The sequence below is a fragment of the Gilliamella sp. wkB112 genome (assembly GCF_001690685.1).
GTDB classification, from domain to species: Bacteria; Pseudomonadota; Gammaproteobacteria; order Enterobacterales; family Orbaceae; genus Gilliamella; species Gilliamella apicola_J.
In genome coordinates this window covers 1-115,343 of the sequence record NZ_LZGL01000017.1, presented here as the reverse complement: position 1 = coordinate 115,343, position 115,343 = coordinate 1, and the positions used below count along the sequence as shown (strand labels likewise).

Genomic DNA, 115,343 nt, shown 5'->3' with positions numbered 1-115,343 from the left:
TAGGATGCTTGAATATGAAAATAGTATATTTTGTTTTTTTTGGATAAAAATGCGAATGAACGACAAAGTGATGGTGTGGAGTTTTGTATTATTCCAGAGTTTCATAATAATAAAATATATTTTTATTGCTCGGAATACGCTCTTTTTTGGAACTCAATTGAGACTGTAGGAGATTTTAATAAAACGCTTGATATTATTTTGAAAGAAAGGATCATTCCCGCGACTCTTGATGAAATAGCAGACAATGATTTAATACATTATATTGATACAGTGAAAGAGTATGATACTGATACAAAAAAATAACTTATGTTCACTTAAGGTAATGATTTACTTTTGAGTATTTTAATAGAGTTAGCTCTTTTGATCATAATAACTCAACTCGACCAGAAACCAGACAGACATATTTTAAGGATTGTTTTAATTCAAAAACTGAAGCATTAAATGATAATAAAAATATGGCAAATAATCGAGGTAGAGGGGGGTTATCCATAGGAGAATGATGTAATGACTATAGAGAATGAGAATGGAAAAATAATTTTTCCAAAAGAATATAATTGGTTAATTAAGAGTAAGTTAGTTGGATTTGATGCTTTTAGTCAGTTACAACCTTGGTATTATTTAAAAATAGATGATTGTTTCTTTACAGAGGAAAAATGGCCTAATGTGTTAGATAAAAATTTGCTTATTTTTGCTAGACGGCAGGATAATGACATACTCGCGGGGTTTAATATAAACAGCTCCAACCAAGTTGAAAATATTTATTTACTTAACGGTTGGACCCCTTCAGGAGTTGATGTATTGCAGGTGTTGCCAGATTTTTGGGCATGGTTGCATTTGGTTATTGATGATATCAAGGAATGGATTGAATTTGAAGAGTAATAATACTTTATTAGAACTAGCTTGGAGTAGTGCAATAACATATTGTATAGTTGAGCAAAAACATTAGCATTTAGACTATTTATCTCCTACTCAATTTGAAAATAAGCAAGATAAATATTTTTAAAAACTATTAATCGAGGTAGAGAGGGATGTCCAAATGTCTAAGACTTGAGTAAAATAGTACTTGTACCAAGACCTTAACAAAGAGCTTTTGAACCTGCTCAGGGGATTTTGTATCCAAATTCGGAAGATAGTTTAAAAAAACTTAGTGGTTATTGTTAATAATGACTTTTAATGGAGAAAATATGAAATTAATATCTATAGGTGAAGTATTATCAAAACCTAATGAAAATCCTCAAACTTGGTTTTATCTTCCACCAGATATAGTTGATTGGAATTTAAATACTCAAGGTATATTTTCATTGGATAGTTCAGATTTTCCTCCAGATTATGATGATTTTCTACCTAAACAAGCCAAGGAAAATGGTTGGATAGAAACTTTGGATTGAGCGGCAATTGAAGATTTAGTTGAAAACGCTAAAGAACAATTAGGAAATACATCATTAAATGATTTGTTTAGAGCTTTTGTTTTTTATTATAAAAATGATGCATTTTTACAGTTTTAATAAAAAGTTATAGTAAAAATAAGCTCGTATAATGTGTTAATTTATTTGTCTTCTTTATTAAGGGTTAATTTACTAATTTTGACCATGATATAGGAAGGTTTACTCAGCCCGTCCCAATTAGGTTATTAGGTGGTTACAATCTATATTAGTATGCACCTAATCCCATAAGCTGAATTGACCCTTGGGGATTTAGTTAATTTGATCCTTTTTCAAATGGAGAAATAACACCATTTTCTAAAGATTTACATTTTGGACAAGATAGAATTGCACCAAATTTTAGTACTTTGATATCAATAACACAGAATAAAGATGGGACAGGTTTTATTCAAGGAGTTCATGCTGATAATGGTTGTAAATAGGAGAAAATAATTGCATATTTTGATTCCTGAAGATGTACCTTTTAAAATATCAACAACAGATATAAATGTATTTTATAGTGAAAGAGGGGGAGCAAAAATATTGCTTGATGTCCTCTCTAATGAAAATGGTATCGAAAAAAAATATTATCCAATACAGATTTTTTTCGAAGTTGTGGCAGAGCTCAAATGTATTACATTAAATTATTATGAGTTAAATTATGAAAACTATAAAATAGAATCAAATAGTTCCAGATCTTCTAATTACTCTGAGATCATCGGATTTTATCAGGTAAAAAACTCTACTTTACTACAGCAGTCACTTGAAAAATATGATCCTAAACATAGACTAAATCTATCTCATTATTTAATTATAGGAAATGATAGCTATATTGAGTTATTAGCATCAAGATATTCAATAAGTTATACTAACCAACCTTAGTTTTGTTTAAGGGAATAAGAAAAAATAAGCCATCTTAGTTATGTTTAGAAAGCGATAAACCTAACTAAGTTTAAAGCTATATCCTTAATATAAATTATGTTCGAAATAAGCTAGCAGTTATTCCTCAATTTAAACCAGAAATATCTTATGTACAGCAGTTTCATATTCCAAAAAGAGCACAAGTACAGATTGGACCAGTAGGGCCACAAATATACGATGGAGGAGTATATTCTGGCGGGAGATCTCAAGTGCAAATATTGAATTACTCAGACAGAGCAAGGCTTGAGCCAGTGGGTGAGCCAAGGCCAATATCAGAAGTAGATGGTTGTCCATGATAAATGATTTTAAGCTAATCTATAATGAAATGCAGACAAAAATAGTTTTAGATAGATACCCTTTAGCTGTTTCTTGGACATTTGAAAATTAGCAATATATTTTAGAGAGTAAAGACAAAATAATAGCTACTTGTTTGAAAAATAGAAAAGAAATTGCTATTGTTATAATCCTATTTAATATACAGAAAAATAAAGCAATTATCATTAATGGAGATAAAACTATAAAGTAGGATGTATCTAATGATAGAAACTTTGGATTGAGCGGCAATTGAAGATTTAGTTAAAAACGCTAAAGAACAATTAGGAAATGCATCATTAAATGATTTGTTTAGAGCTTTTGTTTTTTATTATAAAAAATGATGCATTTTTACAGTTTTAATAAAAAATTATAGTAAAAATAAGCTTGTATAATGTGTTAATTTATTTGCCTTCTTCATTAAGGGGTAATTTACTAATTTTGACCAAAACTTAAGATACCAAGGACAATACCTAGATCATGAAACAGGCTTGCATTACAATACAAGCTATGCGTAGGTCAGGTATTCCGGAAGGAAAAATAGCAACTCTTAAGCAGCAAGCCAGAAACTTCTACGATAAAATAACTTCAAAGAAACCTAACACAACAGAAATGCGGGGCTAAATAAATTGACTAAGCAAGAATTATATAGACTGACTCACAAACAGAATAATGATATACAAAATAGTGGTATCAAATTTGGAGGAGGAGCATTTTGGCAAAATAATTGGCCTAAAAATCCATTAGGAGAAGACTTAGCCCTTTTATTAACAATTGATACTAATAAATTAAATAATCTGATCGATTATATTAATTTGCCAAAAGATAAATTTCTATCAATATTTTCGACATATAATCCCCAAAGATATTTTTTAGATGATATTGTTTTTTTTGGTGATGAAAAAGAGTTGAATTATATAAAGTCAGGTTTTACTAGAGTGACTATTAGTAATCAAGATATATTAAAAAAACATAATAACATATTTGAAAGTAAAGATATGAAAATAGAAAAAACAGAAATTGAAGAGTCTAGCTTTCCTTCATTTTCACTAGTTTCAAAAAAATACCCTAAAGGACTTTCGGGCTGTAAGGCCTTAGAAGATGAATATAGATTTATATGTCAAGTATATTCTCGTGACCTCCCTCCTTATGATGGAAGTGCCTTATATCTTTCTGATGCTATTGGATATTTGTTTTTAAGAAAAAATATTATTGATGAAAATGATGCAGGTATATTTTTTGTTCAAACGGCCTGATATATAAATTAAGATATATCGCCGATATAAGGGTAAACTATTTTGTTTTATTCATAGTTTACAGGAGGCGTTTCAATTTTGAAAAATATTCTCTAATAAATAGTAAACACAATAGAAATTTTAAGCCAGCTATCAATGATAAAAGATTTTAAACTAATCTATAATAAAATGCAGACAAAAACAGTTTTAGATAGACTGCCTTTAGCTGTTTCTTGGACATTTGAAAATAAGCAATATATTTTAGAGAGTGAAGATAAAATAATAGCTACTTGTTTAAAAAATAGAAAAGAAATTGCTATTGTTATAGCCCCATTTAATATACAGAAAAATAAAGCAATCATTATTAATGAAGATAAAACTATAAAATGGGACGTGTCTAATCTACTTAAGGAAAATAAGCGAACAAGTTGTAGTATATTTAGTGATGTTTATTATGTTTTAGATGAGTTAAATTTTTTTATTAATGAAGACAATAGTTATGATTTTAAATTTTCATTTGATTCAAGTACTGGAAAGCTAGGTGATTTAATTCAATGTAAATAACTTATTGAATAATAAAGGTTGACAAATATTGTTGAAAAGTGCAGCAATTAAGCAAAATGTTTAAACCGGTAAGAATCATTACCGTTTCGTAAGCTCTCGGTTATCCGAAAACTGCTATTGATGGTGCGAATGTCGACATTATCATACACTCCAATGTTTGCATTCCTAGTGCATATTAGGTTAGATCCATGGAACAGCTGAAGCTGTTCTAATTTCTATGCCTGTACTAGTTGGCGAAATGAATGATTCTATGGCAATATCTTCTGAACAAGTGAGGTCTGTCGATTGGGCTGTAACAGACTATATTGGCAATAAAATTTTGCTTGATTTAAAGTAAGGTTTTGTATTGGATTTGCTGGCTCCTTATTTTTTTATGTAATATTGTTTGGTTCTAAGTCACTGTAACTGTTTATTAGTAATAATTTTTAGGGTAATGACTTATCCTAAAGAAAGGTGCAGTACCGTATACAAATTATGATTGGTAGTAATTGGCCTTTGTTTAAAGAAAGTAAAAGTAACATATTGCCATTTGTCTGGATTATAGATAACGACTTTTGCTAGCTCATCTGGATATTGCATATTTTTGAAACGAAAATCTTTTAATTGTGCTTGTTTAGGAATATTTGCTACCTGCTCTAAAACATATCGGCATTGCGAAAATGACTGACTGAGTTCAATTGTAGCTGCCAGTCCAATATTAATATTTTGCCAGCCAAACGAATCAATAATATTGTCAAAATAACCATCAAAGATAAATTTAGTCATTCCAGTAGTTTGTTGCCAAACATAAAGTGGGCAATAACTATTAGTTAAATTATCGTTACCTTTTTCTGAGATTAGATAGGCTTTAAATAATAAATCTGCAAAACCATCCATTTGGTAACCATGTTGTTTAACCCGATTTTTTATGATCTGCATATCATAATCGGCAGGTAAGTTAATTTTATATTGCATTGCTTGCATAGGGTGTTCCTCATTGATTAAGTTGATTTATTTTAGGCAGTTAATTGAGGTTTGAATAATTCTAATTTATGATTGGGTTATCAAAAATAATGATAAGGAGCAATTGAAAATGGATTTTAAAGGATTAAAAATTTTTAAAACGATTTATGAAGTTAAAAGTTTGAATAAAGCCGCCAACATTTTAGGGTATACGCAATCTAATGTGACGGCGCACTTAAAAAAAATGGAACAGGAATTGAAAACTACGCTGGTTATTCGTAGCTTTATTGGAATTAAACCAACAGAAGCAGGTGAGCAATTTTACATTTTTGCCAGTCAAACTTTAAATAAATTGGCTAAACTACAACAGTCATTTAAATCTATGCGTCCAACTTTACTAATTTCTGAACTACTATTCCAATTTATTGTTATTGAGAGTGCAAGATATACAATTGAAACTACGGATATTACTATCAAAAAAACCTGTGAAATGAATAATATTATTAATCAACAAAGTTATGATGAAGTGATTTGTTTTAAGCAACTTAATCATCCTGATTATTATTTGATGCAAACGCCAGCGTTAGCTGTCTCATTGTTACAAAGTCAATCAGTAACAACGCCGAAGCAATTGCCAATATTGATTAATCATGATGAAGATTGCCCTTTAAGAGCTTTAACTTTAAGATTATATGGCGATTTTGCTAACCTCATTACGGTTGATTCGCTAAGTATGTTATTAAATTTAGTAGAACAAAGTCAGGGCATTGCTTTATTACCGTTGTTTTTGGTGGGTAATAATTATAAAACGGTCGATGATAATCGTTATAACCTTGATTATTATCATTATCGACATAAAATCAGTTAGCCGCTTAAAACAGTTTTAAAGTGACTTATTACTAGATTAGGACAATTTACTGTGATATTGTCGGCGATATTCGGTTGGCGTGCGTTCGGTTTGTTTGCGAAAAACGCGACAAAAGTAATTGCTGTCTTTAAAACCGGAGGCAAGGGCGATCTCTTTCACATTTAAATCATAATTTTTTAGTAATGATTTAGCATATTCTAAGCGAATTTGATTTAAATATTCATTCAAACCTATATTACCTTCACGTTGGAATAGGTGCGATAAATAGTTAGGTGAAATGTAGAACATATTGGCCAAAAAATCGCGAGTCACATCTTCCCGAAAATGGGTATCAATATACTGGCGAATGGCCTCAAATAGGCTGGTTGTTTTTGATGCGGTTTCAACTTTAACATTAAGTAAATCAAGGGTATTACTTAGTAAGCCTTGAATGAGGAAGTATGCGGTTTGGCTTTGCTTTACTAGTTGGTTTTGCCAAGTCAGTTCGGATATTGCTTGAATAATAAAAGTACCAATTCTAGGACCACGTCGTGGTGCATTGATTTGCCCATAAGGAATCAATTGCTTGCCATCCCAATGTAATAAACTCAAACCAATTTGCTGCTTACCAAATAAGATACTCAATGTGGTAACCGGCTGTTGCCATATGGGTTTATTCCAACTGTTGGGTGTGATATATAATAAATCGTAAGTTAATAAATTTTGTTGTACTACTTCACCATTATTTTCTGCCCATTGTATTTGTTGTTCTCCTTCTAATATGATTTCTATCCTAGGAAAATCCACTTGGTAAGCATGTAAAGGGACATTAATATTTTGATTGGCAAAATAGATATGATTTATTTTATGAGGATATTTAACCAGTTCAGTTAAAACCTTATTTATTGATATTTTCATTTTATTTTATTGATTATTAATGAAATAATTTAGTGTTAATGGGCATTATATACACAAAATAAGTATTGATGCAAATAACTAATAGCGATTAGTTTAGAAATAAATTATGCCATCAATTTAATAAGTGTGACTTAGATCACATTTTTTTATGTAGCGTACAAAAATCCAGTAAATGGCAAAAATGTCTTCTAGGTTAATCTTACAATTTTTTTTACTATGTAAGTCATAGAATACCCATTTAATAAAATTATTATCAAGTAGGAGTTAATCATGGAATTATATTTAGATACCGCTGATATTGCCGCCATTAAACGTTTAGCCGCTGTATTGCCAATTAGTGGGGTAACCACTAATCCAAGTATTGTGGCTAAATCAGGTAAGGCTATCTTTTCGTTACTCGCTGAGCTACAAGATATTTTAGGTGCTGATAAATTATTATTTGCCCAAGTTCTTTCCAGCGACGCTAAGCAAATGATCAAAGAATCAGAACAATTAAGAAAAGTGGTACCAAATTTAGTGACCAAAATTCCGGTTAATGCTGAAGGATTAATTGCTATTAAAGAATTGACTAAGCAAGGAGTACCAACATTAGGGACAGCTGTTTATGGTGCAGGGCAAGGATTTTTAGGTGCATTAGCTGGTGCTAAATATATTGCTCCTTATGTTAATCGAATTGATGCACAAGGTGGTAATAGTAAAGATACTGTGCAAGAATTACAAAAATTATTGGATTTACATTGCCCGGAATCTATGGTGTTAGCTGCGAGTTTTAGAACCCCAAGACAAGCGTTAGAATGTATGTTAGCAGGGTGTAAAGCCATTACCTTACCGGCTGATGTGGCGGAATTGTTTATTGCCGATCCTGCTGTAGATGCTGCCGTTACTAAATTTGATCAAGATTGGTGTGCAGCATTTGGCTCCTTAAAGTATTAATAAGTTAAATCATCATACGTGAGGTTACTAACCCAATGCTATTAATAGCATTGGGTTAGTTTTTATTTTACAAAAAAGATAGGCTAGTTTTAGTAATTTTAGTGTATGATAATCCGCGTGTTCATCATGAATAATGCGGAGTTACATCATGGCAGAGAAATCATCAAGAGTAATAGTCAATGGGCTATTAACTGTAATTAAGGTTGAGCACTTATCAAGCAATTTTATTCGCATCTATTTTAGTTGTGATAAATCTCTACAAATAAATCCATTATGGGTAGGCCCTCATTTAAAACTAATTTTCGCTGATCCTATTACTAAAGCAATTACTTTTCCAGGGTTTGATGAAAAAGGTAAATTACTGTTAACTGAAAATGTGCGTAAACTTGCTCGCACTTATAGTATTCGCAAATATGATGAAGTCACCAATCAATTAGTTATAGACTTTGCTATTCATGCGAAAGGTATTGCTATTCTTTGGGCTCAGTCAGCTAAAGAGAGTGATCAAATTGGTTTGTTTGGTATGGGTTCGAAAACAGTATTTGAAAATAGTTATTTGGTTTTAATCGGTGATATTGCAGCAGTACCTGCTATTTGTTATAGCTTAGAAAATTTACCTGATAATCAAAAAGCGAGTGCTTTTATTGAAGTTAAACATCAATCTGATGTAATGCCGTTACCAAATAATGATAACGTCGAAATTAATTGGTTAATTGCGAATAGTCTACAACCAAATCAATTAATTGATTCGGTTATTGCTGCTAATTTACCAACACATGATGACTTATTATTTTGGGGCGGTATGGAAAGTTCATTAGCTCAGCAACTACGCCATGCAATAAAAGATAAATATTCCGATCTTAATGCTGATGCCGTGCAAATTATCAGTTATTGGCGTGAAGGATTTGCTGAAGGCGAGTTCCGTCATCGCGAATAATCTAACTAATTTATGAATATTCTTGCTCATTTGCACTTGGCAACTTTAGCCAATAGTTCCTTAATTGGTAATACGGTCGCTGACTTTGTTAAAGGTGATCCATATGCAATTTATCCACAAGCGATAGCCGATGGTATTATATTGCATCGTAAAATCGATATTATGACCGATAGTTTGCCTGAAGTTAAACAAGCCAAATTATTATTCCGACCAACTCACCGCCGCGTGGCGACCATTGCTTTAGATATTGTATGGGATCACTTTTTGTCTAAATGTTGGCAAGATTATGGTGTAACCAGTAATGTCAGTGAATTTAATCAAGCAACACGACAACAAATCCAGCCGTATATTGATGTTTATCCGCGAGATTACCAGAATTTCATGCAGGCTATGTGGCAGGGTAAATGGTTAGAAAATTATGCGTCAATTGACTTTGTTGGCAAGGTATTGAATGGTATGGCTTCAAGGCGACCTAAACTGTATTTGTTGAAACAGACCATTGAGGATATTAAACAAAATTATACTGAATTAGCCACGCTATTTTTTAGATTATATCCTCAAATGTGTGTAAACATTCAGTCTGCTAAAAGCAATAATTTATAAGTTGACATTATTGGGCAAATTATAAAAATTGCCCAATAATAATTGCTATATTATTAATATTATTTAGGTAGAGTAATTTTACCATTTTCTTTTTTGATTAGATCATTACGATTTGGTGATTGTGATATAGGGATTAAGTTTTTACTAGTAACGCCAGTAGTATAGCCACTTTTACCACCTTGAGCTTTAGCACGAATCACTTGGCTATCGGGTAATGTTGCTTTAGAAGTTAAGTTAGCCCATAACCATTCTATGGCATCTTCACCATAATAATCAATCGATACTAAGGTGTTGTCGAATGGTACTTCCCCATCAAGATAGCTAGTGTTTTCAACTTCCATATAACGTAATTGTGATGTTTTATTTTCGATTTGACTATTTAAGGCGACATAAGCTCGAGCGGTATCAGGTAATTGTTTGACATTATTACGGGCATGCACAATAAAAGTTTTAATTTTATTTAAATTACCTGACATCGCAACTTGTTTAAGCCCTTGTTGAACACGTGGATCTTTTAATTTTTTGTTCAAGCATATTGCACCTTTAGTATTATAATCAACTTCATCCTTATGTTGTGAACTTGAGTAAAAATCACGTCTTGGCGAGTGAAGATCATCATTGTTGACTAAATCGAGAGCTGTAGCATTAATACCCAGCCATAATGGTAAATTACCGCTAGCCAATCCCCAAAGTTGTTCAAAAGTTACTTCTTTTAACGATTTGACTAATCCCATATAGTAAATTGGATCTTGTTGAGTGCTAGCTACAGAATAATTACACATATTTTGACTTACATCAAAGCGTCCATAAGAACTGATATATTTGTACGGTAAACCAATTGATTCTCGATAGTAAAAATAAGGTAGTTGGATATCCATGTCGGAGGTCCAACCATATTGATGTAATTTATCCAGAGCTTCTTGCGGGCTTGCAGTAGTTAATAGTTTAGCCTTATTTAAAGAGTCACAGCGATTTTGAGAATGCAGATACCTATCGGCTAAAGGTATTATATAATTATCAGAATGATTAGCTATAATTGCTGGCACAGCACATGGTATATACAATGCTGCATATGAACTATAATCAGCAATTGATTTAAAATCTAATGGTTTTGTGGCATTATCACCTAATTTAAGGGTAATCGGTGTTTTAGGTGGCAGAGTGTAAATTTGTGGATTAACAGCAACAATTCCTTTAATAATATTATCTTTATCCAATTCGCCTGCTTTTAGCGCAGCGCCTCCTCCATCAGTGGTTCCATAAACTAGGACTATAGTATTATCTTTATTGAAAGTAACTTTTTGTGTTTCTGAAAATTCTGAATTGAGTTGATAAAACGCAAATTCAATCGATTTTAGAACAAATTCCCCCCAACGTTGTTCGGAATTTTGTTTTGAATGCAACTGTTTAATTGCATAACGGTTAGGGTATTGCTGGCTATATTGAGCTCTATTATTAATTTTAGGGGCAAACATTAAATTATTGGTTTGAGTAATACCATCAATGCTATAACCTCGTTGGTTGGTAATATCGTAAATACCATTACCTAAGGCCTTATCATTATAAACTACGGCACAATTATGTCGTAATCCCCATAACCCCCGTATTTGTATATCTTTGGCGTTAAATAATCCATCTGAATCACTAGCAGGAACTGCAACAATACAAGGTTTATTGGTATCAAAATCAAGTGGAATTTGTAATAATAAGCCTACTTTTTCATTGTCATTATCGATAGTTGCTAATATTTCGGTACCGGCTACTTTACCATCAAATAAAGGGGTTAAATCTTGACGTTTGAAGCCAAATAGCGAACCTTCGCCAGTATTAGGATTGATGAAACGATTTAATTTAGCTTGCCTAAGCTCATGTATGGTTGGTTTAGCCGGATTTGCAAAATTAGTAACACTATTAGTCGTTGATAAGCGAGTAAAACCTAAACCGGCAGTGACTAAATCATCCTTATCACCATCATAATAATTCGAACTTACAATAGTTAACCAATCTGGTTTTTGATTTAATTGAATTTCAGGACGGATGATATTTAAACGCTTTTCTGGTTTAACAGCTGCTTGCAATAAGTGGGGCATTGTAATAATTATTAAAACGAGCCAAGATGCTAAAGTTTTTATTTTTATGTTCATCTTCATTGCAATTATTTCCCTATTTTCCTTTTAATTAAATTATTTAGAAAATTATAAACAACAGACTAGTATGCGTCTATTAATATATATGGTATAGCATAATGGCGTTGAATTTTTGTTATATTTTATTTTTGCAATTATTAACTTGATCTAGATTTGACAAAGTCCAAAATGCTGAAATTATTCTTTCTGACAATCGTCTTTTTTGTACACAAATACCTATATCAAAGGGTTGCATCAAATTGGTTGACCATTCGGTAATGCGTTCCCTAATCCTTTCCGGACTATTTTCCATAACTACTTTTGGTAGTAAGGCTACACCACAACCAAGAGCTACCATAGATACGATTGCTTCATGTCCGGCAACGGTAGCGTAAATTCTTGGGTTAGTAATTTTTTGTTGTTTAAACCATAAATCAATTCGATGTCGGCTTGGACCATGCTCTGGAAGTATAAATGGGATATTATGCCAATCAGGTTGTTTCTGATGTAATTTATCACTAAACGAACTATTTAGTTTGGGGATAAGTAACACCATTTCAATTTCGCCTAACTTCAAAAACTCAATACCTGCTGGTAGTTGTTTTGGTCTTCCGGCAATAGCTAAATCTGCTTCATTAGATTGGATTTTTTCAACTGCATCAGCGGCATCACCAGTTGATAATTTTATTTCAACAAAAGGATAATTAATGCGATATCGATCTAATATATCAGGTAAGTGGCTGTAGGCCGCGGTAACTGAACAAAAAAGTTTAAGTTCTCCAACTAACTGTTGATCTGACTTATCAATATCTTGTTGTAATTGTTGATGTAGGTTAACCACTTGTAATGCAAAACGTTTTACTCGGTCACCAACTTGAGTGATTTGTACTTGGCGATTATCGCGAATAAATAATGGATGGCCAAAATGTTCTTCTAAGCGTTGGATTTGCCGTGACAAAGTTGATGGACTTACATGCATGGCATCTGCCGTCATACCAAAATGGCAAGTTTCACATAAATGTAAAAATAATTTTAAGTCACGAATATTCATTGTTGATATCTGTTTATACTAAAACGTTATGCTTACCTGAAACTTTTTGTCAGGATATAACCATCATTGTTCAATGTTATACAAGTATTATGCATAGATAATTAAATAAGGTAAATAGCCTGTGTCACAACATTCATGGCAATATAATATGATACCTGTTAGAATACGCGATTATTTTTGTTTGATAAATATAGTTATCTTTATGACAGAACAAGCTTATTTAGATGAAGTTAACGCTCGCCGTACGTTTGCGATAATTTCTCACCCAGATGCCGGTAAAACCACTATCACTGAAAAGGTATTACTATTTGGACAAGCCATTCAAACCGCTGGTACAGTAAAAGGGCGTGGTGCTAATGCGCAGCATGCTAAGTCAGATTGGATGGAGATGGAAAAACAACGTGGGATCTCAATTACGACCTCGGTGATGCAATTTCCATATAATAACTGTTTAGTTAATTTATTAGATACTCCAGGGCATGAGGATTTTTCTGAAGATACTTATCGCACGCTTACGGCCGTTGATAGTTGCTTGATGGTGATTGATGCTGCTAAAGGGGTTGAGGATCGCACTCGCAAATTAATGGAAGTTACGCGTCTACGTAATACGCCAATTTTAACCTTTATGAATAAGTTAGATCGGGATATCCGTGATCCGATGGAACTATTGGATGAGGTTGAAAACGAACTTAATATTATGTGTGCTCCTATTACTTGGCCAATCGGCTGTGGTAAGTTATTTAAAGGTGTTTACCATTTAGCTAAAGATGAGACTTATTTGTACCAGTCAGGTCAAGGGCATACCATTCAAGAAGTACGCATTGTTAAAGGTTTAACTAATCCTGAATTAGATGCCGCAGTAGGTGAGGATTTAGCTCAGCAATTACGGGATGAACTTGAATTGGTACAAGGTGCTTCCAATGAATTTGATTTAGAAGCGTTTTTATCTGGTGATTTAACACCAGTATTTTTTGGTACTGCGTTAGGTAATTTTGGTGTTGATCATATGCTAGACGGATTAACCGCTTGGGCACCAACCCCACAATCTAGGCAGACTGATAAACGTGAAGTGGCGGCAACTGAAGATAAATTTACTGGTTTTGTGTTTAAAATTCAAGCTAACATGGACCCCAAACACCGTGACCGGGTAGCCTTTTTACGTATTGTTTCTGGTAAATATGAGAAAGGCATGAAATTACGTCATGTAAGAATTGCCAAAGATGTGAACATTTCTGATGCCTTAACCTTTATGGCGGGTGATCGTGAGCAAGTTGAACAGGCTTATGCTGGAGATATCATTGGTTTGCACAATCATGGTACTATTCAAATTGGTGATACTTTTACTCAAGGCGAAGATCTTAAGTTCACAGGTATTCCTAACTTTGCGCCAGAATTGTTCCGCCGTATTCGTTTAAAAGATCCTCTCAAACAGAAGCAATTATTAAAAGGTTTGGTGCAGTTATCCGAAGAAGGTGCAGTGCAGGTATTCCGACCAATAATTAATAATGATTTAATTGTGGGTGCGGTTGGGGTTCTTCAGTTTGATGTTGTAGTAGCACGCTTAAAATCTGAATATAACGTTGAGGCGATTTATGAGCCAGTAAATGTAACTACTGCACGTTGGGTTGAGTGTAGTGATGTGAAAAAATTGGAAGAGTTTAAGCGCAAATGCGAACAGAATTTGGCGTTAGATGGTGGTGATAATCTTACTTACATTGCACCAAGCATGGTTAATCTGAATTTAACACAAGAACGTTACCCTGATGTTGAGTTTAGAAAAACTCGTGAGCATTAATTGAATTATTTTCAATGTATAATAAAAGAATTAAAGAGCTGGTTGGCCAGCTCTTTTGGTATTGGTTAAAAATTTAGTCCATGCAAAGCAATGCCATCAAATGAACTCCATTCAGGAAAAACATCTGCTAATAAATTAACTGTTTTGAACAAGTTATCTTCTTTCCCCATAAAACTGATTATATGGTTTTTGGCATCAGATTTTTCTAATGAACTAGCGGAATAGGTATAAATTGCATTATCGCTGGTAAGTTTTTCTTTATTTAATAAAATAACGTCCTTATCATTAAATGCTACTTTTTCTATTTCCCCATAGGTTTTGCTAGGAACATAAAATTTTTCAAGTTCATCATCAAGTATTCCACTTTCAAGTGCAATCGTAATTTTTTTGCTATTTTTATCACCCCAAGATAACCAATCTGTACTAAGATTGTAAATTAGATCATAATCTGTGCGGTAAACCATAACTATGTATTTTGAAGTATAAGGTGCAATATCTTGTACAATTTGTTCACCATTATCTATATTGCGTAACCAAAAGGGTATAACTACTTCAATTTTGTCACCCCAAGATTGACTCAACATTTTTATTGCATTATTCCATAATTGCCAAGTTGCTTTGGGATCTTGGTTATATTCTTTTAGAATATAGGGTTCAATATCATATTGAATTCCAGCAAGACAAGGTTTGTCTTTACGAGCTTGACAAAATTGTTTAATAACTTGGTTACGCTCAATAGCATATTTTAAACCAGATTCAATCACCATGTCTGGCGAACCTTCAACAGCAATAATTTTTATCTGATTATTAGCGGCAATATCTAATAGTTCAATTAATTGTTCTTCGTCGGCAATTTTGTCATTATCGATTGATAATTTAAGATAAATTTGGTCAATACCTTTAGATTTTACGGTTTTTATGAATTTTTCTGGATAGTTAAGCCAAGTACTTGCTTCCCAGTTCCACATCGCTAAATTAACTAATGATTTTGACGAAGTTTGTTGGCTTTTTGATTGGATACGATGGATACTAACCAATTGTTTATCAATGTTCTTATTTTGATTTAACATGGTTTCTTGGGTTTCAATTGCAGTAGTTGGTTTAAAAACATTGTTTTTATCTGAACCAGATAAAATAATGTTGTAATTTTTATCTTGTTTGGGTGAAATTGATGTGAAAATGACATTTTCAGTTTCGCTTGAAACTATTTTTTTTTCACATTCTGGTGAATTGTCGTTAGGTAATGCCCATAGTATTTTATAGGTGCCATCAATTGCTTTACATAAGAAAAGGTCAGTAGCAAAAGTAGAACTAACGTAAAAACTGATTATAAATAAAAAAATACTTCGAATTATACTCATACTATTTATCAAACTTGACCCTCTCCATTTTCCCCCAAGATATTTTACCTTTTCTTAATCGAAGAAACCCTTTAAGTTTCCAATATAAACAAATTTGTCGATAACCAAAATTTTCTAACAAAGATATATAAAACAGCGATATTAAATATCTTGTTTTATTTAATCCCTTTAACAATAATCCATCGATCGCTATAGCAACAGAATTAATTAATATGTTGTAGCAAATGCCAAGTAAAAAATAGGAAGCTATTATATTCCCATTAACTATTTGAAAATACCAGAAGAAAGGTAAGAGTAGGTAACCGAAAAACTCTGTTAGCGGGCCTATAATATCAGTTAGCACCGAATAAGGCAATAAGGCAAAACCTACTCTATGATATTTGGGCCTAAGCATTAAATTTTTGAAATGAAAAAATGTTTGTAATGCACCTATATGCCAACGAATACGTTGGTTTTGTAATATTTTCCATTTTTCTGGGACTTGTGTCCAACAAATTGCTGTGGGCACAAATTTTATTTTATAGTCAACATGGGAATCATAAATATATTTATGCAATTTTACTGTGAAATCAAAATCTTCACCCATAGAACCTACAGAGAATCCTCCCACTCTAATAGCAAAATCACGACGAAATAAACCGAACGCTCCTGATATAACAGGTAGTGTTTTAAAATGATTCCATGCGACTTTTGCCATTAGAAATGAGCGCATATATTCCAGAGCTTGTAGTTGTACAATATACTTTTTAGATAACTTAATTTTGGTTACTAATCCTTTATGGATCAAACAACTATTGGCAACGCGTATTGTGCCTCCTACAGCAATAGTTTTAGGGTCGTCAATAAAAGGAACAATAGCATTAGTTAGTGCATCAGGGGCAAGGATTGAATCAGCATCTAATAGGCAAACAATAGGTGCTCGACTTAAATTGATAGCTGCATTATGTGCATCAGCTTTTCCACCATTCTCTTTGTCTATAACGCGAAGACGACTATCTTTACGTGAAATATAAACACCTTTAATTCTTGCATGTGGCAGTTGTTTTAATTCTGTATTATTTAAATCGTGCTCAATTTCTTCAAGTTCCAAATATTGATTAATTAATTCGAAAGTTCTATCAGTAGAACCGTCATTGACCACGATCATATCTACATTGGGGTAATTTGATGCAAGCATAGACTCAATACTATCGATAATGGTTACGCTTTCGTTATATGCAGGCAAAATAATAGTGATCGGGTGTAAGAAACCATCATTATTATATGTGCTTTGTATTTTACGATCTCTATTAGGGTTATCAACTAAAACGTATAAAGCAACGATAAGTTGTATAAAATAAACTAAAACTTGTAGCAGTCCAATTAATACAATAATGAAAACAATAATATCCATACTTACAATTAATGTGTTGTATACATAGTCATTCATAATATTGTCCAATGGTTTGATTTTTAGAGGTATTTTCATGCTCATCAAGAAAGCAGACAAATAGTTTGCTTTCAAAATTAAAATATTCTGTAATTAACTTTTGTATGCTGCATATTTTTTCTTGGTAACAAAATTCATTGATAAAGTTTAGTATGTAACAACTATGAATAACTCCAGATGCTTTGTATTGCAATCCTAATAATATTTCAAACAGTGATTGCATATAGTCGCGCTGATCTTCTCTAGCAAAAGTTACATATGGAATAATAAAGTTGTTGGAAATTTCTATTAACATTGCAAGTAAAGCATTATCAGGACTTATAGACTCTTCAATAATTAATTGAGACTCAAGATGTAATAGAGTATTAGATGGAACAAGTCTTAGAAAGCAGAATAGTCCTTTTTGTGTCGTAGAATTAAAGAGTTGTATAATTAGTTGTGCAAGTGATACTTCTGGATCGCTATTTAATAAACTTAAAGCAGCAGCAACAGCAACTTCTTGCCTATGATCTGAACAAGCTTTTCTTAAAGCTTTTAATGTTTTTTCGCAAGGATAATATGACAACATATTCGCCGCTTCAATTCGTTGTTGTGCATTCCCTTTTTTTAATAACTGACGTAATTTTTTTTGAAATGTTTCTTTTGCAAATAAAGGGATAAAATTATGTAATTCATGGCATTTTTTTTTGGCAAAAAATGAAGCAATCATCGTCATAGAACCCGACGGTAACGCTTCCGAAACAGTATTTACGAAGATGCTCGAATCATTGAATTTTATGCTTTTGTTATAGGATTCAATTAATTTTAACTTAAGTCGACTATTGTGCCGATGCCGTCTTTTTTGTATTCTATAAATCAAAGCTGTGACAAATAGCACGACAATACTAGTTACCACTAAACTTCCATTATAAATATTGACATACCGTATTAGAATATCCATTTTATGCCACACCCTAAGTTTTTTTTGTTATACAATTTACGGTTATATGTTTTTTGTTTTCTGTCTTCGTCAGAATAGTTTAGCTGTAAGGTAATTAGATTAGATATATCATAAGATAATCCTGCAAATCTGGTCTTTACTTTTATCAGAGATTCATTAAAACCACTAGAACGATCAGATGTTTCTTGCGAATCTGAGTAACCAGCAAATAAATGTAATTTTTCAGTTGGAGAGCTAGTTAGTTTTACTAAAAATCCATTCATATGGTTTTCATTTTGGTCGAAGGTATTAAACCATATTCCTGATATAGATAATCTATCGTCCCAAAAATATTGAATTATGCCAGGGGAGATAGTTTTAATGTTGCCATCATCATAGTGATCAAGTTTCAAATCTAAGGTGATATGAAATGAATTAATGTTATCATTGGTTGAATTGAATAAAGTATAATCCCCCCCACTTGCAAGGGTATACTTTGCAAAAAACTTATTTGACGAAGAGACTAAACCAGTAAAATAACCGTAGGCCCTATCATTAAAAGTATGCCATAGTGTGCTGCCATATTTTTGGTCATCCATATGGAAACGATGAGACTGTACAAAATGCCCTACAATGGTATTTTTCTTTGATAATTTGTAGGCAAGAGAAGTCTCTAATTCATTCCAAGTCGCATAAGAATTTGATAAGCGACTGTGAGTACCAGCCAGATTAAATTCCCAATTATGGATAGAATCTTTGACAGCTTGTATTGCGTTTTTTAATTCTAGTAATTGAGTGTCATTGGGCGATTTTTTTAAATATTGCTCCAATAAAGCCTCGGCTTTATCCGGATGATCGTTATTTTGTGCTAATACAATACTTGTAAGTCCATACTGAGCATCGACATAGTCAGGAGCAATAGATAAAGCTTGTTCAAAAGCTTGTTTTGCCGGTTCTAATTTACCGAGAGCATAATAATTAAAGCCTAGTTGAACAAGAATATCAGAATTAGTCGGCGATAATTGGCGAGCAATTTCTAATTTTGATAGTGAAAGTTCATAATTCTGCGATTTTTTAGCTTCAAGGCTTTCTTTCAATAGTAGATCAGCTTTAACCGCATTATCATTATAATTGATTGTATTAGCTATGGACGAATAGCTATACATTAACATACTAATAATTAAGACTAATTTATGATACATAGAATAACCTTAATACATTATATTTTGTTTGGTATGGTGTGTTTGTACTTAATTACTATTCAACTTTCTATTCTGTCGATTGTGTCGACGAGAACAATATAGGAAATTTAGCAAAGTATTAATTTTGTCCTTTCCTACATACGAATCAATGAATGTTAGCTATATCCTCAAACAACATTGAGTCGATTGGAGCCACTATTTAATGGTGCTAATTTGTACTTATATAGATACGATAGCGAATGCTATTTTTAAGACATAAAAATTGTAAACAATTTATTACTATATTGAACTGAATATAAAATTTATATATATCATTATTTGACGAGTAAATTATAGTATAACTTATCAGCAAAATACATTAATATTATAAAATATTTATTGTTAATTAGATTTAACTAATAGATTATGTTTGTTTCATTGCGCCATCCCTAATATAGTAAATTCAAAATACACTACTTATTCTCTTTTGTGGAAGATTATATGCATAAGATAAAGATTAAACTTGTTGTTTTTATAGTACTAACGTTTATTATTTTTGATTCATCCTTTGCGAGTGAAAATAAGCTCACACATCCCGTTTTATTGGAGAAAGTGCAACAGAGTGATCGCGACAATCGTCAATATGAAGTAATTGAATTGGCAAATAAAATGCGGGTGTTAGTAGTTTCGGACCCAAATGCGGTGCAATCTTTGGGATCATTAGCATTGCCGGTAGGGTCTCTGCAAGATCCTAAAGATCAGCAAGGTCTAGCTCATTATACCGAACATATGGTACTTATGGGATCGACTAAATATCCAGAGCCAGCGAGTTTTTCACAGTTTTTGAACCGTCATTCTGGTAGTTACAATGCTAGTACTGCCCCTCATCGAACTGCTTTTTATTTTGAAGTTGAAAATAGTGCATTAGATACTGCTCTTGATTATTTAGCCGATGCGATTGCCGAGCCTAAGTTAGATCCCAGTTTTGCTGATAAAGAACGTAATGCGGTAAATGCCGAAATGACTATGGCAAGATCGAATGATGGTTTTAGAATTGGTCAAGTTGATTCTGAAACCATAAATCAACAACACCCAGCAGCCCAATTTTCAGGTGGTAATTTACAAACGTTAAGTAACAAACCAAGCAGTAAATTACAAGATGCATTAGTTAATTTTCATAACGACTATTATTCTGCCAATATCATGGTGGGCGTGATTTATAGTAATCAAACCTTGAGTAAATTAACTAAATTAGCAGAAACTACCTTTGGTAAAATTCCGAATAAAAATATCACCGTACCTAAAATTGATCAGCCAGCAATCACGCCAAATGTACTGAGTAAACAAATTGCAATGGTACCAGCTCAACCACAAAAATTGTTATTTTTACAATTTCCAATAGAAAATAATCTAGCTAAATTTGCTGATAAGAGTGATGAATATATTGCTTATTTGCTGAGTAACCGTAGTCAAAATACAGTGTTTGATTTGTTACAAAAACAAGGTTTGATTGAGAGTATTAGTGCAACTAATGATCCAATCCGTTATGGTAACAGTGGTATGTTCAGTATTAATGTGAGTTTAACTGATGACGGACTAGCTCAAAAAGATAAAGTAATTGCTGCTATTTTCAATTATTTACAATTAATTCAAAAACAAGGCATTACTGATGCTTATTATGAGGAGCTAAAGAAAGTTTTAGCATTAGAATTTAAATATGAAGATATTAACCGTGATATGTCGTATGTAGAATGGTTATCAGATCAAATGTTGTTATATCCGGTAAAAAATGTGTTAAATTCTGATTATATTGCTACTAATTTAGATAAAACAGCAATCATTACTCGCCTAAAAAGCTTAACTCCAGATAATGTCAGAATCTGGGTGATTTCGCCAGATCAAACCACTAACAAAATGGCTTATTTTGTCGAAGCTCCTTATAAAGTCGATAATATTACTGCTGAACAAAAAGCGAATTGGCTAAAGTTAGGTAAATCTTATTCATTTTCACTACCTGAGTTAAATCCGTTTATTCCTGATGATTTTTCAATTACTAAGCAAAATAGTAATCAGGCTCAACCGGCTGAATTTAGTAAACGTGGTAATCATATCCATTTTGTTAGCCAGTATTTTAAAAATGAACCTAAAGCCGCTATTGTAGTTTCGTTACGTAATAATCAAGCTTTTGCATCGGCCAAATCAGATGTCGCCTTTAAATTACTTGATTATATTGTTGGCCGAAATTTAGATAATTTACAATTTCAAGCAGGGGTTGCGGGAATTTCATTATCTACTGGCAATGATAGTGGCTTGATGATTTCAGCAAGTGGTTTTAGTCAACATTTACCAAAAATGGTTACCGCAGTACTTGATAGTTATCGTAATGTTACTATTGATGAACAAACTTTAGCTTTGGCTAAATCTTGGTATCTGCAAGAACTTGATAAAGCTGAATATGCTAAAAGTTACTGGCTAGCGGTTCAGCCGGTTAATGCGTTGTCAGTATTACCGCGTTATTATGAACGGGATGAAAAACGCCAAATTACCGCTAATATTAGCATTGAAGATATTGTAGCTTACCGTGATAATTTACTTACTCGTTCAATTCCTTATATGATTAGTTTGGGTAACTTGTCTAATGAAAATTCTTTAGATCTTTATCATTCTATTCAAAAAAACTTAGTGCGAGATGTTGAATTTACACCGATTGATAATGTTAAAATTAAAAATTCGTTAGCTGCTAAAATTACTCAGCAAGCTAAAAGCACGGATCATGCTTTGATGATGAGTTATATTCCTACTGGCTACGATAGAATCAGTAGCGGTATGTTAAGTTATACTTTGTCTAAAATGATATCACCATGGTTTTTTGATCAATTACGTACTAATGAGCAACTAGGCTATGCTGTATTTGCTGGTCCTGTGACTGTAGGTGATTTTGCCGGGATGAGTTTTATTGTGCAAAGTAATCAGTATGATCCAGCATATTTATTTAAACGTTATCAAGAATTTTATCCTGTTATGCTAAGTAAGTTACAAGCATTGTCTAAACAAGATATTGAGCAATACAAAAAAGCCGTACTTGATGAATTAAATATGCCACCGCAAACATTAGACGAAGAGTTTAGTCGTTATATGCCAGACTATCAAAATTCCCGCTTTACTTTTGATTCTCGAAATAAAAAAATAGCTCAACTCAAAAAAATCACTCAGCAAGATTTGATCGATTTTTATAAACATTCAGTAATGGAATCAAAAGGATTAGTGTTGGCTTCACAAGTATTAGGTAAATCTTCAGATGATGCTAAACAGCCACAAGCTATTACAGAGTTTACAGAATTCAAAAATGCATCAGTATTACAGGATGTTTTATTAAAATAATATATGTAAACGTATAGCTAGCCTGAAACATCTTTACAAAAATTGGCATTGTTATCGCCTTATGATACACTGCCAAAAACTCGTATACATTGAGTGGATTATGATTACAGGATCGATTGATTATTGTGCTATTGGGCAGCGATTACGTGCTTATCGTATTGCTGCTTCATTAAAGGCTGAAGATGTGGCAGAAAGTCTTAGAATTTCTCGAGCTGCGGTTTATCGTTTAGAAAAAGGCGAGATTGTTAAAATTGAGACCTTAGAAAGGTTAGCCCTTTTATTAGATACTTCCTTGGCTAGTTTGCTTGGTATTGATACTGAATATTATTCGAGTGGTGAAGGTTTTTTTGAACGCATGCGGCAGTTAGAACAGCAATCAACCCATATCTATTCGCATTTTGATCCTTTTTCTTTTTTATTAACCTCACCCGATTACTTGAATCATTTAGCTTTAATGTTAGATGAATCAAGTGGGTTACAACCTAAACCTGATTATTCTGTTACATTATCAATTTTAAAAGAACGTAAAAAGCAGTTTTATCAGTCAGAGCCAAAAATTATTAATTTGATTAGTTTACGCAATGTAGAACGTTTTTTACATATTGGTTTGGTCGGTAATTTAACTATTTCACCAGGTAAAAAATCTGAACGAATGTTATTAGCACGCAAAGAGGTTTTTCACTTAATTGAATTACTAGAACAACAATCTTTCGCCCCAACTATTGCTATTACTCAAGAAGCTATTCCATCTATCACTTTTCAAATTTTTTATCGTGATGAACAACCAATATCGCTGGCAATGAGTCCTTTCCGATTAGGTGAACTACCTAATGTTACTACTGGTATCGCATCGATTACCTCATCTAATGATGCAATTAAGCGCTATCGACATTTATTTGATAAGTTATGGCAAAATAGTGCTAAAGATCATCAAGCTATTGATTTGTTAAAAGCTACACTAGAAAGATTTTAAAAAAATATTAAAGAGAGTCAGCATGTTATCCTTAACATTACAACCTATAAAAAGATTTAATGGTACCATTAATTTACCCGGTTCTAAGAGCGTATCTAATCGTGCACTATTATTGTCTGCCCTGAGTACAGGGACGACCCGTTTAACTAATTTGCTCAATAGTGATGATGTGCGTTACATGCTTGATGCTTTGGCTGCACTAGGTGTGAATTATCAATTATCTCATGACCGTACCATTTGTGATATTGAAGGTCATGGCGGCATATTGCAAACGCAACATGCGTTAGAGTTGTTTTTAGGTAATGCTGGCACGGCTATGCGCCCACTAACTGCGGCTTTATGTTTAGGGAATAATAATATAATTTTGACCGGTGAACCACGTATGCAAGAACGGCCAATCGGTCATTTGGTCGATGCCCTACGACAAGGTGGCGCCAAGATTGATTATCTTGAAAATGACGGTTACCCACCGTTGCATATTCATGGTGGATTTGTTGGTGGTAAAATTGAAGTTAATGGATCTGTTTCCAGCCAATTTTTAACTGCGCTATTAATGGCAGCGCCATTAGCAACTAATGATACCGAGATTAGCATTATTGGTGATTTAGTGTCGAAGCCTTATATTGATATTACCATTAAAATGATGGCAATTTTTGGGGTGTCCGTAGTTAATAATAATTATCAAAATTTTGTGATTAAAGGTCAACAAAACTATCAATCACCAGGTGATTATTTAGTGGAAGGTGATGCTTCATCAGCTTCTTATTTTTTAGCGGCAGCAGCAATTAAAGGTGGAACAGTTAGAGTTACGGGGATTGGTAAAAAAAGTTTACAAGGTGACACCCAGTTTGCCCATGTATTAGAAAAAATGGGTGCCAAAATTACTTGGGCTGATGATTATATTGAATGTACCAAAGGTGAACTCCATGGTATTGATATGGATATGAATCATATCCCTGATGCGGCGATGACTATCGCGACTACAGCGTTATTTGCTAAAGGGTCAACCTCAATTCGCAATATTTATAATTGGCGAGTTAAAGAGACCGATCGTTTAATCGCGATGGCTACTGAATTACGCAAAGTTGGGGCGACAGTCGATGAAGGGCGGGATTATATTACTATTGTTCCCCCAGCTAAATTAAGGCACGCCGAAATTAAGACTTATAACGATCACCGTATGGCAATGTGTTTTTCATTAGTGGCATTATCGGATACGCCAGTAACGATTTTAGACCCTAAATGTACCATGAAGACTTTTCCTGATTATTTTGAACAATTTAAACGTTTAAGTGAAGAATAAAATGCATAAAACAGTTCCGGTTATTGCCGTTGATGGACCGAGTGGAGTGGGTAAGGGCACATTGTGTCAAGCTTTAGCTAATCATTTTAATTGGCACCTGTTAGATTCTGGTGCTATTTATCGGGTTCTAGCTTTATCCGCTTTACAAAATAATATTGCTCTTGATAATGAAGAACAACTGGCTAGGTTGGCACTTAATTTGCCGTTAATGTTTGATTCAACAACAGCAGAAGTTAAAGTCTTATTAAATGGCATTGATGTATCAAAAGATATTCGTACTGAAGAAACAGGAGGCGCTGCGTCTAAAGTAGCGTCACTCACTCAAGTAAGAACTGCTTTATTACAGCGTCAACGTGATTTTAGGCAAGCTCCAGGGCTAGTAGCAGATGGTCGCGATATGGGTACGGTAGTGTTTACGGATGCGCCGGTAAAAATTTTCTTAGACGCTAGTGCTGAGTCTCGAGCAGAAAGACGCATGAAACAGTTGCAACTGAAGCAAAATCGTGCTAAATTCGCCGAAATTTTGCAAGATATAACTGCGCGTGATGAGCGCGATCGTAATCGCCCCGTAGCGCCGTTAAAACCTGCAATAGATGCACTGGTAATTGATACTACATCACTTTCGATTCAAGATGTTTTTAATCAAGCTATTATGTACACAACTGAAAAACTCGCCAAGTAAGCAATCTTATTTAGCGAACCAAGCTCCATTACAAGGATGAGTGGAGTATCGTAAACAACCCCACAAGACAGGATGTAATGTGGACGTTAATGTAAACTTAAGTAAGTAAATAAATATGACTGAATCTTTTGCTCAACTCTTTGAAGAGTCTTTAAATCAACTAGACACTCGCTCTGGTAATATGATCCGTGGTACTGTCGTTGCAATCGACAAAGATGTAGTGTTAGTTGATGCTGGTTTAAAATCTGAATCAGCAATTCCAGTAGAGCAGTTTAAAAATGCCCAAGGCGAATTAGAAGTACAAGTAGGCGACGAAGTTGATGTCGTGCTTGACTCAATTGAAGATGGCTTTGGCGAAACTATTTTATCTCGTGAAAAAGCTAAACGCCATGAAGCGTGGCTAACATTAGAAAAAGCAGTTGATGATGCTGCAACAGTTTTAGGTGTAATCAATGGTAAAGTTAAAGGTGGCTTTACGGTTGATCTTAATGGTGTACGTGCTTTCCTACCAGGTTCACTTGTAGATGTACGTCCATTACGCGATACTTCTCATATTGAAAACCGAGAAATCGAATTAAAAGTTATTAAATTAGATCAAAAACGTAACAACGTTGTGGTTTCACGTCGTGCAGTTATTGAATCTGAAAATAGCGCAGAAAGAGAACAACTTCTTGAAAATCTACAAGAAGGTTCTGAAGTTAAAGGTATTATCAAAAATCTTACTGATTACGGTGCTTTCGTTGATCTTGGTGGGGTTGATGGTTTACTACATATCACTGATATGGCTTGGAAACGTGTTAAACACCCAAGTGAAGTGGTTGAAGTTGGTCAAGAATTACTAGTTAAAGTACTTAAATTTGACAAAGATCGTTCACGCGTTTCACTTGGCTTGAAACAATTAGGTGAAGATCCTTGGGTTTCAATCGCTAAACGTTACCCTGAAGGTACTAAAGTAACTGGTAAAGTAACTAACTTAACTGATTACGGTTGCTTTGTTGAAATCGAAACAGGCGTTGAAGGTTTAGTTCACGTTTCTGAAATGGATTGGACTAATAAAAATATTCACCCATCTAAAGTGGTTAGCTTAGGTGATGTGGTTGAAGTGATTGTTCTTGAAATTGATGAAGAACGTCGTCGAATTTCTCTAGGTCTTAAACAATGTAAACCAAATCCATGGTTACAATTTGCTGAATCACACAATAAAGGTGATAAAGTTAGTGGTAAGATCAAATCAATTACTGATTTCGGTATCTTTATCGGCTTAGAGGGTGGTATTGATGGTTTAGTTCATCTTTCTGATATTTCTTGGAATTTACCAGGTGAAGAAGCTGTTAAAGCTTATAAGAAAGGTGATGACATTGAAGCCGTTGTGTTACAAGTTGATGCAGAACGTGAACGTATCTCTCTAGGTGTTAAACAATTAGAAGATGATCCATTCAATAACTTTGCAAGTAACTATAAAAAAGGCGCAATTGTTAAAGGTAAAGTCATAGCTGTTGAGGCTAAAGGTGCTACTATCGAAATCACAGATGGTATCGAAGGCTACTTAAAAGCTCAAGATATTGCTCGTGAACGTATTGAAGATGCAACAACCGCGTTGAGCGTTGGTGACGAAGTTGAAGCGAAAATCGTTAATATTGATCGCAAAACACGTGCAATTTCATTATCAATTCGTGCTAAAGATGAAGCTGATGAAAAAGAAGCTCTTGCTGCTGTAAACAATACTGCGACTCAAGAAGACGCGTCATTTACTAATGCAATGGCTGAAGCATTCAAGGCTGCTTCAAAAACTGAATAAAATTATTTATTCTAAAAGAAAAAGAGGGCTTGCCCTCTTTTTCTTTTGTGGTATAAAATAGAAAAAATGTATGCCACATATATAAAAAGGAGTGACCATGAACAGATCGGATTTAGCAGAAAAGATAGTAAGCTGGCGGGCACACCTTCCTGTGCAACTAGTGGATGATACTGTTAGAGATATAATTGAACAGATCATTTTAGCTATGGAAAGTAACGATCGTGTCGAAATACGTGGCTTTGGTAGTTTTAGCTTAAATTACCGAGCTCCACGTAAAGCAAGAAACCCAAGAACAGGTGGTAATGTTGAAGTTAAACATAAATATATACCACACTTTAAACCGGGTAAAGAATTGCGTGAAAGAGTTAACAATGCTGTGAAAGCATAATAGTTATACTTAAGTTTATTAAAAGCCTTTGAGTTGCATCAAAGGCTTTGTTGTTTTCAGATTACTGCCGTGGTTTACTCCAAATCAATATACTCAATTCATATTAATTTAAATCCAAATTCTAACTATTAATTAAATGTTGTTGAAATAAAATAACTAAATAAACTTTCAAAACCGATTAAACTGGAAGTTAGCTCCAAATTATTAGTTTAGATTATTTTTTGTTAATAACTGCATGTTAGGCTTTAGCATTATTTATTTTTAGTTGTTAACGATAATAACAATGCGTCAATTTTATTCCTTTGATTTGCTAGCTCTTGTTTTTTCGTTAGGTTGTTTGCCATTAATGTGGTTAGTGGTATTACCATCTAATAATCAGTGGTATTCACTGGCAGGTATTTTAGTTATTTGGGTATTGATCGTGCCCAATAAATTCTGTCATTATCGGGTAGTGATTGCTGTGTTTGTATTAAGTTTTTTATGGTCAACTGCTTACTCAAAACAATATTTAACTAATACAATTCCTTATATTGATAAAACAGTAATAGTACAAGCTAAAGTTACCAGCCTAAATACCCATGAACAATTTACGCAATCATCCTCCTACTATATAAAATTTGATATTTTTAATATAGATAATTATCCATTAGCTTCTACCATTCCGATTTCAGTTTACTGGGAGCAGCCAGATATGCCGATGGCAGGGCAAGATTGGCAGTTAAAATTAAAAACTAAAGTGGTACCTAGCTATTTGAATCAAGGTGGTTTTGATAGTCAACGTTTTTCCATTACTAATCGGAACTTATTAACAGCCAAGGTAGTGTCAGCTAAGTTGTTAAGTGCCGAATATAATATAAAGCAGAAGGTGGTTAACCAAGCTTTACTCTATATTAATTTATTCTCTTATCGGGACATTTTATTGGCATTAGCTTTTGGAGATCGCTCGCATATAGATAATGATAACCGTCACATTATGTTGCAAACTGGGGTAGCCCATTTAATGGCAATTTCCGGTATGCATATTGTAATGGTGTTTATGTTGTGTTCATTTATTTGCAAGCTAGCTTTATTTTTTGTTTCACAACGTTTTATTTATTATAGTATACCTGTGGTGTTTGGTTGGTTAGGTGCATTTTTTTATGCATGGCTAACTGGACTTAATCCTCCTGCATTGCGAGCTATTGTTGCGTTATCTGTTTGGATTTATTTGCGCTTTCAAAATTATCAAATTAGTTCGTGGCAGAAGATTAATCGTATCATTGCTGCTTTATTGTTATTTGATCCTTTAATGATTTTATCTGACAGTTTTTGGCTTTCATGTTATGCGGTGTTGAGCTTACTTTTTCTCTATGAATGGCTACCATTACCAAAGTTTATGCAACGTCAAAAACGCTGGTATTTAGTCAGACTTTTACATTTACAATTTGGTCTAATAGTGCTTTTGTTACCCATCCAGCTTTGGGTTTTTCATGGTATTAGTCTGGTATCAATATTGACTAATTTAATCGCGATTCCAATTATTTTATTGTTAACTTTCCCAGCCATTTTATTAGCATTGTTGTTTAGTTTAATCGATTGTTTCTATATTGCTTTAGGATGTTGGTTTATTGCTGAACAGTCACTTGAATGGTTATTTTATTGTTTAAATCAGGTTAACTGGGGTTGGTTTAATATCCCAACTAATAGTTTTTTATTAAGCCTGAGTGGTTGGTTAGCAATCATAGTTATACGTACTGAATGTTGGCGTCGTTTTTTTATGACTTTATTAGTGATATTGATAATTTTAGTTACGCCGTTTTTTAAACAACAAGATTTTTTATGGCGCTTGGATATTTTAGATGTTGGGCATGGATTAGCAGTGGTTATGCATAATGGTAATTCAGCAATTATTTATGATACTGGTGCCAAATGGGAAACGAGTTCAGCGATGCAACGCGTTATTATTCCATTTTTACAATGGCATAATTTAGAAGTACAAGGCATAATCATTAGTCATCAACATAATGACCATATTGGTGGATTATCAGAGTTACAACAACTTTATCCTAAAGCATGGATAATGAGTTCATCCTCAAAATTGAATAATAGTTATCCATGTATCTCAGGTAATAGTTTGACTTGGCAAAATTTGACTTTGCAAGTGTTATGGCCTGATAATTTAGTTGATTATGCCCAGAATGAAGATTCTTGCGTGATCCAAGTTAGTGATGGTCATTTTAAGGTATTGTTAACTGGCGATTTAGAGCGTAATCAAGAATATCAATTAATATCCAGATATCAACAAAAACTATTGTCAACTTTCCTGCAAATGCCTCACCATGGTAGTGGGACTTCTTCTAGTTATGCTTTTTTAAATTATGTGGCGCCAAATTTTTCTTTTGCTAGTACCTCTCGTTATAATCCATGGAAGTTACCAGCCCAAAAAGTTATTGCTCGTTATCAAAAGTTACATTTACCTTACCATGTCACGGCTAAATCAGGGCAAATTAGTTTATTGATTCGGCAAAACGACTGGAGTTTAAAAACCATGCGTACACAAATAACTCCAAGATGGTATCATGATTGGTTTGGTAGTTTGCCGATTTATGAGTAAAATAAGTAATCTTCAGGTGATGAGTAAATATCCCAATTTTAATACATTACCAAATATTAAGAGTGAAAATTAAGTTATGATAGAAAAATTATGGTACGGTAAAAATCACTTATTTTGGTTACTGTTACCATTTTCTTGGTTATATGGTTTGATTGCTAGTAGTCGGCGTAAATTATACCAATGTGGTATCTTAAAGTCTTGGCGTTCGCCAGTACCCATTGTGGTTATTGGTAATTTATCTGCTGGTGGTAATGGTAAAACGCCCTTAGTGATTAGTTTAATTGAGGTGTTAACAGCCAGAGGCATGCGCGTTGGTGTGGTGTCGAGGGGGTATGGTGGTAAGGCTGATGTTTATCCGTTATTGTTGAATGATAATACTACAACCAAACAAGCTGGTGATGAACCGGTACTGATTTATCAACGAACTAAAGTTCCAGTAGCCGTAGCACCTAATCGTTGCCAAGCAGTACAATTACTTTTAAATCAACATAAATTAGATGTAATTTTGACTGATGATGGTCTGCAGCATTATGCATTAGCTCGTGATGTAGAAGTGGTTGTTGTTGATGGTAAGCGCTTGTTTGGTAATGGTTGGTGGATTCCGGCCGGCCCTATGCGTGAACGAGCTAATAGGTTAGAATCTGTCGATTTAATTATAATCAATGGTGATAGTACGAATAATCTTGTCAAACAATACCCCAATAAAACCTATACTATGCAATTAACACCATTGTATGCGGTGAATTTATTAACCCAAGAAAAAAGAGAATTAACTAGTTTGCATAATATTTGTGCTATCGCGGGAATTAGTAATCCACAACGCTTTTTTACTATGCTAACTACTCTCAAAGCAGATGTTGTTAAAACCACATCTTTTGCTGATCATCAAAAATTCACTTCAACATTGCTGACTAATATTGCTAGTAATGAACAAACGCTTTTAATGACGGAAAAAGATGCGGTAAAATGTCGACAATTTGCATTACCGAATTGGTGGTATTTGCCGATAGATGCGGTACTGCCAAGTGCGGCAGTAGATCAGGTTTGTTCATTATTAACTAATATAAAATCACCAAGAGAATAAAAAATGAAACCAATACTCCTTAGCGCTATTGCTTGCCCTAAATGTCATGGTGAACTGCAATATGATGCCGAGCACCAGCAGTTAATCTGCCAAACTGATAAGCTGGTTTATGCAGTGAAAGATGGCATACCAGTGTTACTCGAAAATGAAGCTCAGCCACTAGTTCAACCTTTAGCATCAACCTCAATCACTCAAGAATAGAATATTAAGGCTTTAGTTATGAAATTTTCAGTTATTATCCCTGCTCGCTATGCGTCAAGTCGCTTGCCCGCTAAACCTTTGGCCGATATTCATGGTAAACCTATGATTGTGCGCGTAATGGAACAAGCCCAAAAATCATCGGCTAACCGGGTAATTGTGGCTACTGATCATCAGCAAGTTTTTGATGTAGTTAAAAGTTATGGTGGTGAAGTTATTCTTACTAGTGATAAACACAATTCCGGGACAGAGCGTTTAGCCGAAGTAATTAATGCTTATCAATTTGCAGATGATGAAGTTATTGTCAATGTTCAAGGAGATGAACCTTTAATTCCACCTATTATTATTGATCAAGTAGCAACCAATTTAGTGCAATATAAAACTGGCATGGCCACGCTGGCAGTTCCAATTACGTCAGTTGAGGAAGCCTTTAACACAGGTGCGGTTAAAGTTGTTACAGATAAAGATGGCTATGCATTGTATTTTTCCCGGGCCACTATTCCATGGGAGCGTGATCGCTTTGCTAAAGCCACCGATTTGTATAAGCAAACCAGTATTGGTGATTTTTATCTGCGTCACATTGGTATTTATGCTTACCGTGCAGGTTTTATCCGTAAATATATTAGTTGGACACCCTCAGCGCTTGAGCAGATCGAAATGTTAGAGCAACTTAGAGTGCTTTGGTATGGTGAAAAAATTCATGTTGAAGTAGCTAAACAATCACCTGCAATTGGCGTGGATACGCAAGAAGACTTAGAAAATGTAAGGGCATTATTTAAGGAGCAATAATGGCACAATTTACCGGATTTACTCAGGCTGGACTCAATTTTCTTCAAGATGCTTGGATTAATAATAGCCGATCTTGGTTTGAAGAACATCGTGCGGTTTATGATAATGATTTGGTCAAACCGTTTCGATTACTTGTTGAACAATTGACTCCTACAATGCTTAAAATAGATGAATGGTTTGAAACTCGTCCGGCAATTGGTAAAACCATATCTCGCATTTATCGTGACACGCGTTTTTCTCACGATAAATCTTTATACCGAAGTCGTTTATGGTTGACGTTTAAACGCCCCAATCGTGATTGGAAAGAGGCACCCGCTTATTTTTTTGAGGTTAGCCCGGATAGTTATCAATATGGACTTGGTTATTACTGCCCATCCAAGCAAACTATGGATATCTTCCGAGAAGAGATTTTAAATGATACTGCTAAATTTTTACAGGTTATCCGTTGTGTTAGAAAGCCATTTACATTGGTTGGTGAAAGTTATAAACGCCCGTTAATTAAACAGCAGGATGAAAAAATAGCAACTTGGTACAATCGTAAAAATCTAGCGGTTATGGTAAGTAATCAACAAATTGATGATGTGCTTAATGCTGATTTACCTAACAAATTAGCCAAAGGGTTTAAACAGTTAGTACCACTCTATGATTATTTTATGCGGGTGGAAATGATTAAAAATATCCCTAAACTATAATGGTTATCCAATTACAAGTTACTTATTGAATATGCAGTAGTTTAATAAAATTGTAATATCTAATCTTAAAAACTAAATATTGGGAAAATTCAAAATTAATTCTTTGATGCCATTAATTATGAATTGTGTACCAACACATACCAATAAAAATCCCATAATTCTGGAAGTGGCTTCAATACCACTTTTCCCCATAAAACGCATGATACTGCCAGCGCTACGCATGCAAAACCATAGAATAATGCATAACAGTAATGGTACTAAAATTGACGTTGTATAAACGACCCAAGTTGAAACATCATAGCCACCATTATTTACGGTGGAAGCCATACTAATAATCATGGCAATGGTTCCTGGTCCAGCTGTACTTGGCATAGCTAATGGTACAAAGGCAATATTATTTGATGGTTCTTTCTTTTTAGCATCGGCTTCCAAGGTTCTATGCGATGGTTGCTGTGGGAAAAGCATTCTAAAGCCAATCACCCCAACAATTAAACCTCCGGCAATTCGTAATCCGGGTATGGAAATGCCAAAAGTGCTCATAATTAGTTGGCCGCAATAAAATGAAGCAACCATAATAATAAATACATAAATACAAGCCATTTTTGACTGGTAGTTTCTCTCTTCGTTGGTCATATCACCGGACAGACCAAGTAACAACACTACCGTCGTTAACGGATTAGTTAATGGAATGAATAAAATTAACCCAAAGCCAACAGTTTGTATAAGCTCTAACATAGATTTATTTAATACCTAAAAACCAAAAAATTTGCATAACTATAAATGAAATAAGCAAAATATGATATATGGGCGAATAGTAATGACGCCCAATATTAAATAATATAGAAATGATGATTTAAAAAGGAATATCGTCATCAAAGTCCATTGGTGGTTCAGGTGCTTTTGGTTGAGATGTCGGTGCAGATTGATTTGGTGCGTGGGCTGCTGTTGCTGGTGCTGTTGAAACATTATTAGCACTTTGTCCCCAGTGTTGTGAACTCTCATTACCTTCACTATTACCACCACGTGAACCTAATATTTGCAAAGAACCACCGATAGGATTAACGACCACTTCAGTTGTATAACGATCCTGACCAGATTGATCTTGCCATTTGCGAGTTTGTAATTGACCTTCAATATATACTTGAGAGCCTTTTTTTACATATTCACCAACAATTTCAGCTAATTTACCAAAGACAACTACTCGATGCCATTCTGTACGATCACGATTTTCACCAGTTTGTTTATCTTTCCATGATTCAGAGGTGGCCACACTAAAATTAGCTACAGCACTACCATTTGGCATGTAACGAACTTCTGGATCTTGGCCTAGATTACCCACTAAAATGACTTTATTTATTCCTCGGTTTGCCATTATAAACTCCTAAAAATTGCACAAATATATAAGTTAGGTATTGTAACATGAGACGGAATTAACATCATCGATTTTAATTTAATATTGGAATATAGTCTTCAATTTGAAAATATATAGAAAGATTGGCTTAGACATAGGAATTTATTGCTATAACGAGTATAATGCCACACATTTGTTGATGCAATGTGCTAAAGAATTTTCCTCAAAGGAGGCCTTATGATTAATGCGTTTGGACTAAAAAACAAACAATTAGTGAAAATTAATGAAGGCGATATAAATAATGCGACCTGGATTGATTTAATTGAACCAGAAGAAGCCGATCGCGATTTTGTTTTAACTCATTTAGGACAAAATTTAGCAACGAGTATAGAACTTGATGACATCGAAGCATCAGCTCGTTTTTTTGAAGATAATGAAGGTTTGCACGTTCACTCATTCTTTTTTTATGAAGATGCCGAAGATCGTGCTGGTAACTCAACCGTGGCCTTTACAGTACATAATGGTCGTTTGTTTACGTTACGTGAACGTGATTTACCTGCATTTCGTTTATACCGTATGCGGTCTCGTTACCAAGGAATGAATGATGGTAATCCCTATGAAGTATTACTGGATTTGTTTGAAGTAAAAGTCGAACAGTTAGCTGATCAAATTGAAAATATATATAGTGAACTTGAAGAACTTAGTTTAATTATTATGGATCGTTCGGCTCAAGAGCATTATGACGAAGCTATTACCTCATTAGCTGAACTTGAAGACACGGCATGGAAAGTCCGCTTGTGTTTAATGGATAGTCAGCGTGCTGTTAACTATTTGGTCCGTCGGGCAAAAATGCCAGTAGATCAACTAGAGCAAGCCCGCGAAGTTATTCGCGATATTGAATCACTAGTGCCGCATAACGAGTCACTATTCCAAAAAGTGAATTTCCTCATGCAGGCTGCAACCAGTTTTATTAATATTGAACAGAGTCGAATTATTAAAATTTTCTCGGTGGTGTCAGTGGTATTTTTACCACCAACAGTGGTTGCTTCTGCCTATGGGATGAACTTTGAATTTATGCCGGAGTTAAAATGGGAATATGGTTATCCATTTTCTTTAATTCTAATGTTATTGGCAGGTGTGGCACCCTATATTTATTTTAAACTCAAAAAATGGTTATAGATTAAAGCCAAATATAATTAACATTAGAGCCAGTATTCACAATATTGCCTATTAGGCTATAGTAGCAAATAGCTATAATAGTTATTTTAATCAATGAATCGATTGTTTAATAAGAGTAAAACATGAATAAATATGCCCTAGTAACCGATATCGGTGGTACCAATGCCCGTTTTGCACTATATAATTTAGTTACTAATGAGTTATCTGCAATAACTAAAATAGTGATTGCTAAAGATGCGTTATTATTAACTTTGATTAAAGATTATATCAAAGCACAATCTGTACAAATTGATAAGGCTTGTATTGCTATCGCTTGTCCTATCGGTGATGAAGATGTGGTTAATATGACTAATAATGATTTGTCATTTTCTCGTTCAGAGTTAATTAAACAGCTTAATTTAACTAAGCTAGAGGTTATTAACGATTTTACGGCTATATCCTATTCGATCCCTAAATTAACACAACAAGATTTAGTTAAAATTGGCGGTGCAAAACCCAATCAAGACTATCCGATTGCGATTTATGGAGCAGGTACTGGGCTTGGAGTATCTCATTTAATTAAGGTTAACCAACATTGGATTAGTTTATCTGGTGAAGGTGGGCATACTGAATTACCTATGACCAATGCAGAGGAAGATAGTATTTTAGCGCAATTGCGTAAAAAGTTTGGGCGTGTATCAACTGAGCGTTTTTTATCTGGTAGTGGTTTGGTGAATATATATCAAGCGTTATTGCAAATTAATAACCAAACGTTTGTTGAAATTACACCAGAAGTTATTGTGCAACGAGCTTTGGCAAATAGTTGCCCAATTTGCTTACAAACATTAACTTACTTTTGCACTTTCATGGGACGTTTTGGTGGTAATTTGGCGTTAACACTTAATACTCAAGGTGGAGTATATATTGCAGGTGGTATTGTGCCACGGTTTATTGAGTTTTTTAAATCCTCTCCATTTAGAAGTGCATTTGAAAATAAAGGTCGAATGTCATATTTAATGAAAGAAATACCAGTTTATGTTATTACTCATGAAGATCCTGGCTTACTAGGTGCTGGTGTGTATTTACAAAATAGTCTTAACTGATGATAGAGGGTTGTAAGGATATTATTTTATGATGTGGTGTTACATTTATCGCAGTACTAAAAAAGAAAATTGTTATTTGTATATGGAAAATGAGAACGATTTTTCGGCAATTCCTGAAAAAATACTTTCAATTTTTGGTACTCCAGTATTTGTTATGAAGGTATTACTCGATGGTAAAAGACGTTTTGTGGTTGGTAGTTCTGATGAAATTGAACAAAAAATAAGAAATGATGGATTTTTTTTACAAATGTTATCGGAAGATGATTTCAAAGTATGATTGAGCCATTTTGGGAATATAAAACTTTAGACCAAATGACTGATGAAGAATGGGAACAGCTTTGTGATGGTTGTGGTCAATGTTGCCTCAATAAATTAATCGATGAAGATACTGATGAAATTTTATATACCAATGTTGCTTGTAATTTATTAGACTCAAATACTTGCCAATGTCGGCACTATCATAATCGATTTGATTATGAACCAGATTGTATTAAATTAACGCGTAAAAATCTTTTTACCATTGAATGGTTACCACTAACTTGTAGTTATCGCTATTTTTCAGATCATGGTCACTTACCTGAATGGCACCCACTCATTACAGGTAATAAAAAACAGATGCACAAATTAAAAATTTCGGTTAAAAATCGGATTGTTTATGAAAAAGATGTAATATGTTGGGAAGATCATATTATCTAAAAGGGAATCTTGATTCCCTTTTAGATATTTATGTTAAAGAATAAGCCACAAATTGCCAAACGCATCAATACCTAACATATTAAGGAAGATAAGAACAAATACTACGATCATAAATGAAATATCAATAATTCCAATTGGTGGCACTATGCGGCGAATAGGCGCAACTAAAGGCTCAGTTAACTGACTGAGAAGTTCATCTGCAATTGATTGTCCTCGGCTAACCCAACTTAAAATAGCCCTAAATAGTAGTAACCAAAATAGTAAATATCCTACCTCATGAGCTATAACTGCAAAAGCAAAGAACAGATAACTAATACTCCAAATAGGTGCATTAATCGTTCCAATATATAACACAAAAATAAGCTTAATAAGTGCAACAATATATAAAATGATCCATGTAGCGGTATCAAACTTTCCAATCGAAGGAATAATTCTGCGTAATGGCCCAATAATAGGTTGGGTAATGCGGACAATGAATTGAGTATATGGATTATAAAAATTGACACGAATGCGCTGCATCCATAATCGTAAAATTAAAATATACAGGCTAAAAGTTAAAATCGTTTTTCCTAAAAAGAAAAGCGCTATCATTTAAAACTCCTTAAGATAAGTATAGCCAGCAATATATCATAAATATTGGCGTGATCCAAAGATTGCAGTCCCAATACGCACCATGGTACTTCCAGCAGCAATCGCGGCTTGCATGTCACCAGTCATACCCATAGAAAGTGTTTTCATAAAGGGATAATCAATTTGCAATGACAGTAATAATTGTTGCATTTGTTTAAATATAATAAGTTGTTTATCATAATCATTTTCGATTTCAGGAATTGCCATTAATCCACGCAAACTTAAATTTGGTAGGGTGATAACTTGTTTAACTAATTCTGCTACTTGGTCTGGTGCAATGCCTGATTTACTAGTTTCTTGGCTAATGTTAACTTGAATAAGAACATTAAGGTTTGGCATGTTAGCAGGACGTTGATCACTTAATCGCTGGGCTATTTTTAAACGATCGATAGTATGCATCCAGTCAAAATTTTCGGCTACTAATTTTGTTTTATTAGATTGTAATGGACCAATGAAGTGCCAAACTAATGGGGTTTCTGGCAAAGTTTGTTTGAAATAATGGATTTTTTCCACACCTTCTTGAACATAATTTTCACCGAACGATAACTGCCCCGCATTAATTGCTTCTGTGATTTGGTTTACAGGTTTAGTTTTACTAACTGCAATAAGCTCAATTGTGCTGGGATCTCTTTCACATTCTAAGGCAATTTCCCGAATTTTATTATTTATAGCAAGTAAATTGTCAGGTAAGGTATTCATGTTAATTCCCAATTAATAATCGGTATGTCAAATTTAGTATTAAACTCAATATTAGCGCTTAGTGTAACTCAAAAAGCCTCAGATTTGCACCTTTCAAGTGGTGAATCAGCTTGTATGCGCATTAATGGACAACTGCAATTTTTTCCCGAACAAAAATTACTCCCACTCAGTTTAGAAACTGAACTTTTAAGTTTACTTAATGAATCACAAAAAGCACAATTACAGCAAAAAGGGCATGTTGATTTAGCTTATCAGGTAGCTGAAATAGGTCGTTTTAGAGTAAATGTTTTCTATCAGCAACGGGGAATTTCGGCAGTTTTCAGGATTATTAATCAATCTATTCCCACTTTGTTAGAAATAGCTGCTCCAGAAGTATTAAAACAACTTGTAAAAAATACACATGGAATTATTTTAGTTACCGGGGCTACTGGTAGTGGCAAATCAACCACATTGGCGTCTCTTATCCAACATATAAATCTAAATGAAGCTAAACATATTATTACTTTAGAGGACCCAATAGAATTTATTTATCAAAATGTACAGTCACTGATTCAGCAACGGGAAGTACCCAACTTCGAGAAGGCTATTGATAGTATATTAAGACAGGATCCAGACATTATTTCATTAGGTGAATTGCGAAATAAAGTAACGATACAAGTGGCATTAACAGCGGCAGAAACAGGACATTTAGTATTGGCTACATTACACACTAGTTCCGCCATTCAAAGTATTAATCGCATTATAGATGTGTTTAGTGGATCGGAAAGGGATTTTATTCGTGCTCAATTAGCCAGTAGCTTAAAAGCAATTATTAGTCAAAAGTTAGTTACAGATGGTCGTGGTCGCAAAGCTGTATTTGAAATACTAATTAATACTGCGGCGGTAAGCAATTTGATTAATGAAGGTAAAATTAAGCAGATTTTTTCGTTAATGCAAACTGGACAACAATATGGCATGCAGTTAATGCCAAATAATTAAATAATGTGTGATTTTATTAGTAGGATTAAAATGTTGTAGTTATGAGTTAATTAAATTATTTTGAAAAAGTTGTAACTGTCGTATTTACAATTTTGTAAAGATAAAAATCTAAGTTTTATGTTAAAAATACTCTATAATTAACTAATAAATATTTAATACAGAGGGCATAAATAAATGGAACAACGTATAGGCTTTATTGGTTTAGGTAATATGGGTAATGCTATATTACATGGAATTTTGGCTAGCAAAATTGTTACTGGCCCTCAACTTTTTGTTTATGACACTAATCCTGAAAAAGGGCAAGCACTAAATCAAACGTATTTGGTTAATAATTTGAACTCAGCTCGTGATGTAGCTAGAGAGTCTGATATCGTATTTATTGCGGTAAAACCTAATGTGATTATTGATGTATTAAATGATATCCAAAAAGAGTTAAAAAAGAATACTATCGTCGTGTCAATCGCTGCAGGAGTGACTATAAAAACTATTGCTAAAAGTGTTGGTTATGAACAAAAGATAGTAAGAGTAATGCCAAATACTCCAGCGTTAGTTAATGCCGCAATGTGTTCGATTACCCCTAATACCGAAGTCACCGAAGAGGAACTCGATATTATTCAATCACTATTAAATTGCATTGGTGAAACTGAAGTTGTGCCTGAATACTTAATTGATGCAGTAGTTGGAGCCAGTGGTTCATCGCCAGCATTTGTGTTTATGTTTATTGAAGCTTTAGCTGATGGTGCAGTAAAAGGTGGATTATCCAGAAAACAAGCTTACAAATTTGCCGCTCAAACAGTTATGGGATCTGCAAAATTATTGCTTGAAACAGGGAAACACCCAGGTGAACTAAAAGATATGGTATGTTCACCAGCAGGTACTACCATTGAAGGCGTGCAAAAACTTGAAGCTTGTGGTTTTAGGTCTGCGGTAATAGAAGCCGTTGAGGCCACTATTTTAAAATCTCAAGCGATGGCTGAAAAATAACTTCATCAATTTTATCCGTCTTAGTTATACTTTTGATCTAGTTTTACTAAGACGAATAATTGTTTATAAGTTAATAGCTATCACAGTAATTAATAAAATAGTTGGAAACATTCCTTGCATAAGCCTGCAATATATGAGTTAATAGTATTAAGCATATGACGTGCAGATTTATTTAGTAACATTTTGATATAAGCAGTTTGTAGTTTACTTTCTATCTTAGATTAGTATTAGTTTTCTTCAACTCCCCTCTCAGTGTTTATAAGTAGTCTAAGTTTTATGTATTTTGAATATGGCCTTATCGGCTGAGATTATTTTTAAAAGGAAGATTATTATGTCTAAGAAAACTGGTCAAGTTAAATGGTTTAATGAAAGTAAAGGTTTTGGTTTTATCTCTCCAACAGATGGTAGTAAAGATGTGTTTGTACACTTTTCTGCAATTTCCGGTGATGGATTCAAAACATTAGCAGAAGGTCAACAAGTAGAGTTCTCTATTCAAGATAGTCCTCGCGGTCCTTCAGCTGCGGATGTTGTTGCAATCTAATTCTTATCCTTACCTTTTATCTTATCAGTAAATTTTTACTGATAAGATTCTTTATTTATCTAGACTTACTTTTTCAATTTCAATATTATTGCTTAGGCAATAATAATTGATATTTTTTGCCTATTATAATAGTAATAAAATATATTCATATATAAGGATAAAATGAATGAAAAAATTAGTGTTTATTGTTGCTCTTATGGGCATGTCATCTATCGCGATGGCTGATTTATCAGCAACATGTAAAGCATATTTTGAGAAAGTTGATAAGTTAGTAAAGTCTTTACCTGATGATGCTGAGACTAAAGAACAGACTGAGTTATTTAAGCAAACTTTAGAATCTGGTAAAAAACAAGTTGCTGATTTACCAGAAGATCAACAAGATAACGCTTGTAAGCAAGGTGAAGAAGCGTTAAATCGATTGGAAGCCGCATTATTATCTAATGCTAAAAAATAAACCATTATAGCTAATATTGGTACTTATTTCAGTATTTATTATTATGACGGAAATCCCAAGGGGCAATTGGATTTTTATCTTTCCAAAGCCCTTTTTTATTGCTCTTAGCATTATCTTCTAGAGTGACCATTTTCTTATTCTTTGCCACACCTTTATAGCGGTAAGCCCAAGCATATCCATTTTCAACCATTTTAGCATTGATATCAACGCTATTTTTAATAATGGTGCCTAATGTTCTTTGGTAGACATCTTTGCCTTTATCCTTCACTAACACCGTGTCACCAGCAATTAAAGAGGCAAGATATTTTTTAGAAACATTGCCGTAAGCTTGGCGACTCTCTGGTGCATCAATGTCCAATAAACGAATGCGAATTTTTTGTTTTTTTTGTGTCAATACTTCAATGGTATCACCATCAATTACCTTAACGACTTTACCTTTAAAATCAGCATGGGCGAGAGTAATTAACGAGAATAATAAAATAAGACTAATAAAAAATTGTTTTATAAAATACATAATCGATGATAAATAACTAATATTGATAATATTATATACTGAGTGTAAATGGATACTCAATTACTAAGGGTTCTAATATTTAATAATATTAAAAAATCGAAATATTATTTCTTGGTATTTAATGTTAGGTTGTGTTTTAGCTAATTAATCCTATCTTTCTTTCATTACGGAAATGGCTGGTTTTTGGCGACCATGTAAGAAAAAGTAAAGTATCATCGATAATAGGCTAATTAATGCACATACCAAATATAAACCATGATAACCAGTATATGGAATAAGTTGCCCCATGAAATATGGTCCAAGACCAATACCAAAATCAAATAGTATAAAATAGGTGGAAGTGGCTTGCCCAACTTTATGGTGTGGAGAAACTTTTACCGCAACCGCTTGGGCAGTTGATTGAAAGTTACCAAAACCTAGCCCTATTAATGCGCTTGACAGCAGTAGAACTAAAGCATTGTTTGCAATACTAAGTACCATAAAGCCGATGCTGAGTAAAAATAAAGTAGGGTAAATAATAACATTTTCACCTTTCAGATCGAATAACCGACCACTAAATGGTCGTGAAATTAAAATAAATATGGCATAAATAGCAAAGAAGAAACTAGCTGCTTCGATTAAACCCAATTCTTGAGCATAAAATGAAAGATAAGCTTGAATGGCTGCATAACCAACAGAAACAAGCATTACAATAAATGAAATTCGTAAAGCACTAGGTTCAATGTAACTTGATAGTTGTAACCATGCCACTTTGTTTTGGTTAGTGTGAGTTTGTGGTTTATTGATCACTAATTTATTAGCTTGTAGTTGTAAAGCGATTAATAAACAAATTGCCCCAATAACAACAGAGAAATAAAACAGTATATTGAAATGAACATATTGTACTAGCAACATTCCGGCAAAAGGACCTAATGCTGTAGCCAAAATAGTACTTAAACTAAAATAACTTATGCCTTCACCGCGACGATTAGGTGGTACTATATACACCAAAATAGTTCCGGTTACGGTGCCAATTACGCCAACAAAAATACCACTAATAAAACGGATAAATATTAAAGATGAGAGATTAAAAGCCGTAAGATACAACGCCATGGTGATGATAAAGCCAATAATACCAACAAAAAGAACTTTTTTGCAGCCTATCATTTCCAGGAAAAAACCAGTTATAAATCTTCCCACCAAACAACCAATAACCATTGTTCCGGTAACTAATCCAGCCACACTTTTACTTGCATCAAAGGTATCGACGACATAATTACCAATGGTTACCAGCAACATATAATAACTGACTAGAACTAATAAATTGATTGCAGCAACAACAATAAAGTCTGCACTCCACAATTTTGTTTGTGATTGCTTATCCATAATAAAACAACTTATTTGTGCTTTTGACATTCACAAATAAATATACGCATTATTCATCCATATTATTTCTGATTGGTTGGCTACGAAAACACCAGAAGGATTTATTTTGACCCGGAAATATTTGGGTATAAATTTGGTATATCTATTTTAATGGTTAATAAAAATTATCCATTTACTAATACTATGAGCAAATGAGTAATTTAGTTCTGCCAAGATCAGCAAGGAAATTGACATCGCTAGGGACTATAGGACGATTTTTAAATTATTTCAATAAGTTGAAATAAAATAGCATTTTTTGTTTAAACCTCACTAACTCGTGGTTAGTAAGGTTTATGTAATAGTGAAAAGTTAAAAACTGCTTGTATCTTTGAATAAACCAACCTTTAGATCGGTGGCTTCATAAATTGGTTTACCATCAACTAAAACTTCGCCATCACCGATTCCCATAATTAATTTACGATTAATAACTCGTTTAAAGTGAATTTTATAAGTGACTTTTTTATTATTTGGTAATACTTGACCTTTTAGTTTAAGTTCGCCAACTCCCAAAGCTCGGCCTTTACCTTTACCACCAAGCCAACCTAAATAAAATCCTACTAATTGCCATAAAGCGTCAAGGCCAAGGCAACCAGGCATAACTGGATCGTTTTTAAAATGGCATTTAAAGAACCATAAATCAGGATTGATGTCCAGTTCAGCTTCGACATAACCTTTGCCAAAATTACCGCCATCTTCATTCATTTCGATAACGCGATCCATCATTAACATTAAATCGGATGGTAAAGGGGGACCGTCGTGACCAAATAATTCATTATTACCTGATTTAATCAGATCTGCTTTATCGTATGAAGACTTACGTTCAAATGTCATATAAAAACCTTTTGTTTGTTGTTAATACATAAATGGTTGTTAAAATAATTTTTGAAAAACCATATTACGAAAATTAATCGTTATAAAACTAATCTATTACCATTGCATCTAGCAATGGCTCGGTGCTTTAAAGTTTATGGGCAATTGCTACTTTTTGCAATATTTTTGCCATTTACTCAGCCAGCTATTATGTTTTTTATCTTGTAATAGCATTGTTTGCATGCGGGCATGAATCAACTTATATAAACTAATACTAGATTCATCTTTATAAGGAATACCGGTCAATAAGTAAAGTGCTTCTGCTATATGTTCAACTGCCCAAATTGAAAACTTATCTTGCTTGATTGCAGCTATCACATCATCATTTAAACTTAAATGCCGTTGATTACTAGCTGGAATAATAACGCCTTGTTGACCAGTTAATCCCTGATTCTGGCATACAGCAAAAAAGCCTTCAATTTTCTCATTAACTCCACCAATCGATTGCACATGCCCAAACTGATCTACGGAACCTGTGACCGCTAGTTGTTGATCTATTGGTTGTTGAGAAAGGGCACTAATTAAAGCACAAAGCCCGGCAAGTGAAGCACTATCACCGTCAATTTCGCTATAGGATTGCTCAAATACTAAAGAAGTTGAAAAGGGCAATTGATGATTAATCGCAAACTCAGACATAATAAATGACTGCATAATCATCATACTTTTGGAATGAATACTACCGGCAAGTTCGGTTTTACGTTCAATATCAATTAATTCACCGTCACCAAAATGCACTAAACAGCTTAAGCGCGTTGGTTCGCCAATCATTCTTGGATAACCCGGATATTCAATAACCGATAAGCCATTAATCTGCCCTACTACTTGATTTTTAGTATCTATCATTATTTGATTACTAAAAATTTCGTCATGAAATCGCTCAATCAAGTAATCCTCACGCCATGATTTTTGGGTAATCGCTTGTGTTAAAGAATCATTATCAATGGTATTATTTTTAGCAAAATATGCAGCATCAACCAGTAACGACTGCACCCAATCAACAGCTAGTGGCAAATAATATTGATCACCAGTGTAACGAGTTGCTTGTTTATAAAATCTAGCAAAAGCGGATTTATCAATAGTAGGTAATTGTTGATTATGGGCAATAAATTGCAAATAACTAAGCCAGTTGGTTATTTGTTCGGTTGATTTGATTTGCAATTCATTTTCAAATTCAGCATAAATTGCCGTAGCATAAAACTCAGGTTCAAATTCTTGTAAATCAGACAAACTTAAGCGATCACCAACTAAAATAATACGTAAGTCTAGTGGCATTGACGGTATGGCTAAAGGTAAAGGATGGGACTCATCAGAAGAAAACCATTCAAACTCTTGTTTGATTACCATCTGTTTTAGCTTTGCCCATAGGGAAGGTTGGCTGAGTAACGAACGTAAACCTAAGATTAAAACACCACCATTAGCCTGATGTACTAAGCCAGCTTGTAATTTGATGGGGCTATTTTCTGGTTGTCTAACACAACCAAACAGTTTTTCCGCGTCAACAGTAGTTGCTGATAAACAATTATCTAAAGTTGCAAAATTATCTTGCTTACTTTTAGCCGCAGTCAAAGTGATTTTATTTTCACCAAAATAGTAGCTATAACCTAATTCCATGGTGGATGTGTTTAATTTAACTGATTGCCTTAGTAAATCAAACAATAACTCACTCTCATTCGCCTTGAGTAACATAAAGCGAGGCTGGTAATTGGCTCTTGTTGTTGGGCATAACATCGACAAAGCAGAAGCAACGCGTGGCTGCCAACTAAGTAAATGGTCAGATTTACTTGGTTCAGAAGGGGCGCTGGTGTCGGCCTTGGCTATTAGTTCATTAAGTTGTTCTAAATTAGGTTGGGTTTGCTTTGCTGTGAGTTGTGTAATTGCCAAAATAATTATCTTTTTTGTTAACGAAAATAATTTGCAAATTATAACAAGTATCGATTATAACGCCAACAGTTAGCAAAATGTTTATGCTAACAAATAAAAAAATTACAGAAAGATTTTTTCAAATCAGGTAAACTACTCGACAATCTAAGGTTTGTTTTACTTTCTTAATTTTTATCAGCAACAATTAAATATGCTCAAAATCAAAAATAATCACTTAAAGGATGACCGCTCTTCACAAATAGTAAGTTGGGGGCATTGGTTTACTTTATTTAACATTTTTGTAGTTATTATATTAGGTAGCAAATATTTGTTCATTGCCGATTGGCCACGAACTTTTATTGGTAGATTCTATGCCATTATTAGTGCTATTGGGCATTTTAGTTTTTTAACTTTTATTACCTATTTGATTTTACTTTTTCCGTTAAGTTTTTTTATTTATTCATCACGCTGGCAACGAATTATTGCCACTATCATTGCTACTGTTGGAATATCACTATTAGTTATTGATATTGAAGTTTTTTCGCATTTTCGAATGCATCTTAATTTATCTATTTTAAAGTTATTTTTTAATCAAAAAGCTTCTTTTTTAAGCGTCGAATTTATTGCTATTCCTTTTATCTTATTGATAGAAATTTTATTTTCTGTTTGGAGTTGGAAAAAATTACGTAGTCTGAGTAAACGTAGACGCTATGCTAAGCCAGTAGTTATTTTATTTATTGTTTGTTTCATTTCTTCACATTTAATTCATATTTGGGCGGATGCTAATTTCTACCGTCCAATAACTATGCAACGATCGAGTTTACCACTCTCTTATCCACTAACAGCCCGACATTTTCTTGAACGTTATGGATTTATTGAGGAAAATGGTTATCGTGATCGTCTTGCTCAAGAAGGTAATCCTTTTGCTATGACCATCGAATATCCTCTTGGTCGCATTGCTTTTGATGAACCTACAGTGAAACAAAATGTGCTAATGATTATGATTGACGGTTGGAATAGTAAATTATTAACCAATAACATGTTGTGGTTGAATAAATTTGCTCAAGAAAATACCCAATTTACTAATCATTATGGAGCCAGTAATGAAGCCTATTTAAATGATTTTTCACTATTTTATGGTTTAGATCCAAATTATTACAACAGTATCTTAACAGGTCACAAACCATCAGTATTATTGGATGTGGTTGCCAAGCAACATTATAATTTAGGTTTATTTGCAACAGATGGTTTTTCAGAACCATTATATCGAAATGCGTTGTTATCTAACTTTACTCTGCCTGAACCAAAGAGACAATCGAATAAACAAGTAACAGATAATTGGATGGCATGGCATGATGAGCAAAATAAACTTGAAAACCATGCACCATTATTTTCGATTATTCACTATTCACTTAGTGATAAAAATAAAAAAGTATCATTAACAGAATATGAGAGCGCCGCAAAAAAATTAGATCAATATTTAGAGTCATTAATAGCTTATCTGCAATTATCTAATGCTTATGAAAATACTATTATCATTATTACCGGAACTAATGATATTAATGTTGATGAAACTAAAAAAATAGTTACACCTAATAATGGTAGTATTTTTAATCGTGACTCAATAAAAGTGCCTTTGATTATTAGGTGGCCAAATAAAGAAAGTGCCCGAATTGAGCAAACAACTTCGCAGACTGACATTATGAGAACATTAATGCAAGATGTATTTTGGGTTACTACTCCAGCCAAACAATATAGCCAAGGTCAAAATTTATTTGATAATAATCGTCGCCAATGGGTAGTAGCAGGCAATGAAAACGAAGTTGCGGCCCTTTATGATGATAAAACTGTTGTTCTCGATGCTTTTGGGCGGTCAAAAATTTATAACCTTGATGGTAAATTACAAAAAGGTGAGGTAATTAGTCTGCCAATATTTTTACAAATTGTCACCGAAAACCGTCGCTTTATGGTGGTGGATAATTAAAATCGGTAGTTGTGACTTATTATTCATCTAATAATTTATTGATTAATTATTTTGTAAAGATGTTTCAGGAGTGCTATACGTTTGAGTATTTCATTTTACCGTAAATTAAAGTCTAAGGTGAAGCGATCACTTAACCTCTTTTCCCATTGCCTGTAAATCAGCATGATAAGAAGAACGTACAAACGGACCGCAAGCCGCATGGGTAAATCCTAAAGCTAAAGCAGTTTGTTTAAGTTCATCAAATTCTTGGGGAGAAACATAGCGCTCAACTGGTAAATGATATTTGCTGGGTTGCAAGTACTGACCAAGAGTTAACATAGTTACCCCATGGAAACGTAAGTCTTTTAGTACTTGAATTAGTTCTTGATTGGTTTCACCAAGACCAACCATTAAACCTGACTTAGTAGGGATTTCAGGGTGTTTTTCTTTAAAAGAGGCTAATAATTTGAGTGAACCTTCATAGCTAGCCCCTGGACGGATCTTTTTATATAAGCGGGGAATATTCTCTAAATTATGGTTAAAAACATCTGGTGGATTATCACTCAATACTGCCACTGCTTCATCAATACAACCACGAAAATCTGGAGTTAAAGTTTCTACTTTGATGTTAGGGCTCGAAGCACGTATTTCCGCAGTACAAGCAGCAAAATGGCTGGCACCACCATCTTTGAGGTCATCACGATCCACCGAAGTAATAACTACATAGCGTAATCTCATTTCCTGAATTGTTAGAGCTAATTTATTTGGTTCCTCATGATCAGGTGGTAAAGGACGGCCATGAGCAACATCACAAAATGGACAACGGCGGGTACAAATATCACCTAAAATCATAAAAGTAGCGGTACCGTGATTGAAACATTCAGCCAAATTAGGGCAAGATGCTTCCTCACAAACTGAATGTAACCCATGCTTACGCATAGTATTTTTTATATGCGCAATATTATCTGAATGGGCCGATAATTTAATCCGCATCCATTCTGGTTTTTTGAGTGGAGCGGCATCTTCTAAAGTAATTGTAGGAATGAGTCGGGTTTTGTCAGCATCACGATATTTTGAACTTCTAATTATTGTTTCATTATCTGGCATAATTTTTTATCTTATTGGTTAGGTAACTGACTAACAAAAATATCAGTTAACAATTGTTTTATCTCTTGGCGATCAATTGATGCAACATAATCTTTCAATTGCGTCATTTGCAATCCCGCATAACCACAAGGATTGATGTTATTAAATGGAGTAAGATCCATATTAATATTTAATGCCAGTCCGTGTAAGGTACAACCATGTTTAATATGTAAACCTAGTGAGCAGATCTTTTTATTGTCAATATACACACCCGGGGCATCAGTTTTAGCATATGCTTCAATATTGTAATGAGCTAATGTTTGAATAACGCTATTTTCTAAGTAACTAACTACTTGGCGAATACCAATTTTTCGTCGTTTCAAATCCAACAGAATATACATTATTTGTTGACCGGGAGCATGATAAGTAATTTGCCCTCCCCGATCAGTTTGAACTACTGGGATATCAGTTTTAGTTAATAAATGTTCAGGTTTACCAACCTTGCCTTGCGTGAATACTGATGGATGCTCAACTAGCCAAATTTCATCGTTCGTTTGATGATTGCGGTTTTGGGTAAAGTCATGCATAGCTTGGTAAGTTTGCATGTAAGGCATATTACCTAAATCTCTAATAACGACATTATTGAACATATAATTAATACAAGTATTTATAAATTAATTTACATCTATATAACAGATTTTGCTACACCTTGACAACTGAGGCTAAATCAAGATGTAAGCAAAACTATCACTTTTAAAGACTCTATTTTTAATAAAATTATTATTTATCAATTAATTAAGATTTCAGTAACAAATGTATTGAAATAGTTGATTAATTTGATAGGAATTAACATTCTTTTCTAATTGCCGGTTTGCTTTACTTTTCTTTTGAAACTGGCATCCTTATATGAATTAAACTCCGTTATGCAGAGTTGGAAGTTATTATTAGTTATAGATTTAGTTATAGCTAACGATAGTGAATGCTGCATTTTTTCTAACAAAAAAAGAGGTTTTTATATGTCGGACATGCAAATGAATGATATCGATCCCATTGAAACTCAAGATTGGCTGAAAAGTCTTGATTCAATCATTCGTGAGGAAGGGATAGAACGCGCGCAGTATATTATCGAACATCTTGTCAATAAAGCGAGAGATGGGGGCGTCCCATTGCTTTTTGGTTCTTCAACAAGTAATTATATTAATACCATTCCAGTAGAAGAACAACCTGCGTATCCTGGGGATTGGGAGATCGAAAGACGCATTCGTTCAATTGTCCGTTGGAATGCTATGATGATGGTGCTGAGAGCCTCTAAAAAAGATTTAGAGCTTGGCGGGCACATGGCTTCATTTCAATCAGCAGCTACTTTTTATGAAGTTTGTTTTAATCACTTTTTTCGTGCTCGAAATGCTAAAGACGGCGGTGATTTGGTTTATTTCCAAGGACATGTTTCACCTGGTATATATTCACGAGCTTTTGTTGAAGGACGCTTAACAGAAGAACAATTAGATAACTTCCGACAAGAAGTTCACGGTAAAGGTTTGCCTTCTTACCCACATCCAAAATTATTGCCTGAATTTTGGCAATTTCCAACAGTTTCAATGGGCTTAGGTCCAATTAGTGCAATTTTCCAAGCTCGCTTTTTAAAATATCTAAATCACCGCGGTCTTAAAGATACAACTGAGCAAACCGTTTATGCATTTTTAGGCGATGGCGAAATGGATGAGCCAGAATCAAAAGGTGCCATTACCCTTGCTACTCGTGAAAAATTAGATAATTTAGTTTTTATCATCAACTGTAATTTACAACGTCTTGATGGACCAGTAACAGGTAATGGAAAAATTATCAATGAATTAGAAGGGGTATTTGCAGGTGCTGGTTGGGATGTAATTAAAGTTATTTGGGGCAATCGTTGGGATAAACTGTTACAAAAAGATAAATCAGGTAAATTAATTCGTTTAATGAATGAAACCCTTGATGGTGATTACCAAACTTTCAAATCTAAAGACGGAGCCTATGTTCGTGAACATTTCTTCGGTAAATATCCCGAAACAGCTGAATTAGTTAAAGACATGACTGATGAAGAGATTTTCCGACTAAATCGTGGTGGTCAAGATCCTGCAAAAATGTTTGCTGCTTTTAATCGTGCAAAGCAAACTAAGGATCGTCCAACGGTTATTTTAGCCCATACCATTAAAGGTTATGGCATGGGGCAGGCAGCTGAAGCCAAAAATATAGCTCACCAAGTTAAAAAAATGAATATGGATGGCGTGCGTCATGTGCGTGATTTCTTCAATATTCCAGTCACCGATGATGCTCTCGAAAAATTACCTTATATTAAATTCGAAGAACACACTCCAGAATACAAATATATCCATGAACGTCGCAATGCTTTACATGGTTATGTTCCTTCAAGATTAACCAAATTCTCAGGTACTGTTTCAATCCCACCGTTAACTGAATTTTCCTCATTGCTTGAAGCGCAAACCAAAGAAATTTCAACTACTATTGCATTTGTGCGAGCACTGAATATCATGCTGAAAGATAAAGACTTGGCACCTCGTTTAGTACCAATCTTAGCTGACGAAGCGCGTACTTTTGGTATGGAAGGTTTATTCCGTCAAATTGGTATCTATAACCCACATGGGCAACAATATACACCACAAGATAAAGAACAAGTGGCTTATTATCGTGAAGATGAAAAAGGTCAAATTTTGCAGGAAGGTATTAATGAATGTGGGGCTACCGCTTCATGGTTAGCTGCTGCAACTTCTTATAGTACAAATGACTTCCCGATGATTCCTTTTTATATTTATTACTCTATGTTTGGTTTCCAACGTGTTGGTGATTTAATGTGGGCCGCAGGTGATGAACAAGCACGAGGATTCATGATTGGTGGTACTTCGGGTCGTACTACTTTAAATGGTGAAGGTTTACAACATCAAGATGGTCACAGCCATATTCAAGCCTTAACTATTCCGAACTGTATTGCCTACGATCCTGCTTACGCCTATGAAGTCGCTGTAATTATGCAAGACGGTTTGCGCCGTATGTATGGTGATCAAGAAAACGTTTACTACTATATCACAACGCTTAACGAAAACTATGCTCAACCAGCTATGCCAGAAGGTGCAGAAGAAGGTATTCGTCGTGGTATTTATAAACTTGATAGAGTAGAAGGTCAAAAAGACAAACCATCAGTGCAGTTATTAGGTTCTGGCTCTATTTTGCGTCATGTGCGTGAAGCAGCTGAGATTCTAGCTAAAAACTATGGTATTAGCTCAGATGTATACAGCGTAACTTCTTTCACTGAACTTGCTCGCGAAGGTCAAGATTGTGAACGTTATAATATGTTACATCCAAGTGAAAAACCTAAAGTTCCATACATAACTCAAGTGATGAATAGCAATCCAGCGGTTGTTTCAACTGATTATATGAAATTATTTGCCGATCAAATTCGTGCCTTTGTTCCAGCTGAAAATTATAGAGTCCTTGGTACTGATGGTTTTGGTCGTAGTGATAGCCGCGAAAATTTACGTCATCATTTTGAAGTCGATGCATCTTATGTCGTGGTTGCTGCATTAGGCGAACTAGCTAAACGTGGTGATATTGCAACAAGTGTAGTAGATGAAGCGATTAAAAAGTTCGATATTAATCCAGATAAACTAAACCCACGTATAGCATAAGAGGTAACGATAATGAGTATTGAAATTAAATTACCCGATATTGGCAATGATGAAGTTGAAGTCACTGAAATTTTAGTAAATGTGGGTGATAAGGTCGATGTAGATCAATCGTTATTAACGGTTGAAGGCGATAAAGCCTCGATGGAAATTCCCGCTCCTCAAGCTGGGATTGTTAAATCAATTATTGTTAATGTTGGCGACAAGGTAACCACTGGTGTTAGCATTATGGTGTTTGATGAAGCTGGTGCTAGTACTCCAGTAGCTAAAGACGAATCTCTAGCCGCAACTTCTGCACCAACAACAGCTGCTGCCCCGGTAGAAAGCCAAGTTGTTGATGTTAATGTACCGGATATTGGTGGTGACGAAGTTGAAGTTACCGAAATTCTTGTCAAAGTTGGTGACACTATAGCAGTAGATGATTCCTTGATAACAGTTGAAGGAGATAAGGCTTCAATGGAAGTACCTGCAACTATTGCAGGGGTGGTGAAGAGCATTACCATTAAAATAGGTGATAAAGTTAAAACTGGTTCTAAAATTATGGAGTTTACTACTAGTAGTGCTAGCGATGTTGCAGTTAAAACCCAATCATCAACTCCAGTTGCCACAGCTAGTGCGCCAAATACTCCTGCTCAAACCCAAGTTACAACTACATCTTCAGTCACAACTACTGCCGGTAATGATTTTGTTGAAAATGATACTTATGCCCACGCGACACCATCAGTCCGCCGTTTAGCGCGTGAATTTGGTATTAACTTGGCAAAAGTTGCACCAACTGGTCCTAAACATCGTATTTTGCGTGAAGATATTCAAACCTACGTCAAAAATGCCGTAAAACAAGTTGAAAGTGGTGCTTCAGGCAGTGCATTACCTGGTTTATTACCTTGGCCGAAAGTTGATTTTAGTAAATTTGGTGAAATAGAAACACTTCCATTGACTAAAATTCAAAAAGTTTCAGGTGCTAACTTACACCGTAATTGGGTAATGATTCCACATGTTACTGAATTTGACGACGCCGATATTACCGATCTAGAAGCCTTCCGTAAGCAGCAAAACGCTGAAGCTGATAAGAAAAAACTGGACCTTAAGATCACGCCGTTAGTGTTTATCATGAAAGCGGTAGCCAACGCTTTAACTGCTTATCCACGTTTTAACAGTTCTATATCCGAAGACGCTCAAACATTGATTATTAAAAAATACATCAATATTGGGGTGGCGGTGGACACGCCAAATGGTTTAGTGGTACCAGTATTTAAAGACGTTGATAAAAAAGGCATTGTACAGCTTTCGCGTGAACTTGCTGAAATATCGAAAAAAGCACGTGATGGCAAACTAACTGGTGCTGATATGCAAGGTGGTTGCTTCACTATTTCAAGCTTAGGTGGTATTGGTACTACCGCGTTTACGCCAATAGTTAATGCACCAGAAGTTGGTATTTTAGGGGTTTCGCGTTCCAGCATGAAACCAATTTGGAATGGTAAAGAATTTACACCTCGATTAATGTTACCTTTATCACTTTCATTCGATCACCGAGTAATTGATGGTGCCGATGGTGCACGTTTCTTAAGCCATATTGTTAACGTCTTATCCGACTTACGTCGTTTAGTGATGTAAGGGAGGGGAATATATTATGAGTCAAGATGTTAAAACACAAGTTGTGGTGTTAGGCGCAGGGCCAGCAGGTTATTCCGCTGCCTTTCGATCTGCTGATTTGGGATTAGATGTTACCTTAGTTGAACGTTATTCAACATTAGGTGGTGTATGTTTAAATGTGGGTTGTATTCCATCCAAAGCACTACTTCATGTTGCCAAAGTAATGGACGAAGCTAAATCATTGACTGAACATGGTATTCATTTTGGCACTCCAAAACTTGAATTAGATAGAGTACGCGCTTGGAAAGAGAAGGTCATAAACCAACTGACTAATGGTCTTGCCGGTATGGCAAAAATGCGTAGAGTCAATGTAATCCAAGGTGAGGCACAATTTACGGGTAGTCATACCATGGATGTAACCTCAGCAAAAGGGATCACCAAAATCACTTTTGATAATGCTATTATTGCTGCTGGTTCTCGACCGATTACATTGCCATTTATCCCTCATGACGACCCTAGAATCTGGGATTCCACAGATGCTTTGGCATTAACCACTATTCCTAAAAAGTTGCTGCTAATGGGTGGTGGCATTATCGGTTTAGAAATGGGTACCGTTTATCATGCATTGGGTTCTGAAGTGGATGTTGTCGAGATGTTAGATCAAGTGATCCCAGCTGCTGATAAAGATGTAGTGAAAGTGTTTACCAAGCAGATCCAAAAGAAATTCACTTTGCGATTAGAAACTAAAGTCAGTACGGTTGAAGCTAAACATGATGCTATCTATGTCACTATGGAAAAGAAAGATGGCGCCACGGAAACGCATACTTATGATGCGGTATTAGTAGCCATTGGTCGTACACCAAATGGTAAACTTATTAGTGCAGATAAGGCCGGCGTTAACGTAACTGACCGTGGCTTTATTGAAGTTGATAAGCAGATGCGAACCAATGTGCCGCACATTTATGCTATCGGTGATATTGTTGGTCAACCAATGCTTGCCCATAAAGGTGTGCATGAAGGGCATGTAGCTGCCGAAGTCATTGCTGGTAAAAAACACTATTTCGATCCTAAAACTATTCCTTCTATTGCTTATACTGAACCTGAAGTAGCTTGGGTTGGTTTAACTGAGAAAGAAGCTAAAGCTAAAGGATTCGATTATGAAGTATCGGTTTTCCCGTGGGCAGCATCAGGCCGAGCCATTGCTTCTGATTGTTCCGAAGGGATGACTAAATTGATTTTTAATAAAGCTGATAATCGCTTGTTAGGTGGTGCGGTAGTAGGGGCCAATGGTGGTGAATTACTTGGCGAAATTACGTTAGCTGTAGAAATGGGCTGTGATGCCGAAGACATCGCACTAACCATTCACGCCCATCCAACTTTGCATGAATCAATAGGCTTAGCTGCCGAAATATTCGAAGGTACTGTAACTGATTTACCAAATGCCAAAGCCAAGAAAAAATAATAGCAATTGAGCATATTGTTTTTAGTAAAATCATACCGTCAGTAATACTGGCGGTATTTTTTGTTCGTAAGAACTCTAATCTTTCTGTAAATCAATATGATCAATGATACCAAATTCCATTGTTATCATAATTTTGTGGTTCTAGTTTGTTATTAAGACGGTAGTTAGTTATAAGAGGGTTGGTATACATGATAAATATCTAAGTCAATCACATAATCAACTTGGATATTGTTATCATATGGATAAATGTCGTAACCATATCGGTGGCAAAATGTATCAATAAATTGTTCTGGTCCTACTTCGTGGATAATTTTCATCATCCGCGACTTTAATTGACCAATCGATCTTACTTTACCTGAAATCAGCGTACCACCATAAAAACTTTCAATTTCGATAAGCATATTATTAAGCACTTATAAGCTATAATTACATATGCAGTTTATACACTAATTAGTTGTTAAGAAAGATTATTTATTTTAATTACAAAAAATAACAAAAAGTTTCAGACCCAATATACGTTTGTGTATAAAATTGCTAACGATATATAGTAGCAACATTTTTAGTTGGCTAGTAATTCCAACTAGTTGCTACCAGTAAATTAGAAAGTCATGAAATTAGGCTCTAATAAGTCCTTAGCTTATTTAATTGGCCACCTTAGCCAATATCCCCGTGCCACTATAGCTGTAATTTTTAGTGTCGTAAGCAATAAAAGCTGATTCACCAGTGGTTAATGTTAATGATTGTGTTGGTGTTTTGATAGTAATATCACCTTTTATACAAAATAGAATCTGTGGACTGGTGACAGGTTCAGATCTTGATTGATTATCACTTTGAATAATTTCAAATTTAAAATCAGCTACCGGAATCGGGAAATCAGTTTTATTTTGGTTAATAATTGGTTTAGTGGTGAGTTGTTGTAATGGCACACTGTTAAAATGCGTATTTTTAATCAATTCAGGGATATCGATGTGTTTTGGCGTCAACCCCGCCCTTAACACATTATCCGAGCTAGCCATAACTTCTAATCCAGTTCCTTGTAGATAAGCATGTGGGGTTTCCGCATATAAAAACATAGCTTGACCGGGTTGCAATTCAATAACATTTAGAATCAAAGGCATGAATATGCCGATATCGTTGGGATATTCTTGTGCTAAAGTTTGCACCGTTAAATAGGGTTCATCAGTACGTGATTTAATGCTGGCTAATAATTGGCTAATTGCTTGTTGCTTTTGCTCAGATGAAAGGGAAAGTAATGCTTGAAAGAAGGATTTTAACTGATCCGGATTGCGGTTTTGTTGTAATTGTTGCAATTCATCGCTAATAGTTGTGATATTGACTTGGTCAAACAACGTTATAATCTCATCAATCGGTCGAAATGAATTCATGGCTTTAAAGGGGGTTAAGGCATAGATAAGTTCGGGTTTATGATTAGGATCTTTATAATTTCGCAGCGGGGAATTAAGATCAATGCCCAGCTTATTTTCTCTATCAAAGCCTAGCTTGGCTTTTGTTCTTGTTGGATGAACTTGGATTGATAGCGCTTTATTGGCGGCCAATATTTTGAATAAATAGGGCAGACCATGAAAATGTTCCAAAGTGTTTTCACCTAATATTGCTAACGGATTAGTTGTAATGAGTTCGTCTAATTTAACTTTGTGATTGTCGGCAGTAACTGCAACCGAACATCCTAACGGATGAGCCCCCATCCACATTTCCGCCATCGGTTGCTGGTTGGGATTTTTGATACCAAATAATAAAGCCATGCTATCAAGGCTACCCCAAGTATAGTTCTTAATAGTGTTTTCAAGTTTCCACATTGTTTGCTGCATATTGGTATCCTTTTATATCAGTTCGGTAATATCATGTTACTTTGAGTAAATATAATAACTATACTCTACACACAAGTTGAAGTAACTATCCTAAAGCTATTTTAATAGTTAATTGTTTCATATTAACAGTATAATACTGTAACTAATTTATTAGTTTAACCGTTGATTAGAATTGCCATTAATTTAATAAATTTATACTTAGTCTAAGCTGGAATTGCTAGCCGACAATCGGTGGAACTATATTTTGCAAGCGATTAAGTATATAATGCTCGGCAAATTTATTATTGACTATAAAAAATCTATATTTTATGAAACCTTCTATTATCAGTAAATTAGAAACACTACAAGAGCGTTATGAAGAAGTTCAAGCATTATTGTCTGATGCTGTGGTTATCGCTGATCAAAATCGTTTTCGTACTTTATCTAAAGAATACTCACAATTATCCGATGTAGTTAAATGTTTTACTAACTGGAAGCAAACTCAAGAAGATATTGAAACTGCTAAAATGATGTTGGCAGATCCAGAAATGAGTGAAATGGCACAAGAAGAGCTTAATGAAGCACTTAATCAAGTGGAACAACTGGAGCAACAGTTGCAAGTTTTACTACTACCTAAAGATCCCAATGATGATTACAACTGTTTTGTTGAGGTGAGGGCCGGAACAGGTGGTGATGAAGCCGCTATTTTTGCTGGTGATTTAACTCGAATGTATACTCGTTTTGCTGAATCACGTAATTGGCGAGTGGAAATTATGAGTGCCAATGATGGTGAACATGGTGGCTACAAAGAAGTTATAATGTTAGTGACTGGTGATGGGGCATATGGTAATTTAAAATTTGAATCAGGTGGTCACCGCGTACAGCGTGTGCCGGAAACTGAGTCGCAAGGCCGTATCCATACTTCTGCATGTACCGTAGCGGTGTTGCCGGAAGTCCCAGAAGCTGAAATGCCAGAGATTAATCCAGCGGATTTGAAAATTGATACTTATCGTTCTTCAGGCGCAGGTGGGCAGCATGTTAATACTACCGATTCTGCAATTCGTATTACGCACTTACCAACAGGGATTGTAGTTGAGTGCCAAGATGAGCGTTCCCAACATAAAAATAAAGCTAAAGCTATGTCAGTTTTAGCCGCGCGAATCCAAGATGCTGAAATGCGTAAACGTCAGCAAGAGGAAGCCTCAACTCGACGTAATCTTTTAGGTTCAGGAGATCGTTCAGATCGAATTAGAACTTATAATTATCCACAAGGTCGAGTAACCGATCACCGTATTAATTTGACTATTTACCGCTTAGATGAAGTCATGGAGGGTAAATTGGAAATGTTAATCGATCCAATTATCCAAGAATATCAAGCAGATCAATTGGCCGCTTTATCGGAACAAGACGAATGACCTATTTAGAATGGCTCAAAAGTGCATCACAAGTATTAAAGGATAGCGAAAGTCCAAAGCGTGATGCCGAAATTTTATTGAGTTTTGTTACTCATAAAACACGAACATTCTTAATGGCATTTAGCGAGACATTACTAAACGATGATGAATTAATTGCCTTAGATACCTTTTTAAGTCGCCGTCGTGATGGCGAACCGATTGCATATATTACTGGTGAAAAAGAATTTTGGTCGTTGAAATTTAAAGTCTCAAATGCAACCTTAATCCCAAGGCCCGATACTGAAAAATTAGTTGAATTAGGCTTAGAATATCTACCCAAAACTCCTTGTGAAGTATTAGATCTGGGTACTGGTACGGGGGCGATCGCTATTGCAATGGCGACTGAGCGACCGGATTGTTTATTTACTGGTATTGAAAAAAATAAAGATGCATTAATTTTAGCGCAACAAAATGCCACCCAAATTGGCGCTAATAATGTGTATTTTTTACCTGGTGATTGGTATAAACCCTGTAAAAGTCGTAAGTTCTCAATGATTGTGAGTAATCCACCTTATATCGAGCCTACCGATGTACACTTATCGCAAGGTGATGTCCGTTATGAACCAAGAAGTGCGCTAGTTTCCGAAGATGAAGGCTTGGCGGATATTAAATTAATTATCCAAGGTGCGACCAAACATCTAAATCAATATGGATGGTTACTGATTGAACATGGTTGGCGCCAAGGGCATGAAGTGCAAATGATTTTTAAACAACACGGATTTCAATTAGTTGAAACCTTTGTTGACTATAGTGGAAATGATAGAGTAACACTTGGTCGATGGTTTAAACCTTAACAAGGAAATATTTTATGATGCAGCAAAAAAAAGTGAAAGTAGGTGATATTACGGTAGCCAATGACTTACCATTTGTACTATTTGGTGGTATGAATGTGCTGGAGTCGCGCGATTTAGCCATGAAAATTTGTGAACATTACGTCACTGTGACTAATAAACTTAATATTCCTTATATTTTCAAAGCTTCCTTTGATAAAGCTAACCGTTCGTCAGTACATTCTTATCGCGGACCGGGTTTAGAAGAAGGGATGAAAATCTTTCAAGAACTTAAACAACAATTTGGTGTTAAGATTATTACTGATGTCCATACCGAAGAACAATGCCAACCAGTGGCAGATGTAGTTGATATAATTCAACTGCCGGCTTTTTTAGCTCGTCAGACTGATTTAGTCGTCGCGATGGCTAAAACTGGGGCGGTGATTAATGTTAAAAAACCACAATTTGTTAGTCCAGGTCAAATGGGGAATATTGTTGAAAAATTTGCAGAGGCTGGTAATGATCAAGTGATCTTATGTGATCGTGGTAGTTGTTTTGGTTATGACAACTTAGTAGTGGATATGCTTGGTTTTAATATTATGAAAAAGGCCAGTAACGGATCCCCAGTAATTTTTGATGTTACCCATGCATTACAGTGTCGAGACCCAATGGGAGCAGCATCAGGTGGGCGTCGTGGCCAAGTTACTGAACTTGCTCGTGCTGGTATGGCTGTTGGTATAGCAGGGCTATTTTTAGAATCGCATCCTGATCCAAGCCATGCTAAATGTGATGGTCCGTCAGCACTACCATTAGCCAAATTGGAACCTTTCTTAACCCAAATGAAAGCCATTGATGGTTTAGTTAAAAGTTTTGCTGAAATTGATACTGAAAATTAATAGCTGCCAAGGCAATTATATTTTTGGTAATAAATAGCCAATATTAACTGGTGGTAATCTATTTTGCCAGAATAAAAAAAGAGAAATGTAATTTCTCTTTTTTTATTTAAATTAACGCATTAAATAATTGATTGAAGCATCAGTTTTTAAGTTATTACCACTTTTACTATGCTATTTTACTAATTAATGAATAGTTTCGCCTTCTGGATTTTCATCATCAAAATCATCGCTACCATCTTCGTAGTATGTTCCCCAACCATCGTAGTTAACTCCAAATTGTTTGGTAAGCGTAATAATCTGAGCGATTTGTGCATTTATCAATTCTGCATCAAGAGGTACTTCAGAAACAATATCAAAACCGATAACAACATTGCCTGAATCATCAACATCCTCATCAGGATCGGTGGCTTCATAACCTAATTTGTATGCTTCGACAGCAACTTTTTCTAATTTATCGAAATTCTCAGATGAAATATGATGTTCAATCAGATAAAGTGCATGCGGATCGCTACCATCTTCTAATAGTTCTTCAATAATGGTTTGTGTATCTTGTTGAGCAAGGAGAATTTGATCTTTCATAATATACCTTTTAGTGGTCGTGCAAATTGTGTGGTATATTACACGTTTAAAAATAATTTTCGAGAAAAAAGTGATCGTTGATTTACATTCTCATACCACAGCATCTGATGGCATCTTAACACCAACCGACTTGGTTAAAAGAGCAGTGAGCAACCAGATTGATATTTTGGCTATTACTGATCATGATACAGTAAAGGGCTTACCTGAGGCTCAACAAGCCATAAAAGATGAAAAATTACCGGTTAAGTTAGTTTGTGGAGTTGAAATATCAACAATTTGGAAAAATAATGAAATCCACATTGTAGGCTTAAATATTGATATTGAAAATGCGGAATTAGTAACACTTTTGTTATCACAAGAACAAAGACGAATTAAACGTGCAATGGCCATTAGTGAAAAATTGGCTAAATTGCATATTGAAGATGCTTATGCACAAGCGCAACAATTTGCTAAAGGTGATATTGTTTCACGTGCTCATTTTGCTCGGTTCTTGGTGGCTAAAGGTTTAGTGAAAGATGTTAAACGGGCGTTTAAAAAATATTTGGGTAAAAGTGGTTATGCTTATGTTCCTACTCAATGCTGTAGCATTAGTGATGCAGTCAATACTATTCATGCTGCAGGTGGGCAAGCAGTGTTGGCACACCCGACCCGCTATGATTTAACGCTAACCAAATTGAAATTACTGATTGCTGATTTTAAAGACTGTGGTGGTGATGCTATTGAAGTTTCACAAAGTCGGCAAACTCAAGATGATTTGCAGAAGTTAGCGAAATTAGCTAATCAATTTGAACTGTTAGCATCGCAAGGTTCAGATTTTCATGATCTGGTTAATTATTTAGATTTAGGTAAGACCACACCATTGCCTGGTAGTGTTACGCCAATTTGGCATAATTGGTCGCTTGACTAACATTGGTTAGTATTGCTTTAAAACATCCTCCATTGGATTTTATTAGAGGAATAACAATTAACACTGTGACAGGTATTTTAAATAGTTTATTGATATAGAAGAACATTATGAGCCAGACATTTTATATTCATCCGGATAATCCACAAACTAGGTTGTTAGATCAGGTGGTAAAAATATTAAACGACGGTGGAGTGATAGCCTTTCCAACCGATTCTGGTTATTCACTTGGTTGTTTGTTAGATAATAAATATGGTGTTGACCGCATTTGCCAAATTCGGCAATTGGATAAACATCACAATTTTACGCTTATGTGTCGCGATTTATCTGAATTATCTTCCTACGCGTATGTGGATAATACTACTTTTCGATTATTAAAAAATAATACGCCCGGTAAATACGTATTTATTCTGCAAGCTAGTAAAGAAGTACCGCGGCGCCTAATGAATGAAAAACGTAAAACCATAGGCTTACGTATTCCCGATAACAAAATTGATTTAGCTTTGTTGGAATTATTAGGGCAACCTTTAATGACTACAACTCTAATCTTACCAAATGATGATGAAGCGCAATCGGATCCAGACGAAATTGAAGATAAAATTGGTCACCAACTAGATGCTATTGTGCATGGTGGTTATATTGGGCAACAACCAACAACTATTGTTGACTTGACTAATGACTATCCTGATATTATTCGTCAAGGTAGTGGAGATACCACACCATTTGCATAGTAAATTTTTATATATCATTGATGCGTTGATGATATTGTAAATAATAAAAATGATACCTGAGAAGGTAACAGTGAGGATAATATGAAAAATAGTAGATCTGATTCTGCTAAAGCAGTAAAAGCAACAGACAAAAGAGTTGTCAAAGAGCGTAGTCCAAAAACATCTTTAAAAGCCACCAAACCGACAGTAGTTGCTACGCGTAAAGTAGCTGTTAATGATAATACTGAAAAGTTACAAAAAGTATTAGCCAACCTTGGTAATGGGTCGCGCCGTGAAATTGAAGCCATGATAGTCGCCGGTAAAATCAGTGTTGATGGTAAAATAGCCACCTTAGGTGATCGTGTTGATGTTAATGCTAATCCTAAAATACGTATTGACGGTCATTTGATTCAACTCAGAAGCAAAGAGAAAGAAGTTTGCCGAGTGTTAGCCTATTATAAACCAGAAGGAGAGATTTGTTCACGCAACGATCCCCAAGGTCGAGCCACAGTATTTGAACGGTTACCACGTTTAAAAAATGCGCGCTGGGTTAACATTGGACGATTAGATATTAATACTTCAGGTTTATTATTATTTACTACTGATGGTGAGTTAGCTAACCGCTTAATGCATCCTCGGCATGAAATTGAACGTGAATATGCAGTGCGAGTGTTTGGTAAAGTTACCGATCAGCAATTAAACCAGTTACGTAAAGGTGTGCAATTAGAAGATGGTCCTGCTGCATTTAAGTCCGTTAAAGCACAAGGTGGTGATGGCATCAATCAATGGTTTAATGTAGTGATCACCGAAGGGCGTAATCGCGAAGTACGTAGAATGTGGGAAGCTATTGACGTACAAGTCAGTCGCTTACTACGGATTCGTTATGGTAACATTGCATTACCTAAAGAGTTATCACGTGGAACTTGGATAGAATTAGGTATTGACGCGGTTAATTATTTACGTGAAACCGTAGGTCTTGCCAAAGAAGCGAAAAGTTTCATTGCTACAACAACAGATAAACGTACTAGTCGGCCTAAGCGACCTCGAATCAGCAGTTTATCTAAACCTTCACGCCAAGCAACCGCTAAAAAAACGACCAGACGTTAGTTTTTCCTGCATTTATCTTGCCTCAATAAAATAGCTTTATTGAGGCCTATTACATCAGCATAAATAATAATTTAATATTTAGCCCAAAAAGTTAAGAAAATACTATTATTTTATAATCTACTTACTAATCATAATTGTTAATGGATGAATAAATTTTTAGTAATTTATAAAAAGGAAATATTATGCGGATTTTTATAGCTTTAGTGTTTATGTTATTGCTAGCTAGTTGTTGTCATACACGAACTTCAGAAGAAGCTTATGCAGAGGGTAATTATTTGGAAAGTATACATTTATTAGCCTCAGATATTGAAGAACAAGGACCAGAAAAATATAAGCAGGATGAGGCAATTAAATTACATACATTAGTTGAAAAAGTAATGGTTTATTATGAAACAATTCTGGCAAATACAACTAATATAGATTTTGACAACCGGATTATGGCTTATAATAGTTTATCTGAAATGAGAGGGCGTTTAAATAATCATTTTTATAGCCAAGAACTTAGTTTCTTTTTAGATAAATATACTGCTGCAAAATTAAACGAAAATATTGCTATAGCTTATTATGATGAAGGTAACTCCATAGTAGCTAATGAAAGTGCTGATTATAAAAAGAAAGCTGATTTATATCAGAAAGGCTTACGTTCCTACAACTATAAAGATATTGAGAAGCTATATAAAATAAACAATACCAAATATATGCAATTAGCTGCAAAAGAGTTTTATGAACAAGGCAAAAATTTTGTTCAAATGCAGTCTTATAAGGAAGCAGCAGAAGCTTTTCAAAATGCTGCTTTAGTTTATAAACCACTAGGAAAATATAAAGATAGCGATAATCTTTTTAGCCGTTTTGATAGATTATATCGTACTAACGCGGCGGATTCATCTTATCAATTGGCTGAAGGCATTGCTAACTATTCTACCAGTCGCGCTAAATATCGCCGAGCTGCAGAAAATTATAAGGATGCAGCACTAATTTATAGTCCTTATGGAAACTATCGTGATGCTACGACTAAAGCTGCCAATTATGCTAATAAAGGTAAAATTAGTATTTCTGTGCGTCCTTATCAATATGAAAGTCTTTTTAAGGAAGTTACTCAAGGTCATGACTATATTTCATTTGGTTTTGGTTCTGATATCTTTATAGACATTGATTCTTCTGAAAACTATTCAGATCACGATAAATCAATAGATAATGACAGTAAAACCGAAAAAGGTAAAAAATATAATATTAAAACTGAAACTGTAACTAACAGAGTAACGATTACAACCAATATTAGAGTCAGTGGATTATTAAGTTATAGTAATTCTTTTAAGGTTGAAAAAACTTCTTCAAAAATTAATTATAGTTATTCTGGAGATGTACCGAGTGGATATCATGACCATAGCGAAGGTTATCTGCGAGACAGGTATATGCTATCTAATGATGCGCGTAAATTACAACAATCTCAACTTAAAACCGAATTTTTTAAGCTCGTTAAAGAAATAGAAGAATTATAATATTCAAATAATTGGTAATTTTTGTTTTTAATAAGTTGTATTAGCCTTACATAGAAAGATGTTTATCAACATTGAGCTTATATAGTAAGTTTATTTATGTTGAATCAGGGTGTTGAGAAAAAAGAACCAGTTAATTTTAATTAAATTATTGCAAAATAATATCCCAACCAAGATAAATTATGATTGGTTGGGATTTTTTATTGATTACTAAATTCCTAACACCATGCGACCATTTTTAGTGGCTACATTCACCACATTGTCTAAATCGGTATAACGGCAACCGGTAACCAACAATTTTAACTCTTCCCACATATTACCAGTTGAGAAAGGTAACATATAATCACTAACATTATCTGTGCCAATGGCAACTGGAATTCCGGCAGCAGCTAATTCATCTACTGGCGTTAGTGAATTACGGGTTGGGCCTTGTTCTTCACGGCGAGGGCTATCAATCCAAGCAAAAGGGCAGGCAATTACCATCATTTGCGCTTGTTTCATTTTTTGGTAGAGTTTTTGACGATATTCTAAACTATGGGCGGTGATTGAAATACTATGAATAGCAACCACTCGGCCATGCATACCGTGTTCAAGTGTTTTATCAGTAAGTTGCTCGGTTTCAATTTCTTCTTGCGAGTTGAACTGATCAACATGAACATGCACCATTTTGCCTAATGATTTACCTGTTTGCATCAGTACATCTAAATGTTTAAGCCCCATTCCAGGACCATGATCTCGCTCATCACGACGCGGTAAACCACCAATAATATCAACCAGATCTGCACCTTTATCAAACCAATAACGAGCTTCTTTATCGATAACGCCTTTTAAGGTTTGATTAACTAATTTGATAATAATATCGTTTTTATAGGTTTCGCGGGCTCTTAATGCACCTTTAATCGCTCTTTCTTGGGCAATAGGATCAATATCTACAAAAGAACCCATAGCGCTTACACCTTGTTCAATCATGCGTTCGACTGCCATGCTAAAGTGGCGGTAATAATCATCTTCACTCATAGCTGCTTTGACTTTATCTAAGGTATCCCATTTTTCAATTAAAGTTTGTTTTTGATAGACATCAAAACTATCTACACTAATTGTAAAAGCACGGTCTGCATGCATATGTGCATTAACCCAACCACCATTTTCTTTAATCCTATTCATTAAATAGGTTTTTAAACTTTGATCTCGACTGGTTAATAACATTTTTTTATTATTTGTCATAATGTGCCTCTACAATTGTTTTATTCTGAATGCGTTAATACAAAAAACTTAATCACAGTTAAAAATCGCCAAAAAAAATCCTCCTAAAAAGGAGGATAAAGCGAAATCAACAATGCTCTTGTTTAAGATTGTCGATTTATAATTGCTCATAACTTGATACTCTCAATTTGCTGAATAAACTGCAGGAATTCTAACCAATTCAAACTTAATATCAAGCGTTAAATTTTAAAAAATATATAAATAAATGAAATGGTTAAAGTATTATTTTTGAGATTTTTCACTATTAGGAATTAGATTTGGATAATTGTTTGGTAATAAAATCCAGTTCAATTAGTATAACTTGTTATTTATTATCAATAAATAAATGTCACAAAAATTAGATTAATTAGATAATAAGCGATTTTTGCAATCGCAAGCGAACTGAGTATATACTACTGTAGAAATGTAACTTTACAAATGGAAGGGATTATATGAGTCAACTAAATATTATTGCTACTATCAAGGTAAAACCTGAGTTTGATGCCGCTTTCCAACCAATTTTCAAAAAATTGGTAGCAGGTAGTCGTGCCGAGGCTGGTTGTGTTCGTTATGAACTTAATCAGAGCATTGATAATCCAAATGTGTATGTTGTGATTGAAACATGGGCATCGCAACAAGCCATTGATATTCACAATGCGACTCCACATTTTGTGGAATTTGCTTCGTTTGCTAAGGATCATGTTGATAGTTTAGATATTTGTATCGCTAAACAAGTTATGTAATTTATTGTGCATCAGGCTAGCAATCAAAAAATTGCTAGCTACTAATTAGTTAATTAAAGAGCTCCACTTTGATATTGCGCCAATCACTTCGGCCCATATCATCAAGTACTAAAATTTTAAATGTACCACTTTCGGTAGGTACCCAATCGATGGCTTTTCTTGGTTCAGTTTGCCCTATAAAATTATCATTAACAAACCAATACAATGATTTGGCATCGCCATCACTATTCGCGGTAAAACTAATTTTCTCATTTTTCTGCTTTGACGGCCTAAATTGATAAACTACGTTTTTTAGTGGCGAAGTTATTTTTGGTGGTTCACCTAAATAGCTTTGAGTGGTAACACAATGACTGGTAGTTGGTGGGACTTTTTTAGGTATGCCGGCTTTAGCGAAAATAGCCGCTAAATCAGATGGCCAAAATTCAAAAACTTCCAAATGAGATGTGGTTAAATCATAAGGAGAGCAAACAGCTTTACCCGTTTTATTATCAACCATAACAGGTCTGAAAATAGTGTCTGGTTTGATTGGTGACACTCCCGGGATAAACCAAGTTTTACCTTTTGCTTTACACCATTGGGTCATTAAATTACCACTAGTTAGGCAGATATCAACGCGTTTTAAATTGCTTGGTAATGGACGATTTGGTTCACGCAAGTTTGGATAATAGGCTTTAATACTATCAACAATATTAAAAAACAAAGGTGTCGCCGCATCTACGCCCACAAAGGCATTATTACCGCTGCCATCAAAATTACCTAACCAAACCACCATAGCATAATTACCGAAAACTCCGGCAGTCCATGCATCCCTAAAACCCCATGAGGTGCCAGTCTTCCAAGCCACAGGAATGATGTTATTTTGCATTTTACTCAGCACATCTTGTGGCCGAGTATTTTGTTTTAACATATCAATAGTCATAAAGGCTGCTTGCGGACTGAGTATTTTTTGTGGTGGTACTGGCTCAGCTGTTTCAATAAACTTCAATGGTCGCCAGTTACCTTGGTTAGCTAGCATGGCATATAATCCTACCAATTCCTGGGCAGTAACTTCACCACCACCCAAAACCAATGACAAACCATAATGGGATTCATCGGCCAGTTTTTGAATATGGGCATTAACTAAGAATTGATAAAACGTTGGTTGTTGCAGATTAGATGCAATGGTAACTGCCGGAATATTGCGACTATGAATTAAAGCATCAGTAGCCGAAATCGGCCCCCGAAAATTACGATCAAAATTTTCCGGTGTATAAGCACCAAAATCGGTAGCAACATCTTTTAAGATTGTACGTGGATGTAAAATGCCTTGATCTATACCCAAAGCATAAATAAACGGTTTAAGAGTGGAACCGGGTGAACGTTTGGCTAAAGTGCCATTAACTTGCCCTTGGATGGTATTATCAAAATAATTAGCAGAACCGATCAGTGCTTTAACTTTCATGGTTTGGGTATCTACTAAAATTACTGCTGCATTTTCAATACCTTTTAACCGATTTCTTTCAATAAAATTATTGACTTGGCGAGTAAGGATTTTTTGTAGATTACTATCTAGTGTGGTTTTGATTTCTTGAGCATCATTGTTACTTTCTTGGATTATTTGATTAACAAAATGTGGGGCGCTAAAAGGCAATCGTTCTGGCTGTCTTAAAACTAATTTTTGTGAAAACAGCGCAGCAATATTGCTATCAACAGGATACTGTTCTTGCCAACGTTCGAATAATTGATTGCGGGCTTTAATTAATGTACTACTTGCTATTCCTGTTTTACGGTCAATTCGGTAAGTAGGGGATTGTGGTAATACTACCAATGTTAATGCTTCTGGTAAATTAACCTGTGAGGCAGGTTTATTGAAATAAATCAATGAAGCTGCACCAACACTTTCAATATTACGCCCAAAAGGAGCATAGTTAAAATAGGCTTCTAAAATATCGTGTTTGGAGTACATCAGTTCCAATTGGATCGCTCTGGCGATTTGATGTAATTTACCGCCAATGGTTTTGGTATTTAATCGCCAATGCATGCGAGCCAGTTGCATAGTAATAGTAGAAGCACCTTGACGATTACCTCCACCAATATAGGTAGCCCAAAATGCCCGAGTTAAACTAAACGGGTTAATGCCAACGTGGTAATAAAACCATTGATCTTCATGTAATAGTAAACCATTAATGATCTCAGGTGAGATTTCTTCCAATGGCGTCCACAAACGGTAACGATCATCCTGAGCTAAAGTCATACGGATCAAATGATTATTATCATCGTAATAGCGTTTGGAAAAAGTTAGTGAATCTGATAAAGGTGGGTGAGGATATAAACGTATTGCTATCATTGTTACCAATAATAGTAGTAATGCCATGAGTTTATTTTGATGACGAACAATAAATTTTATCATATATGTAAAAATGTTTCAGGAGTGGCATACGTTTCAGTATAAATTGATCACCAATATCCGTTAATATTGGTGATCGTTTATGTTTACATTTTTTCTACCGTTTTAATGCCGAGCATATCTAAACCAATTTTCAATGTTTTTGCTGTTAAAGAAGCAAGTTTTAAACGACTCATTTTGAGACTGTCATTCTCGGCAGTCAAAATAGGGCAGTTTTCATAAAAACTTGAAAATAGTGTAGCAATATCATACAGGTAAGCACATAAAACATGTGGTGTTCCTTCAGCGGCAACGGTTGCAATAGTTTCATCAAATTGAATTAAGCGAGTGGCTAATGCACGCTCTTTATCGGAAGCTAAGCTTACCGAGCCGATTAAATTTTCTGCTGTGATATTGGCCTTTTTAAAAATCGATAAAACACGGGTATAAGCATATTGCAAATAAGGGGCGGTATTACCTTCAAATGACAACATATTATCCCAATCAAATACATAATCGGTAGTACGATTTTTTGATAGGTCGGCATATTTAACTGCACCAATAGCTACTGCATCGACTATTTGTGCCAATTCTTCATTAGTAAGATCCGGATTTTTAGCGCGAATTAATGCTGTTGCTCGTTCAGAGGCTTCATCAAGTAAATCATTAAGTTTGACTGTATCGCCTGAACGAGTTTTAAATGGTTTGCCGTCTTTACCTAACATCATACCGAACATATGGTGCTCAAGTTTTAACGATTCCGGTACATATTTGGCTTTGTGAGCAATAAGCCATACTTGTTCTAGATGTTGATGTTGCCTTGAATCGGTATAGTAAAGTATGCGTTCGGCATGTAATTGCTCATAACGATATTTAACACAAGCTATATCGGTGGTAGCATACAAATAGCCGCCGTCACGTTTTTGAATAATAACACCCATTGGTTCGCCTTCTTTATTTTTATATTCATCTAAAAAGACAACAATGGCTCCTTCACTTTCAACAGCAAGTTTTTTTTGTTTTAAATCAGCAACAATCCCCGGGAGCATACTGTTATAAATACTCTCACCCATGGTATCTGCTAGCGATAGTGTGACATTTAAGCGTTTATAAGTGGCAATGTTTTGAGTCATAGTAATATCGACCAGTTTGCGCCACATGGTACGACAATACTCATCGCCACTTTGGAGTTTCACTACATAATTACGGGCTTTTTCAGCAAAGACTTCATCTTCATCATAATGTTTTTTAGCAGCACGATAAAAGGATTCTAAGTCTGATAGTTCCATATCGTTTGCATGTTCGTTTTGCATCTTTTCTAGATAAGCAATTAGCATGCCAAATTGAGTGCCCCAATCACCAACATGATTAGCTCGAATCACATTATGGCCTAAAAAACTTAATACGCGTACGCTAGCATCGCCAATGATAGTTGAACGTAAATGACCAACATGCATCTCTTTAGCAACATTTGGTGCCGAATAGTCAATAACAATGGTTTGTGGTTTGGCTGGTAAGGTGATATTGAGTTTATCACTGTTTAAGGCAATTTCATTTTGCTCTGCAATCCAGCTAGCTTTAAGAAAAATATTAATAAAACCTGGTCCTGCAATTTCCACTTTGTCGGCAATATCATCAATATCTAAATGTTTCAGTACTTGTTCCGCAAGAGCTCTAGGTGGCATCCCCATTTTTTTTGCGGTTGCCATGATGCCATTAGCTTGATAGTCACCAAACTGTACTTTAGCTGATTGCTTGATTAAGGCGTCACTGTTGCTGTCTGCACCAGCCATAATCATTGCTTGAGAAACGCGTTGAGTTAGTAATTGTTGAATATTCACACTATACCTAATCGATTATAAGAAAAATGCCCAATATAATACCGACAAAGCAGTCAAATGTCACTGATCGGTTTAGTTAGCTTGTGTTAATAAACAAAGTATCAACCTATATCTTTATACGATTATTGGATAAATTGAATATAGTAAATTAATGATTTAGGTTATTAAATTGGTGCCATGCATTGCTATTTAAGTGAACGGTTTTTTCTCAAAAGTCATTACCATAGATCTTTAAAATACATCTAACTGGTTTGGTTTAATAAGCTTTTATCAAATAACCAAGTCTAAACTAAAATGTTAGAAGTTGTCTTCAATGCTTACAATTAGTAATATATCTACTGAATTAAAGTGCTTAAAAAATTTTGTGTTATTGTGAAATAATATTGCAAAATTTATAGATAAGGTTATTGAATAATGAAAATAACAACAAGCGTTTTTATTAAAATATTAATGCTTATATTTTTTATAATTACGATTATTGTTGAAATATTCATGATAATAGATTGTTTGCTCACAGTTAAATATGATATTGAAATGACTGATGATATAAATAAAGCTGTTGAGTTTATATACATGATTATAGATATGCTAGCGATGATTATTATTTTTGATTTAGTGTATTTGCTAGTTCTGCATTTGCTCTTTTTTAAAAAAAGATCCTAAATAATACTATAACAAATTGATTTGATTGTTTTTATATTAATATTAGTAAGCATATAGCTCATATTCAAAATATTGCCAATATCTAATTTTTTGTCCATCTTTCTTCCTTTAAATAACAAAAAGTTATCATAAACTTTACTCTTTGTCGGCTTATTGATCACTTTTTTACGGTTTACAATTAGTTAACCAAATATTAGACTAGTTAGTAGTTCTCAACGGGGTGCCTGAGTGGGCTGAGAATATTAGAACACCTAATATAACCCGACGAACCTGAACTGGATCATGCCAGCGGAGGGATTTGAGTTATTATATCAGCTCAAACCTTTTGTCTTTCATTTTATATTAGGAGGCAAAATGTTTCGTAATAATTTGTTACTGTCATTGTTATTTTCCACACTGTTATTGCCGTTATCGACAAATTTTGCTAATGCACAACCCACGTTAACCGTTTATACATATGGTTCTTTCTTGTCAGAATGGGGCCCAGGGCAACAGATTAAGCAAGGTTTTGAATCTCAGTGTAACTGCCAACTTGACATTATCACTATAGGTGACGGTGTTTCAATTTTTAATCGTATACGCCTTGAAGATGATAAAACTAGTGCCGATGTGATTTTAGGCTTAGATAATAATTTGCTTGAACAGGCAAAACAGGCTGATATTGTTATTCCGCATCAAATAACTAAACCAGATAATTTAAATACCGACTGGTGGGATAGTGATTTTATGCCATATGATTTTGGTTATTTTGCTTTTATTTATAATAAAAACAAACTTAAAAATCCACCACATAGTTTGCATGCGCTCGTCGAAAATAAGGCTAATTGGAAAATCGTTTATCCGGATCCTAGAACCAGTACTCCCGGATTAGGATTATTGTTATGGATTAAGAAAATCTATGCCGATGATGCTGTATCAGCATGGGAAAAAATTGCAAAGCATACTGTTACAGTGACTAAAAACTGGAGTGAAGCCTATAATCTGTTTTTAAAAGGTGAAGCAGATTTGGTTTTAAGCTATAGTACATCACCAGTTGCCCATATTATGAATGATAATGATCATCGTTATGCAGCAGCTATTTTCTCTGAAGGTCATTACCATCAAGTTGAAATTGCTGGGATTACTAAATATAGTCATCAACCTGAATTAGCCCGCAGTTTTTTACGTTATCTATTAACACCAGAGGTTCAACGCCAATTTGCTGAAAAAAATGTCATGTATCCTATTATATCAACACCTTTACCTGAGGCTTTCGAGCAACTTAATAAAGTGAAAAAAACGCTTGAAATTGATCCAATGCAATTGGATAAAAATCAGAAGGCGTGGGTACGTGAATGGCAATCAGCTATTAGTAAATAGCTTGAACTGAATTAATGCTGAATTTTAGAACCTTAATTCCAGGTATTAGTGTGGCTAGCATAATCTTAATTATGCTAGGTACTGCACTGTTCTCACTTTGGATGTTTGCGTTACGATCTGATAATTTAAGTATCTATTTTGATAACTATTTACTCCACGTAATTGTTATAACTATTGTTCAAGCTAGCTTATCAACCATACTGGCAATTGTAGTTGCACTTTTAATGGCAAAGGCTCTATCGTTAGTTACCTTCAAGGGTAAAACATTACTATTACGTTTTATGCCAATTACTTTTATTTTACCTACTTTAGTTGTAGTAACTGGATTGTTGTCAGTTTATGGACAACAAGGGCTTATTGCTAAAATTTTATGCTTTGTCGGTTTGTCATCTTCAATGTCAATATATGGCTTACATGGTATTTTACTTGCTCACATTTTTTTGAATTTTCCTTATGCTTGTAGTTTGTTTTATCAAACATTAGTAAGTGTTCCGGTTGAGCATAAACAGTTAGCTGCTCAATTGAATTTTTCTAATTTTAATTATTTTAAATTGATTGAATGGCCATTGTTGCGACGACAAATATTTCCTATTGCTACGCTAATTTTTATGCTGTGTTTTTCAAGTTTTGCTATAGTGCTAGCCTTAGGCGGAGGACCTAAATACACCACAATTGAGGTGGAAATTTATCAATCAATTCGAAATTTCGAATTGATGCAAGCGGTAGTCCTTTCCGGATTACAGTTGTTATGTTGCTTGAGTTTTATGTGGTTAATGCAAAAGTTTAATCGTGTTAAAAGAGTTAATGTTCAATTTACTGAGGTAGATTATAAACTACCAGTATCAAAGCAATTACGTAGGTTAAGTTTTGCCATTATTGCAATAGGTGGATTATTCATCTTTACGCCTATCATAACTATACTAATTGAAGGGATTAATGCTTTCCAACTATCTTCATTTAATTCAGGATTAAAGCGAGCTTTTTACTACTCAATGGTGATCACCTTTGGTTCAACTATTATTGCTATAGTGTTTGCAGTTTTATTGTTGTGGACTAATAGTCGCTTACTCATTGCACAACAAGTCAGATGGAGTAATCGATTAATGTTGGTGGGTTCTTTGATCTTAGCCATACCCAGTATGGTACTGGCTGCCGGACTGTTTTTGTTACTATTTGAATATCTGAATAATGCTGTATTTATTTGCTTATTGATGATAGTTTGTAACGGTTTAATGGTATTGCCCTATATATTAAAAAATCTGGCGGTACCTATATATGATGTTACCTTACGTTACTGGCAGTTGAGTCAATCATTAAATATTTCCGGTATTAATCATTTTTATTTAATTGAATACTCAGCCCTTAAACCGCTATTAGCCAAAAGTATGGCATTTGCAGCAATTTTGTCATTAGGTGATTTTGGGATTATTGCTTTATTTGGTGGTCAAGCAGTGACCACGTTACCTTATTATTTATATGAACAGTTATCGCATTATCATTATCAACAAGGCATGGTAACTGCTTCAATTTTATTATTATTATCGTTTAGTTTATTGGCTGTGTTGGATTATGATCGAACTTAAACAAATTAATTATCAATATGATAATTTTAATCTTTATTTTGATATTAATATTGTTGCTAAGGAAAAAGCAATTATTGTGGGCCCAAGTGGCGCAGGCAAAAGCACTTTATTAAGTTTAATTGCTGGATTTATTTTTCCTCAATCTGGGAATATTATTCTCAATAATCAAGTTGTAACTCTAGAAAACCCAGCAAAACGACCAGTATCAATGCTGTTCCAACATAACAACTTATTTAGTCATTTTACCGTTGAGCAAAATATTGCTTTAGGATTAAAACCTAGTCTAAAACTAAATGTAGTTGAACAAAATGCTATCACAGATATACTTGCCAAAGTTGGTCTTAGTGGTTTTGGTAAGCGTTATCCGGATCAACTGTCAGGTGGGCAACGTCAACGGGTGGCTTTGGCGCGTTGTTTAATGCAACGTCGTCCAATTTTGCTATTGGATGAACCGTTTTCGGCACTTGATCAAGCATTACGTCTTGAAATGCTCGAGTTAGTGAATAAAATATGTGATGAATTTGCTTTGACTTTAATGATGGTGTCACATTATTTGGATGATTCATTAAAATACTTTTCACGATGTTTAGTGGTTGATAATGGAAACATTGTTTTTAACGCGGCACCTAAACAACTGACGGAGCCACAAAATAAAGCGATTGCGAAATTATTAGGCCTTAATTATTGATCTATAATTAAGAATGTAATTATAAAGGGAAGCACTAAATGTATAATTTTGATAAAGCAGTTAATCGATTAGCACAAGGATCATCTAAATGGCAACAAATGGTGGACGAAAAACCTGATGTATCCAAAGATGTATACCCATTCTCAGTAGCTGATGTCGATTTTTTACCACCTCCTGAATTAGTTAAATCCTTACAAAATTTTGTTGGTGAAGCAATTTTTGGTTACACCAATGGTACTCAAGGCTATTACCAAGCAGTCATCGATTGGATGCAAAAGCAACATAACTGGCATATTGAAAAAGATTGGATCGTCCTTTCACCTGGAGTGGTGCCTGCAATTTATAATGCTATAAAAACTTATACCAATGAAAATGATGGTGTTATTATAATGCCACCAGTTTATTATCCATTTTCTGCAAGTATTAACAATACCAAGCGCAAATTGGTTGAAAATCCATTAATTATTGATAGTAATGGTAAATATGCTATTGATTTTGCTGATTTAGAAATTAAAGCTAGTGATCCCCACAATAAAATGCTGATCTTCTGTAGTCCACATAATCCAGTAGGGCGAGTTTGGCGTAAGGAAGAATTAAATCAAGTAGCTGAGATCTGTTTAAAACATAATGTATTGATTATGTCAGATGAGATCCATTTTGACTTGATTATGCCAACACATAAACATCACGTGTTGGCTACATTATCGGAACAAATTAAAAATAATGTGATTGTGTGCACCGCGCCAAGTAAATCTTTTAATCTCGCTGGTTTGCAAACGTCGAATATAATCATTCCTAATAAACAGTTGCGTGATCAATACAGCGACTATATTAGTAAAAATGGTTTTCATAGTTTGAATATTATTGGATTTAAGGCTTGTGAAGTCGTCTATACTCAATGTGATGAGTGGTTACAACAATTTATTGGTTTAATATACGAGAATCATCTATTAGTTAAAGATTTTTTTGCTAAATATTTACCTGAGATTGTGGTTTACGATTTAGAAGGCACTTATTTACAATGGTTAGATTTTCGCAGTTTAGGTTTGCAACCTCAAGAGCTGGAAAAATTCTTAAAATATGAAGCTGAATTATTTTTCGATGAAGGGTATATTTTTGGCGAACAAGGTGCAGGCTTTGAGCGTATTAATATTGCCTGCCCAACTGCTATTTTACAAGCTGGTTTACAGCGCTTATTAATTGCAATACAAACAAAAACTAACCAAAACTAAGACTGAAAAGGTATGGTTGGATTTAATTAATAGGTTAATGTGGTTTTATTTTTAATTTATTAAATTTAATTAAACAGTTCCACTTAAGGTTTTATTAATTTAAGCCGTTTATCCTATCAACAACTTATAATTGTTGATAGGTAATTATGCAAAATTTAAAAGATAGCCATAAATTTAGCTGGAAGGCACTTATTGTTGTTATTTTATTTTTTTCTTATTTTTCCTGTACTTTACAACTGTTTATTTTTATTTCAGGTCATTCTAGTGTTAATGGCTTACGTGATTCAGTGATTTATAGCTTAATTTGGTTAATACCAATATTATTGTTCCCAAATTATGCTCGAAAAATTGCCACAGTTTTCGGATTGATAGTTGGTAGTTTATCTTTAATTTCTGTCGGTTACTTTACCATTTATAGACAAGAATTTTCACAAAGTGTGTTCTTTGTCATGGCGGAATCAAACTTTAATGAATCCAATGAATTCATTCAACAATATTTAAGTATTAAGTTAATTGTTGTGCTATTAGTTTATATTTTGCTGGGTATTTTCTTATGGAAACAAGTCCAGCCGGTATATGTCAAAAAAACTACTAAATGGGTTGTCTCGTTGTTAATTATTATTTATGCAACTATGCCAATGGCGATTAGTTTAACCGTAAAAAAAAACTCATTAGAAAAATCTGGATTGCACTTATTATCACGAATGGAAACTACCGTACCTTGGCAATTAGTTAGCAATTATTTGGCTTATCGTACCCAATTATCGAATATGGAGGCTATTTTAGCCAACTATGAAACGTTGCCCCCATTAAACAATTTAATCGATGCTAATGGTAATGCTCCACGAACTTTAGTGTTAATTATTGGTGAATCAACTACTCGTAATCGCATGGGTATTTATGGTTATGAGCGTAATACTACCCCGCAAATACAACAATTTAAAAAAGAAAATCCTAATTTATTAGTATTTAATGATGTGGTTTCATCCAGACCTTATACCATCGAAATTCTTCAGCAAGCATTAACTTTTGCTGATGAAAAACATCCTGATTTATATTTAAAAACACCATCATTAATTCATCTTATGCATCAGGCTGGTTATAAAACCTTTTGGATCACCAATCAACAAACTATGACCGCGCGTAATACTATGTTGACTATGTTTTCTCAACAAACTGATGAGCAGTTTTATATGAATAATGATCGTAATCAGAGTTCAAGACGCTATGATGAGTCAGTATTTGATCCTTTTAAAACTGTGTTAGCCGATCCAGCCGAAAAGAAATTTATCGTTATTCATTTACTTGGCACACATATGAAATATGAGTTCCGTTATCCAAAAAATAGTGTTTATGAGCAGTTTAAAAATGCAACAGGCATTTCCTTTAAACTTAAGGATGACGAACTAGAACGCTATAACAATTATGATAATGCGGTAAGTTATAATGATTACGTTACCACTACACTGTTTAATATGTTTAAAACTAGTAAAGAAAATGGTTTTATGCTGTATTTTTCAGATCATGGCGAAGATGTTTATGAAACTCCACCACATGATGTGTTAGGGCGTAATGAAAAGGCACCCACCAAAACCATGTATACTGTGCCATTCATGCTTTGGCAATCACCGCAATGGCTGGCTACACATCCCAATAACTATCAGGCTTATATTAATCGTAAATATAGTACTCAAGATTTAATCCATACTTGGTCGGATTTGGCTGGTTTAAGTTATGATCTTTATCAACCGGAAAAAAGCATTGTCAATCCGGAGTTTAAACAAAATCCGCGTTGGATTGGTGACCCTTACGGTAAAAATAGTTTAATCGATTTTGACACACTCCCTAAATGAGTAAGGACTATGATTGCATAGGTATTTAAGGTATGATATTGTATATTTATACAGTTATTTTGAGTGCAACAAAAGTAGGTTATGCGAAAAATTATTCATGTGGATATGGATTGTTTTTATGCCGCAGTTGAAATGCGTGACAATCCCCGTTATCGTAACATTCCTATCGCTGTAGGGGGTGATCCACGTAAACGGGGCGTTGTGGCAACCGCTAATTATCTGGCTCGCCAATATGGTGTACATAGTGCTATGTCAATGGCTCAAGCCGTTAAGTTATGTCCTAATCTTAAAGTTATTCCGGGTCGGCATGCAGTGTATAAAGAAGTGTCCCAGCAGATCCATCAAATTTTTCAACGTTATACGCAAGCTATTGAAGCTCTGTCATTAGATGAAGCTTATTTAGACGTTACCGAATGCCAATTTTGTCATGGCTCGGCAACGTTGATTGCTCAAGATATTCGTCAGGCCATTTTCAATGAACTTGGTTTAACTGCATCGGCAGGTGTGGCACCTTTAAAGTTTTTAGCTAAGATTGCTTCCGATATGAATAAACCTAATGGCCAATATGTGATTAAACCAGAACAGGTTAGTTCGTTTATTGAGCAATTACCACTTAATAAAATCCCGGGAGTAGGTAAAGTTACTGAAAAAAAATTAGCAGAACTGGGTTTGTACCAATGCCAAGATGTAGTGAAATACGATCTTTCTAAACTACTTAATCAGTTTGGTAAATTTGGACGAATTTTATATGAACGTTGTCAAGGTATTGATGAACGAGAAGTATGTAATGATCGTCAACGCAAATCAGTAGGTGTTGAACGTACCTTAATTGATGATATTCACAGTTGGGATGATTGTTTATTACAATTAGATCCACTGTATGAAGAATTAGAAAGAAGATTAAGTAAAGTTCGAACTGATTTATCAATAGCCAGACAAGGTGTAAAATTTAAATTTGATGATTTCCAACTAACTACCCAAGAACATGTATGGGCCAAATTAGATAAAACAGATTTGATTAAACAAGCCTATAAAGTTTGGCATGAGCGGCGTAATGATCGTGGAGTGAGATTAATTGGGTTTCATGTTACCTTAATCGATCCTCAATTAGATAAACAATTAATTTTCAGATTCTAATTATGGGGGAGTTAAAACTAAAACATCCCCCATATTTGCTTATTAAAATTTAAACGACTATTTTAAACTATCACCATTAGTACTAATGACTTGTTTATACCAATCAAATGAATCTTTTTTATAGCGTTTCATGCTACCGTTACCTTCATTATCACGATCAACATAAATGACACCATAACGTTTTTTCATTTCACCAGTGGTGAATGATACTACATCGATAATGCCCCATGCGGTATAACCCATTACCTCAACACCATCATAGTCTATAGCTTTTAACATTGCTTTAATGTGCGCGCCTAGATATTCAATGCGTGGTTTATCATGAACTTGGTTACCGTTTTCTAACTCATCAATAGCACCAAAACCATTTTCTACAATAAATAATGGCAATTGATAACGATAATACAAGCGATTTAAGGTTAAACGTAAACCTTCGGGGTCAATTGGCCATCCCCAATCACTACTTTTAATATACGGATTTTCAACCGCATTTGGTAAAGCACCATTAACAATATTATCACGTTGATCATTTTTAACATCAGCCTTAACTACGGTTGACATATAGTAACTAAAGCCAATGTAATCAACTGTACCTTGTTTCAAAATAGCTAAATCTTCTTCTGTAATATCCAGTTTATAACCTTCACGTTCAAACTCTTTTAAAGCATAAGCAGGGTAGTAACCACGCACATGCACATCAGGGAAGAAGAAACGTTGATGCATAGCGATTTCTGATGCCATCATATCATCAGGATTACAAGAATAAGGGTAAATAGGTACATGAGAAATCATACAACCAATTTGAAAATCTGGATTAATTTTCTTACCAGCAATGACAGCTTTAGCACTAGCTAAAAGCTCATAGTGAGCTACTTGGTAAAGTACTTCTTGCGGATTTTCGCCTGGTTTAACTTGTACTCCTGAATTAGTCCAGAAGAATATCGGATTGCTGGTGTCCATTTGATTATTGATTTCATTAAATGTCATCCAATATTTAACTTTGTTTTTATAACGTTCAAAACAAGTAATGGCAAAGCGTTCAAAAAATTCCACAGTTTTACGATTACGAAAACCACCATACTCACGAGCCAAATGTAATGGTATTTCAAAATGTGATAGAGTAATCACTGGTTCAATGCCATTAGCTATTAATTCATCAAAAACAGCATCATAAAAACGTAAACCTTCTTCATTTGGTTCTAACTCATCACCTTTAGGAAAAATACGAGTCCAAGCAATAGAAGTACGTAAGCATTTTAATCCCAATTCTGCAAACAATTTAATGTCTTCTTTATAATGATGGTAAAAATCAATGGCAGTATGATTAGGATAAAATTTATCGGCTTCAATATTTTGGGTTATTTGTCTTGCTACACCATGAGCTCCGGCTGTCATTACATCAACAACGCTAGGGCCTTTACCGCCTTCATTCCAACCGCCTTCAAATTGATGGGCAGCTAAAGCACCGCCCCATAAAAATGGTTTTTGTTTCATATTATTATCCTTGTTATTGCTTAATTCTAAATATTGTGTCTTCAGGTGTAACTTGTGCTTGATCTGTTAAAGCAATTTGCTGATACTGATCAGTATTAACTATAATAATTGGAGTAATTAATGGATAGCCAGCTTGCTTAATTGCCTCAGGATTGAAACTAATCAGTAAATCACCTTTTTTTACTTTTTGATTTAATTGAATATGATAGCTAAACTCATTATTAGTTAGGTTTACGGTATCAATTCCTACATGAATCAGTAGTTCTACCCCATTAGATAATGTTAAACCAATGGCATGTTTTGAACTTTCAAAAATTGCTGTAACTTCAGCATCATCTGGTGCATAAACGTTATTATCAGTTGGTTCAATGGCAATTCCTTCACCCATTAATTTTTGTGAAAAAGCAGGATCTGGAACTTCGCTAAGTGCCACTACTGTGCCTGTCATTGGGCTGGTAATATCTATTTCATCTAGTAAGACTTTTGGAGTGTCATTCTCTAAAGTGTTTGAAGTTTGCTTAGTTTCACCCGTACCGAGAATTTGGATTAATAATACTGGTCCAAATAGAGCTATGGCTGAACCAATAGCCACTCCAATAAAGGAACCCGGATGATCTGAACTTATAGCATTGATAATGGTAAGAGGACCAGGCAAAGCAGCATAAGCATAATAATATGGAGAAAAAAAACCAGCAACAATGCCGCCAATAGCTGCACATACACAACCATAAATAAATGGTTTTTTAAAGCGTAAATTAACACCATAAATCGCAGGTTCAGTTATGCCAAATAATCCAGTGACAAAAGCTGATAATGAAACACCTTTCATATCTTGTGTTTTAGTTTTTAAATAAAAACCTAAAGCTGCACCTACTTGGCCGATAACTGCGATGGTTTGGAATGCTTGGAACGAATCATGGTTAAATTGTTTGAAGTTTTCAACAATAACCGGTGTAATCCCCCAGTGAACACCAAAAATTACAAATACTTGCCAAACAGCACCAATGATAGCTCCGGCGAATGATGGTGCAAAATTCACAATCCAATTATAACCAGTAGCAATATAGTGAGCACCATTAGCAGTTAATGGACCAACAACTAATAGTGTTAAAGGTACCATAATAACTAAACTAAATAGTGGTAAAAGTAAAGGTTTAATAATACTGTGTAAACGAGGCTCTAAAAATCTTTCTAGATAAGAAAGTAACCATACCAAAAATAAAGGTGGTAACACAGTAGAATTATAAGTAGTTTCAGATAGAGCCAGGCCAAATAAGTTAATTTCTTTGCCTGATTTAATTATTTCTGCCAGTTCTGCCCAAGTTGGCGATAATAACGCAGCACAACAGGCAACTGCAATGTAAATATTACAACGAAAATGTTGAGAAGCAGTTATGGCGATGAAAATAGGTAAAAATACAAAAGGTGCCCAAGAAATAAAATTGAATACTTGGTAGGTACCGGTAGTCTCAAATGCGGGAAAAGGTAATTTAATTAAAATTAAAATACCTTGTAAGATTCCTGATGCGGCTAAAATATAAACAAAGGGTGCAAATACGGCGGACATGGTAGCGATAATCCGATTTAAAATGCTGGCATGATCATTATTTGCCACTTTATTTTCGGTATTAATTAGTTGAATAAAGGCACTGTAAACCTTATCAACATTAGTGCCAATAACAATTTGAATTTGCCCACCTTTTTCAACGACAGTAATGACCCCAGGAAATTTAGCAATGTTTTCTTTAGCCTGAGCAGGTGTGTTTTGAGTAACTATACGTAAACGGGTAGTACAACGAGCGACAGTTACAATATTATTTTCACCGCCTAACTCATTCAAAATATCAACAGCCAATTTATTATAGTCTCTAATTTTTGACGTCATCTATTTAAACTCCTTAAATAATAAAGATAGGCTATCTTAACTCTAAAATAAAAATTGTTAACTAACAATTATATTGTTTGTGATCTAGATCTACTTTTTACATAGTTATGTTTTATTCTTTTAATAAGCCGTATACAATGTGAGCAAACTATTTAAGGAATAAATAGAGGAAGACAATGCTAAAATATCAAGATGTTGCTGATAAAATAAAACAAAAGATTTATCAACAGCAGATTACTAAAGATACACAATTACCTAATATTGAAGAACTGATTAATCAATACCAAGTTAGTCGAACCACTATAATAAAAGCGCTTAACCGGCTTGAGCGTCACGGTGTTATCTATCAAGTTCAAGGTAGTGGGATTTTTGTGCGGCAACCTAAAAAAAGAGGTTATCTCAATTTTCTAGAAAGTCATGGTTTCAGTGTTGATTTGAATGATTTGCCAGGATCATCTCAGGTATTTAATGTTGACTTAATGCAACCAAATTCAAGAGTCAAAGAAAATTTGCAATGTGATGATAATGAACAAGTTTATTATATTAAACGCTTACGATTTGCAGATGGTAAGGTATATGGTTTTGAACAGTCATATTATCGTAAAAAATTAGTTTCTTATTTAAATAAAGAAATAGCTGAAAATTCTATTTTTAGTTATGTGCAAGAGGTATGTAAAATAAATATTGGCTTTTCCGATAAATATTTTAAGGCTATAAAACTTGATGCAGAAATAGCACCTTATTTAGGTCTAGAAGTAGGGGATCCAGCACTATGTGTTGAAGAAATCTTCTATACGACCTCAGGGGAACCTTTCGATTTTTCTCAAATTATTTATCATTATGACAATGCTAAATTCTATGTTCAAAGTCATTCGAAGTAAGTTGTAAATACGTAGTAAAAAGCGCCTTTAGGGCGCTTTGATATTTATTTTTAGCAATATTTAATTCGTTTTACTTTATGCCATATTGAGATCGGTAAGCTTCAACTTGTTTAACTTGATCTTTGCGGGATTCATCTTGGTAGAGGTATTGAATTAAATCATCTAAGGTAATAATTGAAATAACATCACAATGGTAAGTTTGTTTGATTTCTTGGATGGCGGATAATTCACCACGACCTTTTTCTTGACGATCTAGGCAAATTAATACGCCAGCTAGTTTTGAACGATTATCTTCTAAAATTCGCATAGATTCGCGAATAGCAGTACCAGCAGTAATAACATCATCGACCAGCATTACCCGTTGTTCATGGATGGAACTACCAACTAAGTTGCCACCTTCACCATGATCTTTGGCTTCTTTACGATTAAAACAATAAGGTACATCCACATTGTAGTGCTCAGAGAGAGCCACCACAGTTGATGATACAATAGGAATACCTTTATAAGCAGGGCCGAAAATCACATCATATTGTAAATTAGCATCCATCAATGCCGCAGCATAAAAACGACCTAATAAAGCTAAGTCTTTGCCAGTATTGAATAATCCAGCATTAAAAAAGTAAGGGCTTTTACGTCCTGACTTTAAGGTGAATTCACCAAATTTTAATGCTTGTCTATTTAAAGCAAATTCAATAAATTCACTCTTGTATGATTTCATCGACTCTCTCCAATTAATCTTTTAAGGTTTGTTTTTGAGCATCAATAATAGTTGCTATTCCATTTTTTGCTAATTCTAACAGCTTTAATAGTTCATCATGGCTGAATGGTTCCCCTTCAGCAGTGCCTTGAACTTCTATAATTCGACCATCATCAGTCATGACGACATTCATATCAGTTTCGGCATTTGAATCTTCAATATATTCCAGATCACAAATTGCTTCACCATCTACAATACCAACTGATACCGCGGCAATTAAAGATTTAATTGGGTTTTGTTTAATTTGACCATTGGCTAACATTTTATTAATAGCATCATTCAAGGCAACGCAAGCCCCAGTAATCGATGCCGTGCGAGTACCGCCATCAGCTTGAAGCACATCACAATCTAGAGTGATAGTAAATTCTCCAAGTAATTGCAAATCGATCATTGCACGCAAAGAACGGGCGATAAGTCGTTGAATTTCCATAGTACGACCAGTTTGTTTCCCTTTGGCTGCTTCACGTTGAGTTCTGGAATTAGTAGCACGAGGTAACATACCATATTCGGCAGTGACCCAACCTTGATTTTGGCCTTTTAAAAAACGAGGAACACCTTCATCTACGGTAGCATTACAAAGTACTTTGGTTTCGCCAAATTCAACTAATACAGAACCTTCTGCATGCTTAGTAAAATTACGGGTTATTTTGATAGGGCGGATTTGTTCCGCAGATCGACCGGATGGGCGCATGCATTTCTCCAACAGTTTCAATTTAAAAATATGTTTTGAACTAATCATTTAGGAGGACATCAACAAGAATACGTTGATGTTTAGCCTAAGCTAAGAGCGCATTATACAGAATTTGTGATACAATGCCCAGCATGTTTTTACAATTTTAGGATGCTATTATGATTTCTAGCATGACAGCCTATGCTCGAAAAGAGTTAAATCAATCATGGGGAACTGCTTCTTGGGAACTGCGTTCAGTTAACCAACGTTATTTAGAAACTTACATACGCTTGCCCGAACAATTCCGTGCCCTTGAACCTATGATACGTGAGCGACTACGTAATCGCTTAACCCGTGGTAAAATTGAATGTAATTTACGTTTTGAATTAGACCCAGCGGCTCAACATCAGCAATTGTCATTAAATATAGAATTAGCTCAACAAATACTCAATGCGGCAGACTGGATTCGTACCGAATACCAAGCAGGTGAAATTAACCCTATGGATGTGTTGCGCTGGCCAGGGGTAATGTCGGCTAAGGAACAAAATCTTGATAGTATATCGCAAGAGATCTTAGCTTTACTTGAAACTACCATCGATGAATTTATTGCGGTACGTGAACGTGAAGGTAAAGCTTTGAGTGATTTAATTGTGCAGCGTTTACAAGGCATTACCGAACAAGTTGATAAAATTCGTAACAGGATGCCGGAAATCCTTGAATGGCAAAAAGAACGACTCAAAACTAAATTAGCAGAAGCTGATATTGAACTGGATGATTCTCGTCTTGAACAAGAAATCGTCATGGTGGCACAGCGCATTGATGTGGCTGAAGAACTTGATCGTTTAATGACTCACGTAAATGAAACTTACTCAATATTGAAAAAGAATGAAGCAGTAGGGCGCCGACTTGATTTTATGATGCAAGAATTCAATCGCGAGTCTAATACCATTGCTTCCAAATCGATTAACGCAGATGTCACAGCAAGTGCGATTGAACTTAAAGTACTAATCGAACAAATTCGTGAGCAAGTACAAAACATTGAGTAACTATGCAGCCCTTGCCAAGAACTTTAGGTATCCTTGCGGTAATATTAGCATCCATCTTATGGGGCACAACGGGCACTGCAGCTACTTTTGCTCCTTCACTTTCACCTTTACTTATTGGAGCGGTTGCCATGGGTATTGGTGGGATCTTGCAATGTTTATTGGCATTAAAGCAAATAGTTAAACAATATCAATTATTAATCAAATACTATAACTTTTTAATTTTAGGTGCAGTGGCGGTAGCCATTTATCCGTTAGCTTTTTATACTTCAATGCGTTGGTCTGGGGTTACCATTGGTACAGTAGTTTCGATTGGATCAGCGCCAATATTATCGGTAGTTATTGAGTATGTTAACCATGATTTTCGCCTAACAAAACAATGGTTAATTGGCGCAATTTTAGGCATAGTAGGCATGTTATTGTTGTCATTTGCGGATAATAATACAGAAACTATTGTCTATGAACATCTCACTTTGGGAATATTGTTAGCTTTAATTGCAGGATTAACTTACGCGCTATATTCTTGGTCTGCCCGCAAATTGATGTTAAAAGGTATTTCGACTAAATCTGCAATGGGGGCAACTTTTGGTTGTGGTGGTTTATTGTTAATGCCGATTATTATGGTGATGGGCACACCATTATTTGAATCAGCTACCAATCTAGCTGTTGGTGTTTACATGGCAACTATCCCCATGTTTCTTGGTTATCTATGTTATGGTTTTGGTTTAGCAAATATTCAAGCCAGTACTGCCACTACTATTACCCTTTTAGAACCTGTTATAGCTACTATTCTTGCCATACTAATTGTTGGTGAATCATTACCTTTAATTGGTTGGTTGGGTATTTTATTGATTCTTATTTGTCTTATTTTTATTACGATACCATTTAAAGAATATCGGTTATTTAACCTTGATAAATAGCTTTACCATTATTACCTATCTTTTTGCTTACTGTTTTATTATTTTGTAAAATGCTAACAATTGAACCAAAATTTTTGACAGATTAGATTTCGTAAGGAATTAAAAAATGATATTTATTAAGAAATTAAACTTGGAAAAGTTATTCGTAATAGTTTTGTTATTTTTCTTTATGATTAGTCCAGCTAGCGCAGAGGATGTTAAAAATTTTAAATTAACTGAATTATATAAAGGTAATAATGAAATAAAACCAAATCCTCTTGAAATTAAGTCAGGAACTGAAAATTCTGATTTACAGAATAAAGGTGAGTCTCCACAAAATTTAGAAAGTCTATCTAAAACAGAGGATGAGCAGGATGAAGCTTTGACACAAAGTGATATAAATGATCAATTGGATCTGAATAAATTATATTATGAAACTTATGATATAGAACAAGATCCTTATAAAAAACAGGATTGGTTTGAAAAAACAGCCCGGCAAGAAAGCCCAAATGTTCAATTGAACCTATCGGGTGTGCAATTCGATCGTAAAGATTCGAACCAAGATTTTATTTTATTACAAGATTGGTATGCAAATGATGCAGAACAAAAAACAGAATCTCCCCAAATTAACACAATAATTAGTGATGAAGATAATTTTAATATAGAACAAAGTTCTATAAATTTAAGTCAATGGTTTGAAAAAATTGCTATACAAGGTGATATCGATGCTCAGTTTATTTTAGGATTAATGTATGAATTTGGCACAGGAGTAAATTTGGATTACAGCATGGCTGTTAATTGGTATGAAAAATCAGCCATACAAGGTGATATTGAAGCTCATTTTGCTCTGAGTGAAATGTATCAATATGGTAATGGAGTTAAACAAGACTATATAAAAGCCTTAGAATGGTATGAGAAGGCTTTTTCCATGGGCAAACAATGGAGTGAAGCTGATTTGCCAATTTCAAGAACAATTATTCCATATGGATATAGTCCTTCTTTTGTTACCCCACTTTCATTATGAGATTTTTGGATATTTGTAACTTAAGTCAAATTTTTACAACATCTGATTGTTTGATGATCAATAATGAATAAGGTTATTTAAAAAAATTAAAAACCAAAACAAATAGTGATGCCTTAAATATTATTTTTCCTCTAAGTTATTTTGATACATTTGTTTAATTTTACCCTTTCTTTTTAGGATAATGGCGATTCTTAATTGATTTGAAATACCAGTACAGTACAGCATAGGCAATACCGGAGGCTAATAAATCTGAAACTGGGGAGGAAAGCCAAACACCATTAAGGTCAAAAAATAATGGTAAAATATAAAGGGTTGGTAATAAAATTAAAATTTGCCTTGAAAGACTTAACATAATCGATATTTTTGCCATACCAATACATTGGAAGAAGCTGGTGGTTACCATTTGAAAACCAACAAACACAAAGGCTAAGGTAGTATAACGTAGAGCTGTTGCAGAAATTACTACTAAATCCTCTTCTGAGCTAAAAGCTCGTACTAATGTACTTGGAATAAAAAATCCTAGTATAAAACCTAGAGTGGTAATTATTGTGGCAATTTTAACGGCATAAATAAATGTACCTCTGACCCTAATAAAGTTTTTGGCACCATAATTATAACCAATAATGGGTTGCATACCTTGATTGATGCCAATCACAATCATAATAATCAAAGTAATCAAACGGTTGGCATTTGAATATGCGGCAATGGCATCCTCACCCGCAATATTGGCTAATGGAGCATAACGATTAAGTTGCCAGTTAATGAAAACCACTACAATTGATGCGGCGATTTGCATTGAAAAAGGTGACATACCAATGGACAAAATAGCTTTAACATAGGTGAAATTAAGTTTAAAGTTACGCCAATATAATTTTATATTACTGTTTTTACTGATAAAATGTTGCATCACAAATATAAAACTAATAAACATTGATAACGTTGTTGCAAAAGCGGCACCACGCATTCCCCAGCCGAAACCTATAATGAAAATTGGTGCTAAAATAATATTAGCTATAACACTAACAACCATGGTCATCATGGCTTTAAATGGGTAACCACTTGCACGCATCATATTATTGTAGTTATAGGTTAAGGTTAGAAAGATGCTTCCAGGTAAAAATACTTCTAAAAATTCACGCGCATAAATGTGATTAATGGGACTAGAACCGACAAAATCTAACACTGGATCTACAAAATAAAATAATAATGACAAGGTTAAGCCACTTAATACTGCAGTTAACATAAATGAAGTACCAGCTACTTTCTCTGCTTTATCGTTTTCACCACGGCCCAAAAAAATAGAGATACGACTAGCGGAACCTATTCCTACTAGCATACCAATCCCGGCAGTAAAATTCATAACAGGTAAGATTAAACCAGCTCCACTTAGTGCCTCACGGCCAATCCAATGACCAATAAAAATCCCATCAATAATATTGTAAAGCGTGTTCACAATAGTACCAATCACCGCCGGCAGAGCATATTGCCAAAACAGGGAACTGATTTTTTTATTTTTTAAATCATTATAAATAACGTGAGAGTTAGTTTTCATTGTTATTCCCACAGTAAATAGTGTAAAAATGTTTCAGGAGCAGCATACGTTCTAGTATATGTATTGACTATTTGTTCTTTGTTAGTCTAACAGACTTATGAATTGTTAATAGCACTTTTTGGGCGCTTTGATAAAATAGTATACAATTTACTATTACGATGCAAACAGGAAAAAATAATGAGCATACAAATAGAAGAGGTTATTTTACATAAATTAATTAGAAAAAGCGACTCTGAAATAGAATTACAACTGCGTGACTCAATGCTTGGTAATCAACAGTCCGTAGTTAATTTAATTGAGGATGTCAATTGCGTATACAACAATAAAAGTAAAGCTTATGGATTGTTTAATAGTGAAAGTTTGTTTGAACAATCCCTTAAAGAATTGCGCTTGGGGAATCAGAACTTTTTAAATTTTAGTCAAGAATCAACTAAGCAATTACGTAATGAATTGGCTAAATACCCTTTTGCTGAAGGTGGTACGGTTATATTTTGTCATTATCGTTATTTAGCGGTTGAATATTTAATTATTGCAGTACTAAATAGTTGCCTGAGTATGTTGGTAAATGAACAACTTGATATTAGTGAAACTCAATATTTAGATATTGATCATGCGGATATTATAGCCCGCATTGACATCACTGAATGGGAAACAGATGCTAATTCCAAACGTTATTTAACTTTTTTAAAAGGTCGAGTTGGGCGTAAGGTTTCTGATTTCTTTATGGATTATTTAGGAGCAAGTGAAGGACTAGATGCTAAAGCGCAAAATAAAACTTTAGTTAAAGCTGTTGATGATTATTGCCAGGAAATGCAATTTGATAAACAAGATAAAACTAGCGCTCGTGAAAATGTTTATCAATACTGCCAAGGACAATTACAAGTTGGTGAAGAAATTGAACTGAAAAACCTTGCTAATGAATTACCAGCTACGGCCAATAACAATTTCATTGATTTTGTCAAAAATAATGATTATGACTTGGAAGAAACATTCCCTGCTGATCGCAGTGCATTACGACAACTTAAAAAATTTTCCGGCAGTGGCGGAGGGTTAACTTTAAGTTTTGATTCCGATTTATTAGGTGAACGTATTAAATGGGATCCGCAAACTGACTCATTAGTAATCAAAGGAGTACCTCCTAATTTACGTGATCAACTGCAGCGTAACACTAGTTCGAATTAATTACTCGGGAGCAAAAAATGAAATATATTGGCGCACATGTGAGTGCCTCAGGGGGAGTTGATAATGCGCCTATTAACGCTTATCAAATTGGCGCAACAGCATTTGCTTTATTTACGAAAAATCAACGCCAATGGCATGCTAAACCATTAGAAGCCGCAATTATTGACAGTTTTCATAAACGTTGTGAAAAATATGGTTTTACTAGCAAACAGATCCTACCACACGACAGCTACCTTATTAATTTAGGTCACCCTGAAAGTGAATTACTCAATAAATCTCGTGCCGCGTTTTTAGACGAAATGCAACGTTGCGAGCAACTCGGCTTAACTTTACTAAATTTTCATCCGGGTAGTCACTTACAACAAATCTCGGTAGATGATTGTTTAACTCGCATTGCTGAATCAATTAATATTACTTTAGGTAAAACTAAAAATGTGGTGGCGGTGATAGAAAATACTGCCGGGCAAGGTTCTAACTTAGGCTATAAATTTGAACATCTGGCCCAAATTATTGACCAAGTTGAAGACAAAAGCCGAGTCGGCGTTTGTATCGATACTTGTCATGCCTTTGCTGCAGGTTATGATTTACGTACCGAAAAGGCCTGCCAACAGACTTTTGCTGAATTTGAAAAAATTGTTGGTTTTAAGTACCTAAGAGGTATGCATTTAAATGATGCTAAAAGCGAATTCGCTAGTCATGTTGATCGTCATGAAAGTCTAGGTAAAGGTAAAATAGGCGAAATGGCCTTTAAGTATATTATGCGCGACCCAAGAATCGACGAAATCCCTATCATTCTTGAAACTATCAATCCTGATATCTGGGCACAAGAAATTGCGTGGTTAAAGGAACAAATGAACTAGTAAAAAATAAAATAGTTTATTTTTTATTTATAATTTTTGCCTTAGTATCAAGTTTTGATACTTATGCGACAACGCTTGGTGGGATTAAACTAATAGCTTGGAAAGGCAGTCATTATCGGGAAGATATTTGATTATATAATCCCAACATGTGATTGCCATCATCCAAAGCTTAATTATAAAGTAAATAACAACTATATGATAAATTTTAATTTACGAACATACGAAAAAGGCATCAGTGGTCTGATTTTTGAGTTTGCTTTACCACCATTTAAAGATAGTTGTTGGCATAAAACATCCAGATATTTATCAGAAAGCGCATTTAGTTTTATCGAAAACATTATTTTCCATAATGTACCTAATTATCAAAACGATGGGCATTGGGGAACGACTGAAATTAGTAAAGGACAGTGGTTGCTGATTCGATCGGCATTATTATTGCTCCAATATAAGTTAGAGAATGTGAAAAATTTGTACGAGTTAAAACCTGATTTATCTAATTTTAAATTTGTTTTCGATAAATTTTGGTTAAAAGATATGGTTGATAATTTTCCTCAATACAAAATAACTTTTTCTAAGATGATTAGCGATCTTTGTACTTGGATTGATGAAAATATCCAAAAATATGGTGCCATCTATATTTTAGGCATCTGAAATAATATGATTTGTAACTTTAATTTAATCTGTTTTATTATCCAATTCACTAGCAAGAGAAATCACTTCTGGTAAAATTTCTAAAATTAAAGCTAATTGTTGCATAACTAATAGATCATTATTAGCTTGTTCATTGTTTGTAGGTAATGTTTCGATATAATCGGTTACTGATTTTTTTATTGATGAATAGTCAGCAGTGATTTTTTTATCACTTAATATATTAATAATGTAAACCGAAAGATCATCAAATAACTCAAGGGTATGATTAGTGATAATCTTATCGCGATGAGCTCCTAAGGTGGAAAGGTAACTAATAAGCGTATGATTGAGAGTTAATAACCGAAACCCTTGATTAATTAAGTTAGGATTTACATGCGGTTCTTTAGTCATCAAACTAATCAAAGAAGATAAATCGGCATTACTATCGTGTGCAGCCCGTCTAGCTAGACGGTATTGAGGATCATTACTTTTACCAGATAAATACTGTTGCCCGATTGCAGCTAAATAGTGACTATCATCATGGCAAGCACGATCGACTAATTTCGGTATATTCCTAAATTTCCAATCAGGCCATATAAAACTGACGGCAAACCAAGCAATAAAGCAACCGATTAATGTGGCAATTATGCGCGAAATTGCTACCTCAACACTACTTTCACCAATCAGACTAAAGCTAAAAAATACTAATAAAGTGATAAAAGCTGTGGCATAAGCATATTGCGAATTTTTAAATAGAAAAAATAACCAACCAGTAATGATAATTAATACTAATTGAGCTAACACACTTGGGAATAAATAAGTTAGTGGCAATCCCACAATAATCCCTAAAATGGTGCCAATTACTCGCAAACTTAATCTATGTTTAGTGGTTGAATAATTGGGTTGGCAAACAAATAAACTGGTTAAAATAATCCAGTAACCGTGGGCAAGTGCAGAAAAGTGGATAATTGTATAGCCTACTAAAAACACTAAACTCATTCGAATAGCATGGCGGAATAGTGATGATTTCACCGTTAAGTTTTTCTTTATTTTAGCAAAAATATCATAAAAGCTAGTAAGTTCATCATCCACCAATTGGTTATTTTCTTGCTGTTGTGATAAATGTTGTTCAGTATCGATATTAGCTAGCAATAAATCGATAGCCAATAAATTTTGATGAAGATTGCGTAATGATTTTATCAGTAACACGGTAGCTTTATCATTATTATTACCTTGATATTGGTTGATAGCTTCTTCTAGATAACTAAAATAACGAGTAAATAATGGATCATGCTGATAAGTTTGGTTTAACTTAATAGATAAGGCTAATTTGGTACAGGCTTGGGCTTGTAGATTTATAATTCGTGCGAATCGAAACAAAATATCACTGTGCTTAAAATGCTGACTTAACGCTTGATAATCGCCATGAGCTGAATTAGCTCGTTCATGAATATCTTGCGCCACAAAATAATAACTAAGTAGCTTTCTAATATAGGATTGTCCTCGATAACTTTTCAGTCGATTAAATAGCGAGCGCTTAGTTTGATTAAAGGCATTGATTAATTGATTATTACTATCGGTTAATTGCAATGTTTGTTTGTTAAAGCCGTTGGTTTCATCTGGATCAAACATAGCAGCTTTAGCATCTAGGTATTGAGCCAATTTAATAAAACAGTTGGATAATGCTTGTTGCGTGGTCCGGATAGGTTGAATAATCGACTCTATTAACGACACTAAATTATACCAAAGTGTTCCCACTAATAAAAAATATGGCAAGGTATAATTATCAGTATATAAATTATGCCCAAGCATGGTATAAGCGGCAATTAATAGCGAACCAAAAGCAACTACGCCATAACGTTGCCCCAGTGCGCCCAGCATAATGAAAATAAAAGTTGAGCTGACTAATCCCACAATAAATAGCGGTGGATAATCAAACAATAATTCCACTGAAAAAGTCGCGACAGCAAAACAAACTAATGTAAATATTATATTAATACAACGGCTTAATAATCTAGTATCGATCTCAGTTAATCCCGCTGCAACTACACCCAATGTTAGTGGAATAACCAAGTCGATTCGGCCAAAGTACCATGGCACCAGGGTAGAACCCATAAGGCTAATTAATATACGAATGCTAAATAGCAGATTGCTACTATAAAAAACTTTGCGTAAGGTTAGGATAAAAGGTTGCACTATGTTTCTAATTAGGTGTTTGTTCTGCTAATGATATGCTAGCTATTATAACGTAATTGCAGACAAAAGAGTAAATAGTCTATTTTGGTGATTATAAATTAAGCTAATTTAGTTAAAAATATGAAATATAGTTTCTATGCCAGTTGCTCTTTATTAGTAATTTTATATGAATAATAAAATATTATGTTGTAGCAGTATGATTGGCATTAAATCTACGTTAGAATAATTCTCAATAATGATCTAGATCACAAAGGAATTAAGTATATGACTACTGAAATGACCACTCTTGATAAAATTAAGCGACAAATTGCTGAAAATCCAATAATTCTATATATGAAAGGTTCCCCCAAACTGCCAAGCTGTGGTTTTTCGGCACAAGCGGTGCAAGTACTATCTCAATGTGGTGAGCAGTTTGCTTATGTTGATATTCTACAAAATCCTGATATTCGTGCTGAATTACCTAAATTCGCTAACTGGCCCACCTTCCCACAATTATGGGTGGAAGGTGAATTGATTGGTGGTTGCGATATTATGTTAGAGATGTTCCAAGCCGGAGAGCTACAAACATTAATTAAACAAACTGCCGCCAAGCATAAAGCGTAATTTTGTCAAAATGTTATAGAAGCCAGTGTGTTATAATAATGCACTGGCTAAACTAAAGTTTTAAGCTTCATTTAATTCAATATCCGCCGGTGAATTTGCCATTACTAATGGCCAACCACCTAATCGTTTAAAACGATTGACGATTTCACAAAATAAAATAGCTGTTTTTTCTGTATCATACAAAGCTGAATGGGCTTGTTTATGATCAAAAGGAATTTGTGCTATTTCGCAGGCTTTGGCGAGCACCGTTTGCCCAAAGACTAGGCCACTAAGTGAAGCTGTATCGAAAGTAGCAAAAGGATGAAAAGGGTTTCTTTTTATGCCTACTCTTTCTGCAGCAGTCATTAAAAAACTATGATCAAAATGGGCATTATGCGCCACAATAACCGCACGATTACAGCCATTAGCTTTTATGCCAGTTCGTACTATTTTAAATATTTCCTCCAATGCGATTTTTTCATCGACAGCGTCTCGTAAAGGATTTGCTGGATCAATACCATTGAAGGCTAATGCAGTTGGTTCTAAAATTGCGTCAGTAAAAGGATTTACATTAAACTGCAAGCTTTCATCAGGTTCAAGCCAACCCTCTTCATTCATTTTTAAAGTAATGGCAGCAATTTCCAAAATAGCATTGAGTTTAGGATCAAAACCTGAAGTTTCAATATCAATCACGACAGGATAAAAACCCCGAAAGCGTTCACATAGTTTAGCGTTAGGCACAATAATTTATCTTATTAAGTAAAATGAGGCATATTATGCCAGTTTTTAAATTATTAACCTAGTTTTCTCTGCTTACATTTTTTGTTAAACATTTATGCTTAACTTTTAATTATGATTAATAATTGGAGTAGTATTAAGAAATCTAATAAATCAGGAGTATTGTTATTTAAATAATAGTTTATTAGTCACTTTTTCCTGCCGATATTAGCTATCGGCAAGGTAAATTATATTAATCTTGATTTTCAGCCATAAAGCGATCAGCATCATCAACCATAGATTTAACTCCAACAAAATAAGGGGTGCGCTGATGTAATTGTTGTGGCTCAATATCTAAAATTCGTCTAAATCCATCAGTTGCTTTGCCACCAGCTTGTTCGGCTAAAAACGCAATAGGATTTGCTTCATAAAGTAAACGTAATTTACCATTTGGATATTGTGCGGTACTTGGATAAATATAGATCCCACCTTTAAGTAAATTGCGATGAAAGTCAGATACTAGTGAACCAATATAACGTGAAGTATAAGGGCGGTGCGTTGTTTCATCTTCTTCTTGGCAATATTTGATATATTTTTTTACACCTTTAGGAAACTTAGAATAATAGCCTTCATTAATCGAGTACGTGGTACCCAATTGTGGAAATTGCAGATTTTCTCGTGCTAGGCAAAAAACACCAATAGAAGGATCATAAGTAAAAGCATTGACCCCACAACCTGTCGTATAAACCAACATAGTCGATGAACCGTAAATAATATAACCAGCAGCCACTTGTTTATGGCCCGGTTGCATAAAATCCTGTTCAGTAACTGGCGTGCCAATTTTTGTAATGCGGTGGTAAATTGAAAAAATAGTCCCTACTGACACATTTACATCAATATTTGATGAACCATCGAGTGGATCCATGAGTACTACATATTTGCCTTCAGTAGCACGATCTTTGCCAAAAATGACTAGATTATCTTCTTCCTCTGAAGCTATACCTGCAATTACACCACGAGCTTCAAGGGCGGCCTTAAGTGTTTCATTGGCAAATACATCAAGCTTCATCTGTTTTTCACCTTGAATATTTGATTCACCATTTTCACCTAGAATATCTATTAATCCAGCTTTATTAATGTCGCGATTAATAATTTTAGCACCAAGTTTTATAGCTGAAATTAATGCGGTTAGCTCACCAGTTGCATGAGGAAATTCACTTTGTTTTTCAATAATAAATTCACCGAGAGTTTTCATTAAATATTAATCCTTTATTATTTTGCCGTGGAATAGATAATTTTGACTTATACCCCATTTATTAGGCTACTTCATGAGATAAATTATCTACAATATACGTGAGTTAATTTAAGAAAGCGACTATAATTGTGTGCTATTGAGTTAGTTTTTTGCGTGAAAAAAGTTTTGCTTTTTTGAGACAAAATTTATTGTAAATAAGTTACAGATTTGTAACATATTTAATTATAAAATGAGGAATTAACAGTGCAAAATTTTGAACTGGAGCGGATCATTAATGACCAATTGCAAATTAATCGTTATCGTGACTATGCACCTAATGGTTTACAAGTGCAAGGGCGCCGAGAGATCAAAAAAATTGTTACTGGCGTCACTGCTTGTCAACGATTACTTGATGAAGCTGTATCATTGCAAGCCGACGCAGTGCTAGTTCATCATGGTTATTTTTGGAAAAACGAACCTATTACTATTACTGGAATTAAATATCAACGAATTAAAACATTACTTTCGCATGATATAAATTTATTTGGTTATCATCTACCATTAGATGGACACCCACAATTAGGTAATAATATTCAACTTGCTAATTTATTAAATATTACAGTGGATAAACGTGAAGATGATACAGATCTTCTTTTTAAGGGTAGCTTAAATGAACCAATTACTGCGTTGCAATTTAAACAACAACTTGAACAACAATTACATAAAGGCAAACGTTCGGTATTATTTTGTGGGGATAATGCACCATCAGTGATTAACCGTATTGCTTGGTGTAGTGGTGGGGGACAGGATTTTCTTGAACATGCTGCAGAACAAGGTTTTGATGCTTTTTTCACTGGTGAGGTATCGGAACGTACTATCCATATCGCTCGTGAGTATGGCATTAATTTCTATGCTGCAGGGCACCATGCTACTGAACGTTATGGTATTAAAATGTTAGGTGAATGGTTGGCTACACATTATAACTTTGAAGTTATTTTTGTTGATATTGATAATCCTGCATAACAAAAGTTGAATTTACTTGGGAAATATCGCATACTTAATGACAGGTCTTTAATTCTTTAGAATTGTTAATAAACAATAACGTGAGGGGTCATTTTATGTTTACAGGAAGTCTGGTCGCACTTGTTACGCCCATGGATACTAAAGGTAATGTGGACTATGTAAGCTTAAAAAATTTGGTTGAATATCATATTGCTAATGGCACATCAGGGATTGTTTCGGTAGGAACTACTGGTGAGTCAGCGACACTTGATCATCACGAGCATATTGATGTGATAAAACGTACTATTGATTATGCTGATGGGCGGATTAATATTATCGCTGGTACTGGTGCTAATGCGACTAAAGAAGCCATCGAATTAACCCACAAAGTGGAAAATATTGGTGTAGTTGCCTGTTTATCGGTAGCACCTTATTATAACAAACCAACTCAAGAAGGCATGTATCAACACTTTAAAGCTATCGCCGAAAATACTGCTCTCCCACAAATTTTATATAACGTTCCTGGACGTACTAGTAGTGATATTAAGCCAGAAACGGTTGGGCGATTATCTAAAATCAAAAATATTGTGGCTTTAAAAGATGCAACTGGTGATTTATCCCGAGTGTATAAAACTCGTAAGTTAGTGGGTAATGATTTCAAATTATTAAGTGGTGATGATGCAACATTTTTAGATTTTATGATTTTAGGTGGTGATGGGGTGATTTCTGTTACTGCTAATGTTGCTGCTAAACAGGTTGCTACAGTATGTGAATTAGTCGCTAATAATCATATTCAAGAAGCACGAGTACTTAACGATAGCCTATTATCATTGCACAGCAATTTATTTATTGAACCAAACCCTACCCCAGTAAAATGGGCTTGTGCTAGGTTAGGTCTAATGGCGGATGCCGCAATTCGGTTACCTATGGTATCATTAACCGAAGCTGCAATTCCAGTGGTGGAAAAGGCATTAAAAGATGCTAATTTGCTGTAATTTATTTTTGTCTAACAATTAATTTCTAAGTAGATATATATGTTTAATAAAACTGTATTAAAAAATACTATTACTAAAAAAACAGTTATTTTGACGACTGTTGCAGCGTTGTTTCTTGTTGGTTGTGGTAGTGATGTAAATTATAAACGTGAAGTTGAAGGCAATGATGATTATTTAAATTCACCAACCTTAAAACCTTTAATCGTACCTCAAGGGGTTAGTGTACCAGCTGAGGCTGCTGATTTTTATGTTTATACTACCAAAACAGAAGGCGGGGCTCTCGGGAAACAAGTAGATATTCGCCCACCTCTTTTACCTATCCCAACTATAGCCGATGCATATGCAAATTATAATAATGGTATTGTGACTTTAAATGCACCAGCGAATAGTGGGGTGTGGAGTAGTATTACAAATACTTTAAATCGAAAAAATATCCCAATTAGTAGTAGCGACAATAATAGTATTCGTACCGCTAATGCATTTATTTTAAGTGATGATGAACAACAAACTGTGCAAGCATCATATGTAATTCAACGCCATACTATGGGGGGGGCTGAGACTATTACTGTAGCTCTGAATTCATTAACTCGTGGTGCAGAAGATCTTTCTTCTAATCCATTAGAAGTACAACGTTATGTAGTTACTTTGTTTAATGCCATAATGGACGATGCAGCACCACCATCAGCACGAATACCTACTAATGAATTGAAAGGTAATGAAAAGCAAGAAGAAACTAATAGCGCATCGGAATTACTCAAAGATTTAAAAGATAAATAGGTTTTCTAAATTTAATAATATGTAGTTTTGTTGAGTCTAAAAATTCAGCAAATTCTCAGTTACAAAAGGCAAGAAATAAGTTTATCTAACCCAATTCCATGTCGTAAAAGCTATTAATATTAATAGTTAAATTAAAATAATAACAACGAGTTTTGAACCTAAGGAGCGTGTAGCTCCTTAATTATTTATTAGTAATTTGACATAAGGTTATAAACATGAAAAAGTTGGCTGAACTATATCGTGGTAAAGCAAAAACCGTTTATTCCACAGAAAATCCTGATTTATTGATACTTGAATTTCGTAATGATACCTCAGCATTTGATGGCTTACGTATTGAACAATTAGATCGTAAAGGTTTGGTAAATAATAAATTTAATTATTTTATTATGACTAAATTACATGATGCTGGCATTCCTACTCAGGTCGAGAGTCTATTGTCTGATAATGAAGTATTAGTCAAAAAACTCGATATGGTCCCTGTGGAATGTGTGGTACGTAACCGTGCAGCTGGATCATTGGTTAAACGTTTGGGGGTGGAAGAAGGTAAAGTTCTCAATCCACCTACCTTTGAGTTATTTCTTAAAAATGATGCATTACATGATCCAATGGTTAACGAGTCTCATTGTAAAGCTTTTGGTTGGGCAACGGACGCTCAGCTGGCAAAAATGAAAGAACTCAGCTTTAAAATTAACACTATTTTAACTGAATTGTTCGATAAAGCTGGCTTGATTCTAGTGGATTATAAACTTGAATTTGGCCTCTATAAAGGTGAAATCACTTTAGGTGACGAATTTTCACCAGATGGTTGCCGTTTGTGGGAAAAAGACACCATGAAAAAAATGGATAAAGACCGTTTCCGTCAAGGTTTAGGTGGAGTGATCGAAGCATATGAGGAAGTCGCCAAGCGCATCGGTGTACCATTATAATGTTTGCTCAGTTTGACATTTCCTTTTTTGTATTATTAGGACTAGCGGCACTGTGTTATTTAACTCACAATAACACAGTTACGTTCGCGGTATTGGTTCTGTTACTATTCAAATTAACACCGTTAGCAACTTACTTCCCGTTTTTGAATCAATATGGTCTTACTATTGGCATTGTGATTTTAACCGCTGCAATGATGGTACCACTAGCTGATGGTTCATTAAGTATTAAAGATATTATTAAATCTTTCACTACTTGGCAATCATTACTAGCCATATTGGTTGGGATCTTAGTGTCGTGGCTAGGGACTAGGGGAGTGTCGTTAATTGGTGCTCATCCAACCATTATTAATGGTTTAATTATTGGCACCTTGATCGGTGTGGCTTTTTTCAAAGGTATTCCGGTTGGTCCGCTGATTGCAGCAGGAATATTGTCATTACTTATTGGAAAAAGTTAATTTATGCATATTACTGATAGCACCAGAAAGCTATGGGTATTACACGGTGATGCAACAATTTTATTTACTAAGTTAACAACTGTAGTTGGGCAAAACCAAGGTGACTGGATCACAGTCACTAACCAAGCTAATTTACCTACCAATTTGTTTAATGTTATAACTTCAAATCAAACTAAACAGTTGTTAGGTCAAGAATTTAAACATGCCATTTTCGATGCTACTCAAGCGTTTAATTTAGATGCATTAACCATGTTGATAGGCACCTTAGTTAACGGTAGTGTGTTAATTTTATTATTACCGGAGGATTTTAGTCACTGGCAAGATCATGATAGTTTACGTTGGAACGAAAATCCTTGTCCAATTAAGGTCCCTAATTTTATTGCTCATTTAAAGCATGTTTTGGCTGAACATAACTATGCTGTTAATCATCAAATTAATAATTTGGATAATGCCTTTTACAATCTACAAGAACAACAAAATGTCTTAAAGCAATTACTACAAAGTACTAAGACCATAAAGGTAGTGATAGCCAAACGTGGGCGAGGTAAATCAGCTTTAGTTGGTCAATTTAGCCATTACCATCATTGTTTAGTTACTGCTCCGAATAAAAATTCACTGATTACATTTTTCCGTTTTGCCAAAACCACTACGCCATTTTATGCCCCCGATGAATTAATTACCGCCAACATTGATCCTTTTCCGGAATACTTAATTATTGATGAAGCGGCTATGATCCCACTCCCGATTTTGGCTAAATTATTGCAATTGGCAATTTCAAAGTGTAGTCAAATTTTATTAACCACAACCGTGGAAGGTTATGAAGGAACAGGGCAGGGATTTTTATTAAAATTATTGGCAGATCAGCCTTGCGACTATTTTTATTTGCAACAGCCGATTCGCTGGTATGCTGATGATCAGTTGGAACAATTTAGCGATCACTTAATGCTAAATGCCATGTCAACGTTTGTTACCCAAATGCCTATGGTTAATCAAACTACCAATTATTCGCTGGTTGACCGCCAAGATATTCCGGCACTTCAACAGATCTATCATTTATTAAAGAATGCTCATTATCAAACCACCTTAGTTGATTTACGGCGCTTGTTTGATGCACAAAATTTATTGGTCTGGCAAGCTAAAATTGGCGATCAACGAGTTGCGGCGGCGGTGACTATTAATGAAGGCAACTTAACTGAAGCCTTAATTAATGAAATCTGGAAAGGCAATCGTCGACCTAAAGGTAACTTAGTAGCACAATCATTAGTGGCTCATGCTGGGGAAAAATTAGCTGCCAAATTACAGTCGCTGCGCATTAACCGTATTGCAGTGATTGAGTTATATCGTCGTCAGCATATTGCTCAAAACTTAGTTCAATCCATTTCTAATTATGCCATAGAGTATGGAAAGGATTTTGTATCAGTGAGCTTTGCTTTTAGTGATGATAATTATCGTTTCTGGCTAGCCTGTGGTTTTAACATCGTTCACATTGCCAGTCGTAAAGAGACCAGTAGCGGTACTTATTCGGTGATGGCGATTAAGGCAATTAGCCAATCAGGGCAAATTTTGGTTGAAAAATTACAGCATAAATTACAGCGAAATAGCTATTGGTTAAAGCAAATCATTGATCTACCATTCGACCAAATAGTAGCATTTGACTCCGATCAAGGCTTAACTAATGCAGATATTGAAGAACTTTATGGTTTTTGCTACTATCACCGACCATATGAGTCCACCTATGCCGCACTTTGCCGTTTACACAACTATAATCATACTCAAACAAAGCAGATAGACTTACCAATTTTGAATGCATTATTGGCCAATAACACCAGTGAATTACCAGTAATACAACAGCTACAGTTAACCGGTAAGAATGCTTTAATGCAAGCGTTAAAGCAAGAATTGGCTAAGTGGTTTGCTAGTCGGCGTTAGGTTGAGAAATAAGTCTAACAACAGAATGTATAATCTCAATGATTAACGATTGTTCATTACATTTATTATTTAGTTAAATTGTATATAGAATTATCTGTTTAAGTACGCTATAGCTTGATTTAAATAAGGAAACAATAGTGAATTATAATGGTATAAATCACCATCAATCTAATAATTACCAGCAGCCGAGTCAAAACCGATCTGCAAATGGAGTTGATTATTTTATAAAAGGGTGGTCTTTGGCATTTAATCCAGGGATTAAGCGCTTTGTATTTTTACCATTGCTGGCCAATATCGTGATTATGTTGGCACTGTTTTATTGGTTTTTCTCGGTAATCACTGATATGATTGATTGGGGATTAACTTTGGTACCGAATTGGTTGCAGTGGTTAGGTTACATTATTAGCTTTATCATTGCGTTAACATTAGTTATTTTGTTTTGCTATTTTTTTAGTACCGTAACAAATATAATTGCGGCTCCCTTTAATGGCTTATTGGCAGAACAAGTTGAAGCGCAATTGACAGGGATCCCTGCACCTGATACCACTTGGATGAGTTTGATTAAAGATTTACCACGGGTATTTGGTCGCGAAGTGCAAAAATTACTTAACTACTTGCTATGGGCAATTCCAATCTTACTCACTTACTTTATTCCGGTGGTAGGGCAGTCAGTTATGCCAATTGTTTGGTTTCTATTTACTGCTTGGCAAATTAATATTCAATATGCTGACTATGCTTTTGATAACCACAAAATTAGTTTTCACGATATGCGAGTATTACTGCAACAAGATAAAGTGGATAATCTAACTTATGGGATTTTAGTCAGCTTGTTTACGATGGTACCTGTACTTAACTTAGTTATTATGCCAATTGCGGTTTGTGGTTCAACAGCAATGTGGGTGGATCGTTACCGTCATCAAGCATTATTTGCAAGCAGTCGTCACAAATTTAACTAATATTAAGCGTTATTTGTAGGAGGATTAGATGGCCAATCATCATCCTCATCATCGTTATAAGGGATAGGTTTTATCCCTTTCTTTTTTTCTAGATAGGATTTGTAATTAAGTTTATTCAACGCTTTAATTGTATTAATAAAAATTCCAATAAGAATAATAACAATTACCCACCAATAATCTTTAAGCCATTCCATGTTAATTCTCGTTAAGTGTTAGTTTTAGAGACCTAATAAGCGATCTTAATTTTGACTACCTGTAGCTTATTAAGTCCTTTTATGTGGAGACACCTTAAGCTAATAATAATTTTTCTAAAATTCGTTGAAAAATCTGTTTTAGTTTAATGATGTCCTGACAGCTGGCATTTTCATTGATTTTATGAATTGTCTTATTTAAAACGCCAAGTTCAATCACTTGACAGCCCATTTTAGCAATAAAGCGACCATCAGAAGTTCCACCGGTAGTCGATAATTGTGTGTCAACTTGGGTTAACTCTTTAATCGAGCTAATAGCAGCAGTGGTTAAATCACCTTGAGGCGTTAAAAATGGATGACCGGAAAGTCGCCAATTTAAGGTATATTGCAAATTATATTTTTGTAATATTTTTTCAACTTGCGTTTTAATCATAGCGTCGGTAAGTTCACTACTATAACGGAAGTTAAATTGTACTTTTAAATCACCAGGGATCACATTTTCGGCCCCAGTACCCCCATTAATGTTAGCGACTTGCATAGTAGTGGGTGGGAAGTATTGATTGCCATGATCCCAAACCGTATTAACTAATTCATTTAAAGCCGGGGCAAAACGGTGTACCGGATTATCTGCAAGGTGAGGGTAAGCCACATGGCCTTGAACACCATGAACAACTAAATTGGCTGTTAACGAACCACGACGACCGTTTTTGATTTGATCACCAAGCACTTCATCGCTGGAAGGTTCACCAACAATACAATAATCAACACGTTCTTGGCGTTTAATTAGTAAATCTACTACTTTAACGGTACCATCGCTGGCGTCGGCTTCCTCATCGGAAGTTATTAGAAAAGCCACTCGACCAGCATGGTTAGGATTATTCTTCACAAAATCTTCAGCAGCACATACCATAGCAGCGACGCCGCTTTTCATATCGGCAGCACCACGCCCAAAAAGTATCCCATTATCATCAATGGTAGCAACAAAGGGTGGGTATTGCCATTGGCTTTCATCACCAGCTGGAACTACATCTGTGTGTCCGGCAAACATTAAAGTTTTGCCATTTGGATCACCATGAAAAGCCCATAGATTTTTAGTTTTACCAATGTTAATAGCTTCAATGATAAAACCTAGCTTTGTTAATCGTTCAATAATTATTTGTTGACAGTTTTTGTCATCAGGACTTACTGATTTTTCGGCAATCAATGCAGTGGTTAAGGCAATTACTGGTTCCGTCATAATGGTTCTCGATCTTATTTTTTGTGAAAAATGAATTGGGAATAACTCAGGTCTGAAAATCCTAACAAAGCTCTATCACTCTCGATTAATAAAGGACGTTTTATAATAGATGGATTAGCTAACATAATTTTTATTGCCGCATCCTCATTATTAATTTGAACACGTACCGATTCATCCAGTTTGCGCCAAGTAGTACCACGAGTATTAAGCAAACTTTGCCAATCAACTAATTGCAAAAAAGATCGCAACTGATCTGCCGAAATACCATCAGTTTTATAATTATGAAACTGATATTTAATCTGATGTGCATCAAGCCATGCAAAGGCTTTTTTCATCGTATCACAATTTTTAATACCATAAATGATATACATTAAGATCTTTCCTAATTTGAATTATAATAAAAAGATTATAACAGTTAACTATTAATATCAGCAATTAGGTGTTAAATGAGAATCTTAAAACAACATTTTTATATAATTTATTACTGTGAAAAGGTCACTGGATTTAATTATATATTTACTAAAACGTACGCCACTCCTGAAACATCTTTACAGATTAAATTTTGTAGCATTTTATTACTGCTTTTGACCACGGCTTACAAAAGATAATTATAAAAAATTGATTCCCAATAGCACTTATGTTTTTATTAGCTTCAATATTGCATTTTTAGCATTAATTTAAAATAATTTGTTTAACCGAGTTAAAAAACACGAATTATTCGCATTTTTAAACTAAAAGCGGTAATATTACAGCTAATTAAAATCTATGCAGTAAATTCAATCAGTAAAATCCAGGAAGTATAATGTCATCTGTTACACTAAATCACCTGCCTTTAAGGCATGAGGCGGTTATTGTTCGCTTATTACCCGATTCGTTAGCTTTTCGCCATAAGCTATTGGCTATGGGTATAACTCCCGGTTGTAAGGTTTCGGTAGTGCGGGTGGCACCATTAGGTGATCCGTTAGAAATAAACATGCGTGGTTTTAAACTTTGTTTGCGAAGGAAAGAAGCAGCGGCGATTGAAGTAATGGGGGTGACGCGTGAAGATTGCGTTAATCGGTAATCCAAACTGTGGTAAAACGACATTATTCAATCTATTAACAGGAGCAAAACAAAGAGTAGGTAATTGGCCTGGGGTAACGGTTGAACGTAAGACCGGTATATTTTATTATCAAGATGCGGAATATAACATTATCGATTTGCCTGGTACTTATTCTATCGAAACCGATCCATTATCAATTTCACAAGATGAGTTGGTTGCTCGTGAATTTGTGCTGACTGAAAAAGACAGTTTGATTATTAATATTATTGATGCCACTAATTTGCAACGTAGTTTGTACCTAACCATGCAATTGATCGACTTGCAAGTGCCGATCTTAGTAGTGCTTAATATGATTGATGCGGTTAAATCTATGGGTGAAGTTATTAACCAACAAGCTTTGGCTCATTTACTCGGTTGCCCGGTAATTGGTATATCAGCAAGTAAAAAAATAGGCATGAACATTCTTTATCAAAAGATGGCACAGGCAGTATTAACACCGCCATTAGCTAAACCGGTAATAGATACATTAGGAACCGAGCAACAAGCCGTACTTGATCGATATATTAAGCAGTTACCAGTAGACAGCCAAATGCATCAGTTTAATCGTTGGCAAATAATCGATGCATTGTTAGATAGTTCGCACTATTCATTTAACCTACTCGAATTAGAAAAACTAAATGCTTGTCGTATATTATTGGCTACTGGTTATGATAATGAAATTGATGTGGCATTAGCTAGTGCTCGTTATGAAACTATTGATCATGTTTGTCAAAAAGTGATCGCTAAACCGCGCGAAATCAGTGAAAGTTTATCTGAAAAACTTGATAAAATCACATTAGGTCGTTTAACAGGTATCCCATTGTTCTTATTAATTATGTACGCTATGTTTATCATGGCGATTAATTTCGGTTCAGTTTTTATTGACTTTTTTGACGTACTTTGTGGCACTATTTTTGTGGATGGTCTGTCACATATTTTGCAACTATTAAATGCGCCAGATTGGCTACGAGTTATTTTAGCTAATGGTGTTGGTTCAGGTTTGCAAACTGTTTCGACCTTTATTCCGGTTATTGCAATGTTGTTTTTATGCCTTTCTTTTTTAGAAGATTCGGGGTATTTAGCCAGAGCGGCAATGGTAGTCGATCGGGTTATGCGCTGTATCGGCTTACCAGGTAAAGCCTTTGTACCTATGCTTGTAGGCTTTGGTTGTGGAGTACCTGCGATTATGGGCACCCGCACATTAGAAAATACTCGAGACCGAATCATGACTATCTGTATGATCCCATTTATGTCATGTAGCGCCCGTTTGCCGGTGTATACTTTATTTGCAGTAATCTTCTTCCCTAAACATGCGTCTATAGTAGTATTTGGTTTGTATTTATTGGGAATTTTATTAGCCGTTATTACCGGTTTCATTTTAAAAATAACTTTATTAAAAGGTCAACTTACGCCATTTATTATGGAAATGCCAGTTTACCGCATTCCAACTTTAACCAATATGTTGAAATTAACTTGGCAGCGGTTAAAGAGTTTTATATTTAGAGCTGGTAAAGCAATTGTGTTGCTAGTAACACTGCTAAGCGTGCTTAATTCATGGGGCACAGATGGTTCATTTGGTCATGAAAATTCCGATAATTCTGTTTTGACAGCCGTGAGTCAAAAAATCACGCCAATTTTTGAACCAATGGGAATTAATCGACAAAATTGGCCCGCTACAGTGGGAATATTTACTGGGATATTTGCTAAAGAATCGGTAATTGCTACGTTAAATTCCCTTTATTCCATGGGTGATGAACAGCTAAATCAGCAATTTAGTTTAACTAAAGGTGTTTTTAACGCTATAACTTCTATACCCAAAAATTTGGTTAATTTAGCTGATTCAGTTTTAGATCCGCTTGGTCTGGCAAGTGTTGATGACAATATCGCTACCTTACAATCCGATTTATCAGTTGATTCGACTACGGTTGAGCAAATCAAAATCTCATTTATAACACCTGACGCAGCGCTTGCGTATTTAATTTTTATTTTATTATATACACCTTGTGCTGCGGCATTAGGTACTATTTATCGTGAAGCTGGCTTCAAATGGATGTTATTTGTCGCTGTTTGGACTTTTAGCATAGCATGGCTGACGGCAACTATTTATTATCAATTAACCATATTTAGACATTCAAGCTCAGCAGGTTATTGGCTGCTAATTTGCGTAATATTAATGGTGAGTATGCTAGGTATGATGCGATTATTAGCCCGCTATCCGTTGTTTGAACAATGTATCATTAGCAAAGAAAATGTAGTTACTAAATTTAAGTGTTGTGATTAAAATTTAATTGATTGTTTTTTAAAAGTAGGAGATAGCAGCATTAGCTGCTTATAAACCATTTATGATAATGACAGCAATTCGTGATTATATTAAATTACAAGGGTGTGTAGATTTACACAACATAGCCAACCATTTTCGCTTACCTGAAAGTGCCGTTATCCAGATGCTAGGTTTTTGGGTTAATAAAGGTATTATTAAGCGCATAAATAAAGATATTTTGGTTAATTGCCCACAACGAAAATGCAGTGGTTGTGGTTCTTGTAATAGTATATCTACGGAAATTTATGTGTGGCAGTAATTTAGTTACTCTTCGGTAAGATTGATTTAATCAAGGTTATTATTTTATTGTAGTAAACATTATTTGAACTAAACCAACCTACTCTTTGATTTTTTGCCGTTTATGCTACTATGGGTATAACATTTGTGATATTAATTGACTATTGTCAATTAGATAAATAAATAGGAGTAGCCTATGAAATGGGAAGAAAAACGAGATTTAGTAAAAATAGCAACTTGGTATTACCAATATGGTTGGACTCAAGCTCAGATAGCTCAAAAAATAGGTATATCGAGATCAATTATTTCAAAAAAATTACAAGAAGCAAAAGAGCACGGTATAGTTGAAATTTTCATTAAAGATGAAACAGCCTATACTGTTGAATTAGAACAACAATTAGAAAATAAGTATAAATTGGAAGAAGCCATTGTAGTTGCAACACATAATCTTTCAGTTGAAGAATCGACCAATTGGTTAGCAAAAAAAGCTGCATATGCATTAAATAAACGGATAACTAAAGTTAATAAATTGGGTATTTCTTGGGGTAAAACCATCCGTAAGTTTGTGAATGAATTTCCATATATTACCCATAAAGATTTGGTTATTGTTCCGTTAATCGGTGGTATGGGCGCAGATGAAGTGGATTTACACTCAAATCAGATTTGTTATGATCTGAAGAAAAAAATGCAATGTACCTGTAAATATCTTTATGCTCCTGCTTTAGTCGAAGATCAAACAATGAAAATCGACCTTTGTAAAAATAGATATATTAATGAAGTGCTTAATGAAGGTAAAACCGTTGATATGGCTATTGTTGGCATTTCTAATCCTTATTATCATAGCACTATGGAACAAATTGGTTATATCGTAAATAAAGATCTAGAAGAATTTCGTTATTATGATGTTGTTGGCGATTGTAACTCACGTTTTTATACCTCTGATGGGAAAGAAGCTAATAGTCCTATTAATCAACGTATTATTGGATTGAGCTTAGAAGATTTACATAAAATTCCTACTGTTGTAGCTATTGTTTCAGGAGAAAATAAGGAAAAAGCTATCATTGCTGCATTAAACGCAAAACTAATTAATATAGTTGTAATGACAGATAAAATGGCAGAATACATTCTCAAAACAACCGACTAATATTGAGATATTTATCGTTATTTTGATAGTAATTATTAGTTAACCTCTTTATTTATTCAATAAAGAGGTTTTTTTATGTCTAAAGAACTATATTTTACCTGTCGTGACAAATGATATTTATTGTGACAAATGTCACAAAATGCTGTTTTGCTAATTGTGGTTATATTTTTATATGCTATCTTCAGGTTATGTATTTATTAGCTTTATATTAAAATTAGTCAACAAGGAGATTTTATAAAATGACCATATATAAACAATTGTTACAAAGAGAAGAAAATGATAATCCTATCCGTGTTGGTGTTATTGGGGCCGGTCAAATGGGATCGGGAATGATTGCTCAAATTGCAACTATTCCAGGTATGTGTGTGACAGGAATTAGTGATATTCATATAAGTGCAGCTCAAAAAGCGGCTAAAGACTATCAAGCTAGTGCAAGTAAAAAAAATGATATTCTTGTCTCTGAAGATTTCAAAGAAGTAATTCAATCTAAAAATGTCGAGATTATTGTTGATGCTACAGGAGTTCCAGAGGTTGGAGCAAAAATTGCGTTAGAAACCCTTTTAGCAAAAAAACATTTGGTATTACTCAATGTAGAAATTGATATCACTATTGGACCATTAATGCATAAATTATTTAGTGCAGCAGATCTTGTGTATACAGGTTCAGATGGTGATGAACCTGCAGCAACACTTGAAATGTATGAATTTGCTAAATCAATGGGCATGGAAGTACTGGTTGTTGGTAAAGGTAAAAATAATAAATTAAAAATTGAAGCTAACCCTGATACTGCTCAAGCAGAGGCAGATTCTAAAAATATGTCATCTCATATGTTAGCTGCATTCCAAGATGGTACTAAAACCATGGCCGAAATGAATTTACTTTCTAATGCGATGGGGTTTGTTCCTGATATTGTGGGTATGCATGGTGTCAAAGGGGATTTAGATTCAGTACTTAAAGATCTGAATACTAAAGAAAATGGTGGTGTGTTGAATAAATTTGGAGTAGTTGAATATGTTGACGGTTTGGCGCCTGGTATTTTTGCAATAGTCAAAGGTCAAAATGCTAATGTACAACATGAATTAAACTATTTAATGAAAAAAGGCGATCGAGATCACCACATTTTATATCGACCATTCCATTTAGCTAGTCTAGAAACACCAATGACTATCGCTAAAGCTGTTTTAAATCATGATACTGCAATTGTTCCTTGTGGAGCGCCAGTTTCTGAAACCGTAGCTGTAGCTAAAAAAGATATTAAAGCTGGTGAGAGACTTGATGGAATCGGCGGTTTTTGTGTTCGTGGTGTAATTGAAACTCACCAAGATATGAAAGCTAATAAAAACATTCCAATTGGTCTGATAAGTGGTAACGTCGTGGCTAAACGTGCAATACCAAATGGTAAATTCCTAACTGAAGATGATGTTACATTAGATGAAACAACTACTGTATGGAAATTACGTAAATTACAAGATGAAGTTTTTAGTTAGTAGTGCCATAAACTGCTGAGAAGTGATATCTCAGCAGTTTTTTTTATCAAAAAATTATTGCATCAAGCTATTTGGAGATATTAAAGATGAAGAATATTGTGGTAATTGCATGCTGTGTTTTTGCTTTACAATCAATATTAAGTTTTATACAGATACGTTATTATCAACGATATATGCATAAAATTACCCAGCAATATTCCAATTCTAATAATTATTATCTTTATTCATCAATGGAACGTAAGCGGTTTGGTTCAAGCGCAATTGCGGTAATTGTTGTTGATCAAAATAATATAGTAAGAGAGTGTCATGTTTTACAAGGAAAATCTATTTTTGCTAAATTCAAAATACTTCCTCAATTTTATGAACAAAGTTTATCACAAATAATAAAACAATTTGAAAAAGAGCAACAAACTAGAAACCTTTTTCTTTGGGAAAAAGCAATAATCAAAACTGCAACTAATAAAATTTCGAGTTAATTCTTATAGATTTAACTATTTTATTTAAATCGTATTTTCAATATAAAAAAAGGAGATAATAATGGAATATATAGAATGGTTTGGAACTCATTTTATTGGGTTATTTCAAGCCGGAGGGCAAGTATTTGTTGGTTTTATGACTGGCATTATCCCGCTTTTGATCGTCTTGTTAACATTTACTTATTCGATAATTGCCTTTATCGGTGAACAAAGGGTAACAAGAGCAATTCAGTTTTCAGCTAGAAATATTATTTTACGATACAGCCTTATGCCAATATTATCAGTTTTAATGTTAACTAACCCAATGGCATATACGTTCGGGCGTTTTGTAAAAGAAGAACAAAAACCTGCATTTTATGATTCTGTTGTTTCTTTTTTACATCCAGTTACCGGCTTGTTTCCTTATGCAAATGCCGGTGAGTTATTTGTATTTTTAGGTATAGCGAATGGTGTAATGGAAGCTGGGTTTAATATTTCAAGTCTTTCCGTTCGGTATTTCTTAGCTGGTATTGTGGTTATTTTAATGCGTGGCATTATTACTGAAATGATCACCAAATTTTTAATGCGTAAAGAGAATCTGTAGGAGCCATATTATGTATAAAACAATTTTTATTGAAAAAGGTCAAGGTGGCTGGGGTACGGGTTTTAGATTAACACCGACAACAGAAAGACATAAAGTTCTGTCAGTGACAGGTGGAGGGATCCATCCGGTAGCCAGTAAAATAGCTGAATTGTCTGGAGGTGAAGCGGTAGATGGATTTAAAAATGCCATTCCAGAAAATGAAATTATGTGTGCTATTATCGATTGTGGTGGTACAGCTAGAATTGGTGTTTATCCAATGAAAAAAATTCCGACTATTGATGTTATTCCGTCAGCACCAAGTGGACCATTAGCAAAACATATTACAGAAGATATATTTGTTTCTGGTGTAAAACCGGAAAATATTACACTTATTGAAGATAATAATGAACAATCAGCAACATATTCGCAAAGTGACGAACAACCGACACAGGCGGTTGAAGATCCACTTTTGGATCGTCAAAAATTCAAAGAAAAATATGCGCAAATAAAGGAAGAACATAAAGCAAATCAAAAAGAAGGATTTTTAATTAAATTATCCCGAGGCATAGGTAAGGCGATGGGGATTTTTTATCAAGCGGGCCGAGATTCAACCGATATGTTGATAAAAAATATAATTCCATTTATGGCCTTTATTAGTATGTTAATAGGTATTATTAACTATACAGGGATAGGAAATATTATCGCGACAACATTATCCCCTTTAGCCGGTTCATTATGGGGAATGATGATAATAGCCTTTATTTGTAGCTTACCATTTTTATCACCGATATTAGGTCCGGGAGCAGTTATTGCCCAAGTAATAGGCGTATTGATTGGTTCTCAAATTGCGATAGGGGCGATTCCGGTAGCTTATGCATTACCGGCTTTATTTGCGATAAATGCTCAAGCAGGGTGTGATTTTATACCGGTAGGTTTATCTTTGGGTGAGGCCAAACCAAAAACCGTGCAGTATGGAGTTCCGGCGGTATTATATAGTCGCATGATAACAGGGATATTAGCCGTTATTATTGCCTGGTTATTTAGTTTTGGAATGTATTAGTTAATCAAAGGAGTAGTCGAATATGGCTAAAAGTATAATTACTGAAATTGGTTCAATTGTTCCAGAATTC

107 protein-coding genes, 1 pseudogene and 1 riboswitch are annotated in these 115,343 nt (G+C 34.5%); of the genes and pseudogenes, 73 read left to right on the top strand and 35 right to left on the bottom strand.

Annotation, left to right across the window (positions count from 1 at the left end; translation table 11 throughout):
• Positions 1–39: 39 nt before the first annotated feature.
• From A9G12_RS07220 to A9G12_RS07195, 7 genes and pseudogenes are all read left to right on the top strand, one after another.
• The gene (locus A9G12_RS07220) at positions 40–303 is read left to right on the top strand and encodes a hypothetical protein (RefSeq protein ID WP_218056600.1); all 264 of its coding nucleotides are present in this window, start codon (positions 40–42) and stop codon (positions 301–303) included.
• Between the two features lie 201 nt (positions 304–504).
• Complete coding sequence (locus A9G12_RS07215) at positions 505–879, top strand: hypothetical protein (protein WP_065565178.1); 375 nt, start codon at positions 505–507, stop codon at positions 877–879.
• A 284-nt stretch (positions 880–1,163) separates the two neighbouring features.
• Positions 1,164–1,505, top strand: a pseudogene (locus A9G12_RS12645) (DUF7716 domain-containing protein).
• 369 nt (positions 1,506–1,874) lie between these two features.
• Positions 1,875–2,303 (top strand): hypothetical protein, encoded by a 429-nt coding sequence (locus tag A9G12_RS07205; protein ID WP_065565177.1) that lies wholly within the window; start codon positions 1,875–1,877, stop codon positions 2,301–2,303.
• Between the two features lie 602 nt (positions 2,304–2,905).
• Entirely contained in the window at positions 2,906–2,998 is a 93-nt protein-coding gene (locus tag A9G12_RS12640; RefSeq protein WP_442903478.1) for a DUF7716 domain-containing protein, read from the top strand.
• Positions 2,999–3,283: 285 nt separating this feature from the next.
• Positions 3,284–3,910 (top strand): DUF1963 domain-containing protein, encoded by a 627-nt coding sequence (locus tag A9G12_RS07200; RefSeq protein WP_065565176.1) that lies wholly within the window; start codon positions 3,284–3,286, stop codon positions 3,908–3,910.
• Positions 3,911–4,045: 135 nt separating this feature from the next.
• Entirely contained in the window at positions 4,046–4,453 is a 408-nt protein-coding gene (locus A9G12_RS07195) for a hypothetical protein (RefSeq protein WP_065565175.1), read from the top strand.
• Between the two features lie 438 nt (positions 4,454–4,891).
• Here A9G12_RS07195 and A9G12_RS07190 read toward each other — a convergent pair whose 3' ends face one another.
• Positions 4,892–5,416, bottom strand: a complete 525-nt coding sequence (locus A9G12_RS07190; RefSeq protein WP_065565174.1) for a DUF4865 family protein — start codon at positions 5,414–5,416, stop codon at positions 4,892–4,894.
• Positions 5,417–5,525: 109 nt separating this feature from the next.
• Here A9G12_RS07190 and A9G12_RS07185 point away from each other — a divergent pair, with 109 nt between their 5' ends.
• Positions 5,526–6,263 (top strand): LysR family transcriptional regulator, encoded by a 738-nt coding sequence (locus A9G12_RS07185; RefSeq protein WP_065565173.1) that lies wholly within the window; start codon positions 5,526–5,528, stop codon positions 6,261–6,263.
• Positions 6,264–6,299: 36 nt separating this feature from the next.
• Here the strand turns inward: A9G12_RS07185 and A9G12_RS07180 are convergent, their stop codons facing one another.
• Positions 6,300–7,160 (bottom strand): helix-turn-helix transcriptional regulator, encoded by an 861-nt coding sequence (locus tag A9G12_RS07180; protein WP_065565172.1) that lies wholly within the window; start codon positions 7,158–7,160, stop codon positions 6,300–6,302.
• Between the two features lie 270 nt (positions 7,161–7,430).
• On the opposite strand from A9G12_RS07180, the gene fsa reads away from it, so the two are divergent.
• From fsa to A9G12_RS07165, 3 genes are all read left to right on the top strand, one after another.
• The gene (gene fsa / locus A9G12_RS07175) at positions 7,431–8,093 is read left to right on the top strand and encodes a fructose-6-phosphate aldolase (protein ID WP_065565171.1); all 663 of its coding nucleotides are present in this window, start codon (positions 7,431–7,433) and stop codon (positions 8,091–8,093) included.
• Positions 8,094–8,241: 148 nt separating this feature from the next.
• Complete coding sequence (locus A9G12_RS07170) at positions 8,242–9,030, top strand: siderophore-interacting protein (protein WP_065565170.1); 789 nt, start codon at positions 8,242–8,244, stop codon at positions 9,028–9,030.
• Between the two features lie 12 nt (positions 9,031–9,042).
• The gene (locus tag A9G12_RS07165) at positions 9,043–9,633 is read left to right on the top strand and encodes an acyl carrier protein phosphodiesterase (protein WP_065565169.1); all 591 of its coding nucleotides are present in this window, start codon (positions 9,043–9,045) and stop codon (positions 9,631–9,633) included.
• A gap of 59 nt (positions 9,634–9,692) precedes the next feature.
• On the opposite strand, the gene A9G12_RS07160 is transcribed toward A9G12_RS07165, so the two are convergent.
• Both A9G12_RS07160 and ilvY read right to left on the bottom strand, forming a co-directional pair.
• Positions 9,693–11,783 (bottom strand): 3-hydroxybutyrate oligomer hydrolase family protein, encoded by a 2,091-nt coding sequence (locus A9G12_RS07160; protein WP_081299693.1) that lies wholly within the window; start codon positions 11,781–11,783, stop codon positions 9,693–9,695.
• A 112-nt stretch (positions 11,784–11,895) separates the two neighbouring features.
• Positions 11,896–12,810, bottom strand: a complete 915-nt coding sequence (ilvY, locus tag A9G12_RS07155) for an HTH-type transcriptional activator IlvY (protein ID WP_065565167.1) — start codon at positions 12,808–12,810, stop codon at positions 11,896–11,898.
• A gap of 202 nt (positions 12,811–13,012) precedes the next feature.
• Between ilvY and prfC the strand changes: the two genes are divergently transcribed.
• A complete protein-coding gene (gene prfC / locus A9G12_RS07150) occupies positions 13,013–14,605 on the top strand; it encodes a peptide chain release factor 3 (RefSeq protein WP_065565594.1) in 1,593 nt (530 codons plus the stop codon).
• A gap of 65 nt (positions 14,606–14,670) precedes the next feature.
• Here prfC and A9G12_RS07145 read toward each other — a convergent pair whose 3' ends face one another.
• Genes A9G12_RS07145 through A9G12_RS07130 form a run of 4 tightly spaced genes read right to left on the bottom strand, consistent with a single transcriptional unit; the run spans position 14,671 to position 19,516 of the window.
• A complete protein-coding gene (locus A9G12_RS07145) occupies positions 14,671–15,966 on the bottom strand; it encodes a hypothetical protein (protein WP_065565166.1) in 1,296 nt (431 codons plus the stop codon).
• 1 nt (position 15,967) lies between these two features.
• Positions 15,968–17,395: a glycosyltransferase family 2 protein gene (locus tag A9G12_RS07140; protein WP_176701751.1), complete on the bottom strand. Its 1,428-nt coding sequence runs from the start codon at positions 17,393–17,395 to the stop codon at positions 15,968–15,970.
• Positions 17,388–18,335: a HEAT repeat domain-containing protein gene (locus A9G12_RS07135; protein WP_065565165.1), complete on the bottom strand. Its 948-nt coding sequence runs from the start codon at positions 18,333–18,335 to the stop codon at positions 17,388–17,390. Before A9G12_RS07135 ends, A9G12_RS07140 begins: the two co-directional genes overlap by 8 nt.
• Complete coding sequence (locus tag A9G12_RS07130; RefSeq protein WP_065565164.1) at positions 18,323–19,516, bottom strand: YaiO family outer membrane beta-barrel protein; 1,194 nt, start codon at positions 19,514–19,516, stop codon at positions 18,323–18,325. The genes A9G12_RS07135 and A9G12_RS07130 overlap by 13 nt, the downstream gene beginning before the upstream one ends.
• 480 nt (positions 19,517–19,996) lie before the next feature.
• Here A9G12_RS07130 and ptrA point away from each other — a divergent pair, with 480 nt between their 5' ends.
• The 11 genes from ptrA to A9G12_RS07075 all read left to right on the top strand — a co-directional run bounded on the left by ptrA (position 19,997) and on the right by A9G12_RS07075 (position 33,376).
• Complete coding sequence (ptrA, locus tag A9G12_RS07125; protein WP_065565163.1) at positions 19,997–22,876, top strand: pitrilysin; 2,880 nt, start codon at positions 19,997–19,999, stop codon at positions 22,874–22,876.
• Positions 22,877–22,976: 100 nt separating this feature from the next.
• Positions 22,977–23,849 (top strand): helix-turn-helix domain-containing protein, encoded by an 873-nt coding sequence (locus A9G12_RS07120; RefSeq protein ID WP_065565162.1) that lies wholly within the window; start codon positions 22,977–22,979, stop codon positions 23,847–23,849.
• A 22-nt stretch (positions 23,850–23,871) separates the two neighbouring features.
• On the top strand, positions 23,872–25,152 hold the full coding sequence (gene aroA, locus A9G12_RS07115; protein ID WP_065565161.1) for a 3-phosphoshikimate 1-carboxyvinyltransferase: 1,281 nt from the start codon (positions 23,872–23,874) through the stop codon (positions 25,150–25,152).
• A 1-nt stretch (position 25,153) separates the two neighbouring features.
• Entirely contained in the window at positions 25,154–25,834 is a 681-nt protein-coding gene (gene cmk / locus A9G12_RS07110) for a (d)CMP kinase (RefSeq protein ID WP_065565160.1), read from the top strand.
• A 115-nt stretch (positions 25,835–25,949) separates the two neighbouring features.
• Positions 25,950–27,632, top strand: coding sequence for a 30S ribosomal protein S1 (rpsA, locus tag A9G12_RS07105; protein ID WP_065565159.1), 1,683 nt, complete (start codon positions 25,950–25,952; stop codon positions 27,630–27,632).
• 97 nt (positions 27,633–27,729) lie between these two features.
• Complete coding sequence (gene ihfB / locus A9G12_RS07100) at positions 27,730–28,020, top strand: integration host factor subunit beta (protein WP_065565158.1); 291 nt, start codon at positions 27,730–27,732, stop codon at positions 28,018–28,020.
• A gap of 283 nt (positions 28,021–28,303) precedes the next feature.
• Positions 28,304–30,613 (top strand): DNA internalization-related competence protein ComEC/Rec2, encoded by a 2,310-nt coding sequence (locus A9G12_RS07095; RefSeq protein WP_081299691.1) that lies wholly within the window; start codon positions 28,304–28,306, stop codon positions 30,611–30,613.
• A gap of 76 nt (positions 30,614–30,689) precedes the next feature.
• Entirely contained in the window at positions 30,690–31,697 is a 1,008-nt protein-coding gene (lpxK, locus tag A9G12_RS07090) for a tetraacyldisaccharide 4'-kinase (RefSeq protein ID WP_065565157.1), read from the top strand.
• A gap of 3 nt (positions 31,698–31,700) precedes the next feature.
• Positions 31,701–31,898, top strand: a complete 198-nt coding sequence (locus A9G12_RS07085) for a Trm112 family protein (protein ID WP_065565156.1) — start codon at positions 31,701–31,703, stop codon at positions 31,896–31,898.
• 18 nt (positions 31,899–31,916) lie between these two features.
• Positions 31,917–32,684 carry a 3-deoxy-manno-octulosonate cytidylyltransferase gene (gene kdsB / locus A9G12_RS07080; RefSeq protein WP_065565155.1) on the top strand — a complete coding sequence of 256 codons (768 nt, stop codon included), beginning with the start codon at positions 31,917–31,919 and terminating at the stop codon, positions 32,682–32,684.
• Entirely contained in the window at positions 32,684–33,376 is a 693-nt protein-coding gene (locus tag A9G12_RS07075; protein WP_065565154.1) for a DUF2461 domain-containing protein, read from the top strand. Before kdsB ends, A9G12_RS07075 begins: the two co-directional genes overlap by 1 nt.
• 72 nt (positions 33,377–33,448) lie before the next feature.
• On the opposite strand, the gene A9G12_RS07070 is transcribed toward A9G12_RS07075, so the two are convergent.
• Positions 33,449–34,111, bottom strand: coding sequence for a MarC family NAAT transporter (locus A9G12_RS07070; protein WP_065565153.1), 663 nt, complete (start codon positions 34,109–34,111; stop codon positions 33,449–33,451).
• A 118-nt stretch (positions 34,112–34,229) separates the two neighbouring features.
• Positions 34,230–34,748 (bottom strand): single-stranded DNA-binding protein, encoded by a 519-nt coding sequence (locus tag A9G12_RS07065; protein ID WP_065565152.1) that lies wholly within the window; start codon positions 34,746–34,748, stop codon positions 34,230–34,232.
• A 216-nt stretch (positions 34,749–34,964) separates the two neighbouring features.
• On the opposite strand from A9G12_RS07065, the gene corA reads away from it, so the two are divergent.
• From corA to A9G12_RS07045, 4 genes are all read left to right on the top strand, one after another.
• Positions 34,965–35,906: a magnesium/cobalt transporter CorA gene (gene corA, locus A9G12_RS07060; protein ID WP_065556855.1), complete on the top strand. Its 942-nt coding sequence runs from the start codon at positions 34,965–34,967 to the stop codon at positions 35,904–35,906.
• A 122-nt stretch (positions 35,907–36,028) separates the two neighbouring features.
• Positions 36,029–36,988 carry a glucokinase gene (locus A9G12_RS07055; protein WP_065565151.1) on the top strand — a complete coding sequence of 320 codons (960 nt, stop codon included), beginning with the start codon at positions 36,029–36,031 and terminating at the stop codon, positions 36,986–36,988.
• Between the two features lie 28 nt (positions 36,989–37,016).
• Complete coding sequence (locus A9G12_RS07050) at positions 37,017–37,265, top strand: YcgL domain-containing protein (RefSeq protein WP_081299690.1); 249 nt, start codon at positions 37,017–37,019, stop codon at positions 37,263–37,265.
• The gene (locus A9G12_RS07045) at positions 37,262–37,684 is read left to right on the top strand and encodes a YcgN family cysteine cluster protein (protein WP_065565150.1); all 423 of its coding nucleotides are present in this window, start codon (positions 37,262–37,264) and stop codon (positions 37,682–37,684) included. Before A9G12_RS07050 ends, A9G12_RS07045 begins: the two co-directional genes overlap by 4 nt.
• A 33-nt stretch (positions 37,685–37,717) precedes the next feature.
• Here A9G12_RS07045 and A9G12_RS07040 read toward each other — a convergent pair whose 3' ends face one another.
• Together A9G12_RS07040 and A9G12_RS07035 are read right to left on the bottom strand one after the other, a co-directional pair.
• A complete protein-coding gene (locus A9G12_RS07040; RefSeq protein ID WP_065565149.1) occupies positions 37,718–38,275 on the bottom strand; it encodes a YggT family protein in 558 nt (185 codons plus the stop codon).
• A 36-nt stretch (positions 38,276–38,311) separates the two neighbouring features.
• Complete coding sequence (locus A9G12_RS07035) at positions 38,312–39,013, bottom strand: YggS family pyridoxal phosphate-dependent enzyme (RefSeq protein WP_065565148.1); 702 nt, start codon at positions 39,011–39,013, stop codon at positions 38,312–38,314.
• A 24-nt stretch (positions 39,014–39,037) separates the two neighbouring features.
• Here A9G12_RS07035 and A9G12_RS07030 point away from each other — a divergent pair, with 24 nt between their 5' ends.
• The 4 genes from A9G12_RS07030 (at position 39,038) to A9G12_RS07015 (ending at position 41,970) form a co-directional block, all read left to right on the top strand.
• Complete coding sequence (locus A9G12_RS07030) at positions 39,038–39,991, top strand: type IV pilus twitching motility protein PilT (protein ID WP_081299689.1); 954 nt, start codon at positions 39,038–39,040, stop codon at positions 39,989–39,991.
• A gap of 174 nt (positions 39,992–40,165) precedes the next feature.
• On the top strand, positions 40,166–40,975 hold the full coding sequence (gene proC / locus A9G12_RS07025; protein WP_065565147.1) for a pyrroline-5-carboxylate reductase: 810 nt from the start codon (positions 40,166–40,168) through the stop codon (positions 40,973–40,975).
• Positions 40,976–41,306: 331 nt separating this feature from the next.
• The gene (gene cspE, locus A9G12_RS07020; RefSeq protein ID WP_065565146.1) at positions 41,307–41,516 is read left to right on the top strand and encodes a transcription antiterminator/RNA stability regulator CspE; all 210 of its coding nucleotides are present in this window, start codon (positions 41,307–41,309) and stop codon (positions 41,514–41,516) included.
• A gap of 166 nt (positions 41,517–41,682) precedes the next feature.
• On the top strand, positions 41,683–41,970 hold the full coding sequence (locus A9G12_RS07015) for a DUF5339 domain-containing protein (RefSeq protein ID WP_065565145.1): 288 nt from the start codon (positions 41,683–41,685) through the stop codon (positions 41,968–41,970).
• A gap of 28 nt (positions 41,971–41,998) precedes the next feature.
• Here the strand turns inward: A9G12_RS07015 and A9G12_RS07010 are convergent, their stop codons facing one another.
• From A9G12_RS07010 to A9G12_RS06995, 4 genes are all read right to left on the bottom strand, one after another.
• Positions 41,999–42,484, bottom strand: a complete 486-nt coding sequence (locus A9G12_RS07010; RefSeq protein WP_065565144.1) for a thermonuclease family protein — start codon at positions 42,482–42,484, stop codon at positions 41,999–42,001.
• Between the two features lie 150 nt (positions 42,485–42,634).
• Positions 42,635–43,849: an MFS transporter gene (locus tag A9G12_RS07005; RefSeq protein ID WP_065565590.1), complete on the bottom strand. Its 1,215-nt coding sequence runs from the start codon at positions 43,847–43,849 to the stop codon at positions 42,635–42,637.
• 348 nt (positions 43,850–44,197) lie between these two features.
• Positions 44,198–44,719, bottom strand: coding sequence for a bifunctional 3-hydroxydecanoyl-ACP dehydratase/trans-2-decenoyl-ACP isomerase (fabA, locus tag A9G12_RS07000; protein ID WP_065565143.1), 522 nt, complete (start codon positions 44,717–44,719; stop codon positions 44,198–44,200).
• Positions 44,720–44,866: 147 nt separating this feature from the next.
• On the bottom strand, positions 44,867–46,639 hold the full coding sequence (locus A9G12_RS06995) for an AAA family ATPase (protein ID WP_081299687.1): 1,773 nt from the start codon (positions 46,637–46,639) through the stop codon (positions 44,867–44,869).
• Between the two features lie 190 nt (positions 46,640–46,829).
• On the opposite strand from A9G12_RS06995, the gene A9G12_RS06990 reads away from it, so the two are divergent.
• A complete protein-coding gene (locus A9G12_RS06990) occupies positions 46,830–48,602 on the top strand; it encodes a DUF3413 domain-containing protein (protein ID WP_065565142.1) in 1,773 nt (590 codons plus the stop codon).
• Between the two features lie 126 nt (positions 48,603–48,728).
• Here A9G12_RS06990 and lipA read toward each other — a convergent pair whose 3' ends face one another.
• Both lipA and lipB read right to left on the bottom strand, forming a co-directional pair.
• Positions 48,729–49,688: a lipoyl synthase gene (gene lipA, locus A9G12_RS06985; protein WP_065565141.1), complete on the bottom strand. Its 960-nt coding sequence runs from the start codon at positions 49,686–49,688 to the stop codon at positions 48,729–48,731.
• Positions 49,689–49,699: 11 nt separating this feature from the next.
• The gene (gene lipB / locus A9G12_RS06980; protein ID WP_065565140.1) at positions 49,700–50,317 is read right to left on the bottom strand and encodes a lipoyl(octanoyl) transferase LipB; all 618 of its coding nucleotides are present in this window, start codon (positions 50,315–50,317) and stop codon (positions 49,700–49,702) included.
• A gap of 366 nt (positions 50,318–50,683) precedes the next feature.
• Here lipB and aceE point away from each other — a divergent pair, with 366 nt between their 5' ends.
• The 3 genes from aceE to lpdA are packed head-to-tail and all read left to right on the top strand — an operon-like array spanning position 50,684 to position 56,402.
• On the top strand, positions 50,684–53,350 hold the full coding sequence (gene aceE / locus A9G12_RS06975; protein ID WP_065565139.1) for a pyruvate dehydrogenase (acetyl-transferring), homodimeric type: 2,667 nt from the start codon (positions 50,684–50,686) through the stop codon (positions 53,348–53,350).
• A 12-nt stretch (positions 53,351–53,362) separates the two neighbouring features.
• Complete coding sequence (gene aceF, locus A9G12_RS06970) at positions 53,363–54,961, top strand: pyruvate dehydrogenase complex dihydrolipoyllysine-residue acetyltransferase (protein WP_065565138.1); 1,599 nt, start codon at positions 53,363–53,365, stop codon at positions 54,959–54,961.
• Positions 54,962–54,977: 16 nt separating this feature from the next.
• Positions 54,978–56,402 carry a dihydrolipoyl dehydrogenase gene (gene lpdA / locus A9G12_RS06965; protein ID WP_065565137.1) on the top strand — a complete coding sequence of 475 codons (1,425 nt, stop codon included), beginning with the start codon at positions 54,978–54,980 and terminating at the stop codon, positions 56,400–56,402.
• 164 nt (positions 56,403–56,566) lie between these two features.
• Here lpdA and A9G12_RS06960 read toward each other — a convergent pair whose 3' ends face one another.
• Entirely contained in the window at positions 56,567–56,803 is a 237-nt protein-coding gene (locus A9G12_RS06960; protein WP_065565136.1) for a hypothetical protein, read from the bottom strand.
• Positions 56,804–57,043: 240 nt separating this feature from the next.
• Positions 57,044–58,231, bottom strand: a complete 1,188-nt coding sequence (gene manA, locus A9G12_RS06955; RefSeq protein WP_065565135.1) for a mannose-6-phosphate isomerase, class I — start codon at positions 58,229–58,231, stop codon at positions 57,044–57,046.
• A gap of 308 nt (positions 58,232–58,539) precedes the next feature.
• Here manA and prfA point away from each other — a divergent pair, with 308 nt between their 5' ends.
• Genes prfA through kdsA form a run of 3 tightly spaced genes read left to right on the top strand, consistent with a single transcriptional unit; the run spans position 58,540 to position 61,330 of the window.
• Positions 58,540–59,625 (top strand): peptide chain release factor 1, encoded by a 1,086-nt coding sequence (prfA, locus tag A9G12_RS06950; protein ID WP_065565134.1) that lies wholly within the window; start codon positions 58,540–58,542, stop codon positions 59,623–59,625.
• Positions 59,622–60,458 carry a peptide chain release factor N(5)-glutamine methyltransferase gene (prmC, locus tag A9G12_RS06945; RefSeq protein WP_065565133.1) on the top strand — a complete coding sequence of 279 codons (837 nt, stop codon included), beginning with the start codon at positions 59,622–59,624 and terminating at the stop codon, positions 60,456–60,458. The genes prfA and prmC overlap by 4 nt, the downstream gene beginning before the upstream one ends.
• A 17-nt stretch (positions 60,459–60,475) precedes the next feature.
• A complete protein-coding gene (gene kdsA / locus A9G12_RS06940) occupies positions 60,476–61,330 on the top strand; it encodes a 3-deoxy-8-phosphooctulonate synthase (RefSeq protein ID WP_065565588.1) in 855 nt (284 codons plus the stop codon).
• Between the two features lie 183 nt (positions 61,331–61,513).
• On the opposite strand, the gene rraB is transcribed toward kdsA, so the two are convergent.
• Entirely contained in the window at positions 61,514–61,909 is a 396-nt protein-coding gene (gene rraB / locus A9G12_RS06935; RefSeq protein WP_065565132.1) for a ribonuclease E inhibitor RraB, read from the bottom strand.
• Between the two features lie 28 nt (positions 61,910–61,937).
• On the opposite strand from rraB, the gene rnm reads away from it, so the two are divergent.
• The 4 genes from rnm (at position 61,938) to A9G12_RS06915 (ending at position 66,129) form a co-directional block, all read left to right on the top strand.
• Entirely contained in the window at positions 61,938–62,816 is an 879-nt protein-coding gene (gene rnm / locus A9G12_RS06930; protein WP_218056597.1) for an RNase RNM, read from the top strand.
• Positions 62,817–62,923: 107 nt separating this feature from the next.
• A complete protein-coding gene (locus A9G12_RS06925) occupies positions 62,924–63,544 on the top strand; it encodes an L-threonylcarbamoyladenylate synthase (protein ID WP_065565131.1) in 621 nt (206 codons plus the stop codon).
• A gap of 81 nt (positions 63,545–63,625) precedes the next feature.
• Entirely contained in the window at positions 63,626–64,630 is a 1,005-nt protein-coding gene (gene rluB, locus A9G12_RS06920; RefSeq protein WP_081299686.1) for a 23S rRNA pseudouridine(2605) synthase RluB, read from the top strand.
• 182 nt (positions 64,631–64,812) lie between these two features.
• A complete protein-coding gene (locus A9G12_RS06915; RefSeq protein ID WP_065565130.1) occupies positions 64,813–66,129 on the top strand; it encodes a hypothetical protein in 1,317 nt (438 codons plus the stop codon).
• Between the two features lie 207 nt (positions 66,130–66,336).
• Here the strand turns inward: A9G12_RS06915 and A9G12_RS06910 are convergent, their stop codons facing one another.
• Positions 66,337–67,350: an amidohydrolase family protein gene (locus A9G12_RS06910; protein WP_218056596.1), complete on the bottom strand. Its 1,014-nt coding sequence runs from the start codon at positions 67,348–67,350 to the stop codon at positions 66,337–66,339.
• Positions 67,351–67,820: 470 nt separating this feature from the next.
• Between A9G12_RS06910 and A9G12_RS06905 the strand changes: the two genes are divergently transcribed.
• The gene (locus A9G12_RS06905; RefSeq protein ID WP_065565129.1) at positions 67,821–68,111 is read left to right on the top strand and encodes a putative quinol monooxygenase; all 291 of its coding nucleotides are present in this window, start codon (positions 67,821–67,823) and stop codon (positions 68,109–68,111) included.
• A gap of 49 nt (positions 68,112–68,160) precedes the next feature.
• Here A9G12_RS06905 and pbpC read toward each other — a convergent pair whose 3' ends face one another.
• Both pbpC and argS read right to left on the bottom strand, forming a co-directional pair.
• Positions 68,161–70,437, bottom strand: coding sequence for a penicillin-binding protein 1C (gene pbpC / locus A9G12_RS06900; protein WP_218056595.1), 2,277 nt, complete (start codon positions 70,435–70,437; stop codon positions 68,161–68,163).
• 146 nt (positions 70,438–70,583) lie between these two features.
• On the bottom strand, positions 70,584–72,317 hold the full coding sequence (gene argS, locus A9G12_RS06895; RefSeq protein ID WP_065565127.1) for an arginine--tRNA ligase: 1,734 nt from the start codon (positions 72,315–72,317) through the stop codon (positions 70,584–70,586).
• A 414-nt stretch (positions 72,318–72,731) separates the two neighbouring features.
• Here argS and A9G12_RS06890 point away from each other — a divergent pair, with 414 nt between their 5' ends.
• The 7 genes from A9G12_RS06890 to dinB all read left to right on the top strand — a co-directional run bounded on the left by A9G12_RS06890 (position 72,732) and on the right by dinB (position 80,832).
• Positions 72,732–72,980, top strand: a complete 249-nt coding sequence (locus tag A9G12_RS06890; protein ID WP_065565126.1) for a hypothetical protein — start codon at positions 72,732–72,734, stop codon at positions 72,978–72,980.
• 206 nt (positions 72,981–73,186) lie between these two features.
• Positions 73,187–73,295, top strand: a riboswitch (TPP riboswitch).
• Positions 73,296–73,334: 39 nt separating this feature from the next.
• A complete protein-coding gene (thiB, locus tag A9G12_RS06885; protein ID WP_065565125.1) occupies positions 73,335–74,339 on the top strand; it encodes a thiamine ABC transporter substrate binding subunit in 1,005 nt (334 codons plus the stop codon).
• A 14-nt stretch (positions 74,340–74,353) separates the two neighbouring features.
• Positions 74,354–75,922, top strand: a complete 1,569-nt coding sequence (thiP, locus tag A9G12_RS06880; RefSeq protein ID WP_065565124.1) for a thiamine/thiamine pyrophosphate ABC transporter permease — start codon at positions 74,354–74,356, stop codon at positions 75,920–75,922.
• Positions 75,909–76,610 carry a thiamine ABC transporter ATP-binding protein ThiQ gene (thiQ, locus tag A9G12_RS06875; RefSeq protein ID WP_065565123.1) on the top strand — a complete coding sequence of 234 codons (702 nt, stop codon included), beginning with the start codon at positions 75,909–75,911 and terminating at the stop codon, positions 76,608–76,610. Before thiP ends, thiQ begins: the two co-directional genes overlap by 14 nt.
• Positions 76,611–76,648: 38 nt before the next feature.
• Positions 76,649–77,842 carry a MalY/PatB family protein gene (locus tag A9G12_RS06870; protein ID WP_065565122.1) on the top strand — a complete coding sequence of 398 codons (1,194 nt, stop codon included), beginning with the start codon at positions 76,649–76,651 and terminating at the stop codon, positions 77,840–77,842.
• A gap of 146 nt (positions 77,843–77,988) precedes the next feature.
• Entirely contained in the window at positions 77,989–79,695 is a 1,707-nt protein-coding gene (gene cptA / locus A9G12_RS06865; protein ID WP_065565121.1) for a phosphoethanolamine transferase CptA, read from the top strand.
• 81 nt (positions 79,696–79,776) lie between these two features.
• On the top strand, positions 79,777–80,832 hold the full coding sequence (gene dinB / locus A9G12_RS06860) for a DNA polymerase IV (protein WP_065565120.1): 1,056 nt from the start codon (positions 79,777–79,779) through the stop codon (positions 80,830–80,832).
• A 57-nt stretch (positions 80,833–80,889) separates the two neighbouring features.
• Here dinB and A9G12_RS06855 read toward each other — a convergent pair whose 3' ends face one another.
• Entirely contained in the window at positions 80,890–82,326 is a 1,437-nt protein-coding gene (locus A9G12_RS06855; protein ID WP_065565119.1) for a 6-phospho-beta-glucosidase, read from the bottom strand.
• A 13-nt stretch (positions 82,327–82,339) separates the two neighbouring features.
• Entirely contained in the window at positions 82,340–84,211 is a 1,872-nt protein-coding gene (locus A9G12_RS06850) for a glucose PTS transporter subunit IIA (protein WP_065565118.1), read from the bottom strand.
• Between the two features lie 176 nt (positions 84,212–84,387).
• Between A9G12_RS06850 and A9G12_RS06845 the strand changes: the two genes are divergently transcribed.
• The gene (locus tag A9G12_RS06845; RefSeq protein ID WP_065565117.1) at positions 84,388–85,092 is read left to right on the top strand and encodes a GntR family transcriptional regulator; all 705 of its coding nucleotides are present in this window, start codon (positions 84,388–84,390) and stop codon (positions 85,090–85,092) included.
• Positions 85,093–85,162: 70 nt separating this feature from the next.
• Here A9G12_RS06845 and pyrE read toward each other — a convergent pair whose 3' ends face one another.
• Together pyrE and rph are read right to left on the bottom strand one after the other, a co-directional pair.
• Positions 85,163–85,810: an orotate phosphoribosyltransferase gene (pyrE, locus tag A9G12_RS06840; RefSeq protein WP_065565116.1), complete on the bottom strand. Its 648-nt coding sequence runs from the start codon at positions 85,808–85,810 to the stop codon at positions 85,163–85,165.
• 13 nt (positions 85,811–85,823) lie between these two features.
• Positions 85,824–86,540 (bottom strand): ribonuclease PH, encoded by a 717-nt coding sequence (rph, locus tag A9G12_RS06835; protein WP_065565115.1) that lies wholly within the window; start codon positions 86,538–86,540, stop codon positions 85,824–85,826.
• Between the two features lie 158 nt (positions 86,541–86,698).
• Between rph and A9G12_RS06830 the strand changes: the two genes are divergently transcribed.
• From A9G12_RS06830 to A9G12_RS06820, 3 genes are all read left to right on the top strand, one after another.
• Complete coding sequence (locus tag A9G12_RS06830; protein WP_065565114.1) at positions 86,699–87,565, top strand: YicC/YloC family endoribonuclease; 867 nt, start codon at positions 86,699–86,701, stop codon at positions 87,563–87,565.
• A 2-nt stretch (positions 87,566–87,567) separates the two neighbouring features.
• Positions 87,568–88,482 (top strand): DMT family transporter, encoded by a 915-nt coding sequence (locus A9G12_RS06825; protein WP_065565113.1) that lies wholly within the window; start codon positions 87,568–87,570, stop codon positions 88,480–88,482.
• Between the two features lie 106 nt (positions 88,483–88,588).
• The gene (locus A9G12_RS06820) at positions 88,589–89,485 is read left to right on the top strand and encodes a tetratricopeptide repeat protein (RefSeq protein ID WP_065565112.1); all 897 of its coding nucleotides are present in this window, start codon (positions 88,589–88,591) and stop codon (positions 89,483–89,485) included.
• 160 nt (positions 89,486–89,645) lie between these two features.
• On the opposite strand, the gene A9G12_RS06815 is transcribed toward A9G12_RS06820, so the two are convergent.
• Positions 89,646–91,037, bottom strand: coding sequence for an MATE family efflux transporter (locus A9G12_RS06815; protein ID WP_065565111.1), 1,392 nt, complete (start codon positions 91,035–91,037; stop codon positions 89,646–89,648).
• 177 nt (positions 91,038–91,214) lie between these two features.
• Between A9G12_RS06815 and yejK the strand changes: the two genes are divergently transcribed.
• The 3 genes from yejK (at position 91,215) to A9G12_RS06800 (ending at position 93,730) form a co-directional block, all read left to right on the top strand.
• Positions 91,215–92,219 (top strand): nucleoid-associated protein YejK, encoded by a 1,005-nt coding sequence (gene yejK / locus A9G12_RS06810; RefSeq protein ID WP_065565110.1) that lies wholly within the window; start codon positions 91,215–91,217, stop codon positions 92,217–92,219.
• Between the two features lie 17 nt (positions 92,220–92,236).
• A complete protein-coding gene (gene nfo / locus A9G12_RS06805) occupies positions 92,237–93,079 on the top strand; it encodes a deoxyribonuclease IV (protein WP_065565109.1) in 843 nt (280 codons plus the stop codon).
• A gap of 195 nt (positions 93,080–93,274) precedes the next feature.
• Positions 93,275–93,730: a hypothetical protein gene (locus tag A9G12_RS06800; protein ID WP_065565108.1), complete on the top strand. Its 456-nt coding sequence runs from the start codon at positions 93,275–93,277 to the stop codon at positions 93,728–93,730.
• A gap of 24 nt (positions 93,731–93,754) precedes the next feature.
• Here the strand turns inward: A9G12_RS06800 and yccS are convergent, their stop codons facing one another.
• On the bottom strand, positions 93,755–95,905 hold the full coding sequence (gene yccS / locus A9G12_RS06795) for a YccS family putative transporter (RefSeq protein WP_065565107.1): 2,151 nt from the start codon (positions 95,903–95,905) through the stop codon (positions 93,755–93,757).
• A gap of 276 nt (positions 95,906–96,181) precedes the next feature.
• On the opposite strand from yccS, the gene A9G12_RS06790 reads away from it, so the two are divergent.
• A complete protein-coding gene (locus A9G12_RS06790; protein WP_065565584.1) occupies positions 96,182–96,508 on the top strand; it encodes a Grx4 family monothiol glutaredoxin in 327 nt (108 codons plus the stop codon).
• 60 nt (positions 96,509–96,568) lie between these two features.
• Here A9G12_RS06790 and rnt read toward each other — a convergent pair whose 3' ends face one another.
• Together rnt and fbp are read right to left on the bottom strand one after the other, a co-directional pair.
• Positions 96,569–97,228: a ribonuclease T gene (gene rnt / locus A9G12_RS06785; protein WP_218056594.1), complete on the bottom strand. Its 660-nt coding sequence runs from the start codon at positions 97,226–97,228 to the stop codon at positions 96,569–96,571.
• Between the two features lie 229 nt (positions 97,229–97,457).
• The gene (gene fbp / locus A9G12_RS06780) at positions 97,458–98,459 is read right to left on the bottom strand and encodes a class 1 fructose-bisphosphatase (RefSeq protein WP_065565105.1); all 1,002 of its coding nucleotides are present in this window, start codon (positions 98,457–98,459) and stop codon (positions 97,458–97,460) included.
• A gap of 243 nt (positions 98,460–98,702) precedes the next feature.
• Here fbp and A9G12_RS06775 point away from each other — a divergent pair, with 243 nt between their 5' ends.
• From A9G12_RS06775 to cysZ, 7 genes are all read left to right on the top strand, one after another.
• On the top strand, positions 98,703–99,461 hold the full coding sequence (locus A9G12_RS06775; protein ID WP_065565104.1) for a Nif3-like dinuclear metal center hexameric protein: 759 nt from the start codon (positions 98,703–98,705) through the stop codon (positions 99,459–99,461).
• Positions 99,462–99,556: 95 nt separating this feature from the next.
• Positions 99,557–100,435 carry a 4-hydroxy-tetrahydrodipicolinate synthase gene (dapA, locus tag A9G12_RS06770; protein ID WP_065565103.1) on the top strand — a complete coding sequence of 293 codons (879 nt, stop codon included), beginning with the start codon at positions 99,557–99,559 and terminating at the stop codon, positions 100,433–100,435.
• Positions 100,436–100,474: 39 nt separating this feature from the next.
• Positions 100,475–101,212: an outer membrane protein assembly factor BamC gene (gene bamC / locus A9G12_RS06765; protein ID WP_065565102.1), complete on the top strand. Its 738-nt coding sequence runs from the start codon at positions 100,475–100,477 to the stop codon at positions 101,210–101,212.
• A 215-nt stretch (positions 101,213–101,427) separates the two neighbouring features.
• Positions 101,428–102,138 carry a phosphoribosylaminoimidazolesuccinocarboxamide synthase gene (gene purC / locus A9G12_RS06760; protein WP_065565101.1) on the top strand — a complete coding sequence of 237 codons (711 nt, stop codon included), beginning with the start codon at positions 101,428–101,430 and terminating at the stop codon, positions 102,136–102,138.
• Positions 102,138–102,593: a DUF441 domain-containing protein gene (locus tag A9G12_RS06755; RefSeq protein ID WP_065565100.1), complete on the top strand. Its 456-nt coding sequence runs from the start codon at positions 102,138–102,140 to the stop codon at positions 102,591–102,593. Before purC ends, A9G12_RS06755 begins: the two co-directional genes overlap by 1 nt.
• Before the next feature lie 3 nt (positions 102,594–102,596).
• Entirely contained in the window at positions 102,597–104,522 is a 1,926-nt protein-coding gene (locus A9G12_RS06750) for a tRNA(Met) cytidine acetyltransferase TmcA domain-containing protein (protein WP_065565099.1), read from the top strand.
• 152 nt (positions 104,523–104,674) lie between these two features.
• Complete coding sequence (gene cysZ / locus A9G12_RS06745) at positions 104,675–105,478, top strand: sulfate transporter CysZ (protein WP_065565583.1); 804 nt, start codon at positions 104,675–104,677, stop codon at positions 105,476–105,478.
• Positions 105,479–105,480: 2 nt separating this feature from the next.
• Here the strand turns inward: cysZ and A9G12_RS06740 are convergent, their stop codons facing one another.
• From A9G12_RS06740 to A9G12_RS06730, 3 genes are all read right to left on the bottom strand, one after another.
• Positions 105,481–105,672 (bottom strand): YpfN family protein, encoded by a 192-nt coding sequence (locus A9G12_RS06740; protein WP_065565098.1) that lies wholly within the window; start codon positions 105,670–105,672, stop codon positions 105,481–105,483.
• A 94-nt stretch (positions 105,673–105,766) separates the two neighbouring features.
• A complete protein-coding gene (dapE, locus tag A9G12_RS06735; protein WP_065565097.1) occupies positions 105,767–106,906 on the bottom strand; it encodes a succinyl-diaminopimelate desuccinylase in 1,140 nt (379 codons plus the stop codon).
• A gap of 14 nt (positions 106,907–106,920) precedes the next feature.
• Complete coding sequence (locus tag A9G12_RS06730) at positions 106,921–107,277, bottom strand: ArsC family reductase (RefSeq protein WP_065565096.1); 357 nt, start codon at positions 107,275–107,277, stop codon at positions 106,921–106,923.
• Between the two features lie 431 nt (positions 107,278–107,708).
• Between A9G12_RS06730 and A9G12_RS06725 the strand changes: the two genes are divergently transcribed.
• From A9G12_RS06725 to srlE, 8 genes are all read left to right on the top strand, one after another.
• The gene (locus A9G12_RS06725; RefSeq protein ID WP_065565095.1) at positions 107,709–107,969 is read left to right on the top strand and encodes a FeoA family protein; all 261 of its coding nucleotides are present in this window, start codon (positions 107,709–107,711) and stop codon (positions 107,967–107,969) included.
• Positions 107,947–110,268: a Fe(2+) transporter permease subunit FeoB gene (gene feoB / locus A9G12_RS06720; protein WP_065565094.1), complete on the top strand. Its 2,322-nt coding sequence runs from the start codon at positions 107,947–107,949 to the stop codon at positions 110,266–110,268. Before A9G12_RS06725 ends, feoB begins: the two co-directional genes overlap by 23 nt.
• A 61-nt stretch (positions 110,269–110,329) precedes the next feature.
• On the top strand, positions 110,330–110,566 hold the full coding sequence (locus A9G12_RS06715; RefSeq protein ID WP_065565093.1) for a FeoC-like transcriptional regulator: 237 nt from the start codon (positions 110,330–110,332) through the stop codon (positions 110,564–110,566).
• Positions 110,567–110,740: 174 nt separating this feature from the next.
• Positions 110,741–111,688, top strand: coding sequence for a sugar-binding transcriptional regulator (locus A9G12_RS06710; RefSeq protein ID WP_065565092.1), 948 nt, complete (start codon positions 110,741–110,743; stop codon positions 111,686–111,688).
• 239 nt (positions 111,689–111,927) lie between these two features.
• Positions 111,928–113,175, top strand: a complete 1,248-nt coding sequence (locus A9G12_RS06705; RefSeq protein ID WP_065565091.1) for an NAD(P)H-dependent oxidoreductase — start codon at positions 111,928–111,930, stop codon at positions 113,173–113,175.
• An 86-nt stretch (positions 113,176–113,261) separates the two neighbouring features.
• Positions 113,262–113,651: a transcriptional regulator GutM gene (locus A9G12_RS06700; protein WP_065565090.1), complete on the top strand. Its 390-nt coding sequence runs from the start codon at positions 113,262–113,264 to the stop codon at positions 113,649–113,651.
• Positions 113,652–113,712: 61 nt separating this feature from the next.
• A complete protein-coding gene (gene srlA, locus A9G12_RS06695; RefSeq protein WP_065565089.1) occupies positions 113,713–114,234 on the top strand; it encodes a PTS glucitol/sorbitol transporter subunit IIC in 522 nt (173 codons plus the stop codon).
• 10 nt (positions 114,235–114,244) lie between these two features.
• Positions 114,245–115,273: a PTS glucitol/sorbitol transporter subunit IIB gene (srlE, locus tag A9G12_RS06690; protein WP_065565023.1), complete on the top strand. Its 1,029-nt coding sequence runs from the start codon at positions 114,245–114,247 to the stop codon at positions 115,271–115,273.
• Positions 115,274–115,343: the final 70 nt, after the last annotated feature.

Coding starts and splice junctions, on each gene's coding strand:
- A9G12_RS07215 (WP_065565178.1), top strand. CDS start 505: ATGACTATAGAGAATGAGAATGGAAAAATAATTTTTCCAAAAGAATAT.
- A9G12_RS07195 (WP_065565175.1), top strand. CDS start 4,046: ATGATAAAAGATTTTAAACTAATCTATAATAAAATGCAGACAAAAACA.
- A9G12_RS07190 (WP_065565174.1), bottom strand. CDS start 5,416: ATGCAAGCAATGCAATATAAAATTAACTTACCTGCCGATTATGATATG.
- A9G12_RS07185 (WP_065565173.1), top strand. CDS start 5,526: ATGGATTTTAAAGGATTAAAAATTTTTAAAACGATTTATGAAGTTAAA.
- A9G12_RS07180 (WP_065565172.1), bottom strand. CDS start 7,160: ATGAAAATATCAATAAATAAGGTTTTAACTGAACTGGTTAAATATCCT.
- fsa (WP_065565171.1), top strand. CDS start 7,431: ATGGAATTATATTTAGATACCGCTGATATTGCCGCCATTAAACGTTTA.
- A9G12_RS07170 (WP_065565170.1), top strand. CDS start 8,242: ATGGCAGAGAAATCATCAAGAGTAATAGTCAATGGGCTATTAACTGTA.
- A9G12_RS07165 (WP_065565169.1), top strand. CDS start 9,043: ATGAATATTCTTGCTCATTTGCACTTGGCAACTTTAGCCAATAGTTCC.
- A9G12_RS07160 (WP_081299693.1), bottom strand. CDS start 11,783: ATGAAGATGAACATAAAAATAAAAACTTTAGCATCTTGGCTCGTTTTA.
- ilvY (WP_065565167.1), bottom strand. CDS start 12,810: ATGAATATTCGTGACTTAAAATTATTTTTACATTTATGTGAAACTTGC.
- prfC (WP_065565594.1), top strand. CDS start 13,013: ATGACAGAACAAGCTTATTTAGATGAAGTTAACGCTCGCCGTACGTTT.
- A9G12_RS07145 (WP_065565166.1), bottom strand. CDS start 15,966: ATGAGTATAATTCGAAGTATTTTTTTATTTATAATCAGTTTTTACGTT.
- A9G12_RS07140 (WP_176701751.1), bottom strand. CDS start 17,395: ATGAATGACTATGTATACAACACATTAATTGTAAGTATGGATATTATT.
- A9G12_RS07135 (WP_065565165.1), bottom strand. CDS start 18,335: ATGGATATTCTAATACGGTATGTCAATATTTATAATGGAAGTTTAGTG.
- A9G12_RS07130 (WP_065565164.1), bottom strand. CDS start 19,516: ATGTATCATAAATTAGTCTTAATTATTAGTATGTTAATGTATAGCTAT.
- ptrA (WP_065565163.1), top strand. CDS start 19,997: ATGCATAAGATAAAGATTAAACTTGTTGTTTTTATAGTACTAACGTTT.
- A9G12_RS07120 (WP_065565162.1), top strand. CDS start 22,977: ATGATTACAGGATCGATTGATTATTGTGCTATTGGGCAGCGATTACGT.
- aroA (WP_065565161.1), top strand. CDS start 23,872: ATGTTATCCTTAACATTACAACCTATAAAAAGATTTAATGGTACCATT.
- cmk (WP_065565160.1), top strand. CDS start 25,154: ATGCATAAAACAGTTCCGGTTATTGCCGTTGATGGACCGAGTGGAGTG.
- rpsA (WP_065565159.1), top strand. CDS start 25,950: ATGACTGAATCTTTTGCTCAACTCTTTGAAGAGTCTTTAAATCAACTA.
- ihfB (WP_065565158.1), top strand. CDS start 27,730: ATGAACAGATCGGATTTAGCAGAAAAGATAGTAAGCTGGCGGGCACAC.
- A9G12_RS07095 (WP_081299691.1), top strand. CDS start 28,304: ATGCGTCAATTTTATTCCTTTGATTTGCTAGCTCTTGTTTTTTCGTTA.
- lpxK (WP_065565157.1), top strand. CDS start 30,690: ATGATAGAAAAATTATGGTACGGTAAAAATCACTTATTTTGGTTACTG.
- A9G12_RS07085 (WP_065565156.1), top strand. CDS start 31,701: ATGAAACCAATACTCCTTAGCGCTATTGCTTGCCCTAAATGTCATGGT.
- kdsB (WP_065565155.1), top strand. CDS start 31,917: ATGAAATTTTCAGTTATTATCCCTGCTCGCTATGCGTCAAGTCGCTTG.
- A9G12_RS07075 (WP_065565154.1), top strand. CDS start 32,684: ATGGCACAATTTACCGGATTTACTCAGGCTGGACTCAATTTTCTTCAA.
- A9G12_RS07070 (WP_065565153.1), bottom strand. CDS start 34,111: ATGTTAGAGCTTATACAAACTGTTGGCTTTGGGTTAATTTTATTCATT.
- A9G12_RS07065 (WP_065565152.1), bottom strand. CDS start 34,748: ATGGCAAACCGAGGAATAAATAAAGTCATTTTAGTGGGTAATCTAGGC.
- corA (WP_065556855.1), top strand. CDS start 34,965: ATGATTAATGCGTTTGGACTAAAAAACAAACAATTAGTGAAAATTAAT.
- A9G12_RS07055 (WP_065565151.1), top strand. CDS start 36,029: ATGAATAAATATGCCCTAGTAACCGATATCGGTGGTACCAATGCCCGT.
- A9G12_RS07050 (WP_081299690.1), top strand. CDS start 37,017: ATGATGTGGTGTTACATTTATCGCAGTACTAAAAAAGAAAATTGTTAT.
- A9G12_RS07045 (WP_065565150.1), top strand. CDS start 37,262: ATGATTGAGCCATTTTGGGAATATAAAACTTTAGACCAAATGACTGAT.
- A9G12_RS07040 (WP_065565149.1), bottom strand. CDS start 38,275: ATGATAGCGCTTTTCTTTTTAGGAAAAACGATTTTAACTTTTAGCCTG.
- A9G12_RS07035 (WP_065565148.1), bottom strand. CDS start 39,013: ATGAATACCTTACCTGACAATTTACTTGCTATAAATAATAAAATTCGG.
- A9G12_RS07030 (WP_081299689.1), top strand. CDS start 39,038: ATGTCAAATTTAGTATTAAACTCAATATTAGCGCTTAGTGTAACTCAA.
- proC (WP_065565147.1), top strand. CDS start 40,166: ATGGAACAACGTATAGGCTTTATTGGTTTAGGTAATATGGGTAATGCT.
- cspE (WP_065565146.1), top strand. CDS start 41,307: ATGTCTAAGAAAACTGGTCAAGTTAAATGGTTTAATGAAAGTAAAGGT.
- A9G12_RS07015 (WP_065565145.1), top strand. CDS start 41,683: ATGAAAAAATTAGTGTTTATTGTTGCTCTTATGGGCATGTCATCTATC.
- A9G12_RS07010 (WP_065565144.1), bottom strand. CDS start 42,484: ATGTATTTTATAAAACAATTTTTTATTAGTCTTATTTTATTATTCTCG.
- A9G12_RS07005 (WP_065565590.1), bottom strand. CDS start 43,849: ATGGATAAGCAATCACAAACAAAATTGTGGAGTGCAGACTTTATTGTT.
- fabA (WP_065565143.1), bottom strand. CDS start 44,719: ATGACATTTGAACGTAAGTCTTCATACGATAAAGCAGATCTGATTAAA.
- A9G12_RS06990 (WP_065565142.1), top strand. CDS start 46,830: ATGCTCAAAATCAAAAATAATCACTTAAAGGATGACCGCTCTTCACAA.
- lipA (WP_065565141.1), bottom strand. CDS start 49,688: ATGCCAGATAATGAAACAATAATTAGAAGTTCAAAATATCGTGATGCT.
- lipB (WP_065565140.1), bottom strand. CDS start 50,317: ATGTTCAATAATGTCGTTATTAGAGATTTAGGTAATATGCCTTACATG.
- aceE (WP_065565139.1), top strand. CDS start 50,684: ATGTCGGACATGCAAATGAATGATATCGATCCCATTGAAACTCAAGAT.
- aceF (WP_065565138.1), top strand. CDS start 53,363: ATGAGTATTGAAATTAAATTACCCGATATTGGCAATGATGAAGTTGAA.
- lpdA (WP_065565137.1), top strand. CDS start 54,978: ATGAGTCAAGATGTTAAAACACAAGTTGTGGTGTTAGGCGCAGGGCCA.
- A9G12_RS06960 (WP_065565136.1), bottom strand. CDS start 56,803: ATGCTTATCGAAATTGAAAGTTTTTATGGTGGTACGCTGATTTCAGGT.
- manA (WP_065565135.1), bottom strand. CDS start 58,231: ATGCAGCAAACAATGTGGAAACTTGAAAACACTATTAAGAACTATACT.
- prfA (WP_065565134.1), top strand. CDS start 58,540: ATGAAACCTTCTATTATCAGTAAATTAGAAACACTACAAGAGCGTTAT.
- prmC (WP_065565133.1), top strand. CDS start 59,622: ATGACCTATTTAGAATGGCTCAAAAGTGCATCACAAGTATTAAAGGAT.
- kdsA (WP_065565588.1), top strand. CDS start 60,476: ATGCAGCAAAAAAAAGTGAAAGTAGGTGATATTACGGTAGCCAATGAC.
- rraB (WP_065565132.1), bottom strand. CDS start 61,909: ATGAAAGATCAAATTCTCCTTGCTCAACAAGATACACAAACCATTATT.
- A9G12_RS06925 (WP_065565131.1), top strand. CDS start 62,924: ATGAGCCAGACATTTTATATTCATCCGGATAATCCACAAACTAGGTTG.
- rluB (WP_081299686.1), top strand. CDS start 63,626: ATGAAAAATAGTAGATCTGATTCTGCTAAAGCAGTAAAAGCAACAGAC.
- A9G12_RS06915 (WP_065565130.1), top strand. CDS start 64,813: ATGCGGATTTTTATAGCTTTAGTGTTTATGTTATTGCTAGCTAGTTGT.
- A9G12_RS06910 (WP_218056596.1), bottom strand. CDS start 67,350: ATGACAAATAATAAAAAAATGTTATTAACCAGTCGAGATCAAAGTTTA.
- A9G12_RS06905 (WP_065565129.1), top strand. CDS start 67,821: ATGAGTCAACTAAATATTATTGCTACTATCAAGGTAAAACCTGAGTTT.
- pbpC (WP_218056595.1), bottom strand. CDS start 70,437: ATGATAGCAATACGTTTATATCCTCACCCACCTTTATCAGATTCACTA.
- A9G12_RS06890 (WP_065565126.1), top strand. CDS start 72,732: ATGAAAATAACAACAAGCGTTTTTATTAAAATATTAATGCTTATATTT.
- thiB (WP_065565125.1), top strand. CDS start 73,335: ATGTTTCGTAATAATTTGTTACTGTCATTGTTATTTTCCACACTGTTA.
- thiP (WP_065565124.1), top strand. CDS start 74,354: ATGCTGAATTTTAGAACCTTAATTCCAGGTATTAGTGTGGCTAGCATA.
- thiQ (WP_065565123.1), top strand. CDS start 75,909: ATGATCGAACTTAAACAAATTAATTATCAATATGATAATTTTAATCTT.
- A9G12_RS06870 (WP_065565122.1), top strand. CDS start 76,649: ATGTATAATTTTGATAAAGCAGTTAATCGATTAGCACAAGGATCATCT.
- cptA (WP_065565121.1), top strand. CDS start 77,989: ATGCAAAATTTAAAAGATAGCCATAAATTTAGCTGGAAGGCACTTATT.
- dinB (WP_065565120.1), top strand. CDS start 79,777: ATGCGAAAAATTATTCATGTGGATATGGATTGTTTTTATGCCGCAGTT.
- A9G12_RS06855 (WP_065565119.1), bottom strand. CDS start 82,326: ATGAAACAAAAACCATTTTTATGGGGCGGTGCTTTAGCTGCCCATCAA.
- A9G12_RS06850 (WP_065565118.1), bottom strand. CDS start 84,211: ATGACGTCAAAAATTAGAGACTATAATAAATTGGCTGTTGATATTTTG.
- A9G12_RS06845 (WP_065565117.1), top strand. CDS start 84,388: ATGCTAAAATATCAAGATGTTGCTGATAAAATAAAACAAAAGATTTAT.
- pyrE (WP_065565116.1), bottom strand. CDS start 85,810: ATGAAATCATACAAGAGTGAATTTATTGAATTTGCTTTAAATAGACAA.
- rph (WP_065565115.1), bottom strand. CDS start 86,540: ATGCGCCCATCCGGTCGATCTGCGGAACAAATCCGCCCTATCAAAATA.
- A9G12_RS06830 (WP_065565114.1), top strand. CDS start 86,699: ATGATTTCTAGCATGACAGCCTATGCTCGAAAAGAGTTAAATCAATCA.
- A9G12_RS06825 (WP_065565113.1), top strand. CDS start 87,568: ATGCAGCCCTTGCCAAGAACTTTAGGTATCCTTGCGGTAATATTAGCA.
- A9G12_RS06820 (WP_065565112.1), top strand. CDS start 88,589: ATGATATTTATTAAGAAATTAAACTTGGAAAAGTTATTCGTAATAGTT.
- A9G12_RS06815 (WP_065565111.1), bottom strand. CDS start 91,037: ATGAAAACTAACTCTCACGTTATTTATAATGATTTAAAAAATAAAAAA.
- yejK (WP_065565110.1), top strand. CDS start 91,215: ATGAGCATACAAATAGAAGAGGTTATTTTACATAAATTAATTAGAAAA.
- nfo (WP_065565109.1), top strand. CDS start 92,237: ATGAAATATATTGGCGCACATGTGAGTGCCTCAGGGGGAGTTGATAAT.
- A9G12_RS06800 (WP_065565108.1), top strand. CDS start 93,275: ATGATAAATTTTAATTTACGAACATACGAAAAAGGCATCAGTGGTCTG.
- A9G12_RS06790 (WP_065565584.1), top strand. CDS start 96,182: ATGACCACTCTTGATAAAATTAAGCGACAAATTGCTGAAAATCCAATA.
- fbp (WP_065565105.1), bottom strand. CDS start 98,459: ATGAAAACTCTCGGTGAATTTATTATTGAAAAACAAAGTGAATTTCCT.
- dapA (WP_065565103.1), top strand. CDS start 99,557: ATGTTTACAGGAAGTCTGGTCGCACTTGTTACGCCCATGGATACTAAA.
- bamC (WP_065565102.1), top strand. CDS start 100,475: ATGTTTAATAAAACTGTATTAAAAAATACTATTACTAAAAAAACAGTT.
- purC (WP_065565101.1), top strand. CDS start 101,428: ATGAAAAAGTTGGCTGAACTATATCGTGGTAAAGCAAAAACCGTTTAT.
- A9G12_RS06755 (WP_065565100.1), top strand. CDS start 102,138: ATGTTTGCTCAGTTTGACATTTCCTTTTTTGTATTATTAGGACTAGCG.
- A9G12_RS06750 (WP_065565099.1), top strand. CDS start 102,597: ATGCATATTACTGATAGCACCAGAAAGCTATGGGTATTACACGGTGAT.
- A9G12_RS06740 (WP_065565098.1), bottom strand. CDS start 105,672: ATGGAATGGCTTAAAGATTATTGGTGGGTAATTGTTATTATTCTTATT.
- dapE (WP_065565097.1), bottom strand. CDS start 106,906: ATGACGGAACCAGTAATTGCCTTAACCACTGCATTGATTGCCGAAAAA.
- A9G12_RS06730 (WP_065565096.1), bottom strand. CDS start 107,277: ATGTATATCATTTATGGTATTAAAAATTGTGATACGATGAAAAAAGCC.
- A9G12_RS06725 (WP_065565095.1), top strand. CDS start 107,709: ATGTCATCTGTTACACTAAATCACCTGCCTTTAAGGCATGAGGCGGTT.
- A9G12_RS06715 (WP_065565093.1), top strand. CDS start 110,330: ATGATAATGACAGCAATTCGTGATTATATTAAATTACAAGGGTGTGTA.
- A9G12_RS06710 (WP_065565092.1), top strand. CDS start 110,741: ATGAAATGGGAAGAAAAACGAGATTTAGTAAAAATAGCAACTTGGTAT.
- A9G12_RS06705 (WP_065565091.1), top strand. CDS start 111,928: ATGACCATATATAAACAATTGTTACAAAGAGAAGAAAATGATAATCCT.
- A9G12_RS06700 (WP_065565090.1), top strand. CDS start 113,262: ATGAAGAATATTGTGGTAATTGCATGCTGTGTTTTTGCTTTACAATCA.
- srlA (WP_065565089.1), top strand. CDS start 113,713: ATGGAATATATAGAATGGTTTGGAACTCATTTTATTGGGTTATTTCAA.
- srlE (WP_065565023.1), top strand. CDS start 114,245: ATGTATAAAACAATTTTTATTGAAAAAGGTCAAGGTGGCTGGGGTACG.